The 115,343-nt window shown below is 59.7% G+C and carries 101 protein-coding genes and 1 pseudogene (1 of these 102 cut by a window edge); 42 read left to right on the top strand and 60 right to left on the bottom strand.

The genetic code is table 11. The features are described 5' to 3' along the window. The 9 genes in view from FHL16_RS14605 to FHL16_RS14565 are tightly spaced (at most 57 nt apart) and all read left to right on the top strand, a layout consistent with a single transcriptional unit that may run on beyond the window. Positions 1–2,604, top strand: the 3' portion of a protein-coding gene (locus tag FHL16_RS14605) for a putative virulence factor (protein ID WP_077748591.1). 108 nt of this gene lie to the left of the window's left edge; the window shows 2,604 of its 2,712 coding nt (coding positions 109–2,712); the start codon falls outside the window, past its left edge; it ends in the stop codon at positions 2,602–2,604. 3 nt (positions 2,605–2,607) lie between these two features. Beyond that, the gene (locus FHL16_RS14600; protein WP_077748590.1) at positions 2,608–3,624 is read left to right on the top strand and encodes a hypothetical protein; all 1,017 of its coding nucleotides are present in this window, start codon (positions 2,608–2,610) and stop codon (positions 3,622–3,624) included. After that, positions 3,624–5,615 carry a vWA domain-containing protein gene (locus FHL16_RS14595; RefSeq protein WP_010465135.1) on the top strand — a complete coding sequence of 664 codons (1,992 nt, stop codon included), beginning with the start codon at positions 3,624–3,626 and terminating at the stop codon, positions 5,613–5,615. The genes FHL16_RS14600 and FHL16_RS14595 overlap by 1 nt, the downstream gene beginning before the upstream one ends. A gap of 10 nt (positions 5,616–5,625) precedes the next feature. Then, positions 5,626–6,327 (top strand): ABC transporter ATP-binding protein, encoded by a 702-nt coding sequence (locus tag FHL16_RS14590; RefSeq protein WP_010465137.1) that lies wholly within the window; start codon positions 5,626–5,628, stop codon positions 6,325–6,327. Further along, positions 6,311–7,534: an ABC transporter permease gene (locus FHL16_RS14585; RefSeq protein WP_010465139.1), complete on the top strand. Its 1,224-nt coding sequence runs from the start codon at positions 6,311–6,313 to the stop codon at positions 7,532–7,534. Before FHL16_RS14590 ends, FHL16_RS14585 begins: the two co-directional genes overlap by 17 nt. Further along, positions 7,524–9,068, top strand: a complete 1,545-nt coding sequence (locus FHL16_RS14580; RefSeq protein ID WP_077748589.1) for an SUMF1/EgtB/PvdO family nonheme iron enzyme — start codon at positions 7,524–7,526, stop codon at positions 9,066–9,068. The genes FHL16_RS14585 and FHL16_RS14580 overlap by 11 nt, the downstream gene beginning before the upstream one ends. Positions 9,069–9,113: 45 nt before the next feature. Continuing rightward, positions 9,114–9,845 (top strand): hypothetical protein, encoded by a 732-nt coding sequence (locus FHL16_RS14575; RefSeq protein ID WP_010465143.1) that lies wholly within the window; start codon positions 9,114–9,116, stop codon positions 9,843–9,845. Between the two features lie 4 nt (positions 9,846–9,849). Beyond that, a complete protein-coding gene (locus FHL16_RS14570) occupies positions 9,850–10,356 on the top strand; it encodes a hypothetical protein (RefSeq protein ID WP_010465145.1) in 507 nt (168 codons plus the stop codon). Positions 10,357–10,413: 57 nt separating this feature from the next. Beyond that, positions 10,414–11,823, top strand: coding sequence for a vWA domain-containing protein (locus FHL16_RS14565; RefSeq protein ID WP_077748588.1), 1,410 nt, complete (start codon positions 10,414–10,416; stop codon positions 11,821–11,823). Positions 11,824–11,962: 139 nt separating this feature from the next. On the opposite strand, the gene FHL16_RS14560 is transcribed toward FHL16_RS14565, so the two are convergent. Next, the gene (locus FHL16_RS14560; RefSeq protein WP_010465150.1) at positions 11,963–13,939 is read right to left on the bottom strand and encodes a methyl-accepting chemotaxis protein; all 1,977 of its coding nucleotides are present in this window, start codon (positions 13,937–13,939) and stop codon (positions 11,963–11,965) included. 184 nt (positions 13,940–14,123) lie between these two features. Beyond that, on the bottom strand, positions 14,124–15,044 hold the full coding sequence (locus FHL16_RS14550) for a LysR substrate-binding domain-containing protein (protein ID WP_010465151.1): 921 nt from the start codon (positions 15,042–15,044) through the stop codon (positions 14,124–14,126). Positions 15,045–15,203: 159 nt separating this feature from the next. Between FHL16_RS14550 and FHL16_RS14545 the strand changes: the two genes are divergently transcribed. Then, positions 15,204–16,598 (top strand): NorM family multidrug efflux MATE transporter, encoded by a 1,395-nt coding sequence (locus tag FHL16_RS14545; protein WP_042932982.1) that lies wholly within the window; start codon positions 15,204–15,206, stop codon positions 16,596–16,598. Positions 16,599–16,706: 108 nt separating this feature from the next. Here the strand turns inward: FHL16_RS14545 and FHL16_RS14540 are convergent, their stop codons facing one another. Beyond that, positions 16,707–18,380 carry a putative bifunctional diguanylate cyclase/phosphodiesterase gene (locus FHL16_RS14540; RefSeq protein ID WP_010465155.1) on the bottom strand — a complete coding sequence of 558 codons (1,674 nt, stop codon included), beginning with the start codon at positions 18,378–18,380 and terminating at the stop codon, positions 16,707–16,709. 262 nt (positions 18,381–18,642) lie between these two features. Here FHL16_RS14540 and rep point away from each other — a divergent pair, with 262 nt between their 5' ends. Together rep and FHL16_RS14530 are read left to right on the top strand one after the other, a co-directional pair. Next, positions 18,643–20,652, top strand: a complete 2,010-nt coding sequence (rep, locus tag FHL16_RS14535; RefSeq protein WP_010465157.1) for a DNA helicase Rep — start codon at positions 18,643–18,645, stop codon at positions 20,650–20,652. A gap of 84 nt (positions 20,653–20,736) precedes the next feature. Next, complete coding sequence (locus FHL16_RS14530; protein WP_010465159.1) at positions 20,737–21,309, top strand: xanthine phosphoribosyltransferase; 573 nt, start codon at positions 20,737–20,739, stop codon at positions 21,307–21,309. A 127-nt stretch (positions 21,310–21,436) separates the two neighbouring features. Here the strand turns inward: FHL16_RS14530 and FHL16_RS14525 are convergent, their stop codons facing one another. From FHL16_RS14525 to dadA, 6 genes are all read right to left on the bottom strand, one after another. After that, positions 21,437–23,359: an acetyl-CoA hydrolase/transferase C-terminal domain-containing protein gene (locus tag FHL16_RS14525; protein ID WP_077748587.1), complete on the bottom strand. Its 1,923-nt coding sequence runs from the start codon at positions 23,357–23,359 to the stop codon at positions 21,437–21,439. A 138-nt stretch (positions 23,360–23,497) separates the two neighbouring features. Beyond that, on the bottom strand, positions 23,498–23,908 hold the full coding sequence (locus FHL16_RS14520) for a c-type cytochrome (RefSeq protein WP_077748586.1): 411 nt from the start codon (positions 23,906–23,908) through the stop codon (positions 23,498–23,500). A gap of 182 nt (positions 23,909–24,090) precedes the next feature. Beyond that, entirely contained in the window at positions 24,091–24,639 is a 549-nt protein-coding gene (locus FHL16_RS14515; RefSeq protein WP_007947433.1) for a cupin domain-containing protein, read from the bottom strand. A 126-nt stretch (positions 24,640–24,765) separates the two neighbouring features. Further along, on the bottom strand, positions 24,766–25,839 hold the full coding sequence (gene alr / locus FHL16_RS14510; RefSeq protein WP_077748585.1) for an alanine racemase: 1,074 nt from the start codon (positions 25,837–25,839) through the stop codon (positions 24,766–24,768). A gap of 104 nt (positions 25,840–25,943) precedes the next feature. Then, on the bottom strand, positions 25,944–26,297 hold the full coding sequence (locus tag FHL16_RS14505) for a RidA family protein (RefSeq protein WP_010465169.1): 354 nt from the start codon (positions 26,295–26,297) through the stop codon (positions 25,944–25,946). Beyond that, positions 26,269–27,573, bottom strand: a complete 1,305-nt coding sequence (gene dadA / locus FHL16_RS14500) for a D-amino acid dehydrogenase (protein WP_077748598.1) — start codon at positions 27,571–27,573, stop codon at positions 26,269–26,271. The genes FHL16_RS14505 and dadA overlap by 29 nt, the downstream gene beginning before the upstream one ends. Positions 27,574–27,730: 157 nt before the next feature. Between dadA and FHL16_RS14495 the strand changes: the two genes are divergently transcribed. Then, positions 27,731–28,219, top strand: a complete 489-nt coding sequence (locus tag FHL16_RS14495; RefSeq protein ID WP_010465173.1) for an Lrp/AsnC ligand binding domain-containing protein — start codon at positions 27,731–27,733, stop codon at positions 28,217–28,219. 140 nt (positions 28,220–28,359) lie between these two features. Here FHL16_RS14495 and FHL16_RS14490 read toward each other — a convergent pair whose 3' ends face one another. Further along, on the bottom strand, positions 28,360–28,713 hold the full coding sequence (locus FHL16_RS14490) for a YkgJ family cysteine cluster protein (protein ID WP_007947437.1): 354 nt from the start codon (positions 28,711–28,713) through the stop codon (positions 28,360–28,362). A gap of 147 nt (positions 28,714–28,860) precedes the next feature. Between FHL16_RS14490 and FHL16_RS14485 the strand changes: the two genes are divergently transcribed. Further along, entirely contained in the window at positions 28,861–30,153 is a 1,293-nt protein-coding gene (locus tag FHL16_RS14485) for an NAD(P)/FAD-dependent oxidoreductase (RefSeq protein WP_077748584.1), read from the top strand. Positions 30,154–30,289: 136 nt separating this feature from the next. On the opposite strand, the gene FHL16_RS14480 is transcribed toward FHL16_RS14485, so the two are convergent. Beyond that, positions 30,290–30,535, bottom strand: coding sequence for a DUF1127 domain-containing protein (locus FHL16_RS14480; protein ID WP_010465178.1), 246 nt, complete (start codon positions 30,533–30,535; stop codon positions 30,290–30,292). A 179-nt stretch (positions 30,536–30,714) separates the two neighbouring features. Here FHL16_RS14480 and FHL16_RS14475 point away from each other — a divergent pair, with 179 nt between their 5' ends. Both FHL16_RS14475 and FHL16_RS14470 read left to right on the top strand, forming a co-directional pair. Beyond that, positions 30,715–32,148: an aminotransferase-like domain-containing protein gene (locus FHL16_RS14475; protein ID WP_010465180.1), complete on the top strand. Its 1,434-nt coding sequence runs from the start codon at positions 30,715–30,717 to the stop codon at positions 32,146–32,148. 60 nt (positions 32,149–32,208) lie between these two features. Further along, positions 32,209–33,777: a phospholipase D family protein gene (locus FHL16_RS14470; RefSeq protein WP_042932478.1), complete on the top strand. Its 1,569-nt coding sequence runs from the start codon at positions 32,209–32,211 to the stop codon at positions 33,775–33,777. Positions 33,778–33,944: 167 nt separating this feature from the next. Here the strand turns inward: FHL16_RS14470 and FHL16_RS14465 are convergent, their stop codons facing one another. Both FHL16_RS14465 and FHL16_RS14460 read right to left on the bottom strand, forming a co-directional pair. Then, complete coding sequence (locus FHL16_RS14465) at positions 33,945–35,090, bottom strand: MFS transporter (RefSeq protein ID WP_010465183.1); 1,146 nt, start codon at positions 35,088–35,090, stop codon at positions 33,945–33,947. A gap of 155 nt (positions 35,091–35,245) precedes the next feature. Beyond that, positions 35,246–36,739 carry an aldehyde dehydrogenase gene (locus tag FHL16_RS14460; protein WP_077748583.1) on the bottom strand — a complete coding sequence of 498 codons (1,494 nt, stop codon included), beginning with the start codon at positions 36,737–36,739 and terminating at the stop codon, positions 35,246–35,248. A 238-nt stretch (positions 36,740–36,977) separates the two neighbouring features. Here FHL16_RS14460 and FHL16_RS14455 point away from each other — a divergent pair, with 238 nt between their 5' ends. Then, positions 36,978–37,340 (top strand): cupin domain-containing protein, encoded by a 363-nt coding sequence (locus tag FHL16_RS14455; RefSeq protein ID WP_010465187.1) that lies wholly within the window; start codon positions 36,978–36,980, stop codon positions 37,338–37,340. Between the two features lie 110 nt (positions 37,341–37,450). On the opposite strand, the gene rpmG is transcribed toward FHL16_RS14455, so the two are convergent. Together rpmG and rpmB are read right to left on the bottom strand one after the other, a co-directional pair. Continuing rightward, positions 37,451–37,606 carry a 50S ribosomal protein L33 gene (gene rpmG, locus FHL16_RS14450; RefSeq protein WP_008150173.1) on the bottom strand — a complete coding sequence of 52 codons (156 nt, stop codon included), beginning with the start codon at positions 37,604–37,606 and terminating at the stop codon, positions 37,451–37,453. 11 nt (positions 37,607–37,617) lie between these two features. After that, complete coding sequence (rpmB, locus tag FHL16_RS14445; protein ID WP_007894701.1) at positions 37,618–37,851, bottom strand: 50S ribosomal protein L28; 234 nt, start codon at positions 37,849–37,851, stop codon at positions 37,618–37,620. A gap of 445 nt (positions 37,852–38,296) precedes the next feature. On the opposite strand from rpmB, the gene FHL16_RS14440 reads away from it, so the two are divergent. After that, the gene (locus FHL16_RS14440; RefSeq protein WP_077748582.1) at positions 38,297–39,883 is read left to right on the top strand and encodes an ABC transporter substrate-binding protein; all 1,587 of its coding nucleotides are present in this window, start codon (positions 38,297–38,299) and stop codon (positions 39,881–39,883) included. 142 nt (positions 39,884–40,025) lie between these two features. Here the strand turns inward: FHL16_RS14440 and radC are convergent, their stop codons facing one another. Further along, positions 40,026–40,700 carry a RadC family protein gene (radC, locus tag FHL16_RS14435; protein WP_010465196.1) on the bottom strand — a complete coding sequence of 225 codons (675 nt, stop codon included), beginning with the start codon at positions 40,698–40,700 and terminating at the stop codon, positions 40,026–40,028. Between the two features lie 136 nt (positions 40,701–40,836). On the opposite strand from radC, the gene coaBC reads away from it, so the two are divergent. The 5 genes and pseudogenes from coaBC to FHL16_RS14405 all read left to right on the top strand — a co-directional run bounded on the left by coaBC (position 40,837) and on the right by FHL16_RS14405 (position 45,537). Next, a complete protein-coding gene (gene coaBC, locus FHL16_RS14430) occupies positions 40,837–42,045 on the top strand; it encodes a bifunctional phosphopantothenoylcysteine decarboxylase/phosphopantothenate--cysteine ligase CoaBC (protein WP_077748581.1) in 1,209 nt (402 codons plus the stop codon). Positions 42,046–42,050: 5 nt separating this feature from the next. Continuing rightward, a complete protein-coding gene (dut, locus tag FHL16_RS14425) occupies positions 42,051–42,506 on the top strand; it encodes a dUTP diphosphatase (RefSeq protein WP_010465200.1) in 456 nt (151 codons plus the stop codon). 302 nt (positions 42,507–42,808) lie between these two features. Then, positions 42,809–44,212 (top strand): annotated as a pseudogene (locus FHL16_RS14415) (phosphomannomutase/phosphoglucomutase); the annotation flags it as partial. A gap of 25 nt (positions 44,213–44,237) precedes the next feature. After that, complete coding sequence (gene argB, locus FHL16_RS14410; protein ID WP_010465204.1) at positions 44,238–45,143, top strand: acetylglutamate kinase; 906 nt, start codon at positions 44,238–44,240, stop codon at positions 45,141–45,143. Between the two features lie 190 nt (positions 45,144–45,333). Continuing rightward, positions 45,334–45,537 (top strand): hypothetical protein, encoded by a 204-nt coding sequence (locus tag FHL16_RS14405; RefSeq protein WP_077748579.1) that lies wholly within the window; start codon positions 45,334–45,336, stop codon positions 45,535–45,537. 55 nt (positions 45,538–45,592) lie between these two features. Here the strand turns inward: FHL16_RS14405 and pyrE are convergent, their stop codons facing one another. Then, entirely contained in the window at positions 45,593–46,237 is a 645-nt protein-coding gene (gene pyrE / locus FHL16_RS14400) for an orotate phosphoribosyltransferase (protein WP_077748578.1), read from the bottom strand. A gap of 82 nt (positions 46,238–46,319) precedes the next feature. Here pyrE and FHL16_RS14395 point away from each other — a divergent pair, with 82 nt between their 5' ends. Next, a complete protein-coding gene (locus FHL16_RS14395) occupies positions 46,320–47,099 on the top strand; it encodes an exodeoxyribonuclease III (protein WP_007934608.1) in 780 nt (259 codons plus the stop codon). A 167-nt stretch (positions 47,100–47,266) separates the two neighbouring features. On the opposite strand, the gene FHL16_RS14390 is transcribed toward FHL16_RS14395, so the two are convergent. Together FHL16_RS14390 and rph are read right to left on the bottom strand one after the other, a co-directional pair. After that, on the bottom strand, positions 47,267–47,635 hold the full coding sequence (locus FHL16_RS14390; protein ID WP_010465209.1) for a DUF4870 domain-containing protein: 369 nt from the start codon (positions 47,633–47,635) through the stop codon (positions 47,267–47,269). A gap of 27 nt (positions 47,636–47,662) precedes the next feature. Continuing rightward, a complete protein-coding gene (rph, locus tag FHL16_RS14385) occupies positions 47,663–48,385 on the bottom strand; it encodes a ribonuclease PH (protein ID WP_010465211.1) in 723 nt (240 codons plus the stop codon). 280 nt (positions 48,386–48,665) lie between these two features. Between rph and FHL16_RS14380 the strand changes: the two genes are divergently transcribed. From FHL16_RS14380 to FHL16_RS14355, 6 genes are all read left to right on the top strand, one after another. Further along, on the top strand, positions 48,666–49,529 hold the full coding sequence (locus FHL16_RS14380) for a YicC/YloC family endoribonuclease (protein ID WP_077748577.1): 864 nt from the start codon (positions 48,666–48,668) through the stop codon (positions 49,527–49,529). A 12-nt stretch (positions 49,530–49,541) separates the two neighbouring features. After that, entirely contained in the window at positions 49,542–50,162 is a 621-nt protein-coding gene (gene gmk / locus FHL16_RS14375; RefSeq protein ID WP_010465215.1) for a guanylate kinase, read from the top strand. Between the two features lie 167 nt (positions 50,163–50,329). Next, positions 50,330–50,593: a DNA-directed RNA polymerase subunit omega gene (gene rpoZ, locus FHL16_RS14370; RefSeq protein ID WP_007894670.1), complete on the top strand. Its 264-nt coding sequence runs from the start codon at positions 50,330–50,332 to the stop codon at positions 50,591–50,593. Positions 50,594–50,650: 57 nt separating this feature from the next. Further along, positions 50,651–52,756 (top strand): bifunctional GTP diphosphokinase/guanosine-3',5'-bis pyrophosphate 3'-pyrophosphohydrolase, encoded by a 2,106-nt coding sequence (gene spoT / locus FHL16_RS14365; RefSeq protein WP_010465218.1) that lies wholly within the window; start codon positions 50,651–50,653, stop codon positions 52,754–52,756. 24 nt (positions 52,757–52,780) lie between these two features. Further along, positions 52,781–53,161 (top strand): RidA family protein, encoded by a 381-nt coding sequence (locus tag FHL16_RS14360; protein ID WP_003229509.1) that lies wholly within the window; start codon positions 52,781–52,783, stop codon positions 53,159–53,161. A 58-nt stretch (positions 53,162–53,219) separates the two neighbouring features. Then, positions 53,220–53,960, top strand: coding sequence for a hypothetical protein (locus FHL16_RS14355; RefSeq protein ID WP_010465226.1), 741 nt, complete (start codon positions 53,220–53,222; stop codon positions 53,958–53,960). A gap of 140 nt (positions 53,961–54,100) precedes the next feature. Here the strand turns inward: FHL16_RS14355 and FHL16_RS14345 are convergent, their stop codons facing one another. Beyond that, positions 54,101–54,958: an SDR family oxidoreductase gene (locus FHL16_RS14345; protein WP_077748576.1), complete on the bottom strand. Its 858-nt coding sequence runs from the start codon at positions 54,956–54,958 to the stop codon at positions 54,101–54,103. A 189-nt stretch (positions 54,959–55,147) separates the two neighbouring features. On the opposite strand from FHL16_RS14345, the gene exbB reads away from it, so the two are divergent. From exbB to FHL16_RS14315, 6 genes are all read left to right on the top strand, one after another. Then, positions 55,148–56,116 (top strand): tonB-system energizer ExbB, encoded by a 969-nt coding sequence (gene exbB / locus FHL16_RS14340; RefSeq protein ID WP_077748575.1) that lies wholly within the window; start codon positions 55,148–55,150, stop codon positions 56,114–56,116. A 6-nt stretch (positions 56,117–56,122) separates the two neighbouring features. Further along, positions 56,123–56,551: a TonB system transport protein ExbD gene (gene exbD / locus FHL16_RS14335; RefSeq protein ID WP_010465232.1), complete on the top strand. Its 429-nt coding sequence runs from the start codon at positions 56,123–56,125 to the stop codon at positions 56,549–56,551. Continuing rightward, positions 56,548–57,297, top strand: a complete 750-nt coding sequence (locus FHL16_RS14330; RefSeq protein ID WP_077748574.1) for an energy transducer TonB family protein — start codon at positions 56,548–56,550, stop codon at positions 57,295–57,297. The genes exbD and FHL16_RS14330 overlap by 4 nt, the downstream gene beginning before the upstream one ends. 286 nt (positions 57,298–57,583) lie before the next feature. Next, on the top strand, positions 57,584–58,513 hold the full coding sequence (locus FHL16_RS14325; RefSeq protein WP_010465236.1) for a hydrogen peroxide-inducible genes activator: 930 nt from the start codon (positions 57,584–57,586) through the stop codon (positions 58,511–58,513). A 9-nt stretch (positions 58,514–58,522) separates the two neighbouring features. Further along, entirely contained in the window at positions 58,523–60,598 is a 2,076-nt protein-coding gene (gene recG, locus FHL16_RS14320; RefSeq protein ID WP_010465238.1) for an ATP-dependent DNA helicase RecG, read from the top strand. Positions 60,599–60,676: 78 nt separating this feature from the next. Next, positions 60,677–62,077, top strand: coding sequence for an aminoacyl-tRNA deacylase and HDOD domain-containing protein (locus FHL16_RS14315; protein WP_077748573.1), 1,401 nt, complete (start codon positions 60,677–60,679; stop codon positions 62,075–62,077). A gap of 96 nt (positions 62,078–62,173) precedes the next feature. Here the strand turns inward: FHL16_RS14315 and FHL16_RS14310 are convergent, their stop codons facing one another. Together FHL16_RS14310 and FHL16_RS14305 are read right to left on the bottom strand one after the other, a co-directional pair. Then, complete coding sequence (locus tag FHL16_RS14310) at positions 62,174–63,526, bottom strand: delta-60 repeat domain-containing protein (protein WP_077748572.1); 1,353 nt, start codon at positions 63,524–63,526, stop codon at positions 62,174–62,176. Positions 63,527–63,676: 150 nt separating this feature from the next. Further along, positions 63,677–64,063, bottom strand: a complete 387-nt coding sequence (locus FHL16_RS14305; RefSeq protein WP_077748571.1) for a helicase — start codon at positions 64,061–64,063, stop codon at positions 63,677–63,679. A gap of 483 nt (positions 64,064–64,546) precedes the next feature. Between FHL16_RS14305 and FHL16_RS14300 the strand changes: the two genes are divergently transcribed. Further along, positions 64,547–64,930, top strand: coding sequence for a DUF6124 family protein (locus FHL16_RS14300; RefSeq protein WP_077748570.1), 384 nt, complete (start codon positions 64,547–64,549; stop codon positions 64,928–64,930). 45 nt (positions 64,931–64,975) lie between these two features. On the opposite strand, the gene FHL16_RS14295 is transcribed toward FHL16_RS14300, so the two are convergent. From FHL16_RS14295 to FHL16_RS14150, 30 genes are all read right to left on the bottom strand, one after another. Beyond that, positions 64,976–65,764 carry a lysozyme inhibitor LprI family protein gene (locus FHL16_RS14295; protein WP_059181946.1) on the bottom strand — a complete coding sequence of 263 codons (789 nt, stop codon included), beginning with the start codon at positions 65,762–65,764 and terminating at the stop codon, positions 64,976–64,978. Between the two features lie 17 nt (positions 65,765–65,781). Beyond that, a complete protein-coding gene (locus FHL16_RS14290; RefSeq protein WP_059181945.1) occupies positions 65,782–66,261 on the bottom strand; it encodes an XAC2610-related protein in 480 nt (159 codons plus the stop codon). Positions 66,262–66,354: 93 nt separating this feature from the next. Continuing rightward, positions 66,355–67,602 (bottom strand): lysozyme inhibitor LprI family protein, encoded by a 1,248-nt coding sequence (locus FHL16_RS34425; protein ID WP_238706175.1) that lies wholly within the window; start codon positions 67,600–67,602, stop codon positions 66,355–66,357. Positions 67,603–67,833: 231 nt separating this feature from the next. Further along, positions 67,834–68,244 (bottom strand): hypothetical protein, encoded by a 411-nt coding sequence (locus tag FHL16_RS14280; RefSeq protein WP_138739042.1) that lies wholly within the window; start codon positions 68,242–68,244, stop codon positions 67,834–67,836. Between the two features lie 3 nt (positions 68,245–68,247). Further along, positions 68,248–71,286, bottom strand: coding sequence for a hypothetical protein (locus tag FHL16_RS14275; RefSeq protein WP_238706174.1), 3,039 nt, complete (start codon positions 71,284–71,286; stop codon positions 68,248–68,250). 16 nt (positions 71,287–71,302) lie between these two features. Next, a complete protein-coding gene (locus FHL16_RS14270; RefSeq protein ID WP_077748568.1) occupies positions 71,303–72,322 on the bottom strand; it encodes a tetratricopeptide repeat protein in 1,020 nt (339 codons plus the stop codon). Between the two features lie 5 nt (positions 72,323–72,327). After that, the gene (locus FHL16_RS14265) at positions 72,328–74,364 is read right to left on the bottom strand and encodes a type VI secretion system Vgr family protein (protein WP_077748567.1); all 2,037 of its coding nucleotides are present in this window, start codon (positions 74,362–74,364) and stop codon (positions 72,328–72,330) included. Positions 74,365–74,392: 28 nt separating this feature from the next. After that, a complete protein-coding gene (locus tag FHL16_RS14260) occupies positions 74,393–75,394 on the bottom strand; it encodes a serine/threonine-protein kinase (protein ID WP_077748566.1) in 1,002 nt (333 codons plus the stop codon). Next, positions 75,391–76,119: a PP2C family protein-serine/threonine phosphatase gene (locus FHL16_RS14255; RefSeq protein ID WP_077748565.1), complete on the bottom strand. Its 729-nt coding sequence runs from the start codon at positions 76,117–76,119 to the stop codon at positions 75,391–75,393. Before FHL16_RS14255 ends, FHL16_RS14260 begins: the two co-directional genes overlap by 4 nt. Next, on the bottom strand, positions 76,119–79,658 hold the full coding sequence (gene tssM / locus FHL16_RS14250; RefSeq protein WP_077748564.1) for a type VI secretion system membrane subunit TssM: 3,540 nt from the start codon (positions 79,656–79,658) through the stop codon (positions 76,119–76,121). Before tssM ends, FHL16_RS14255 begins: the two co-directional genes overlap by 1 nt. 13 nt (positions 79,659–79,671) lie before the next feature. Further along, entirely contained in the window at positions 79,672–80,547 is an 876-nt protein-coding gene (gene icmH, locus FHL16_RS14245; RefSeq protein WP_010465262.1) for a type IVB secretion system protein IcmH/DotU, read from the bottom strand. Positions 80,548–80,552: 5 nt separating this feature from the next. Further along, positions 80,553–81,884 carry a type VI secretion system baseplate subunit TssK gene (gene tssK, locus FHL16_RS14240; RefSeq protein WP_077748563.1) on the bottom strand — a complete coding sequence of 444 codons (1,332 nt, stop codon included), beginning with the start codon at positions 81,882–81,884 and terminating at the stop codon, positions 80,553–80,555. Positions 81,885–81,886: 2 nt separating this feature from the next. After that, the gene (gene tssJ / locus FHL16_RS14235) at positions 81,887–82,387 is read right to left on the bottom strand and encodes a type VI secretion system lipoprotein TssJ (protein ID WP_010465266.1); all 501 of its coding nucleotides are present in this window, start codon (positions 82,385–82,387) and stop codon (positions 81,887–81,889) included. Positions 82,388–82,392: 5 nt separating this feature from the next. After that, complete coding sequence (tagH, locus tag FHL16_RS14230; protein ID WP_077748562.1) at positions 82,393–83,589, bottom strand: type VI secretion system-associated FHA domain protein TagH; 1,197 nt, start codon at positions 83,587–83,589, stop codon at positions 82,393–82,395. Between the two features lie 17 nt (positions 83,590–83,606). Next, entirely contained in the window at positions 83,607–83,747 is a 141-nt protein-coding gene (locus tag FHL16_RS14225) for a hypothetical protein (RefSeq protein WP_007894589.1), read from the bottom strand. Between the two features lie 306 nt (positions 83,748–84,053). After that, positions 84,054–85,571 carry a sigma-54 interaction domain-containing protein gene (locus FHL16_RS14220; protein WP_077748561.1) on the bottom strand — a complete coding sequence of 506 codons (1,518 nt, stop codon included), beginning with the start codon at positions 85,569–85,571 and terminating at the stop codon, positions 84,054–84,056. A 10-nt stretch (positions 85,572–85,581) separates the two neighbouring features. Beyond that, positions 85,582–88,230 carry a type VI secretion system ATPase TssH gene (gene tssH, locus FHL16_RS14215; RefSeq protein ID WP_010465273.1) on the bottom strand — a complete coding sequence of 883 codons (2,649 nt, stop codon included), beginning with the start codon at positions 88,228–88,230 and terminating at the stop codon, positions 85,582–85,584. A 13-nt stretch (positions 88,231–88,243) separates the two neighbouring features. Next, positions 88,244–89,251: a type VI secretion system baseplate subunit TssG gene (tssG, locus tag FHL16_RS14210; RefSeq protein WP_010465275.1), complete on the bottom strand. Its 1,008-nt coding sequence runs from the start codon at positions 89,249–89,251 to the stop codon at positions 88,244–88,246. Next, on the bottom strand, positions 89,215–91,002 hold the full coding sequence (tssF, locus tag FHL16_RS14205; RefSeq protein ID WP_010465276.1) for a type VI secretion system baseplate subunit TssF: 1,788 nt from the start codon (positions 91,000–91,002) through the stop codon (positions 89,215–89,217). The genes tssG and tssF overlap by 37 nt, the downstream gene beginning before the upstream one ends. Before the next feature lie 24 nt (positions 91,003–91,026). Beyond that, a complete protein-coding gene (locus FHL16_RS14200; RefSeq protein WP_231990950.1) occupies positions 91,027–91,494 on the bottom strand; it encodes a hypothetical protein in 468 nt (155 codons plus the stop codon). Between the two features lie 363 nt (positions 91,495–91,857). Further along, positions 91,858–92,136: a hypothetical protein gene (locus tag FHL16_RS14195; protein WP_224795533.1), complete on the bottom strand. Its 279-nt coding sequence runs from the start codon at positions 92,134–92,136 to the stop codon at positions 91,858–91,860. 26 nt (positions 92,137–92,162) lie between these two features. Then, entirely contained in the window at positions 92,163–92,915 is a 753-nt protein-coding gene (locus tag FHL16_RS14190) for a hypothetical protein (protein ID WP_010465285.1), read from the bottom strand. Between the two features lie 5 nt (positions 92,916–92,920). Next, a complete protein-coding gene (locus tag FHL16_RS14185) occupies positions 92,921–93,427 on the bottom strand; it encodes a PAAR domain-containing protein (RefSeq protein ID WP_077748559.1) in 507 nt (168 codons plus the stop codon). Between the two features lie 10 nt (positions 93,428–93,437). Further along, positions 93,438–93,845 carry a type VI secretion system baseplate subunit TssE gene (tssE, locus tag FHL16_RS14180; protein WP_008150080.1) on the bottom strand — a complete coding sequence of 136 codons (408 nt, stop codon included), beginning with the start codon at positions 93,843–93,845 and terminating at the stop codon, positions 93,438–93,440. A gap of 14 nt (positions 93,846–93,859) precedes the next feature. Continuing rightward, positions 93,860–95,335, bottom strand: a complete 1,476-nt coding sequence (gene tssC, locus FHL16_RS14175; protein WP_077748558.1) for a type VI secretion system contractile sheath large subunit — start codon at positions 95,333–95,335, stop codon at positions 93,860–93,862. A gap of 28 nt (positions 95,336–95,363) precedes the next feature. Next, a complete protein-coding gene (tssB, locus tag FHL16_RS14170) occupies positions 95,364–95,867 on the bottom strand; it encodes a type VI secretion system contractile sheath small subunit (protein WP_010465292.1) in 504 nt (167 codons plus the stop codon). Positions 95,868–95,899: 32 nt separating this feature from the next. Then, the gene (tssA, locus tag FHL16_RS14165; RefSeq protein ID WP_077748557.1) at positions 95,900–97,456 is read right to left on the bottom strand and encodes a type VI secretion system protein TssA; all 1,557 of its coding nucleotides are present in this window, start codon (positions 97,454–97,456) and stop codon (positions 95,900–95,902) included. A 649-nt stretch (positions 97,457–98,105) separates the two neighbouring features. Continuing rightward, positions 98,106–98,381, bottom strand: coding sequence for an HU family DNA-binding protein (locus FHL16_RS14160; protein ID WP_003213368.1), 276 nt, complete (start codon positions 98,379–98,381; stop codon positions 98,106–98,108). A 192-nt stretch (positions 98,382–98,573) separates the two neighbouring features. Then, complete coding sequence (locus FHL16_RS14155; protein ID WP_077748556.1) at positions 98,574–99,722, bottom strand: NAD(P)/FAD-dependent oxidoreductase; 1,149 nt, start codon at positions 99,720–99,722, stop codon at positions 98,574–98,576. A 22-nt stretch (positions 99,723–99,744) separates the two neighbouring features. Continuing rightward, a complete protein-coding gene (locus tag FHL16_RS14150) occupies positions 99,745–99,912 on the bottom strand; it encodes a rubredoxin (RefSeq protein ID WP_010465298.1) in 168 nt (55 codons plus the stop codon). A gap of 202 nt (positions 99,913–100,114) precedes the next feature. Between FHL16_RS14150 and FHL16_RS14145 the strand changes: the two genes are divergently transcribed. Next, entirely contained in the window at positions 100,115–100,678 is a 564-nt protein-coding gene (locus FHL16_RS14145; protein ID WP_077748555.1) for a chorismate--pyruvate lyase family protein, read from the top strand. Beyond that, on the top strand, positions 100,678–101,568 hold the full coding sequence (ubiA, locus tag FHL16_RS14140) for a 4-hydroxybenzoate octaprenyltransferase (RefSeq protein WP_010465303.1): 891 nt from the start codon (positions 100,678–100,680) through the stop codon (positions 101,566–101,568). Before FHL16_RS14145 ends, ubiA begins: the two co-directional genes overlap by 1 nt. Before the next feature lie 56 nt (positions 101,569–101,624). Here the strand turns inward: ubiA and FHL16_RS14135 are convergent, their stop codons facing one another. Continuing rightward, positions 101,625–102,011, bottom strand: coding sequence for a COG4315 family predicted lipoprotein (locus FHL16_RS14135; RefSeq protein ID WP_010465305.1), 387 nt, complete (start codon positions 102,009–102,011; stop codon positions 101,625–101,627). Positions 102,012–102,163: 152 nt separating this feature from the next. Here FHL16_RS14135 and phoB point away from each other — a divergent pair, with 152 nt between their 5' ends. From phoB to FHL16_RS14120, 3 genes are all read left to right on the top strand, one after another. Next, positions 102,164–102,853 (top strand): phosphate regulon transcriptional regulator PhoB, encoded by a 690-nt coding sequence (gene phoB, locus FHL16_RS14130; protein WP_008150066.1) that lies wholly within the window; start codon positions 102,164–102,166, stop codon positions 102,851–102,853. Positions 102,854–102,934: 81 nt separating this feature from the next. After that, positions 102,935–104,221, top strand: a complete 1,287-nt coding sequence (gene phoR / locus FHL16_RS14125; protein ID WP_231990966.1) for a phosphate regulon sensor histidine kinase PhoR — start codon at positions 102,935–102,937, stop codon at positions 104,219–104,221. A 123-nt stretch (positions 104,222–104,344) separates the two neighbouring features. Next, entirely contained in the window at positions 104,345–105,685 is a 1,341-nt protein-coding gene (locus tag FHL16_RS14120; protein ID WP_010465310.1) for a hemolysin family protein, read from the top strand. A 189-nt stretch (positions 105,686–105,874) separates the two neighbouring features. On the opposite strand, the gene FHL16_RS14110 is transcribed toward FHL16_RS14120, so the two are convergent. The 7 genes from FHL16_RS14110 to FHL16_RS14080 all read right to left on the bottom strand — a co-directional run bounded on the left by FHL16_RS14110 (position 105,875) and on the right by FHL16_RS14080 (position 114,909). Next, entirely contained in the window at positions 105,875–106,771 is an 897-nt protein-coding gene (locus FHL16_RS14110) for a peptidoglycan DD-metalloendopeptidase family protein (RefSeq protein ID WP_077748554.1), read from the bottom strand. Between the two features lie 168 nt (positions 106,772–106,939). Then, on the bottom strand, positions 106,940–108,007 hold the full coding sequence (locus FHL16_RS14105; RefSeq protein ID WP_138739041.1) for a hypothetical protein: 1,068 nt from the start codon (positions 108,005–108,007) through the stop codon (positions 106,940–106,942). A gap of 253 nt (positions 108,008–108,260) precedes the next feature. Further along, a complete protein-coding gene (locus FHL16_RS14100; RefSeq protein WP_010465313.1) occupies positions 108,261–109,211 on the bottom strand; it encodes a response regulator in 951 nt (316 codons plus the stop codon). A 167-nt stretch (positions 109,212–109,378) separates the two neighbouring features. Then, positions 109,379–110,140, bottom strand: a complete 762-nt coding sequence (gene phoU / locus FHL16_RS14095; RefSeq protein WP_008150055.1) for a phosphate signaling complex protein PhoU — start codon at positions 110,138–110,140, stop codon at positions 109,379–109,381. A 120-nt stretch (positions 110,141–110,260) separates the two neighbouring features. Next, positions 110,261–111,094, bottom strand: a complete 834-nt coding sequence (gene pstB, locus FHL16_RS14090) for a phosphate ABC transporter ATP-binding protein PstB (protein WP_010465315.1) — start codon at positions 111,092–111,094, stop codon at positions 110,261–110,263. A 95-nt stretch (positions 111,095–111,189) separates the two neighbouring features. Beyond that, positions 111,190–112,860, bottom strand: coding sequence for a phosphate ABC transporter permease PstA (pstA, locus tag FHL16_RS14085; protein ID WP_077748552.1), 1,671 nt, complete (start codon positions 112,858–112,860; stop codon positions 111,190–111,192). A gap of 15 nt (positions 112,861–112,875) precedes the next feature. After that, on the bottom strand, positions 112,876–114,909 hold the full coding sequence (locus FHL16_RS14080; RefSeq protein ID WP_169857242.1) for an ABC transporter permease subunit: 2,034 nt from the start codon (positions 114,907–114,909) through the stop codon (positions 112,876–112,878). Positions 114,910–115,343: the final 434 nt, after the last annotated feature.

The following is a 115,343-nucleotide window of genomic DNA, read 5'->3' as shown; positions in this document are numbered from 1 at the left end:
CCACGGCTGGACAGCGAAGCCGACAACCTGAACATCCGCCTGCACCGCGCCCGCAACCTGGCCCACAGCCTCGGCCGCGTGGCCTGCACGCCGATGACCATTGGCTTTTTCGGCTTGTCCCAGGCCGGCAAGTCCTACCTGATTTCGGCCCTCGCGGCCGGTCAGAACGGCAAACTGGAAACCGATTTCGGTGGCCAGCGCCTGGACTTCATCAAGCACATCAACCCGGTGGGTGGCGGCAAGGAAGCCACCGGCCTGGTGACGCGCTTCAGCCGCCGCGCCACGCCGAGCCAGGATCCGCAGTTCCCGGTCGAACTGACGCTGTTCAAGGAAATCGAGCTGGCGAAGATTCTCGCCAACTCGTGGTTCAAGGACTTCGACCTTGAGCGGATCTCCTACGAGATCGACGAAGCGCGCATCCAGCGCGTGCTGAAGCCGTTTGAAGGGCGCGAGACCGGGCCGCTGCAACCGGGCGTCAGCGCTGACGATCTGGTGTCGCTGTGGGATTACCTGCGCGACAACTTCCGCAATTCGGTGAAGAAGCTTGAGCACCTGTATTGGCCGACGGCGCTGCAACTGGCGCCACGCCTGAATTTCCAGGAGCGTGCCGAGCTGTTTTCCATCCTTTGGGGTGAGCAAAGCGAGCTGACGCGCGTGTACCAGCAATTGGCCGGCGCGCTGCACAAGCTGGGCCTGCCCGAGACCGTCTTCGCGCCATTGAAGGCTTTGGTAAGTTTCGAAAACGACACCTACAGCCAGCGCGACAGCATCATGAACGTCGACATCCTCGAGCGCTTCGGCAGCCCGCGGGACTTGCCGATCGACGTGCGGCCCCGGGTCGACGGACGCCTGCAAAACAGCCAGGGCATCCCGGTCGCGCAACTGGCGGCACTGACCGCCGAGATGACTTTCGGGTTGATCGAAGCCCCGGCGGACGACATCGTCAACCAGGTCGACTTGCTGGATTTCCCCGGTTATCGCGGGCGCAAGAAGCTGCACGAGATAGCCGACTCCAACGACCCGGAATCCGCCACCAAGGACAACTCCGTCTCGCAGCTGATTCTGCGTGGCAAGGTCGCTTACCTGTTCGAACGCTACACCGACAACCAGGAAATGAACGCGCTGGTGGTCTGCACCGGCTCGACCAAACAGAGCGACGTCAACGACGTCGGCCCGGTGCTGACGCGCTGGATCGAAAAGACTCAAGGCGCCGACGCGGCCGCCCGCAGTAAACGCGACACCGGTCTGATCTGGGCGCTGACCATGCTCGACCTGCGCATCACCAACTCCCTGAGCCTGACGCCTGATCAGTACGACGAGAGTTGGAACGGCATGGTCAAGCTGACCATGCTCGAACGCTTCGGCAGCCTGAGTTGGATGAACGACTGGGCCGGCACGCCGTTCCAGAACACCTTCCTGGTGCGTAAACCGCGCATGGATGCCGCATTCATCGTGCAAGACGCCAGCGGCGCCGAAACCGGCCTCAACCCCAGCTACCTGGAGCGCGTCGACGCCCTGGGCACAAGCTTTGCCGGCAACGAACTGGTGTGCAAACACATCAACAATCCCGCCAACGCCTGGAAAGAAATGCTGCGCAACGATGACGGTGGCATCAGCCATTTCAGCGGCAGTTTCAAAGGCGTGGCCAACATTGAATTCAAACTGCAGCGCATCCGCGAGCAGCTCAGCGAATGCCTCGAAGGCCTGACCACTCACGGCCTGAGCACCTGGTATCACGCCGACGGTGACGGCGCCGCAGCCGCCAAAAAAGCCCAGGCGCAGATGATACTGACGGGCCTGGGCCGTCGTCCGGCCGTGCTCGGCGAGTTCATCGATGAACTCGACATGCCCAGCGAGTCGGTGCGCGACCTGTACCTCAGTGGTGTGTACGAAACCGATGACGCGCCCGCCGCCAGCGATGAGCCGGCCGCGCCGACACCGAGCCAGAGCCTGTACGGCAACGACGCCGGGTTCGATTTTGATTTCGGCGACGACCTGAGTCACGACACACCGGCCGCCAGTAAATCCAACACCCCGACGCCGGAACTGCAAAGCAACGAACACCGCTTCGCCAAAGCCGCGTTCAAGGCCTGGATTGCACACCTGCGCGAACTGACCACCCGGCAAAGCCTGCTCACCCTGCTAGGACTGGAAAAGGCGTTGATCGAAGCGGTGGTCGACGAATTGATCACGGCCGGTTACCGCCAGGACTTGCCCGGCCAACTGAGCCGTGCGGTGCTCAAGCGTGCACAAAGCGGCGCACGGCGCGATCAACTGGTCGAACGCCAGGTGCTGGAAGTGCAACGCGTGCTGCGCGACTTCGTGTCCTGGTTCGGCTACCTGCAAAAACCGGTCAACGAGCGCCCGAACAGCCGTGCCGGTGCCAAGGCGCCCTTGTTCTCGTTCTATACCGACATCGGTCCGGGACAAGTGCCGGTGTTGCCGCCGCAACCGGCGAACCAGGCGCAGCGGTATCTGGGCGACTGGCTCTCGGGCCTGGCCTACATCACGCAGGACAACGCCGGCCATGGTGCCGGTCGCGAAATCACCCCTGAACAGAATGAACGGCTGGGCCAAGTGCTCACAGCCTTCACAGCGAGATAAGCAATGCCAATTCGTGTCGACCTGCTCGCCTTAGAACCCAACGTGCCTGGCCAGGCGTGCCTCACTGTGAAGAAATGGCAGGGTGGCGAAGAACAGCTGGAGTTCTCCATTCAGCGTAACCAGGACGGGTTCTACCTCCAGGATCAGAAAGCCTGGAGCAGCAATCCGTTCTGGTTCAAGGTCTCGCGCTTCAGCGTTGCGACCAGTGGTGAAGCCCTTGAAGCCCAGGTCGGCCCGGAAGTAGTCGACCCGTTGCTCGAAGGCGGCGCCAATTCGCAATTCATGATCGAGCTACGCGAACAGAGCCAAGGGCACACCGACAAAGGCGTGGTCCGGCCAGGCGTCGGGTTGCTGCCGTCCACGGCCGGTGGCCAGACGCGTTCGACTTACGGTGGTGCAGACTTGAGCGCACCTGCTGCACCGGAACCCGAAATTCCAGAGCTGCCGGAATTGGTCCTGAACACCGCCGAGCCAGAAATCGAACTGGAATCGGTGCCAAACGAACCTGCTTACACACCGCCTCCACCCCCGGTAAAGAAAAGCAAAAAAGGCCTCATCGGCCTCGCGCTCGTCGTGCTGTTGCTGGTGGCCGCAGCGGCCGGGTTCTGGTTCTACAAACGTACTCCGGTCCCCGCCCCGGCCATCGCTGCCGCCGTACCGGCCGGTGCCGATGCGCAAGCCTGCACCCTCGACAGCATGAACAGCCTGCCCGAGCTGACCTTCGTCCAGACCTGCATCAAGGCCGCGCCTGACAGTGCCAAGTTGCTGGAGATCATCAACGAAGCCAAGGCCGGCAAACACTGCGGTGTTGCCCAGCGTCTGTACGCCAACCGTGCCCAGGCCGGTGACGCGCTGATCGCCAACGCCTATGCACGCGAGTACGACCCTAAATACCTGAAAGCCAGCGAGTGCTTCCCGGCCGCGGACAACGCCACCGCCGCCTACTGGTATGAAACGATCCTGACCCAGGACCCGAACAATGCCGAAGCCAAGCAGCGTTTCGAGGAGTTGCAGAAGTGATGCGTTCTCCCCTGAGTCGTTTCCTGCTGAGCGGCGCCGCGCTGTTGGCACTGTGCATCAGCCCGTTGTCCCAGGCCGAAGACAAACCGCTGATCCAGGCCGGTAAAAAGACCTTGTTCCAGCGCGTACTGACCACCCCGGGCTGCAAACTCAGCCCGACGGCAGGCGGCGCGGCAGGCGATGCGCAACCAGTCTTCAGCCGCTTCTATGTTTATGAGCGTGCTCAAGCGGCCAACGCCGAATGGCTCAAAGTCGGTCCCGACAGTTACGGCAAAACCATTGGCTGGTTGCCCGCCAGCTGCACCACCGACTGGAAAATGCAGCTGACACTGGCGTTCACCAACCCGGCCAACCGCGACCGGCTGCTGTTCTTCAAGGACCGCGCCACTGTCGAGGGCATCCTTGATGCACCGGACCCGGTGAGCAAAGTCGCCCCGCTGCGGGCCACGCTGAAAAAGGGTAAGCAAGCACCGGGCGTGCTCGCCGAAGAACCTGAATATTTCGTCGACCTGCAAAAGCAGTTCTACCTGCTGCCGGTCCTCAGCGGCGAAGAAGTGATGACCGAAGGCGGTTTCCGCACGCGGCTGCTGAACGTCGCATCGGTCAGCAAGCCCGATGACCAGAACGCCAAGGGTGGTGCGGCCAACAGCGCGGCCGGTGGCAAGGAAGCCGAGGACAAGGCGGCCAACCAACTGAAGGAATTCACTGCAGCGGTGGTGTTTGTCATCGACTCGACGATCTCGATGGACCCGTACATCGACCGCACCCGCGAGGCGATCCGCAAGGTCTATCAGCAGATCGAATCGCAGAACCTCGGCAAGCAGGTCAAGTTCGGCCTGGTGGCGTTCCGCTCCAACACCCAGGCGGTGCCAGGCCTGGAATACACCACCAAAATGTATGCCGACCCGACTCAGGTGAAGGACAGTTCCGACTTCCTCGCCAAGGTCGCCGACCTCAAACAAGCCAAAGTATCGAGCAGCAGTTTCGACGAAGACGCCTTTGCCGGTGTCATGGAGAGCATCGACAAGGTCGACTGGAGCCAGTTCGGTGCGCGCTACGTGGTGTTGATCACCGACGCGGGCGCCATCGAAGGCGACGACAAACTGTCGAAAACCGGTTTGAGCGCCTCGCAGGTTCGCCTCGAAGCCGCCAACCCGGGCGTGGCGATTTATACCCTGCACCTGAAAACCCCGGCCGGAATCAAGGACCACGCCAAGGCCGAGGCGCAGTATCAGAATCTGTCGACCTACCCGGGCACCAACACCTCGCTGTATTACCCGGTGAACGCGGGCGATATTCAGGAGTTCGGGCGCAAGGTGGATTCGCTGGCCACCGCGATCACCTCGCAAGTGAAAGCCGCCTACATGGGCGAAGACGCCATCGGCAGCGCGGTGAACGCCAAGCAGGACCCGGCCGAGAAGAAAATGCTCGAAGACGCGGCGCTGATCGGCCACGCCATGCAACTTGCCTATCTGGGCGAGAAGACCAACAGCAAGGCACCGCCAGTGTTCAAGGCGTGGATCACCGACCGTGACCTGATCAAGCAGAACGTCCCGACCACCGACGTGCGGGTGCTGCTGACCAAATCCCAGCTCAGCGACTTGAGCGACGTGATGAAGCAGATCCTCGATGCGGCCAACGAAGGCTTGATCTCGCCGACGGAAATGTTCGAGCGCCTGCGCTCGGTGGCCGCCACCATGGGCGCCGATCCCAATCAGCTCAAGCAGAACGGCAACACCAAACTGGCGGACATGGGCGTGCTCGGCGAGTACCTCGAAGACCTGCCGTATCAGAGCGAAGTGCTGAACCTGGACGAAGAAACCTGGAAGAGCTGGGATGGCCTGGCGCAGGAGAAATTCATCCGCACGCTCAATACCAAACTGCGGCACTACCAGCGTTACAACGCTGACGTCGACCGTTGGGTGGCTTTAGCCAAGGACAGCGATGCACGGGACAACGTGTACCCCGTGCCACTGGAAATGATGCCTTAACGAGACGCCGATGCTCGATATCAAGAACCTGCTGGTGCGCCGAGGAGAAGGTGCGCTGGCTCATCATGTGCGCCTGCCGCACCTGCACGTCGGTGCCGGGGAAATCCTCGCCATCACCGGCGAGAGCGGCAGCGGCAAAAGCACGTTGCTCGAAGCCATCGGCCTGTTGCTGGCGCCGATAGAGCTCGAGCGTTTTCGGCTGGGCGCAACGCAGGATCAAGACATCGCACAATTGCTGGCCAGCGATGACCAGCCGGCCCTGGCGGCGGTGCGTTCGCGGCACTTGGGATTCATTTTGCAGAGCGGCGGTTTGCTGCCGTTTTTGAGCGTGCGCGACAACATCAGCCTGCCCCGTCGTTTGCTCGGCATGCCGGTCAAGAGCGCGCACATCGATCACGCGGTTGAGGTGCTGCGCCTGCAAGGCTTGCTGGATAAACACCCTCAAGCATTGTCGATCGGTGAACGCCAACGCGTGGCCTGCGTGCGGGCGATTGCCCATGAGCCGCTGCTGCTGTTGGCCGACGAGCCGACAGCGGCACTCGATCCGCACAGCGCCCGGCGCTTGTTTGAATTGTTGATGAGCCTGGTGTCGAGCATGGGCCTGAGTGCGCTCGTTGTGTCCCATGACTGGGCCCTGCTGAAGGATTTCGGCTTGCCGCGACTCGGCGCTATCAGCCGTCAGGGAGAGACTCTGTTTGAACCGATGGACTGACCGCTTGCGCCTGCTCGCAACGCTGGCCCTGCAAGACCTCTGGCACGACCGCAAGGTGTCGTTGTGCATCGCCGCCTCGCTGGTGGCGGTGATCGCGCCGCTGTTGCTGCTGTTCGGCCTCAAGCACGGCGTGGTCAGCCAGTTGCAGGACGAACTGCTGCGCGACCCGCGCAACCTTGAAGTAAAGATGCTCAGCAACGGCAACTACGACAGCGCCTGGATCGAACGTGTGCGCCAGCGTCCCGAGACCGGATTTGCCCTCGGCCAGACCCGCTCGCTCAACACCCAGGCAGACTTGCTGATGGGCATGCAACGGTTTGTCGAAGGCGCGGAAATCATCGCCACCGAACCCGGCGACCCGCAGTTGAACCTGCCACAACTCAACCCGACCGGCGACCAAGTGATCCTCAGCGCCCGCGCCGCGCAACGCTTGCAGGCCAAGGTCGGCGACCGCGTGCAACTGCGCGTGTTGCGCCGACTTGAAGGCGTCAACGAGCGCGGCGAGATGACGCTGACTGTGCTGGCAGTACTCGACGGCGCTCGTTTCGGCCGCGCAGCCGGGTTTGTTGCCCCTCCGTTGTTGCTGGACCTGGAGCGCTTTCGCGACGGTTATCAGGTCAGCGCATTCGGCATCGAAACCGGCAAGCCGTTGGGCGATCTGCAACCGCTGTATGCCCGCGCCCGCCTTTATGCCCGCGACATCGATCAAGTGGCGCCGCTGGAACGCTGGCTCAACGAACAACACATCGAAACTTCAAGCCGACTGGCCGACATCGACAACGTCAAAGCCATCAACCATGTGCTGGGGCTGATCTTCGGGGTTATCGCCCTCGCCGCGCTGATCGGCTGTGTGGCGTCGATGGTCGGGGCGTTCCTGGCCAACATCGACCGCAAGCGCAAAAGCCTCGCGGTGCTGCGCCTGCTGGGTTTCAAACGCACGGCGGTCGCCGGTTTCGTGGTCTTGCAAGCGCTGGTGCTGAGCCTGGCCGGCTACCTCGGTGGATTGGGCTTTTACGCTGTCGGCAGCCATTTGTTCGACTACCTGCTCGGCAGCAGCCAGGCCACCGGCACTTTTGTTTGCCACATCACACTCTGGCACGGCCTCGCCGCCCTGCTCCTGACCTTTCTGGTCGCTGCACTGGTGGCCGTGATCGGCGCCGTGCGAGCGATCAACATCCAACCTGCGGAGAGTCTGCGTGAGCTATAAACGTTTTGGCTTGCTGTTGCCCCTGAGCCTCGGCTACCTGCTCGACGCTTCGGCGGCGGGCTGGGAAGAGAAGTATTACAACCCGATGCCCGAGGCCAGCGACGTCGTGCTGCCGATGCCGTGCGAAGGCTCGATGGTGTTTCGCAAGGTGTTCATTCCGGTCGCCGGACCGCTTGACGACTACCCGATCAACATCGGTCAGGACGGCGCGGAATACGGCTACGTCGAACAGACCCGGCCGACCTTCATCGCCGGCAGTTTCACCGGCGCCAAGAATGACAAATCCCGCTACTACCTGATGGCCAAGTACGAGATGAGTCAGCTCCAATACGCCGCGCTGACCGAAGAAACCTGCCCCACCGCCGCCACCAAAATGCGCCTGCCGCAAGTGTCCGTGAGCTGGGTGCAGGCCGTCGAAGCGGCCGACAAATACAACCTGTGGCTGCGCAAAAACGCGGCCGGCAAATTGCCGAAAGAAGACGGCGCACTGGGCTTCCTGCGCCTGCCGACGGAAGTCGAGTGGGAGTTCGCGGCGCGCGGTGGCCTGGAAGTCGGCGCGGCGGAATTCCGCGATACGCGCTACCCGATGCCCGACGGTATCAACGCCTACGAGTGGTTCGCCGGGGCGCAATCGTCTAACGGCAAACTGCAATTGTCCGGCCTGCAAAAGCCTAATCCATTGGGCTTGCACGACATGCTCGGCAACGTCGACGAGATGATGTTCGAGCCGTTCCGCCTGAACAAACTCGACCGCCAGCACGGCCAGGCCGGTGGCTATGTGGTCCGTGGCGGCAACTACCTGACCGCCCAGGCCGACCTGCGCACCGGCTTGCGCAAGGAAGAGCCGTACTACAACGCCGAAGGCCAGGTGAAAAACAAAACCACCGGTATGCGACTGGTGCTGGTCTCGCCGACCCTGACGTCCCGCGAGCGTGTCGCCAGCATTGAAAGCAGCTGGAAGAAACTCGGCACCGGCAGCAAGGAAACCGAGTCGGCTGATAAAGGCACCGTTCAGTCACTGAACACCCTGGCCTCAGGCGTCGAAGACAAGGCGCTCAAGGAAAAGCTTCAGGCGCTGGAAAACCAATTGCGTGCCAGCAACCAGCAGCAGGAAGAAACCCGCGACCAGGCGATCCGCGCCAGCCTCAACCTCGGTGCGTTCCTGTGCACCAAGATGCTCGACGACGGCCAGTACGTGGACTTCTTGCAGAAGAACTACAAGCTGAACTGCGAATCCGCCGATAAAGACGCCAGTTGCGACATGCGCAAAGGCAAGCTCGACGAGCAGAAGGATCGCCTGCACAAACTCAGCCGTTACTACGCCAGCAGCCTGGTGGAATCGGCAACCTTGTATGGCCAGCCGCTGCTGGAAGCGCAGGTGCCGGTGATGGAAGAAATCATCACCCGCAACAAGCAGCTGCAAGAACTCAAACCCTATTTGCGCACCCACTGGGCCAATCAGAAGACCTTCCTGCAAAAGCAGAAGATCGACACCGATGCCTGGCTGACCAGTTGCAAAACCGTCACTCAATAACTTACTCAACAACAACAGCCAACACCGTCACCAAGGAGTTTCACCATGTCGCGCAGCCTCTGGACTCGCTTCAAGCTACAGATCGCTTTTGTCATCACTGGCAGCCTGTTGCTGACAGGTTGTGCCAACACCGGCAGCTCGATGCTCGGTGGCAGCGAGGGGGCCGACCCGCGTCTGACCCAAGGCAATGACGCAGAGTTTTTCAGCAAATCCGGTTACCAGGCCTGTGCGGTCGGCGCCGGTGTCGGCATCCTCGGTTGCGCACTGTCCAATAGCAGCAACAAGGCGGTCTGCGCCATCGCCGCCGGTATTACCGCGTGTGGCGTGGCCATGGGCGCGAACTATTACCTGGATCAACGTCGCAGCGAATACTCCGACACCACCACCCGCCTGGCGAAGATGAACAGCGACGTCGAGCAAGACACCCAGAACGTGATCGCCCGTACCGCGACCGCTCAGCAAGTCATCAATGATGACCAGGCGCAAATCGCCCAGATCAAAAAAGACATCGCCAACAAGAAAGTCGACAAGGCCAAGGCCCAAGTGCAAATCGCCGAGATCGATTCGAACATCGCGCGCCTGCGTAAAGACCTCGGCAACATGCGCACCAAGGTCACCGAGTACACCAAAGTGGCGGATGCCGAGCGTGCACAAGGCGCCGGTGCCGAGATCAAGCAGGTGGACATGAACATTTTGAAAATGAACCAGAAAGTCGCCGCCCTGCAAAAGGAAGTCGACGGTCTGTACAACCAGCGTTCCGCGATCACCCTGGGCTAAGCACATGACTCTACGACAGCTGGCGGTCCTCACCGCCGTCCTGGCCCTGAGCGGTTGCGCGACGAAGCCGGGCGAATGCGATGCGACCAATCGCGACAGCAGCATGCTGACCAAGATGAACTGCGACTACTCTGGTGGTTATAGCGACCAGGTCAAACAGAAGGAACTGGCCCTGACCGCGTCCCGCCAGGAAAATGCGATGTTCCGCCAGGTGTACGAGAACATTCAGGCCCAGCAGCTCAGCACCAAGACCGACCTGGCCAGCCAGCAGAAGTCCCAGGCGGCGCTGAACCAGTCGCTGGGCCAGTTGCTGACCTCGCTCAAGGCCCGGCATGGCAACCAAAGCCAGGTGCAGAAGCAGATTGCCGGGCTCGAGCAGCAGCTCAAGGCCTCCCAGGCAGCGCCCGTGACCAAGACCTCACCCGCGACGCTGGCTGCCAAGCAGGAACAACTGAAGGCCTTGCAGAAGAAAGTGAATCAGCTGCAATTCAGCCTCGGTTACGAAGAGTAACTTTTCACCCCGCAGGCCTGCCGATGGCGGCCTGCACCCTTTTCAGGAATCGTCGTCATGCAGCGGGTCATCAGGGATGCGCAAGCCACACCAGAGGGGATGAGTGCGCTGCAAGCCAAAGTCGCCCTCATCCAGAAACACTTTCCGCCGACCGTCGCCAGCCTCTTCGCCATCCCGCGAATGGGCAGCGGTGACGTGCTGGAATGGTGGACTGAACTGGGTGGCCAACCCACGCCCTATGCCGACCTCAACGAGGACGCGCAACGACGTTTGCTGGAAACCTATGAAGTGCGTCAGACGTCCCTTGGACAGTTGGCGGACGAACTGCAAAAACGCGGTCAGCCCACCGTAGCGGATGACCTGCGCAGCCTGCTCGGCACGCCCGAGCTGGATAAACTCTACAGCCTCAACGGCGAGCCGCTGGTGGTGCGCTGGAACCAGCGCCCGCCCAAACCGATCGTGCCGCCGGTTGTTCCAGTGGTGCCGGTAGTGCCGCCGTCGCGTCGCGGCTGGTGGATCGCGGCGGCCTTGCTGGCGCTGCTGTTGCTGCTTCTGGCGCTGTGGCTTTGGTGGTTCTTGCACCGTGAACCCGTTGTCGTGGTTCCACCTGTAGCGCCAGTGGTGACGCCGGTCGAGAAACCGGTTGAGCCTGTTCCCGAGCCTGTCGTGGAACCCGAGCCGGTTCCAGAACCGGAACCCGTGCCAGAACCGGTGCCAGTGCCGGTGCCGGAACCCAAGCCCGTCCCGCCACCAAAACCGGTCGTGGCCGCCCCGCCACCGGCCCCGACGCTGGACAACTTCGCCTGCCGCAAAAAAGCGCCCAACGCAGAGATCCCGCAATTTGTGGTGGTGCTCGACACTTCGGGTTCGATGGATTTGAACATCAAGTCTGTGAAAGCCGACGAGGACTGGTTCTTCGGCAACGAGCTCAACAAGTACCTGGATGTGAACCGCACCACGCAGATCTTCGCCAAACCGAGCCGCATGGACGTCGCCAAGGACTCGCTGGCCGGCATGATCAACGGGCTGGACCCGAAGATCGACACGCGCCTGATCACCTTCGCCGGCTGCGAAAGAACGCCGGACCAGGGCGTGTTCAAGTTCGGCGACCGTCAGCGGCTGATCAACGGGATTCGAGGCCTGGTGCCCAACGACGGCACACCACTGGCCGACAGCCTGGCCCACGCGGCAAGCACCGTCGACGGGCGCAATAACGACGCCGTGATCGTGATGTTCGTCGACGGTGAGGACGGTTGCCAGAAAGACGTGTGCGCCGTGTCCCGCCAAATCGCCAGGGATCAACCGCGGCTGCGGGTCAACGTAGTGAAAATCGGTGCCGGCGGCCCGTCACGTTGCATCGCTGAAAACACCGGCGGCCGGGTTTACAGCAGCACCAATGCGGCGGAGCTGGGCAAGCAATTGAAACTGGCGAGCAAGGAAGTGTCGAGCAATGCCAAGTGTGATTGATCGTCTGATCTGAACATTGAGGTGAGCCCTTCGCGGGCAAGCCTCGCTCCCACAGGTGATATGCCGTTCACACAAGAGTGGAACGCCACATGCCCCTGTAGGAGCGAGGCTTGCCCGCGAAGACTATTTCAGCGACGACTCAACGAAACCGGTCAACCTCTTGGCGCAAGTCCGCCGCCAGCTTCTCCAGCTCTTTGGCGGTCACGGCCAGGTTCGACACCACTTCCCTCTGCTCGCTGTTTGCCAACGCAATGCTTTGCAGGTTGCTGCTGAGCAAGGTCGCGGTGCTGCTCTGCTCCTGAGTCGCTGTGGTAATCGCCGCAAATTGCTGGCCCGCCGAACGGCTCTGTTCATCGATCCGCGCCAGGGCCGAGGCCACGTTGGCATTGCGTGACAAGCCTTCCTGCATCAGCACATTGCCCTGTTCCATGGTGCTGATCGCATTGCCGGTTTCCTGCTGGATGCTTTGAATCATCCCGGAAATTTCGTCAGTGGCCTGACGTGTACGCGAAGCCAGGTTGCGCACCTCATCGGCCACCACCGCAAAACCACGACCTTGCTCACCGGCGCGGGCCGCTTCGATGGCCGCGTTCAGCGCCAGCAGGTTGGTTTGATCGGCGATCGAGGTAATCACCCCGACGATGCCGCCGATTTCCTGGGAGCGCTGCCCCAAGGTATTGATCACGATGGCGGTGCTGTTCAAGGCGCCAGCGATTTGCTCCAGCGACGAGGACGCCTCGTCCATCGAGGTACGACCGATCTGGGTTTGCTGTGCGTTTTCCTGCGCCAGACGCTGGGTGCTGCCCATGTTGTCGGCAATGTTCAGCGAGGTTGCGCTGAATTCTTCCACGGCACCGGCCATGCTGGTGATTTCGCCCGACTGCTGCTCCATCCCTTCATAGGCACCGCCGGACAGACCGGACAACGCCTGGGCACGGCTGTTGACCTCGACCGAGGCCTTGCGAATGTGCTCGACCATGGTCGACAAGGCCTGGCTCATCTGGTTGAAGGCACGGGCCAGCTGACCGATTTCGTCGTTGCTCGACACGCTCAGGCGCACGCTCAAATCACCGGCGCCCAGGGCTTCTGCCTGACGCACCAGATCACCCAGCGGCGCAAGTTTGCTGCGCAGCAGCCAGACCGCCGAGCCGACGGCGATTAACGTCGCCAGCAGACTGCCGATCGCCAGTTGAATGCCGACGCTCCAGGTCACGGCGCTGATTTCGGCTTTCGGCATGCTTGCCACCACCGACCATGGGCCGCCTTCAAACGGCACGGCCACGCTGTAGAAGTCTTCGGACTTGTCGCTCCAGAAATCACCCTTGCCCGGGGTTTTCGCCAGATCGACGATGGCCGGGACTGCTTGATCCAGCGCTTGCACACCCGCAATCGGCACCAACCACTTCTTCTGCTCATCGAGCAGCGCCAGCGAGCCGGTCTGGCCGATGCGGAAGCGTTTGAGGTTCTCAAACTGTGCGTTCTGCGCGTCGGTGTAATCGAATCCTACGAACAGCACGGCAATCACCTTACCGCTGCTGTCGCGTACAGGCGTGTACTGCGTCATGTAGGAACGGTCGAACAGCAAGGCGCGGCCGACATAACTCTGCCCCGCCATCAAGCGTGCATAGGCCGGGTGAGCGTGGTCCAGCAGGGTGCCGATGGCCCGGTTGCCGTCCTGCTTGGTCAAGGACGTGCTGACGCGGATGAAATCTTCACCGCTGCGCACAAACACCGTCGCAACGCCCGCGGTCATCTGCTTGAACTCGTCGACTTCCTTGAAGTTGTTGTTCAACACTTCGCTGCCCAGGTGCAGGCCCGGGGTCTGCGTACCCGCCACGGCCACCGGTTCGTCCGGGTGCACGCTCAGGCCGGCGCTGAAGCGCTTCTCGAACAGACCGGCCAGACGCTGAGTGCTTTCACGCAACGTGCCGTGAAAGGTACTCAACTGGTCGGCCAGCAACCGGGCTTCACTGGCCAGGTGCTCTTCGCGGGTGGCGAGGTTGGCGGAGTCCAGCGAACGCAGGGCGAACACGGTACTGCCAGTGATGACAATCGCCAGTATCACGGCAAGCGCAAGACCAAGCTGTGAGGCGATCCGAGCACGAGGTTGAGACATGACAGCTCCTGGCCAAGTGACCGGATCATCCTGATCACGATGCACACTCAGCAAAATTCTAATTAGAGGAATTACAGGGGACCTGCACGAAGGTCCCACCTGCAGATTTTCGGCGGCAAACCTGAATACTTGAGTAAATAGCCGGGATATGGCTCAAGGCCTCTATTGCTGGGGCTTCATCGATTCAGCTCAAGCGCTCGACATCCGGTAAATCCATGGCCCGGACCTCGCCTTGCAGAAAGTCGCTGAGGCGGCGCAAACGTTCACCTCCCGGGCGGGTTTTCGGCCAGACTAGGTAATAATGCTCACCGCTGGCGACAGCCGTCGGCCACGGCAAACTCAGACGACCCTGCGCGACATCTTCCGCCACCATCAGCAAATCCCCCATGGACACGCCATAGCCTCGGGCCGCCGCGATCATGCCCAACTCCAGCGTGTCGAAAACTTGCCCGCCCTTGAGCGAGACCTGATCCGACAGCCCCATGCGCTCCAGCCAACTGCGCCAGTCACGACGATCTGGCGTTGGATGCAGCAGCTCTGCGCTGGCCAGGCGTGCGACGTCCCACGGCTGGTCCTTCAGCAGGTTCGGCGCGCCGACCGGGATCAGTTCTTCCGGGAACAGCAACGTCGCCTCCCAGTCCGGAGGGAAACGCCCGTTACTGAGGATGACGGCGCAGTCGAAGGGTTCGTGGTTGAAGTCCACGGTGTCGATGTCCATCCAGGCACTGGTCAATTGCACTTCGTTGCCCGGTTGCAGGTGCCGGAAGCGACTCAGGCGCGCCAGCAGCCAACGCATGGTCAACGTCGACGGGGCTTTCATGCGCAAGATGTCGTCTTCGGCGCGCAAGGTATTGCAGGCGCGTTCGAGCGCGGTGAAACCTTCACGGATGCCAGGCAGGATCAACCGCGCCGACTCGGTCAGTTGCAGGTTGCGCCCGCTGCGGTGAAACAGCCGGCAGGCGAAATGATCTTCGAGGGTACGAATGTGTCGACTGACCGCACTTTGGGTGATCGACAATTCTTCAGCGGCGCGGGTAAACGAGCTATGCCGCGCCGCCGCTTCGAATGCGCGCAGGGCATACAAGGGAGGAAGACGACGGGACATTGGGAAAGCTCCTATAGCGCGGTTGCGCCACGTTAGCAGAAACTTGCCTGCATGAGTCTGACTCATGCCACCCATCCTTTTTATCCCTTTGTGAAAACCCCGCAGAGCGCCGAGAATCGGCTCTCTCCTGTTTACTCCGATAACCGAGGCGTGATGACCATGCAGCATCCAGCACGTACCGAACTCCGGGCCATCCTGCGGCTGGCGGGGCCGTTGATTGCCTCGCAGTTGGCGCACATGCTGATGGTCCTCACCGACACCTTAATGATGGCGCGCCTGAGTCCCGAAGCGCTGGCCGGTGGCGGCCTGGGCGCGGCGACGTATTCGTTCGTGTCGATCTTCTGCATCGGCGTGATCGCAGCGGTCGGCACCCTGGTGGCGATCCGTCAGGGCGCAGGCGATATCGTCGGTGCCGCGCGCCTGACCCAGGCCGGCTTGTGGCTGGCGTGGTTGATGGCGCTGGTGGCCGGCCTGCTGCTGTGGAATCTGAAACCGGTGCTGCTGCTGTTTGGCCAGACCGAAACCAACGTCCAGGCTGCCGGGCAGTTCCTGCTGATCCTGCCGTTCGCCCTGCCCGGCTACCTGAGCTTCATGGCCCTGCGCGGTTTCACCAGCGCCATCGGCCGGGCGACCCCGGTGATGGTCATCAGCCTCGGCGGCACCGTGGCCAACTTCCTGCTCAACTACGCGTTGATCACCGGGATGTTCGGCTTGCCGAAAATGGGCCTGGTGGGCATCGGGCTGGTCACGGCGATCGTCGCCAACCTGATGGCCGTGGCGCTGGCGCTGCACATCCGTCGGCATCCGGCTTACGATGCGTATCCGCTGCGCCAGGGTCTGTCGCGGCCTAACCGCCAGTACCTGAAAGAGCTGTGGCGTCTCGGCCTGCCCATCGGCGGCACCTACGCGGTGGAAGTCGGGTTGTTTGCATTCGCTGCGCTGTGCATGGGCACCATGGGCAGTACGCAACTGGCGGCGCACCAGATCGCCCTGCAGATTGTTTCGGTGGCGTTCATGATTCCGGCGGGGCTTTCTTACGCGATTACCATGCGCATCGGTCAGCACTACGGTGCCGGGCAGTTGCTGGACGCGCGGCTGGCCGGCCGGGTGGGAATCGCCTTTGGCGCGGCGGCGATGCTGGGTTTTGCCATGGTCTTCTGGTTCCTGCCGAATCAGTTGATCGGCTTGTTCCTGGACCACAACGACCCGGCCTTTCGAGACGTCTTCAACCTGGCTGTGAGCCTGCTGGCGGTGGCGGCATGGTTCGAGCTGTTCGACGGCACCCAAACCATCGCCATGGGCTGCATCCGCGGGCTCAAGGATGCCAAGACCACGTTCCTGGTCGGACTGGGTTGCTATTGGCTGATCGGTGCGCCGGCGGCGTGGTGGATGGCGTTCAACTTGAACTGGGGGCCGACAGGCGTCTGGTGGGGATTGGCGCTGGGCCTGGCGTGCGCGGCGGTGAGCCTGACGCTGGCGTTTGAGTGGAAGATGAAAGGGATGATTCGGCGCGAGCCGTCAGTACAGCGTTTCGAAGTCCCTCAGACAGACTGAGATCCCCTGTAGGAGCGAGGCTTGCCCGCGAAGGCGTCGTGTCAGTTAACAAAGATGTCGACTGATGTGACGCCTTCGCGGGCAAGCCTCGCTCCTACAGGTTCGGGGTTAGCTCACGATTTCGAGGGCAGGCTGCTGGCTGCTGCCAAACGTCAGATACTCAACCAACTCCGCCAACGGCAGCGGCTTGCTGATCAGATACCCCTGCACCTGATCGCAACCAAACCCGCGCAACAACTCCAGCTGCTCCGCCGTCTCCACGCCTTCGGCCACCACTTCAAGGTTGAGGTTGTGCGCCAGGTTGATCATCGCGTGGACCAGTTTGCGATTCTCTTCCCGCTCTTCCATGCCGCCGACAAAGCTCTTGTCGACCTTGAGCAAGGCAATCGGCAGGCTGTTGAGGTGCACGAAGGACGAGAACCCGGTGCCAAAATCATCCAACGAGAAGCGCACGCCCAGGCGCCCGAGGGCGTCCATGGTCTGTTTGACCAGGTCGCTGCGGCGCATGACCGCAGTTTCGGTCAGTTCGAATTCCAGCCATTGCGCCTCGACGCCCCGCTCGGCGATCAACCGGCTCAGGGTCGACAACAACTGGCTGTCCTGAAACTGCCGGAACGACAGGTTGATCGCCATGTGCAGCGCCGGCAAACCACGCTCGCGCAATGCCTGCATGTCCCGCAGGGCCCGGGAAATCACCCAGTAACCGAGCGGTACGATCAAACCGCTTTGCTCGGCCAGCGGCACGAACTCGCTGGGCGCCAGCAAACCGCGCTCGGCATGCCGCCAGCGCACCAGCGCTTCGAGGCCGACGATCTGGCCGTCCTCAAGGTTCAGGCGCGGCTGGTAATGCAACTCCAGTTCGTCACGGCGCAACGCCCTACGCAGCTCGCTTTCGAGGTCGGCCATGCTGCGGGCATTGCGGTTGATGCGTTCGTTGAAGATATGAAAGGTGCAGCCCTGAGTGCTCTTGGCTTGCTGCATGGCGATGTGCGCGTGCCACATCAGCGGGTCGGCGCCGGCCTGGGCCCGGGCGTGGGCGATGCCCAGACTGGAACCGATCAACAGGCTTTCGCCGTCGACCCAGTAAGGTTCGGCCAGGGCTTCGGTGATGCGTTCGGCCATCCATTCGGCGCGCTGAGGCGCGCGGCGGGTGTCGATCAGCAAGGCGAATTCATCGCTGCCAAGCCGCGCCAGTTGATCGCCGGCCTCAAGCTGGCTTTTCAGCCGCGCAACCACCTGCAGGATCAACCGGTCGCCGGCCTGGTGGCCGAGGGCATCGTTGGCGTGACGGAAGTTGTCGAGATCAAGGTGACCGAGGGCCAGGCCACGGCCGTCGTTTTCCGCCAGACGCGCGGCCAGTAAGGTCTGGAAGCCCTGACGGTTGGCGATGCCAGTCAGCGGGTCTTGCTCGGCCAGGCGTTGCAGGGTGTTTTCCAGCAAGCCACGTTCGCGCACATGCCGCAGGCACCGGCGCAGCATGCCGGCATCGAGATGGTCGCGCACCAGCCAGTCGCTCACACCATCGGGCGACGTCAGGGGCTCGTGCTCGAGCAGCAACACTGTCGGCAAGCTGCATCGGCCTGGCAGAGGCTGAAGTGCTGGAATGGTCAACAACACCGCGTTGCGGTTGTCATCGAACAGACTGCTGACCGACTCCCAGCTCGGCGCGCTGATAAGCACGGCCGAGCTCCCCATCGGAGCCAGACACTCGCGCAACAACGCTGCCCACACCGGCTCTTCGGCCAGTAGCAGCAAACGCAAGGGTTCGACAGGCGTAGACAAGCTAGCTCCCTAGACTCTGCAAAGATGTAGGCGACGGGCATTATGCCGCGCCTGTAACCAATGACCAAATGACATCAGTTATCAAACGTGAGTTTGTGTCTGGAATACGAACATTAGCCGCTAATTCACCGCGCATCCTGCTTGAAAGTATCAAAACCGGCAAATAGAGATAGCGTGGTGCGTCACAAGTCGGAGAGAGCAGCACAATTCGCTGAGCCTGTTAAAATGCCGGCCCATTTCACTAACGACTCCCTGATTTCGTATGTCCCGACTCAATCCCCGGCAGCAAGAAGCCGTGAGCTACGTCGGCGGCCCTCTTTTGGTGCTCGCCGGCGCCGGCTCCGGCAAGACCAGCGTGATCACCCGCAAAATTGCGCATCTGATCCAGAACTGCGGCATCCGCGCCCAGTACATCGTCGCCATGACCTTCACCAACAAGGCCGCGCGCGAGATGAAGGAACGGGTCGGCACCCTGCTCAAGGGCGGTGAAGGCCGTGGCCTGACGGTGTGCACCTTCCACAACCTGGGCTTGAACATCATCCGCAAGGAACATGTTCGCCTGGGCTACAAGCCGGGCTTCTCGATCTTTGACGAAACCGACGTCAAAGCCTTGATGACCGACATCATGCAGAAGGAATACTCGGGCGACGACGGCGTCGACGAGATCAAGAACATGATCGGCTCGTGGAAAAACGACCTGATCCTGCCGCCCGAAGCCCTGGAAAACGCGCGCAATCCCAAGGAACAGACCGCCGCCATCGTCTACACCCACTATCAGCGTACGCTCAAGGCGTTCAACGCGGTGGACTTCGACGACTTGATCCTGCTGCCGGTGAAGCTGTTCCAGGAACACGCCGACATCCTCGAAAAATGGCAGAACAAAGTCCGCTACCTGCTGGTGGACGAATACCAGGACACCAACGCCAGCCAGTATTTGCTGGTGAAACTGCTGATCGGTACGCGTAACCAGTTCACCGTGGTCGGCGACGATGACCAGTCGATCTACGCCTGGCGCGGCGCCCGTCCGGAAAACCTGATGCTGCTCAAGGACGATTACCCGTCCCTGAAAGTCGTCATGCTCGAGCAAAACTACCGCTCCACCAGCCGCATCCTGCGCTGCGCCAACGTGCTGATCTCGAACAACCCGCACGAATTCGAAAAGCAGCTGTGGAGCGAGATGGGCCACGGCGACGAGATCCGCGTGATCCGCTGCCGCAACGAAGACGCCGAAGCCGAGCGCGTGGCCGTGGAACTGCTGACCCTGCACCTGCGCACGGACCGGCCTTACAGCGATTTCGCGATCCTGTATCGCGGTAACTACCAGGCCAAGCTGATCGAACTGAAGCTGCAGCACCACCAGATTCCGTATCGTTTGTCCGGCGGCAACAGCTTCTTCGGTCGCCAGGAAGTGAAAGACCTGATGGCCTACTTCCGCCTGATCGTGAACCCGGACGACGACAACGCCTTCCTGCGGGTGATCAACGTCCCGCGCCGGGAGATCGGTTCGACCACGCTGGAGAAGCTGGGCAACTACGCCACCGAGCGCAAAATCTCGATGTATGCCGCCACCGACGAAATCGGCCTGGGCGAGCACCTGGATGCGCGTTTCACCGATCGTCTGTCACGCTTTAAGCGCTTCATGGACAAGGTCCGCGAGCAATGCGCCGGCGAAGACCCGATCTCGGCGCTGCGCAGCATGGTCATGGACATCGACTACGAGAACTGGCTGCGCACCAACAGCTCCAGCGACAAGGCCGCCGATTACCGCATGGGTAACGTCTGGTTCCTGATCGAGGCGTTGAAAAACACCTTGGAGAAAGACGAAGAAGGCGAGATGACCGTCGAAGACGCCATCGGCAAACTCGTCCTGCGCGACATGCTGGAACGTCAGCAGGAAGAGGAAGACGGCGCTGAAGGTGTGCAGATGATGACCTTGCACGCTTCCAAGGGCCTGGAATTCCCTTACGTGTTCATCATGGGCATGGAAGAGGAAATCCTCCCGCACCGCTCCAGCATTGAAGCCGACACCATCGAAGAAGAACGCCGCCTGGCCTACGTTGGCATTACCCGCGCGCGTCAGACCCTGGCCTTCACCTTCGCCGCCAAGCGCAAGCAATATGGCGAGATCATCGACTGCGCGCCGAGCCGCTTCCTGGATGAGCTGCCGCCGGACGACCTGGCGTGGGAAGGCAACGACGACACACCTGTTGAAGTCAAAGCCGTTCGCGGCAATACCGCATTGGCGGATATACGGGCGATGTTAAAGCGCTAGAATTGAGCACTTTTTAACCGAACACTTTTTAACCAGGCATTTTTGACAAGCTAGGCGCACATGGCGCCAGTAGAGGAACGCTTCATGGAAGCACTGCACCAGAAAATCCGCGAACAAGGCATCGTGCTTTCCGATCAGGTCTTGAAGGTCGATGCCTTTTTGAACCACCAGATCGACCCGGCCCTGATGAAGCTGATCGGCGATGAATTCGCTGCGCTGTTCAAGGACTCGGGCATCACCAAGATCGTCACGATCGAAGCTTCGGGCATCGCCCCGGCGATCATGACCGGCCTGAACCTCGGCGTGCCGGTGATTTTTGCCCGCAAGCATCAGTCACTGACCCTGACTGAAAACCTTCTGTCGGCGACCGTTTACTCGTTCACCAAGCAGACCGAAAGCACCGTGGCCATCTCCCCGCGCCACCTGACCAGCAGCGACCGCGTGCTGATCATCGATGACTTCCTGGCCAACGGTAAGGCGTCCCAGGCGCTGATCTCGATCATCAAACAGGCCGGCGCCACCGTCGCCGGCCTGGGGATCGTGATCGAGAAGTCGTTCCAGGGTGGGCGTGCGGAACTGGATGCCCAAGGTTATCGCGTTGAGTCGCTGGCTCGTGTGCAGTCGCTGGCCGGCGGCGTCGTGACCTTCATCGAATAAAGCCACACCGCATATCCCTTATGGGAGCGAGCCTGCTCGCGAAAGCGCTGGATCAGTCAACGATGATGTCGACTGATACTCAGCATTCGCGAGCAGGCTCGCTCCCACAGTGGTTTTGGAGTGGCTGTTATGGCGCGGTGGCCTTGAGGCCGGCGAGTAGCAGCCGCTGAAACAGGTCCTCTTTCAGCCCTTCCGGGTTGGTCAGCTGCATCCGCTCCAGATGCTCGGGAAACGCCGCAGGCTCCGGCGCATCCAGTGCAGCCTTGCCCAACTCCAGAATCTCCGAGAGCTTGAACTTGCTCTTCAACCAGTTCAGCGACCGCAACAAATCCCTCTCCACCGCAGTGAAATCACACCCCAGCGGATACTCCGGAAACAAATTCGGATGCAACGCCTGAATCGCCTGCAAACGCTCCGGGCTGTTGTCGGCAAAACGCGGATCGATGCGGAAATTCTTCGGCAATTTGCCAACGTTCTGCGCCTGCTCGATCAGCCCCGGCTGGAAGCGAGAGTCGCTGATATTCAGCAATGCCTCGATCACCGCCGCATCGGTCTTGCCGCGCAAATCGGCGATGCCGTACTCGGTGACCACGATGTCCCGCAAATGCCGTGGGATCGTGCAGTGGCCGTATTCCCAGACGATGTTCGAACTGACCTCACCGCCCGCCTCGCGCCAGCTGCGCAACAGCAACACCGACCGCGCGCCCTCCAGCGCATGGCCCTGAGCAACAAAGTTGTATTGCCCGCCAACGCCGCTCAGCACTCGCCCGCTTTCGAGCTGATCGGCCACGCCCGCGCCCAGCAGGGTCATGGTGAACACGGTGTTGATGAAGCGCGCGTCCAGGCGCTGCAAGCGTTTGAGTTCTTCCTGACCGTAGAGCTCGTTGATGTAGCTGATGCGGGTCATGTTGAATTCGAGTCGCTTGCTTTGCGGAAGCTCGCGCAGGCGCTCGTAGAAACTGCGCGGCCCGAGGAAGAACCCGCCATGCACCGAGATGCCATCGGTTTGCGCGGCTTCGTCGAGAGTGCCGGCATTGGCTTGTTGCTGGGTCGGCACGTCCGGGTAGACCTTGCGCCGTACGATTCCGGCATCGGCCAGTACCAGCAAGCCGTTGACGAACATTTCGCTGCAACCGTAAAGGCCCTTCGCGAACGGATCGATGCCGCCTTCGCGGTCGATCAACTGCGCCCACTGGCTGAGATTGATATCCGCCAGCAACGCCTTGTAACCGGCATTGTCGGCCTGACGCGCCAGCAACGCTGCGGTCAGGGCATCGCCCATGGCACCGATGCCGATCTGCAAGGTGCCGCCATCGCGCACCAGCGTACTGGCGTGCAAGCCGATGAAGTGATCCTGGAAACCCACGGGCATGTTCGGCGTGGAGAACAGTGTGGTGTTGTCCTTCTCGTCGATCAGCAGGTCGAAGGTGTCGATACCTATTTCGGCGTCACCGGGCATGTAGGGCAAATCGTTGTGCACCTGGCCCACCAGCAGGATCGTCTCTCCCGCCGCCCGGCGTTTGGCGATCATCGGAAACAGATCGAGGGTGATGTCTGGGTTGCAGCTCAGGCTCAGACGATCCGGGTGTTCGGCGTGGCTGGCCACCAGTTGCGCCACGAGGTTCAAACCGGCGGCGTTGATGTCCCGCGCGGCGTGGCTGTAGTTGCTGCTGACGTAATCCTGCTGGGCCGATTCGCTATGCAGCAGGCTGCCGGGCTGCATAAAGAATTGATGGACGTGAATGTTGGCCGGCAGGCTGTCTTTGTGAAGTCCGGCGAGAAAATCCAGCTCTGGATAATCGCCAAACACCCGCTCGATGAAGGGTTCGAGGAAGCGCTTTTGCAAACCGTCGCCCAAGGCCGGGCGGCCCAGGCACAGGGCAGTGTAGATCGTCAGCTGCCGGTCGGGCAGTTGCGCGACGCGCTGGAACAACGCGTTGACGAAGTGGTTGGGTTTGCCCAGGCCCAGAGGCAGGCCCATGTGGATATGCGCTGGCAACCGCGCCAATACGTCATCGACCGCCTGCTCGATAGAACACAGCTGCACCATCTGATCCTCCCTTACATTCCGTGAATTGGGGTTGGACCGAGCTTGCCGGGCCTTTACTGCAAAGAATAGTCCCCAAGGAAAATCGCAGGCACAAAAAAGCCGCTCGTAAGCGGCTTTTTCGCTGAAGATGCTGGCGTGTTACAGGCCGGACATTTCTTTGATGGCGCCCTTCAGCTCGTCGTCGGAGCAGTCGGCGCAGGTGCCTTTAGGCGGCATCGCATTGATACCGGTAATGGCTTTGGCCAGGATGCCGTCTAGGCCGCCCTGGTGATCGGCGCGCTCTTTCCAGGCAGCCTTGTCGCCGATTTTCGGCGCACCCAGCAGGCCGGTTCCGTGGCAAGCATTGCAATGTTTTGCAATCACATCTTTAGGCGTCTTGGCACCGCCACCGCCAGTAGCAGCAGCAACTTCCATCCCCTTGCACTCTTGACCCTGGACGCAAACCTGGCCGACTGGCTCAAGGCGTTTAGCAATATCGTCGTTGGTCGCTGCTTGTGCGCTGACTGCCCATAGGGCCAATACGGTTGCTGGTACGGCCAGCATTTTCATAATTAGATTCACGCGTTCACCCTCAATGGTGGCTAGTCACGCCTACGGCCACGGTTCGCAGGCGGGCGCAAGTATAACGGTAACCCCGTCACACTGAAACAACCCCAAAGTCGAAGGGGTCTTGTTGCGCAATGGAAAAACGGTTCGGGTGCCTCCGCCATGCTGGCAGGACGCCTCTTCTCTTAGAAATTCGCGGGCGTGGCTGCGCTGATTAGCCGCGCCGGCGCATCGAACGGATTACGGAAACGGTGTGGCTTGGTACTTTCAAAGTAGTAGCTATCCCCCGCTTCGAGCACAAAAGTTTCGAGGCCTACCACCAGTTCCAGTCGGCCTTCCACCAAAATGCCGGTTTCCTCGCCCTCATGGGTGAGCATCTCGTCACCGGTGTCGGCGCCAGGCGGGTAGATTTCATTGAGGAAGGCGATAGCCCGGCTCGGATGCGCCCGACCGACCAGTTTCATGGTCACTGCACCATCGGAAATATCGATCAGCTCGTTGGCCTTGTAGACGATCTGCGTCGGTTTTTCCTGCAGGATTTCTTCGGAAAAGAACTCGACCATGGACATGGGAATCCCGCCCAGTACCTTCCTCAGCGAACTGATCGAGGGGCTGACGCTGTTCTTCTCGATCATGGAAATCGTGCTGTTGGTGACGCCCGCGCGCTTGGCGAGCTCACGCTGGGAAAGACCTTTGAGCTTACGGATGGATTGCAGTCGTTCACCGACGTCCAAGCTTGCGCCTCCAAGATTCAGGTTGTAGAAATATTGAGCGTTATCATGGCGACAGCGTTCAGTATTTACAACACTTTGGCCTGAATCCTGTTCAGCGAAGCGACTTCCGGTACGGACTGCTGACCGCTAACCCTCGGAATAGAGCTTTGGCACCCGGCGCAGGTTGCAGAAGATCTGATAGGGAATCGTGTCAGCGGCGGCGGCCACGTCGCTGGCGAGGATGTTTTTACCCCACAACTCAACGGTCGAACCCAGGCCGGCCTGCGGCACATCGGTCAGATCGATGCAGAGCATGTCCATCGACACCCGGCCAATCAACTGGCTGCGCTGCCCGGCGACCAATACTGGCGTGCCGGTCGGTGCCTGACGCGGGTAACCATCGGCATAACCCATGGCCACCACCCCGACGCGCATGGGCTTGGGGGTGATGAATTTGGCGCCATAACCGATCGGCTCGCCGGCCGGCAGTTCACGCACGCAGATCACTTTCGATTCCAGGGTCATCACCGGCTGCAAACGGGAGGCCACGGCGTTGGCTTCTTCAAACGGCGTGGCGCCGTAGAGCATGATGCCCGGGCGAACCCAATCGCTCGGAATCTGCGGCCAACCGAGTACCGCCGGCGAGTTGCGCAAGCTGATCTCGGCCGACAAACCTTTACGTGCCGCTTCAAACACAGCGACCTGCTCGGCGCTGGCCTGCTCGTGCAGCTCATCGGCGCGGGCGAAGTGGCTCATCAAGACAATCTTCGCCACCTTGCCGCTGGCCAGCAGCCGTTGATACGCCGCGTGATAATCCTTTGGATGCAAGCCAACCCGGTGCATACCCGAATCGAGCTTGAGCCAGACCGTGATGGGTTTGCTCAACGCGGCGTTCTCGATGGCTTCGAGCTGCCACAACGAATGCACCACGCACCAGAAATCATGCTCGACGATCAGCGACAGCTCATCGGCTTCGAAAAAACCTTCCAGCAACAACACCGGCGCCCGAATGCCAGCCGCGCGCAACTCCAACGCTTCTTCGATACAAGCCACGGCAAATCCGTCCGCCTCGGCTTCCAGCGCCTGGGCGCAACGCACCGCGCCATGGCCGTAGGCATCCGCCTTGATCACGGCGAGGGCCTTGGCCCCCGTGATTTCACGGGCGATCCGGTAGTTGTGACGCAGGGCTTGAAGGTCGATCAGGGCACGGGCTGGACGCATGGCGGCAGACTTCTAGGCGGTCATGGGAATAAAAACCGGCGCTGGCTGACGGCGTGAACCGCCAACAGCACCGGAAGAGGGATCTTTCTAACGTCCTGACAGGCTTACGGCAGAGCGGCGACGACCGACAGCTCGATCAGGATTTGCGGTTCGCACAGCTTCGACTCAACGGTCGCACGGGCCGGGGCGACGCCTTTTGGCAGCCACTTGTCCCACACCGCGTTCATGCCTTCGAAATGCGCGTCGATATCTTTCAGGTAAATCGTGACCGAGAGCAAACGGCTCTTGTCGGTGCCTGCCAGATCGAGCAAACGCTCGATATTGGCGAGGGTTTCACGGGTCTGCTGTTCAATCCCGGCATTCATGTCGTCGCCGACCTGCCCTGCCAGATAGACGGTGCCGCTGTGGACAACGATCTGGCTCATGCGCTCATTGGTGAGCTGGCGCTGGATTGACATGTTTTGCGGACTCCTGAAGTTTTGTGCCGTAACGGGAAATATCGAGGCCTTCGGCGCTGATCTGCGGCGTTTTCTTCGCCATCAGGTCAGCCAGCAAACGGCCGGAGCCGCACGCCATGGTCCAGCCGAGCGTGCCGTGACCGGTGTTCAGGAACAGGTTGCTGAACGGAGTGGCACCAACGATTGGCGTGCCGTCCGGGGTGGTCGGACGCAGACCGGTCCAGAAACTCGCCTGGGCCAGATCGCCGCCCTGAGGATAAAGGTCGTTGACGATCATCTCCAGGGTTTCGCGCCGACGCGGGTTCAGCGACAGGTCAAAACCGGCTATTTCAGCCATACCACCGACACGGATGCGGTTGTCGAAACGGGTGATCGCGACCTTGTAGGTCTCGTCGAGAATGGTCGAGGTCGGAGCCATCGCCGGGTTGGTGATCGGCACGGTCAGGGAGTAACCCTTGAGCGGATACACCGGGGCCTTGATGCCCAGTGGCTTGAGGAGTTGCGGCGAGTAGCTGCCGAGTGCCAGCACGTAGCGATCCGCGGTTTCCAGCTTGCCGTCGATCCATACGCCGTTGATGCGATCACCGGCGAAGTCGAGCTTCTGAATGTCCTGGCCGAAACGGAATTCCACGCCCAATTTGACGGCCATTTCGGCCAGGCGAGTGGTGAACATCTGGCAGTCGCCAGTCTGGTCGTTCGGCAGGCGCAAGGCACCGGCGAGGATATCAGTGACGCTGGCCAGGGCCGGCTCAACGCGGGCAATGCCAGCGCGGTCGAGCAGTTCGAACGGCACGCCGGACTCTTTCAGAACAGAGATGTCTTTCGCCGCGCCGTCCAGTTGAGCCTGGGTGCGGAACAGTTGGGTCGTCCCGAGGCTGCGGCCTTCATAGGCTATGCCGGTTTCAGCGCGCAGTTCGTCGAGGCAGTCACGGCTGTACTCGGACAGGCGCACCATCCGCTCCTTGTTCACCGCGTAACGGCTGGCGGTGCAGTTGCGCAGCATCTGCGCCATCCACAGGTATTGGTCGATGTCGGCGGTGGCCTTGATCGCCAGCGGTGCGTGGCGCTGCAACAGCCACTTGATGGCCTTGAGCGGCACGCCCGGCGCGGCCCACGGCGAGGCATAACCCGGCGATACCTGCCCGGCGTTGGCGAAACTGGTCTCCATGGCAGCGGCCGGCTGACGGTCCACCACCACCACTTCGAACCCGGCACGCGCCAGATAATAAGCACTGGTGGTACCGATGACGCCGCTACCCAAGACCATAACGCGCATTTTCATATCCCTCATCGCGGCTTGCCGCTGACGTTCGTAGTTGTAGAGCATTGATGTGCGCAGTGTAAAAAAGATTAGGCAGTGCTTTTCACTACATAACTGCCTATATTTGGCGAGAATTCTCGGCAAAAACCCTTTTCACGGAGGCGCATCCCCTATGCGTACCAACACTCAGACCAAACGTGAGCTGGACAAGATCGACCGCAACATCCTGCGGATCCTGCAAGCGGACGGACGCATCTCCTTCACCGAGCTTGGGGAAAAGGTCGGGCTCTCGACCACTCCGTGTACCGAGCGGGTCCGGCGCCTGGAGCGCGAAGGGATCATCATGGGCTACAACGCCCGGCTCAATCCGCAGCACCTCAAGGGTAGTCTTCTGGTGTTCGTCGAGATCAGCCTCGACTACAAATCCGGCGACACTTTCGAAGAGTTCCGACGTGCGGTGCTGAAACTGCCCCATGTGCTGGAGTGCCATTTGGTGTCGGGGGATTTCGACTACCTGGTGAAGGCGCGGATTTCCGAGATGGCTTCCTACCGCAAGCTGCTGGGCGACATCCTGCTCAAGCTGCCGCATGTGCGCGAATCCAAGAGCTATATCGTGATGGAAGAGGTGAAAGAGAGTTTGTGCCTGCCGATTCCGGATTGAGACTTTGTGGTGTCTGTTCAGACCCCATCGCTAGCAGGCTCGCTCCCACCGCTGATCTTCAGCGGGTACACAGTCTGTGCATGACGCAGATCCAGTGTGGGAGCTAGCCTGCTAGCGATTACGGGCGACTCGGTCTTCCCTCAGACAAGGACCTGCCGGGTCGACGCCATGTACTCATGAATCTGCTTCTCCACCCGCGGATGAATCAGCTCCACGGGCCCCCGCCCATTCGGGCACGGCAAGGTCTTGGTGGTCCCAAACAACCGGCAGATCAGCGGCCGCTCGTCATACACCGTGCAGCCATTGGGGCCCAGGTGCACGCAGTTGAGTTCATCCATCGCCGCATCCTGCTCGGCCCGGGTCTTGCGCGGCAGGCGGGACATTTCTTCCGGCGAGGTGGTCACCGGTCCACAGCAGTCATGGCAGCCGGGCACGCACTCGAACGAGGGAATCTGCTGGCGAAGCGTGCGGATTTTCTGGCTGTTGCAGCTCATCGAAGCGGTGACCCAAAGCGGAATAGACCGGGATTCTGACGCAAAAGCCGCGATCCAGACAGCACGAACCGACCAATGTTGCCCGCGCCGGAACGTCCGGCTTATGCTCCGTCAAATTTTATAGACACACGAATCAGGGACGCTCACATGAATGCCCGTGCCCAGCACACTGCCTCTTACTACGCCGCCAGCAGCCTGCCGCAGCCCGATCATCCGGTGCTGCAAGGCGATCTGGTGGCGGACGTGTGCGTGGTCGGCGGCGGGTTTTCCGGGCTGAACACGGCGCTTGAGCTGGCCGAACGCGGCCTCAGCGTGATCTTGCTGGAAGCGCACAAGATCGGCTGGGGTGCCAGCGGACGCAATGGCGGGCAATTGATTCGCGGCGTCGGTCATGGCCTCGATCAGTTCACCGACGTGCTCGGTGCGCAAGGCGTGCGCCAGATGAAACTCATGGGCCTGGAAGCGGTGGAAATCGTCCGCCAGCGTGTCGAGCGTTTCCAGATTCCGTGCGACCTGACCTGGGGTTACTGCGACCTGGCGAACAAACCCCGCGACCTCGAGGGTTTCGCCGAAGATGCCGAAGAGCTGCGCAGCCTCGGCTACCGCTATGAAACCCGGCTGCTGCAAGCCAATGAAATGCACTCGGTGGTGGGTTCGGACCGCTACGTCGGCGGCTTGATCGACATGGGTTCGGGCCATCTTCACCCGCTTAACCTGGCACTGGGCGAAGCGGCCGCCGCACAGCAGCTGGGCGCAAAGCTGTTCGAACACTCGGCGGTGACCCGCATCGATTACGGCCCCGAAGTAAAGGTCCATACCGCCCAAGGCTCGGTCCGCGCCAAGACGCTGGTGCTGGGCTGCAACGCTTACCTCAACCAACTCAACCCGCAGCTCAGCGGTAAGGTGCTGCCCGCGGGCAGCTACATCATTGCCACCGAGCCGTTGAGTGAAGAGCTGGCGCACTCGCTCCTGCCGCAGAACATGGCGGTCTGCGATCAACGGGTGGCGCTGGATTACTACCGGCTTTCGGCGGATCGACGCTTGCTGTTTGGCGGTGCCTGCCATTATTCGGGCCGCGACCCGAAGGACATTGGCGCGTACATGCGGCCGAAGATGCTGGAAGTCTTCCCGCAACTGGGCGGGGTGAAGATCGACTATCAATGGGGCGGGATGATCGGCATCGGCGCCAACCGACTGCCGCAGATTGGCCAGCTCAAGGATCAGCCGAATGTGTATTACGCCCAGGCGTATTCCGGACATGGGGTGAATGCCACGCACCTGGCGGGCAAGTTGTTGGCCGAGGCGATCAGCGGGCAGCAAGGGGGCGGGTTTGATCTGTTCGCTCGCGTCCCGCATATCACCTTCCCCGGCGGGAAGCATTTACGCTCGCCGCTGTTGGCGCTGGGGATGTTGTGGCATCGGCTCAAAGAGTTGGTCTGAGGAAGTTGTAGCGTTTTTGCGGACGCCTTCGCGGGCAAGCCTCGCTCCTACAGGGTTAGTGTCGATCTTCCGACCGACGCATAACCTGTAGGAGCGAGGCTTGCCCGCGAAGAGGCCCTCCAGAACACCGCAAAACTCAGATCCGCCAGAAAGGCTTAAGCCCCTCCTCCCGCGCCTGCTCCCGACTCAACCCCACATCCCTGAGTTGCTCGGGCGTGAGCGTCAGCAACGCCTTGCGCGTGTGCAGACGATGCCAGAACAGACCCCAGCGACTCAGGCCGGACGGCGCATTGCGCATGACTGCCTCGCGCGCACCGTTTTTCTGCCCTGCCGCCAGTTCCTGACTGTGTAACGTCAGCCGCACATCGCTCAAGCCGTTCATTTTGATTGCTCCTGTTTACTTGGGTAGCCAGAGCTTTCATGATGCGCGGACGGCAAAAAGCATTACAGATTCAACGAGACTGTATTAACCCCATACAGATTCTTCGATTCAGCGTCTGAATCCGATAATTTAGCCCCATCTGTACTGGTTAACCGAATCACCCGCATCGAGACTGCGCCATGACCCTTTACGTCAACCTCGCCGAATTGCTCGGCACCCGTATCGAACAGGGCTTCTATCGCCCCGGTGACCGGCTGCCATCGGTGCGGGCGTTGAGTGTCGAGCACGGGGTCAGCCTGAGCACGGTGCAGCAGGCCTATCGCGTGCTGGAAGACAGCGGGCTGGCGACACCCAAACCCAAGTCCGGCTACTTCGTACCGGTGGGCCGCGAATTGCCGGAGCTGCCGGCCATCGGCCGTCCGGCCCAGCGTCCGGTGGATATTTCGCAGTGGGATCAGGTGCTGGAATTGATCCGCGCCGTCCCGCGCAAGGACGTCGTGCAACTGGGCCGCGGCATGCCGGACATCACCACGCCGACCATGAAACCGTTGCTGCGCAACCTGGCGCGCATCAGCCGTCGCCAGGACATGCCCGGTCTGTATTACGACAACATCTACGGCACCCTCGAACTGCGCGAACAGATTGCTCGCCTGATGCTCGATTCCGGGTGCCAATTGACCGCCCACGACCTGGTGGTGACCACCGGCTGCCATGAAGCGCTGTCCACCAGCATTCGTGCGATTTGCGAGCCGGGGGACATTGTGGCGGTGGACTCGCCCAGCTTTCACGGCGCCATGCAGACCCTCAAGGGCCTGGGCATGAAAGCCCTGGAAATCCCCACCGACCCGATCACCGGGATCAGCCTCGATGCGCTCGAACTGGCGTTGGAGCAATGGCCGATCAAGGCCATACAGTTGACGCCCAACTGCAACAACCCGCTGGGCTACATCATGCCGGAATCGCGCAAACGCGCCTTGTTGACGCTCGCACAGCGTTTCGACGTAGCGATTATCGAAGACGATGTGTATGGCGAACTTTCCTACAGCTACCCGCGTCCACGCACGATCAAATCCTTCGACGAAGACGGCCGCGTGTTGCTGTGCAGTTCCTTTTCCAAAACCCTGGCACCCGGGCTGCGCATTGGCTGGGTCGCGCCCGGACGCTATCTGGAACGGGTGCTGCACATGAAATACATCAGCACCGGCTCTACCGCGCCGCAACCGCAGATTGCGATTGCCGAATTTCTCAAGGCCGGGCATTTCGAACCGCATTTGCGGCGGATGCGCACGCAATACCAACGCAGTCGCGACCTGATGATCGACTGGGTCACGCGCTATTTCCCCGCCGGCACCCGCGCCAGTCGCCCGCAAGGCAGCTTCATGTTGTGGGTTGAGCTGCCGGACGGCTTTGACACCCTGAAACTGAATCGCGCCCTGCATGATCAAGGCGTACAGATTGCCGTCGGCAGCATCTTTTCCGCCTCGGGCAAGTACCGCAACTGCCTGCGGATGAACTACGCTGCCAAGCCAACACCGCTGATCGAAGAAGCCGTGCGCAAGGTCGGCGCCGCAGCGATCAAACTGCTGGCAGAAACGGACCACATCACCGACTGACCTTTCTCAGGAATCCAGCGTCCATATACCGACCTTTGCCGCCAATCGGAACGTTCCTACGTGAGAGTCAGACAGCCCCTACTTGCTCTTCTGCTACTCGCCTCGTTTCTGGGCGGTTGCGCCAGCTTCGACGTTCAACGCGAACCGAGCCAGGCTTTACCCGCCAGCGATTCGGCGTTCGGTCGCTCGATCCAGGCCCAGGCCGCGCCCCACGAGGGCAGGTCCGGCTTTCGCTTGCTGTCCAACAGCAGCGAAGCCTTCATGGCCCGTGCCGAGCTGATCCGCAATGCCCAAAGCAGCCTCGACTTGCAGTACTACATCGTGCATGACGGCATCAGCACGCGGATGCTGGCGGACGAATTACTCAAGGCTGCGGATCGCGGCGTGCGGGTGAGAATCCTGCTCGATGACACCACCAGCGACGGCCTGGACTGGATCATCGCGACCCTCGCTGCGCACCCGCAGATCCAGATCCGCCTGTTCAACCCGCTGCACCTGGGCCGCGCCACGGGCGTGACGCGCACCATGGGTCGCTTGTTCAACCTGTCGCTGCAACATCGGCGCATGCACAACAAGTTGTGGCTGGCGGACAACAGTGCGGCCATCGTCGGCGGCCGTAACCTGGGAGACGAATACTTCGATGCCGAGCCCAACCTGAATTTCACCGACATCGACATGCTCGGCGTCGGACCGGTGGCGGAACAGCTTGGCCACAGCTTCGACCAGTACTGGAACAGCGCGCTGAGCAAACCGATCGACGAGTTCCTGTCGAGCAGACCGACGCAAAAGGACCTGCAAAATACCCGCACGCGCCTGGAAGAATCCCTGGAAGAGACCCGCAAGCAGAATCATGCGCTCTATCAGCAGTTGATGACTTACACCACAAAGCCACGCATGGACATCTGGCGCCGGGAGCTGATCTGGGCCTGGAACCAGGCGCTGTGGGATGCACCGAGCAAGGTCTTGTCGGACGGCGAGCCTGACCCCCATTTGTTGCTGACCACGCAACTGGCGCCGGAGCTTACGGGCGTCAGCAAAGAACTGATCATGATCTCGGCTTACTTCGTACCGGGGCAGCCGGGGTTGGTCTACCTCACCGGCCGGGCCGACGCCGGGGTGTCGGTGAGTTTGTTGACCAACTCGCTGGAAGCCACGGACGTGCCGGCCGTGCACGGCGGTTACGCACCTTATCGCAGGGCGCTGCTGGAACATGGCGTGAAGCTGTACGAACTGCGCCGCCAGCCCGGCGAAGGCGGCGGCAGCGGGCCGCATATTTTCTACAGCAAGTCCTTCCGGGGTTCCGATTCCAGCCTGCACAGCAAGGCGATGATCTTCGACCAGCAGAAATCCTTCATCGGCTCATTCAACTTCGATCCACGCTCGGTGCTGTGGAACACCGAAGTCGGCGTGCTGGTGGACAGCCCCGAACTCGCCGCGCATGTGCGTAGAGCGGCCATGGAGGGTATGGCGCCGCCCTTGAGCTATCAGGTGAAACTGGAGAATGACCGGATCGTCTGGGTGACGGAGGATGACGGCAAAATGCACACGCTGACCAAGGAGCCAGGGAGTCTATGGCGCCGCTTCAATTCCTGGTTCAGCACGGCGGTCGGCCTTGAGCGGATGTTGTAGCGTTGCTTCCATCAATCAAATGTGGCGAGGGAGCTTGCTCCCGCTGGGTCGCGAAGCGGCCCTAAACCAGAAGCCCCCGTTCATTCAGACTGAACGAGGGCTCCGATAGGCGACTGCTGCGCAGTCGAGCGGGAGCAAGCTCCCTCGCCACACGCTTGTGCAGGGTTTCAGGCCGGTTCGGCAACTCCACCGAAAGCGCCTTGGCGTGACAGTAAGATCACCAACCCGAACGCCCCCGCGGCCATGAACAGCGGCAACGCATGCCCGCTGATCCATTGGCTGCCGGCACCGGCCGCCAAAGGCCCGATCAGGCAACCGATGCCCCACAGCTGCGCAATGTGCGCGTTGGCTCGCACCAGTGCATCGTCGCGATAGCGTTCGCCGATCAGGATCAGCGACAAGGTGAACAATCCTCCGGCACTGGCGCCAAACAGCACCCACAACGGCCAGATCAGCAAGGTGTCGATGAGCAAGGGGATCGCCAGACTCGAAAGCAGCAACACCACCGCGCAACCGGTGAACAAAGTGCGGCGTGACAAGCGATCCGCCAGCGCGCCGATCGGCAATTGCAGCAGGGCATCACCCACCACCACGGTGCTGACCATCGCCAAGGCGATTTCCGTGGTGAAACCCTGACGCAGGCAATACACCGGCAACAAGGTCAGGATCATCGCTTCAAACGCCGCGAACAGCGACACCGCCCAGGCGATCGCCGGCAAGCCACGGCAGAAGCCCCACAAGTCGCCAAACGTCACGCTGGCAGCCTCACTGGACGGTGCGCCGCTGCGGCCCAGCAACAGGAGCGGCGCCGCTATGAGCAAGCCGACGCCGACCCAGAAGCCGTAATCGTGTTCGGTGCCCAGAACGCCCAGCAGCAACGGCCCGGCCAGCTGACTCAGCGCGTAGCTGCTGCCGTACAGCGCCACCAATCGTCCGCGCCATTGTTCGATCACCAGTTGGTTGATCCAGCTTTCGCCGAGGATGAAGACCAGGGTCAGGATCACCCCGATCATCAGGCGCATCACCAGCCAGACCGGATAGCTCGGCAACAGCGCCAGCAAGCCGATGGACACCGCCCCGGCCCACAGGCACAGACGCATGAGGTTGGCCGTGCCCAGACGCGAGGCCAGATGACTGGAAATCTTCGCCCCCAGCAGCACGCCAATGGCCGGCATCGCCGCCATCACACCGATGGCGAACGAGCCGTAGCCCCAGCTTTCCAGGCGAAACGACACCAGCGGCATGCTGACCCCCAGGGCCAGGCCAACACTCAAGACAGACGCCAACACGGCGAAATAAGTCGCCCAACGCATGTTCCACGCTCCTGTGGATATTTTTGGCACCGCACAAAACAATGTGGGAGCGAGCCTGCTCGCGATAACGGAACAACATTCAACATTGGATGTTGACTGTCACACCGCCATCGCGAGCAGGCTCGCCCCCACAGGGGATCTTCGTTGCGTGGTGCTTACAACTTGATCCAGGTCGCCTTCAGCTCGGTGTATTTGTCGAACGCGTGCAGCGACTTGTCGCGGCCATTGCCCGATTGCTTGAAGCCGCCAAACGGTGCGGTCATGTCGCCGCCGTCGTATTGGTTGACCCACACGCTACCGGCACGCAGCGCACGAGCGGTCAGGTGCGCCTTGGAAATGTCCTTGGTCCACACCGCAGCAGCCAGGCCGTAAGGCGTGTCGTTGGCAATCGCGATGGCTTCCTCGGCGGTGTCGAACGCGATCACCGACAACACCGGGCCAAAGATTTCTTCCTGAGCGATTTTCATCGCATTGTTTACGCCGTCGAAAATCGTCGGCTCAACGTAAGTGCCACCGCTTTCCTGAAGCGTGCGCTTGCCGCCAGCCACCAGTTTGGCGCCGTCGGCGTGGCCGGATTCGATGTAGGACAGCACGGTATTCATCTGCTGGGTGTCCACCAGCGCGCCGACGTTGGTCGCCGGGTCCAGTGGGTTGCCCGGCTTCCAGGTTTTCAGTGCTTCGATCACCAGCGGCAGGAAGGTGTCCTTGATCGAGCGTTCGACCAGCAGACGCGAACCAGCAGTGCAGACTTCGCCCTGGTTGAAGGCAATGGCACCGGCCGCCGCTTCAGCTGCGGCTTGCAGGTCCGGGGCATCGGCAAACACGATGTTCGGGCTCTTGCCGCCCGCTTCGAGCCAGACGCGCTTCATGTTCGATTCGCCGGAGTAGATCAGCAATTGCTTGGCGATCTTGGTCGAACCAGTGAACACCAGCGTATCCACGTCATTGTGCAGGGCCAAGGCCTTGCCGACGGTGTGACCGTAACCCGGCAAAACGTTAAGCACGCCTTTCGGAATGCCGGCTTCGACGGCCAGCGCAGCAATGCGAATGGCGGTCAGCGGGGATTTTTCCGATGGCTTGAGGATCACCGAGTTACCGGTGGACAGCGCCGGCCCGAGTTTCCAGCAGGCCATCATCAACGGGAAGTTCCACGGCACGATGGCGCCAACCACGCCGACCGGTTCGCGAGTCACCAGACCCAGCTGATCGTGCGGGGTGGCGGCGACTTCGTCGTAGATCTTGTCGATGGCTTCACCGCTCCAGCTCAGGGCTTGCGCCGCGCCGGGAACGTCGATGTACAGGGAATCGCTGATCGGCTTGCCCATGTCCAGGGTTTCAAGCAGCGCCAGCTCTTCGGCGTGCTGTTTGAGCAGGCCGGCGAAACGGATCATGGTGGCTTTGCGCTTGGTCGGTGCCAGGCGCGACCAGACGCCGGAATTGAAGGTGGCGCGGGCATTTTCAACGGCGCGCTGGGCGTCGGCGGCGTCACAGCTGGCAATCTTGCCCAGCAGACGGCCATCGACCGGGCTGATGCACTCGAAGGTCTCGCTGGAGACGGCATCGGTGTATTCGCCATTGATGTAGGCACGGCCTTCGATCTTCAGATCGCGAGCCCGTTGTTCCCAATCGGCACGAGTCAGGGTGGTCATACGAGTGTCCTCCTCTTGTTGAATACGAGCGCCCAACGATCGTCGCGGACGCTGTCAGGAATTCTGCCCAGCCAGCCTGATTTTTCGGCCCAAGGCAACCGCCACCCTAAACCAGCGACAGGTGAAGTTTCAATATATTTGACATAAGGCCGGCAAACGGCCTTGCGATGTTCATTTTAATAAACATAGACTTTGGGCTTTCCAACCAACCGCGCCGCAATCACGGGGGATAACAACAATGAGCATCCAGGACATCGTCGACTTCAGCCAGGCCACCACCCAACCCGATCGCTATCGGCCGGACCCGGCAAAAGTCCTCAAGGGCGACCCCGAGCAAGCGGTCTACAACCACTACAACAGCCCTTGCGGCCAGTTGAATGCGGGCGTGTGGGAAGGCGCTGTTGGCCAGTGGCATGTGAACTTCACCGAGCATGAGTACTGCGAAATCATTCAGGGCGTTTCAGTGCTGCGTGACAACGACGGCAACAGCAAGACCGTGCGTGCGGGTGATCGCTTCGTGATCCCGGCCGGGTTCAGGGGCACCTGGGAAGTGCTGGAGCCGTGCCGCAAGATTTATGTGGCGTTTGAACAGAAGGCCTGAGGATTTGTATTAGCCGGGCCGGCCTCTTCGCAGGCAACCCATAACCTGCAGGCAACAAAAAAGGCCCGTATCTCGCGATACGGGCCTTTTTTGTAAGAGGGAAAAATCAATTACTTGATTTTGCCTTCTTTGTACATCACGTGCTTGCGAACGCGCGGATCGAACATGCGCTTTTCGAGCTTGTCCGGAGTAGTACGCTTGTTCTTGTCGGTAGTGTAGAAGTGACCAGTACCGGCGCTAGAAATCATTCGAATCAATTCACGCATGATTAGCTCCCTTAGATCTTGCCAGCTTTGCGGATTTCGGCCAGCACGACAGTGATGCCACGCTTGTCGATAATACGCATGCCTTTGGCAGATACGCGCAGACGCACGAAACGTTTCTCTTCTTCAACCCAGAAGCGGTGATGCTGCAGGTTCGGCAGGAAACGACGACGGGTTTTGTTGTTTGCGTGGGAAATGTTATTCCCAGTCACCGGACCCTTACCGGTAACTTGACATACTCTCGACATGCCTCAGCCCTCTAAAACCACATGCCCAACCCGGCATGGGTTGGCCGCTTAATCTCTCAGTCATTTGGCGCCAGGCGCCGCGTTTCTTTAGAGGTCTTACCGGCTACACCTACAGTGAAGGAACCGGGCCCCTAGAAAAGAGCGCTGCTTTATACCAGAAAGACTGGAGAGCAACAACATTCCGTGTGCGCGGACTTTATAAATTCCCCATTTTTCGGGCGCCGAGCGCCTTGGATAAAGGCTGTGGCCGATTAAGACCGCTCGTCGCAGAGAATCGGTCAACCGACCGATTTCGGGTTTTCCTCGGCCCGCATCACCGAAAACAAGCGCACATACTCTCCTTAAAATGAAAAAGGAGATAGTCATTTGCAAAAGAGCCCACTAGGGTAAGCCTTTTCCAGACTGCACTTGCAGATGGGCCTTCGATCTGTAAAGGAATCCGACCATGCGCCTCGCTGCCCTACCGCTGTTGTTCGCCCCGCTCCTGCTGAGCCCGCTGGCCCATGCCGCCGCCCTGAGCGTCTGCACCGAGGCGAGTCCGGAAGGGTTCGACGTGGTGCAATACAACTCGCTGACCACCACCAACGCGTCCGCCGATGTGCTGATGAACCGTCTGGTGGACTTCGACACCGCCAGCGGTAAAGTGGTCGCCAGCCTCGCGGACAGCTGGGAAGTCAGCCCCGACGGCCTGACCTACGTGTTCAAGTTGCACCCACAGGTGAAATTCCACCGCACCGAGTACTTCAGCCCGACACGCGAGCTGACCGCCGAAGACGTCAAATTCAGCTTCGACCGCATGCTCGACCCGGCGCACCCTTGGCACAAGGTCGCCCAGAGCGGCTTCCCGCACGCCCAATCGATGCAGTTGCCGGCGCTGATCAAGAAGATCGATGCACTGGACCCGCTGACCGTACGCTTCACCCTCGATCACCCGGACTCAACCTTCCTCGCGACCCTGAGTATGGGCTTCGCCTCGATCTATTCCGCGGAATACGCCGACAAACTGCTGAAGGCCGGCACGCCCGAGAAGCTCAACAGCCAGCCGATCGGCAGCGGCCCGTTCGTGTTCACGCGCTTCCAGAAAGATGCCTCGATTCGCTACAAGGCCAACCCGGACTACTTCCGTGGCAAGCCTTCGGTGGACCCGCTGATCTTCGCCATCACCCCGGACGCCAATGTGCGTTTGCAGAAATTGCGTCGCAACGAGTGCCAGATCGCCCTGTCGCCCAAGCCTCTGGACGTACAGGCCGCGCTGAAAGAACCGACACTGAAAGTGGAAAAGACTGACGCCTTCATGACTGCGTTCGTCGGCATCAACAGCCAACATCCGCCGCTGGACAAACCTGAAGTGCGCCAGGCGATCAACCTCGCCTTCGACAAGGCCAACTATGTCAAAGCCGTGTTCGAAGACACTGCCGAGCCTGCCAACGGCCCGTACCCGCCGAACACCTGGAGCTACGCCAAAGGCCTGCCCGGTTATCCGCATGACGTCGAGAAGGCCAAGACATTGATGGCCAAGGCCGGACTCAAGGACGGCTTCCAGACCACCATCTGGACCCGACCTTCCGGCAGTCTGCTGAACCCGAACCCGAGCCTGAGCGCTCAAATGCTGCAATCGGACCTTGCGGAAATCGGCATCCAGGCCGAAATACGGGTGATCGAATGGGGCGAGCTGATTCGCCGCGCCAAAGCCGGCGAGCACGACCTGCTGTTCATGGGTTGGGCTGGCGACAACGGTGACCCGGACAACTTCCTCACGCCGCAGTTTTCCTGCGCCGCGGTCAAATCCGGCACTAACTTCGCCCGCTACTGCAACCAGGACCTGGACAAACTGATCAGCGCCGGCAAGACCACCGGCGAGCAAGGTGTGCGTACCAAGCTTTACGAACAGGCCCAGGCGCAGATCCAGCAGCAGGCGCTTTGGCTGCCGTTGGCCCACCCGACGGCGTTCGCGTTGACGCGCAAGAACGTCGAGGGTTACTCGGTCAGCCCGTTTGGTCGCCAGGATTACTCCAAGGTCAACCTCAAGTAACGCTCGGAAACGCTGCGCGAATGCTTCTCTGTGGCGAGGGAGCTTGCTCCCGCCGGGCTGCGCAGCGGCCCTGAAGATCCTGTGAGCGCTGCGCACTCAAGCGGGAGCAAGCTCCCTCGCCACAGAAGCCCGTCCCCAAGCCCTACATCCACCCATACTCGGCCATTGAAAGCGGCTCGCCGTCACCAATGATGAAATGGTCAAGCACTCGCACATCAATCAATTCCAGCGCCTCTTGCAAGCGTTTGGTCAGCGTGCGGTCGGCCTGGCTGGGATCGGAATTGCCCGACGGATGGTTGTGGCAAAGGATCAATGCGGCGGCGTTATGAGCCAATGCGCGCTTGACCACCTGTCGCGGGTACACGCTGGTGTTGTCGATGGAGCCGCGAAACAGCACCTCAAACGCCAGCACCCGGTGTTTTGAATCCAGGAACAGGCTACCGAAGACCTCATGCGGCTCGTGGCGCAGCATCGACTTGAGGTAGTCGCGCACCGCCAGGGGGCTTTCCATCACTGAATCACGTCGTAACCGCTCTGCCAGATGCCGGCGGGCCATTTCCAGCACCGCCTGCAACTGCGCAAACTTTGCCGGCCCAAGGCCGAGCTCACCACTGAAGGTCCGAAGGTCGGCTTCGAGCAAAGTGCGCAGGCTGCCAAATTGCTGCAACAGGTGTCGCGCCAAATCCACCGCGCTTTTGCCGGACACACCGGTCCGTAAAAAAATCGCCAGCAGCTCTGCGTCCGAGAGACTCGCCGATCCCTGCTCCAGTAACTTCTCCCGCGGCCGCTCCGCCGCCGGCCAATCACGAATACTCATAGCACCTTCCCTGTCTGTGGGCGCCGCTGTTCCATAGCGGTCGCTGTGATATCGTAGCCCATCTTTTTTGCTGGCGATTTCATCCCTGGGGAGGGGGTCTCGCCATGCTGTCATCAACGAAATAAAAGGCAGACCTATGCAGCGGCTGTATCGGAAACGCATCGTTCTGGGCGTCGGCGGCGGTATTGCTGCCTACAAGAGCGCCGACCTGGTTCGCCGCCTGATCGACCAGGGTGCCGAAGTGCGCGTGGTCATGACCCGTGGCGGCAGCGAGTTCATCACTCCGCTGACCATGCAGGCCTTGTCCGGGCACCCGGTTCATCTCGACTTGCTGGACCCCGCGGCAGAAGCTGCCATGGGCCACATCGAGCTGGCTAAGTGGGCCGATATGGTGCTGATCGCCCCTGCTACGGCGGACCTGATCGCCCGTCTGGCCCAAGGCATTGCTGACGATCTGCTGACCACGCTGGTGCTGGCCACCGATGCGGTGGTCGCCGTCGCCCCGGCGATGAACCAGGCCATGTGGCGCGACCCGGCAACCCAGGCCAACCTGCAAACCCTCGAAAGCCGCGACATCAAAGCCTTCGGGCCAGCCTCCGGTAGCCAGGCGTGCGGCGACGTCGGCCTGGGCCGCATGCTCGAAGCCGTCGAACTCGCCCAATGCGCGGCGGACTGCTTCAAGCGCCAGGCATTGACCGGCAAACACGTGCTGATCACCGCCGGCCCGACTCAGGAAAACATCGACCCGGTGCGCTACATCACCAACCACAGCTCCGGAAAAATGGGCTTTGCCCTGGCCGAAGCCGCGGTGGAAGCCGGCGCCCGCGTCACGCTGATCACCGGCCCGGTGCACCTGCCGACTCCGGATCGTGTCACCCGCATCGACGTGGTCAGCGCTCGCGACATGCTCGCCGCCTGCGAAGCCGCGATCCCTTGCGACCTGTTTATCGCCTCGGCAGCGGTCGCGGACTACCGTCCTGAAGTCGTCGCCCCACAGAAACTCAAGAAAGACCCTACGAACGGCGACGGCTTGTTGCTACAGATGGTGCGCAACCCGGACATCCTGGCCACCATCGCCACCCGCCCCGACCGTCCGTTCAGTGTCGGCTTCGCTGCCGAAACCGAACACCTGCTCGATTACGCTGCCCGCAAGCTGAAAGACAAGAACCTCGATTTGATCGTCGCCAACGACGTCGCCAACCCGAGCATTGGCTTCAACAGCGAAGAAAACGCTTGCAGCGTGATCGATCGTGAACTGCACGCCACACTTTTCGCCCAGACCAGCAAGAGCAAAATTGCTCGCCAGCTGATCACTTTTATCGCCGAACGTCTGAACCAGGTTTAATTTACATGCACGCTTTGCAAGCCAAGATCCTCGACCCCCGCATCGGTACCGAATTCCCGCTGCCGCAGTACGCCACGCCTGGCTCCGCCGGCCTCGACCTGCGCGCCATGCTGGAAAAAGACACCGTCATCAAGCCGGGCGAAACCCTGCTGATCCCGACCGGCCTGTCCGTCTACATTGGCGATCCGGGTTTGGCTGCGCTGATTCTGCCGCGCTCCGGCCTGGGCCATAAACATGGCATCGTGCTGGGCAATCTGGTCGGTTTGATCGACTCCGATTACCAGGGCCCGCTGATGGTTTCGTGCTGGAACCGTGGCCAGACCGACTTCAACATGGTGGTCGGTGAGCGCCTGGCTCAATTGGTTCTGGTGCCGGTGGTTCAAGCGCACTTCGAGATGGTCGAAGAGTTTGTTGAAACCGAGCGTGGTGCCGGTGGTTTCGGGCATTCCGGCAGCCATTGATCCGATAAAGCATCCTGTGGCGAGGGAGCTTGCTCCCGCTGGGCTGCGAAGCGGCCCCAAGATTTTGTGAGTGCCGCGCACCCAAGCGCAAGCAAGCCTCCTCGCCACAATTCGCACAACGTTCATCTGGAAGGTTTACCGCCCAAAATCAAGGCATTGACCGATCATTACCCCGCAAACGCAGGTGGCATGGCCTTTTCGCACCACGAACTCTCAGTGGAAAACGCCGTCATACCCTTCAGTTTGAGCCCGCCGACGAGATTTTCGCGGACAGGTCCAGTCACTTTCGAGATGGAGCATTCCCACAGATGAGCACCCCAGCCACAGTCGCACCCAAGTTCCCGGACAGCATCTTCCGCGCCTACGACATTCGCGGCACGGTCCCGGAATTCCTGAACGCTGAGACCGCTTACTGGCTCGGCCGCGCCATCGGTGCCCAGAGCCTGGCCCAGGGCGAACCGAACGTTTCCGTTGGCCGCGACGGCCGCCTGTCCGGCCCTGAACTGGTCGAACAACTGATCAAGGGCCTGGCCGACAGCGGTTGCCACGTCAGCGACGTGGGCCTGGTGCCAACCCCGGCGCTGTACTACGCCGCCAACGTACTGGCCGGCAAATCCGGCGTCATGCTGACCGGCAGCCACAACCCGTCGAACTACAACGGGTTCAAGATCGTGATCGCGGGCGACACCCTGGCCAACGAACAGATCCAGGCCCTGCACGACCGCCTCAAGACCAACAACTTGAGCAGCGGCAAGGGCAGCGTCACCCAGGTCGAGATCCTCGACCGCTACAACACCGAAATCGTCCAGGACATCAAACTGGCTCGTCGCCTGAAAGTCGTGGTCGACTGCGGCAACGGCGCGGCCGGCGTGATCGCTCCGCAATTGATCGAAGCGTTGAACTGCGAAGTCATCCCGCTGTTCTGCGAGGTCGACGGTAACTTCCCGAACCACCATCCGGACCCGGGCAAGCCTGAAAACCTCGTTGACCTGATCGCCAAGGTCAAGGAAACCAACGCCGATATCGGCCTGGCCTTCGACGGCGATGGCGACCGCGTCGGTGTGGTGACCAACACCGGCAGTATCGTTTACCCGGACCGTCTGCTGATGCTGTTCGCCCGCGACGTACTGGCGCGCAACGCGGACGCGGAGATCATCTTCGACGTCAAATGCACCCGCCGCCTGACACCGCTGATCAAGGAATACGGTGGCCGTCCGCTCATGTGGAAGACCGGTCACTCGTTGATCAAAAAGAAAATGAAACAAACCGGCGCCCTGTTGGCCGGCGAGATGAGCGGGCATATCTTCTTCAAGGAGCGCTGGTTCGGTTTTGACGACGGCATTTACAGCGCCGCGCGTCTGCTGGAGATCCTCAGCAAGGAAAAATCCACCGCGGAAGAGCTGTTTGCGACCTTCCCGAACGATATTTCTACGCCGGAAATCAATATCCATGTGACCGAAGAGAGCAAATTCAGCATCATTGATGCATTGCACGACGCGAAGTGGGGCGAAGGCGCCGACCTGACCACCATTGACGGCGTGCGAGTCGACTACGCCAAAGGCTGGGGCCTGGTGCGCGCGTCCAACACCACACCGGTGCTGGTGCTGCGCTTCGAGGCCGATGACGAGGCTGAATTGCAGCGCATCAAGGACGTGTTCAAAGTCCAGCTGAAGCGTGTTGCACCTGATCTCCAATTACCGTTTTGATCTTCTGAAGCACCCGGAGCCCTGAATGACCCTCGAACGCGAAGCCGCCGCCAACACCGCCAAGGTCCTTTCCGAAGCGTTGCCTTACATTCGCCGCTATGTCGGCAAGACGCTGGTGATCAAATACGGCGGCAACGCGATGGAAAGCGAGGAGCTGAAAACCGGCTTCGCCCGCGACATCGTGTTGATGAAAGCCGTCGGTATCAACCCGGTGGTGGTTCACGGCGGCGGCCCGCAAATCGGCGACCTGCTCAAGCGCCTGTCGATCGAGAGCCACTTCATCGATGGCATGCGCGTGACTGACGCGCAGACCATGGACGTGGTGGAAATGGTCCTCGGCGGCCAGGTCAACAAGGACATCGTCAACCTGATCAACCGTCATGGCGGCAGCGCCATCGGCCTGACCGGTAAAGACGCCGAGCTGATCCGTGCGAAGAAGCTCACCGTGACCCGCCAGACGCCGGAGATGACCCAGCCGGAAATCATCGACATCGGCCAGGTAGGCGAAGTGGTCGGGATCAACACCGACTTGCTGAACCTGCTGGTCAAAGGTGATTTCATCCCGGTCATCGCGCCAATCGGCGTCGGTGCCAACGGCGAGTCGTACAACATCAACGCTGACCTGGTGGCCGGCAAAGTCGCCGAAGCACTGAAGGCTGAAAAGCTGATGCTGCTGACCAACATCGCCGGCTTGATGGACAAGTCGGGCACGGTCCTCACCGGCCTGACCACCCAGCAAGTCGACGAGCTGATCGCCGACGGCACGATCTACGGCGGCATGCTGCCGAAGATCCGTTGCGCGCTGGAAGCGGTTCAGGGCGGCGTGGGCAGCTCGTTGATCATCGATGGTCGGGTGCCGAATGCGATTCTGCTTGAGATCTTCACCGATACCGGTGTGGGTACGTTGATCAGCAATCGCAAGCGTCACTGATTCAAGCACGGCAACAGATCGCAGCCTTCGCCGGCACCTACGGATGTACGAATATTCTGTAGGAGCTGACGAAGCCTGCGATCTTTTTTATGCGCGCCGGAAACGTCCGACCTGACTTAGCGAAACGTCCGACATCCTGCCCGCATCAGTCCGCCTAGGATCTTCCCTGTATCCACAGGAGAATGACCTCATGCAAAAAGATTACGTTCCATATGGCAGCGACGTTGCAGCAGGCACCTTTGAGTGCGTGGACTGCGGGCATCGGTATTCGAATCAGGCAAAAACCTCGATTCCGCCGTGCCCTCAGCGCCAGAAATCAGTGCACCTGCTTAATGGCTGGAAAGTTCTGACCGGCCAGGGCGACGCGGTGAAAGATCCGTATCCAAACAGATAAGCACAGCAGTTCTTTTCCCGATAAAAAAAGGCCCTGTTCTCACAGGGCCTTTTCTTTAGACGCCGAACTGAGCCCTATAGGCTTCAACGGCTGGCAAATGCTGCTTGAGCTGCGGATCATCCGCCAGGAATTCCAGCACCTGGTTCAGCGACACAATGCTGATCACCGGAATGCCGAAATCACGCTCCACTTCCTGGATCGCCGACAACTCGCCGTTGCCACGCTCCTGACGGTTCAGGGCGATGAGCACGCCCTTGGCCTTGGCGCCGTCCTGGGAAGCGATGATCTGCATCACTTCGCGGATCGCGGTGCCGGCGGTGATCACGTCGTCGATGATCAGCACATCGCCGGTCAACGGCGCGCCAACGAGACTGCCGCCTTCACCGTGGGCCTTGGCCTCTTTGCGGTTGAAGCACCATGGCAAATCACGGCCATGATGTTCGGCAAGCGCCACCGCAGTGGTCGCCGCCAGCGGGATGCCTTTGTACGCCGGGCCAAACAATACATCGAACGAAATACCGCTCTCGACGATGGCTGCCGCGTAGAAACGACCCAGCTGCGCAAGAGCCGAACCGGTATTGAACAGGCCGGCATTGAAGAAGTAAGGACTGGTGCGCCCGGACTTCAGGGTGAACTCGCCGAAGCGCAAAACGCCGCGATCGATGGCAAAACGAATGAAATCGCGCTGATACGCTTGCATGAAAAAAACCCCAAATACCACGGATTTAGCTAATTAGGTTGACGCCGTGTATCATACACGCACGCGATTTTTGGGGCCATTTATGCGGATCATCAGTGTGAACGTCAATGGTATTCAGGCTGCAGTGGAGCGAGGGTTGCTCAGTTGGCTGCAAGCACAGAATGCCGACGTCATCTGCCTGCAGGACACCCGCGCCTCCGCCTTTGAACTGGACGATCCAGCCTTCCAACTGGATGGCTACTTCCTTTATGCCTGCGAAGCCGAAGTTCCCGCCCAGGGTGGCGTGGCTTTGTATTCGCGGTTGCAACCGAAGGCAGTCATCAGCGGTCTCGGTTTCGAGACAGCCGACCGCTACGGGCGCTACCTGCAAGCCGATTTCGACAAGGTCAGCATCGCGACCTTGCTGCTCCCTTCGGGGCAGAACGGCGATGAAGACTTGAACCAGAAGTTCAAGCTAATGGACGATTTCGCCCGTTATCTGGATAAACAGCGACGCAAACGTCGCGAGTACATTTATTGTGGCTCGCTGTACGTGGCGCAACAGAAGCTGGATATCAAGAACTGGCGCGACAGCCAGCAATCCCCAGGCTTCCTGGCACCTGAACGTGCCTGGATGGACGAGATTGTCGGCAACATGGGCTATGTTGATGCCCTGCGTGAAGTCAGCCGTGAAGGCGACCAGTACAGCTGGTGGCCGGACAACGAACAGGCGGAAATGCTCAACCTCGGTTGGCGTTTCGACTACCAGTTGCTGACCCCTGGCCTGCGCCGTTTTGTTCGCAGCGCACGCCTGCCACGCCAGCCACGGTTCTCGCAACACGCACCACTGATAGTGGACTACGACTGGACGCTGACCATTTAAGCGTCTTTTCGCAGACGCAAAAAAGCCGACATCGCCGTCGGCTTTTTTGTGCGCGCCTCATTCCTGTAGGAGCGAGGCTTGCCCGCGAAGAACGATAACGCGTTGTTCCTGACAGACCGAGGCGCCTCAATTCGCGGGCAATCCTCGCTCCTACGGGACAGCGGTGGCTACTTGATCAACCGCCAGGTGAACGGATACCGATACGGCACCCCTTCATTGGCTTTCACTCCACCGATGATCGTCAGTACCAACGCACCAATCGCCACCAGACCGAACAGGAAGAACCCGATGATCACCACCATCAGCAGGAAGCAGATGGCAGAAGCAATGGCGACGGTGATCTGAAAGTTCAGCGCCTCCTTGCCCTGGGCATCGACAAACGGGTCCATCTCGCGCTTCATCTGCCAGAGGATCAGCGGGCCGATCAGCGTACCGAACGGAATCCAGATTCCCAGCAACGCGGACAAGTGACAAAACATTGCCCACTGCCGAGCCTCTTTGCTCGGGATGGGAAGTAGCTGCTGCTCGTCACTCATGGTGTCCTCCTTGCGTGGAACATCCGATCAGTCGGCCAGTGCGGCCTTTTGCAGTTCGAAGATCTCGGTCATGCCTTTCTTCGCCAGTTCAAGCATAGCGTTCAGCTCTTCCGGCTGGAACGGCGCGCCTTCGGCAGTGCCCTGGACTTCGATGAAGCCGCCAGTGCTGGTCATCACCACGTTCAGGTCAGTCTCGGCAGCCGAGTCTTCCAGGTAGTCGAGGTCGAGCACAGGCTCGCCCTGGTACATGCCCACCGAAACGGCCGCGATCATTTGCTTGAGCGGGTCGCCGCCTTTCAGGCCGCCGCGCTTCTTGATCACTTTCAAGGCATCGACCAGCGCAACCATGGCGCCGGTGATGGATGCGGTGCGGGTGCCACCGTCGGCCTGGATCACGTCGCAGTCGACGTACAGGGTGACGTCGCCCAGCTTGGACATGTCCAGCGAAGCACGCAGCGAGCGACCGATCAGACGCTGGATTTCCAGGGTGCGGCCGCCTTGCTTGCCACGGCTCGCTTCACGCTGGTTACGCTCGCCAGTGGCGCGCGGCAGCATGCCGTATTCCGCGGTCAACCAGCCTTGGCCCTGGCCCTTGAGGAAACGCGGTACGCCGTTCTCGACGCTGACCGTGCAGATGACTTTGGTATCACCGAATTCGACCAGTACAGATCCCTCGGCGTGTTTGGTGTAGTTGCGGGTAATGCGGATCGAGCGGAGCTGATCGGCAGCGCGACCACTTGGACGTTTCATAGGGAATACCTGTACGGAGGACGGAAAACTGCCGAGCATTATAGAGCCGCGCGCCAAGACTGGGCACTTCTAAAAAATCCGTCCGACGATTGAAGGCGCTGACTAGAGCTTAGAACAGCGCTTTACCGACGGCCTGCAGCCCTTTGTCACACCGTGTGTTTGGGCGCATCCGCCCCACTGCGCTACAATCCTGCGCCTTTGCTGCCTGTCGGCTTTAATTCACAGATATCGGGTCTCGCGAAACCTTTGGTAACGCAAACCTGAATTGCGAGGTACCTCCATGGTGCACAGCATGACCGCCTTCGCCCGCGTTGAAAAAGCCGGCGCCCAAGGCACCCTGAGCTGGGAATTGCGCTCGGTCAACAGCCGCTACCTGGAACCCCATTTGCGCCTGCCGGAGTCGTTTCGCGACCTCGAAGGTGCGGTCCGCGAAGCGCTGCGCCAGGGGATATCCCGGGGCAAGCTCGAATGCACTCTGCGCTTCACCGAAGAAAACACCGACAAACCCCTGCAAGTGGACCGCGAGCGCGCCGCGCAATTGGTCGCTGCCGCCGAGACCATCGCCGGCCTGATCAAGAATCCCGCCGCATTGAATCCGCTGGAAGTCCTGGCCTGGCCTGGCGTTCTGGTGGGCGACGCCGCTGACCCGCAAGCGTTGAATGCCGAAGCACTGGCGCTGTTCAATGAAGGTCTGAAAGAACTCAAGGCCGGCCGCGAGCGCGAAGGCGCGGAGCTGGCCCGGTTGATCAACGATCGCCTGACCTCCATCGAAGAAGATGTGGTGACCCTGCGCGAACTGGTCCCGCAGATGCTCGCCACCCAACGCCAGAAAGTCCTCGACCGCTTTGCCGACATGAAAGCCGAGATGGACCCGCAGCGACTCGAGCAGGAAATGGTCATGCTCGCGCAAAAGAGCGACGTCGCCGAAGAACTGGATCGCTTGAGCACTCACATCATTGAAGTTCGCCGGGTACTCAAATCCGGCGGCGCTGCCGGTCGGCGCCTGGACTTCCTGATGCAGGAGCTCAACCGCGAAGCCAATACACTGGGCTCCAAAGCCTTCGACCCGCGCAGCACCCAAGCGGCGGTCAACCTCAAAGTGTTGATCGAGCAGATGCGCGAACAAGTGCAGAATATTGAGTAAGGCAACCCCGACATGACCCACAGCACCGGCACCCTGTACATCATTTCCGCCCCTTCGGGCGCGGGCAAGAGCAGCCTGGTCAAGGCCCTGACCGACGCTGACCAGGAGATCCGCGTCTCGGTCTCCCACACCACCCGCGCCATGCGCCCCGGTGAAGTGAATGGCGTGAACTATCACTTCGTCGAACGCGGCGAGTTCGTGAAGATGATCGAGCACGGGGATTTCCTCGAGCGCGCCGAAGTGTTCGGCAACCTCTACGGCACTTCGCAAAGCCACCTGCAACAGACCCTGGACGAAGGCCACGACCTGATTCTGGAAATCGACTGGCAAGGTGCCGAGCAAGTGCGCAAATTGATGCCTCAGGCCCGCTCTATCTTCATTCTGCCGCCGTCCCTGCAAGCCCTGCATCAGCGTCTGAACAATCGCGGCCAGGACAGTGACGAGGTCATTGAAGGCCGGATGCGCGAAGCCGTCAGCGAAATGAGCCACTACGTCGACTACGACTACCTGATCATCAATGACGATTTCGCCCATGCGCTGAAGGATTTGCAGGCGATTTTCCGTGCCAATCAGCTGCATCAGAAGCGTCAGCAGCAGCGCAACGGAAAACTTTTGGCTGAATTGCTCGGCTAAACAGCCCTTCCCAAAACCGCTGCAAGGGCTTTACATTGGCACTTGCAGCGCGTTGAAGGGCTTGGTCAAAAAATCAGCGCTTCCCTAATCGCTGGTGATTTTTTAAACTGTTCAGTCCGCTCGCCCACCCGGGCAGCGCGCATATTGCATTCGCTCCGAGGAATACCATGGCCCGCGTAACCGTTGAAGACTGCCTGAACCACGTGGAAAACCGTTTTGAACTGGTCATGCTGTCCACCAAGCGTGCCCGTCAACTGGCCACCGGCGGCAAAGAGCCACTGGTACAGTGGGAAAACGACAAGCCTACCGTTGTAGCCTTGCGTGAAATCGCCGAAGGCCTGATGAGCTACGAGTTCATCGCCAATGCTGAAATCGTCGAAGACGAACCGCTGTTCGCAGCGTTCGAGGACGAGTCCAACGAGGCAGTCTAAGCCTATGCCTGGTCGACGTAGCACGGCGCGGGGTCACAGCGAACGGCAGGAGTCATCATGCCGAGCATAGACGCCCTCGCCGATCGCTTATCGACCTACCTCGGCAAGGACCAGGTCAACCTGGTCCGCCGAGCGTACTTCTACGCCGAACAAGCCCACGACGGCCAACGCCGCCGCAGCGGTGAGGCGTACGTCACGCATCCTCTTGCGGTGGCGAACATTCTTGCCGACATGCACATGGACCATCAGAGCCTGATGGCGGCGATGCTGCATGACGTGATCGAAGACACCGGTATTGCCAAGGAAGCGCTGCAAGCGCAGTTCGGCGAAACCGTGGCCGAACTGGTAGACGGGGTCAGCAAACTGACCCAGATGAACTTCGAGACCAAGGCCGAAGCACAAGCCGAAAACTTCCAGAAAATGGCCATGGCCATGGCGCGCGACATTCGCGTGATCCTGGTCAAGCTCGCCGACCGCCTGCACAACATGCGCACGCTTGAAGTCCTGTCCGGTGAAAAGCGTCGGCGGATCGCCAAGGAAACCCTGGAAATCTATGCGCCCATCGCCAACCGGCTGGGCATGCACGCCATCCGCATAGAGTTCGAAGACCTCGGTTTCAAGGCCATGCACCCGATGCGTTCCGCACGGATCAACCAGGCCGTCAAACGCGCCCGGGGCAACCGCAAGGAAATCGTCAACAAGATCGAAGAGTCCCTCAGCCACTGCCTGGCCATCGATGGCATCCAGGGCGAGGTCAGCGGTCGTCAGAAACACCTCTACGGCATCTACAAGAAAATGCGCGGCAAGCGTCGGGCCTTCAACGAGATCATGGACGTCTATGCGTTCCGGATCATCGTCGACAAGGTCGACACCTGCTACCGCGTATTGGGCGCTGTGCATAATTTGTACAAACCGTTGCCGGGACGCTTCAAGGATTACATCGCGATCCCCAAGGCCAACGGCTACCAGTCGCTGCACACAACGCTGTTCGGCATGCACGGTGTTCCGATCGAGATCCAGATCCGCACCCGTGAAATGGAAGAGATGGCCAACAACGGCATCGCCGCCCATTGGCTGTACAAATCCAGCGGCGACGAGCAGCCAAAAGGCACTCACGCCCGCGCTCGCCAGTGGGTCAAAGGCGTGCTGGAAATGCAGCAACGGGCCGGCAACTCGCTGGAATTCATCGAGAGCGTGAAGATCGACCTGTTCCCGGACGAGGTCTACGTGTTCACGCCCAAAGGCCGGATCATGGAGCTGCCCAAAGGCTCCACTGCGGTCGACTTCGCTTACGCGGTGCACACCGACGTGGGCAACAGCTGCATCGCCTGCCGGATCAATCGTCGTCTCGCACCGCTGTCCGAACCGCTGCAAAGCGGCTCCACGGTCGAGATCGTCAGTGCTCCCGGTGCCCGGCCGAACCCGGCGTGGCTCAACTTCGTGGTCACGGGCAAGGCACGGACCCACATCCGCCATGCGCTGAAACTGCAACGCCGTTCCGAGTCCATCAGCCTGGGCGAGCGCCTGCTGAACAAAGTGCTCAATGGTTTCGACAGCTCGCTGGAAAAAGTACCGGCCGACCGCGTCAAGGCGATGCTCGCCGAATACCGTCTCGAACTGATCGAAGACTTGCTGGAAGACATCGGCCTGGGCAATCGAATGGCCTATGTAGTCGCCCGCCGCCTGCTTGGCGAAGGCGAACAGCTGCCAAGTCCGGAAGGCCCGCTGGCGATTCGCGGCACCGAAGGCCTGGTGCTGAGCTACGCCAAGTGCTGCACGCCGATCCCGGGCGACCCGATTGTTGGTCACTTGTCCGCCGGCAAAGGCATGGTCGTGCACCTGGACAACTGCCGCAACATCAGCGAAATCCGTCACAACCCGGAAAAATGCATCCAGCTCTCTTGGGCCAAGGATGTCACCGGCGAATTCAACGTCGAGCTGCGCGTCGAACTGGAACATCAGCGCGGCCTGATCGCACTGCTGGCCAGCAGCGTCAACGCGGCCGACGGCAATATCGAGAAAATCAGCATGGATGAACGCGATGGTCGCATCAGCGTGGTCCAACTGGTGGTCAGCGTGCACGACCGCGTGCACCTGGCCCGTGTGATCAAGAAACTGCGTGCGTTGACCGGGGTGATCCGCATCACCCGCATGCGCGCCTAAGCCCACTATTACAAGGAGTCATTCATGACCAAGACTGTTATCACCAGCGACAAGGCCCCGGCTGCCATCGGTACTTACTCCCAGGCGATCAAGGCTGGCAACACCGTCTACATGTCGGGCCAGATTCCTCTGGACCCAAAAACCATGGAACTGGTTGAAGGCTTCGAAGCCCAGACCGTCCAGGTGTTCGAGAACCTCAAAGCCGTGGCCGAAGCCGCTGGCGGTTCGTTCAAGGACATCGTCAAACTGAACATCTTCCTCACCGACCTGAGCCACTTCGCCAAGGTCAACGAGATCATGGGCAAGTACTTTGACCAGCCATACCCTGCCCGCGCCGCCATCGGCGTAGCCGCCCTGCCAAAGGGTTCGCAGGTTGAAATGGATGCCATTCTGGTCATCGAGTAATACATCCGGCGCAGCCTTTTCAAGGTTGCGTCGACTTCGTTTCTGAAAGGATTCCACCATGCGCCATGCGCTAGCTCTCTCGCTGGTCGCCCTACTCTTGGGCGGTTGTGCCAGCAACCCTGCCGATCGTGACATCAGCGGCACCTGGATCAATCAGGTGGCGATCGACGCTGCGTCCAAAGGTGGCCCCCTGCGTGAAGCGCTCCAGGCTTATGGCCCGAACCTGGAATGGGACGTCAACACCAAGGCCGCTCAAGCCCGCTACACCAATGGTTTTGAAAACGTCGACGGCAAGCTGCTGGGCGAAGAGTCCGGCGCCTGGAAAGTCGACTTTTATGGCAGCTCCGCCAGCGAACTGAAGCGTGACGGCAAGCAACTGAGCCAGGCCGCCAGCGAAAACGAGCCGGAGCAGGTCTTTGACCGCGCGTTGATTCCGGTCCCGGATGGCGCACCGATTGGCGCGAGCTTCGAACGCGCGCTGTACACCGCCTACATGGGCGGCAGCTGGAAAATCGTCAACGGTCCGGGCGAAGGCAATACCGTGCAATTCCAGGCCGATGGCCAGGTTGCCGGACTGCCGGGTGCCGATCGATATGCCCTTTGCCTGGCGGGCGATTGCGCGTCGATGAGCGGCGGCAATGACAACATGTGGCTGCAAGTGAACGGCCAGGGCAATACCTGGATCTTTGCGCGCAAGGGCAAGGAACTGGAGATTCTGCAGGCAGTGAACACGGCTCAGGCGGATGAAATGCCTCAGTTCACGCCGGGTGATCGCAAGTGGTTGCTGGAAAAGCAGTAACCCGGCCCTGAAGCCAACGCAAAACCAATGTGGGAGCGAGCCTGCTCGCGATGAGGCCATAACAGCCAACGATGATGTTGAATGTTATGCCACCATCGCGAGCAGGCTCGCTCCCACATTTGGTTTGTGGTGATGGGAAGTCAGCAACGGCCTTCGAGAATGGCGGCGTAGCCTTCGCGATAGGTTGGGTACTTTGGCGCCCAGCCCAAGGCCTTCGCCCGGGCATTGCTGCATTGCTTGCTGCCCGTGCGCCGTACGCTCGCGTCGTCAGCCCATTCGGTCACGCCCAGATACTCACGCAACCAGCCCACCACTTCGGCCAGCGGCGCTGGCGCGTCGTCGACACCGATGTAGACGTCATCCAGCGCCACCCCGCGTCGATCCGCTTCAAGCAGAAACGCCATCAAGCCCGCCGCGTCATCGGCGTGGATGCGGTTGCCATACAGCGGCGGGTCAACCGCCACGCGATAGCCACGACGCACTTGAGTCAGCAGCCATTCGCGGCCCGGGCCGTAGATGCCAGTCAAGCGCACGATGCTTGCCGGGATGCCGCTCTGGAGCGCCACTTTCTCGGCCTCCAGCATCAATCGACCCGAGTAGCCTGATGCAAGGGTCGGCGAAGTCTCGTCGACCCACTCGCCCTCCTGCTGCCCATACACACTGCTGCTGGAAACAAACAGCAGGCGATTCGGTACCTGCCCGTAGTCGTCGAGCCACTCCAGCACATGCTCCAACCCCTCGACATACGCGGCGCGATAACCGGCTTCATCGTGATTGGTCGCGGCCGCGCAATAAACGAGGTAATCCACGGCACCGATGGGCCACGTCTCAGGACAGTCCTTATCGAACAAGTCGCCGGCAACGCCAATGACCCCCTCGGGCAGGCGCGAGACGTCCCGCCTCAGGCCATGAACCTCCCACCCGGAAGCCATCAATTGCGTGGCCAAACGACTGCCGACATCACCACAGCCGGCGATCAACACAGAAGGCGCAGACATCAGAAAACTCCCATCAGAAAGGCAAAGACTAGCGCCGACAATGGACGAGCGGCTAGCAATGAAGGAAAAAAAGATACTCTATTACTTTTGTTAACAAGAATTACTTGCAATAATGCACGCCACTTTTGTTCTCGGCCTTACGAGGCCTGGAAGAGCATTTACCGTTTTTCTATTTCAGGTCCGGCCAGCATGACACGCAATCAATTCCCCGCTTCGCCAACCAAACGACCTCGCGCCTGGAGCGCAGTGGCCGCCCTGCTGCTCAGCCTGATGCTGGCACCGACCGCCGCTTTCGCTGACGCACAAGCTCCGGCCACTCCGGCCGCCGCCGCTGCTCCAGCCCCGGCTGATCTTGCCGCCCCCGCCGTTGCACCCGCCGCAACCGACCCGGCTCAGGCAGTAGATGCCGAAGACGTGACTGAAGTTCTCGAAGCCGACAACACCCTGGGCATGGCCCACGACCTGTCGCCTTGGGGCATGTACCAGAACGCCGACATTATCGTGAAAATCGTGATGATCGGTCTGGCCATCGCCTCGATCATCACCTGGACCATCTGGATCGCCAAGGGCTTCGAGCTGATGGGCGCCAAGCGGCGTCTGCGCACTGAAATCGTCCACCTGAAAAAAGCCACCACCCTTAAAGAAGCCAGCGCCACCGCCACGAAGCAAGGCACCCTCGCCAACCTGCTGGTGCATGACGCCTTGGAAGAGATGCGATTGTCTGTCAACAGCCGCGAGAAAGAAGGCATCAAGGAACGTGTTGCCTTCCGTCTCGAGCGTCTGGTTGCAGCCTGCGGTCGCAACATGAGCAGCGGCACCGGCGTGCTCGCCACCATCGGTTCCACCGCGCCATTCGTGGGCCTGTTCGGCACCGTGTGGGGCATCATGAACAGCTTCATCGGCATCGCCAAAACCCAGACCACCAACCTCGCCGTCGTCGCCCCCGGCATCGCCGAAGCCCTGCTGGCCACCGCGCTGGGTCTGGTTGCGGCGATTCCTGCTGTTGTGATCTACAACGTCTTCGCCCGCTCCATCGCTGGCTACAAGGCGCAAGTGTCCGATGCCTCGGCTGAAGTCCTGCTGCTGGTCAGCCGCGACCTCGATCACCTGCCGACCGCCGAGCGCTCCGCGCAACCCCACATGGTCAAAGTAGGGTAATCAGCCATGGGCTTGCATTTGAAAGAAGGCGCAGACGACGATCTGGCCGAGAACCATGAAATCAACGTCACGCCGTTCATCGACGTGATGCTGGTGCTGTTGATCATCTTCATGGTGGCCGCTCCGTTGGCCACCGTGGACATCAAGGTCGACCTGCCCGCCTCCAGCGCCAAACCGGCGCCGCGGCCAGAGAAGCCGGTGTTCCTCAGCGTCAAGGCTGACCAGCGCCTGTTCCTCGGTGAAGACGAAGTGAAGGCCGAAGCACTTGGCGCCACCCTCGACGCCAGGACCCAAGGCAAGAAAGACACGACGATCTTCTTCCAGGCCGATAAAGGCGTGGATTACGGCGACCTGATGAGCGTGATGGACAACCTGCGCTCCGCCGGTTACCTGAAGGTAGGTCTGGTCGGGCTCGAGACGGCAGTCAAGAAATGATCACGACGCGCCATAAGCTGACGCGTTACAGCGCGAGCCTGGCCGTGGTGCTGGGCGTCCATGCACTGGCTATTGCGCTGGCGCTGAACTGGACGTCGCGCCCACCCATCGAGCTGCCTCCGCAGGCGATGATGGTCGAGTTGGCGCCGGTTCCGGCCCCACCACCGCCGGCACCGCCGAAGGTGATAACGCCGCCACAGCCACCGGCCCCGGTGGAAGAACTGCCGATCCCGAAACTGGCTGAAGTGCCGAAGGCCGAGATCGTTGTGCCGAAGCCGGTCAAACCCAAGCCGAAGCCGCAACCACCCAAGCCTGTGGAGAAAAAGCCGGAGCCGCCGAAGGAGAAACCGTCCGAGGAGAAGCCTAGCGACGCGCAACCGACCCAGGCACCGACGGAGAAATCCGCGCAACCTGCACCGGGCCCATCGCCTGCACAACAGGCTGCCAAGGCCAGCTGGGAAGGCACTTTGCTCGCGCACTTGGGCAAGTACAAAAAGTACCCGGTGAGTGCACAGAATCGGGGCAAGCAAGGCACCAACCGTCTGCGCTTCATCGTTGATGGCGAAGGTAATGTGTTGTCGTACGAACTGGTGAGCCGTTCAGGCACCGCCGATCTGGACCGCGCCACCCTGGAAATGATCCGCCTCGCCCAACCGCTGCCCAAGCCACCGGCGGACATGCTGACCAATGGCACCATCGAAATCACGGCGCCGTTCCTCTACTCACTGGAAAAACGCCGCCGCTAAACGCAACAAAAAACCATTGCAGGAGTGAGCCGGCTCGCGATCAGGCCACCACATTCAACCTTTTCGGTGAATGTAATACCGCTATCGCGAGCAGGCTCAGTCCTACAGGGGTCTCCTCCAGCAGGAAAGTCCATGATCATGCAGAGAAGGCACCCAAAGGTGCCTTTTGTGTATCTGCCAGCGGCAAACCGGCATTACCCAGTGTCACTCTGCACACTCTCTCTGATAACGTGCGTCTATCGATTGCAGCCGTTATGCTTGGCGCGCAACTTCATGGACGCTTGCTATGACTCTCACAGAATTACGCTACATCGTTACCCTCGCCCAAGAGCAGCATTTCGGCCACGCGGCCGAGCGTTGCCACGTCAGTCAGCCGACCTTGTCGGTGGGCGTGAAAAAGCTTGAAGACGAACTCGGTGTGCTGATTTTCGAGCGCAGCAAGAGTGCCGTGCGCCTGACTCCGGTCGGTGAAGGCATCGTTGCCCAGGCGCAGAAAGTCCTGGAACAGGCCCAAGGCATTCGCGAACTGGCCCAGGCAGGCAAAAACCAGCTGACCGCTCCGCTGAAAGTCGGCGCGATCTACACCGTCGGCCCGTACCTGTTTCCGCACCTGATTCCACAACTGCACCGGGTAGCCCCGCAGATGCCGTTGTACATCGAAGAAAACTTCACTCACGTACTGCGCGACAAACTGCGCAACGGCGAGCTCGACGCAATCATCATCGCCCTGCCGTTCAACGAAGCCGACGTGCTGACCCTGCAGCTCTACGACGAGCCGTTCTACGTGCTGATGCCGGCCCAGCACCCGTGGACGCAAAAAGAATCCATCGACGCCAGCCTGCTCAACGACAAGAGCCTGCTGCTGCTCGGCGAAGGCCACTGCTTCCGCGATCAAGTGCTGGAAGCCTGCCCGACCCTGGCCAAAGGCAACGACGGTGCCAAGCACACCACGGTGGAATCCAGCTCGCTGGAAACCATCCGCCACATGGTCGCGTCCGGCCTGGGCATTTCGATCCTGCCGCTGTCGGCCGTCGACAGCCATCACTACGCCCCCGGCGTGATCGAAGTGCGCCCACTGACGCCTCCGGTGCCGTTCCGCACCGTGGCCATTGCGTGGCGCGCGAGCTTTCCGCGTCCGAAAGCCATCGAGATCCTCGCTGACTCCATTCGCCTGTGCTCGGTGGCCAAGCCGCAAGCACCGGTGGTTGCGGCCTAAGTCGCTGCCATGACCGAGTTGTCGCAAGTGTCGGTCACGGCACTCAAGGGTGTCGGCGAGGCCATGGCCGAGAAACTGGCCAAGGTCGGCCTGGAGAATCTCCAGGACGTGCTGTTCCACCTGCCGCTGCGTTATCAGGACCGCACCCGTGTGGTCCCGATCGGCCATTTGCGACCGGGCCAGGACGCCGTGATCGAAGGCACCGTCAGCGGCGCCGACGTGGTCATGGGCCGTCGCCGCAGCCTCGTCGTGCGTCTGCAGGACGGCACCGGCGGGCTCAGTCTGCGCTTCTACCATTTCAGCAACGCCCAGAAAGAAGGCCTCAAACGCGGCACGCGGATTCGCTGCTACGGCGAAGCCCGGCCCGGTGCGTCGGGGTTGGAAATCTACCACCCGGAATACCGCGCCATCACCGGCGACGAGCCACCGCCGGTGGATGAAACCCTGACCCCGGTCTACCCGCTCACCGAAGGCCTGACCCAGCAGCGCTTGCGCCAACTGTGCATGCAAACCCTGACCATGCTCGGCCCGACCAGCCTGCCCGACTGGCTGCCGACCGAACTGGCCCGGGACTATCAACTCGCGCCGCTGGCCGATGCGATCCGCTACCTGCATCACCCGCCCGCCGATGCCGATGTCGACGAACTTGCCCTCGGCCATCACTGGGCTCAGCACCGTCTGGCCTTTGAAGAACTGCTGACCCATCAGCTATCCCAGCAACGTCTGCGCGAAAGCATGCGCTCCCTGCGCGCGCCGGCGATGCCGAAAGCCACCAAACTGCCGGCGCAATACCTGGCCAATCTGGGTTTTACGCCAACCGGCGCACAGCAACGAGTCGGCAACGAAATCGCCTACGACCTGAGCCAGCACGAACCGATGCTTCGGCTGATTCAGGGCGACGTCGGCGCGGGCAAAACCGTGGTCGCGGCCCTCGCCGCGCTTCAGGCATTGGAGGCTGGTTATCAGGTCGCATTGATGGCGCCCACGGAAATTCTCGCCGAGCAGCACTTCATCACCTTCAAGCGCTGGCTCGAACCGCTGGGCATTGAAGTCGCGTGGCTGGCCGGCAAGCTCAAGGGCAAAAACCGCGTGGCCGCGCTGGAGCAGATCGCCAATGGCGCACCCATGGTGGTCGGCACTCACGCGTTGTTCCAGGAGGAAGTGCAGTTCAAGAACCTTGCACTGGCAATCATCGACGAACAGCACCGCTTCGGCGTGCAGCAGCGCTTGGCATTGCGGCAGAAAGGCGTCGGCGGGCGGATGTGTCCGCATCAGCTGATCATGACCGCCACGCCGATTCCACGAACGCTGGCCATGAGCGCCTACGCCGACCTCGACACCTCGATCCTCGACGAACTGCCGCCCGGACGAACCCCGGTCAACACCGTGCTGGTCACCGATACCCGGCGTGTCGAAGTCATTGAGCGCGTGCGCGGCGCCTGCGCCGAAGGGCGTCAGGCCTATTGGGTGTGCACGCTGATTGAAGAATCCGAAGAGCTGACCTGCCAGGCCGCCGAAACCACTTACGAAGACCTCACCGCCGCGCTCGGCGAGCTGAAGGTCGGCCTGATCCACGGCCGCATGAAGCCCGCGGAAAAAGCCGCCGTCATGGCCGAATTCAAGGCCGGCAATTTGCAGCTGCTGGTTGCGACCACCGTGATCGAAGTCGGCGTCGATGTGCCGAACGCCAGCCTGATGATCATTGAAAACCCCGAGCGCCTCGGCCTCGCGCAGTTGCACCAATTGCGCGGCCGCGTCGGTCGAGGCAGCGCCGCCAGCCATTGCGTGCTGCTCTACCATCCGCCGCTGTCACAGATCGGCCGTCAGCGCCTGGGCATCATGCGTGAAACCAACGACGGTTTTGTCATCGCCGAAAAGGACCTCGAGCTGCGCGGCCCCGGTGAAATGCTCGGCACGCGCCAGACCGGCCTGCTGCAATTCAAGGTCGCCGACCTGATGCGCGACGCCGATCTATTGCCCGCCGTGCGCGACGCCGCCCAGGCATTGCTGGAGCGCTGGCCGGATCACGTCAGCCCGCTGCTCGACCGCTGGCTGCGCCATGGGCAGCAATACGGCCAAGTGTGAGCACCGTCGCAGTTTGTGGACGATGCTTTTAAACAAGCTGGTTATACTCCTGCAATTGTTTGAATACGGATACAGACCATGACTGAAGCTGCCCTCGCCCCGGAACCCCTGCACGCTCCGTCTGTTATTCGGTTGCTGCTGGGCAAATTGGGCATTGCCTACGAAGAAGTCCTCGATCATCACGGCCTCAACGCCTCGCGCAAAGTGCAGGCGGTATTGGTGGACGACGCCGTCGGTGCCTTGATGGTGCTGTTCCCGCAAAGCCAGTTGCTTGACCTCAATCGCCTCGCCGAATTGACCGGTCGCCGCCTCACCGCTGTGCCCACCGAACGCCTGGTGAAAATGCTCGGCAAGCACAACCTGAGCCTGCTGCCTGGCCTGCCGGCGCTGACCAGTTCGCCGTGCCTGTACGAAGAAAGCCTGCTGCGCGAACCGAAGTTGCTGATCAACTCGGGCGAGCCGGGCCTGCTGCTGGAAATCACCAGCGAAGATTTCAAAAGCATGCTGACCAAGGCCAGCGCCGCCAACTTCGGCGAGAACCTGACCAGCATCCGCCCCAACCTCGACCGCCCCGACGATGACCGCGAGGAAATCACCCAGGCCGTCCAGGCGTTCACCGCACGACGCATCCAGCAACGCCTGGAAGCCACCATCGAGATTCCGCCGCTGGCCGAGACCGCGCAGAAAATCATCAAGCTGCGTGTTGACCCCAACGCCACCATCGACGACATCACCGGCGTGGTCGAAACCGACCCGGCGCTGGCCGCCCAAGTCGTCAGCTGGGCCGCGTCGCCGTACTACGCCTCGCCGGGCAAAATTCGTTCAGTGGAAGACGCGATCGTGCGCGTCCTGGGTTTCGACCTGGTGATCAACCTGGCGCTGGGCCTGGCCCTGGGCAAAACCCTGAGCCTGCCCAAAGACCACCCGCAACACACCACGCCGTACTGGCAGCAATCGATCTACACCGCCGCCGTCATCGAAGGCCTGACCCGCGCCATGCCCCGCGCCCAGCGCCCGGAAGCCGGCCTGACCTACCTCGCCGGCCTGCTGCACAACTTCGGCTACCTGCTGCTGGCCCACGTCTTCCCGCCGCACTTCTCGCTGATCTGCCGTCACCTGGAAGTTAACCCGCACCTGTGCCACAGCTACGTCGAGCAACACCTGCTCGGCATCAGCCGCGAACAAATTGGTTCGTGGCTGATGCGCTACTGGGACATGCCCGACGAACTGGCCACTGCGTTGCGCTTCCAGCACGACCCAAGCTACGACGGTGCCTACGCTGAATACCCGAACCTCGTCTGCCTGGCCGTACGCCTGCTGCGCAGCCGCGGCATCGGCTCCGGTCCGGACGAAGACATCCCCGACGCATTGCTGGAACGCGTAGGCCTGACTCGCGACAAAGCCAACGACGTCGTCAGCAAAGTGCTTGAGGCCGAAGTGCTGCTGCGCGAACTCGCTTCGCAATTCAGCCAAGCCTAAAAGCACCACGGGCAAGCCCACTCCCACAGGATTCACGCAATCCCTGTAGGAGCGAGGCTTGCCCGCGAGGAATCCAACTCGGTCTATCTGAGTGAATCAAGCCAGATAGCGCAACATCCATCCGCCCTTAAAGCTCGGCAAAGGTTCACCGTCTCCCCACAAGCTTCCGCAAATAACAATGCGTCCATCAGCCATTAATGCCATGTCCAATGCGTGCTCAAACCCTTTCTCACCGTCAAAAACAGCAAAGCCTTTACCGGCATTGAATGTCATGTCCAATGAGCCGTCAGAAAGATAACGCGCCGTCACCACTGCCATCTCCTCAGAGACGAAGCCTTGCCCGGTGCTTCCGGTGACACTGATTGATCCATTAGCGTGCAACGCACAGCGCGCCCAATCCTGCCCCTGCGGCACCAACTCAGAAAAAAGGGCCCGTCCGTTGTTAAAAGGAAGATTGTAGGACCCACTCTTGTTTAAAACGACGATCACCCCGTTCTGAACGTCCTTCTCTCGCGAATCCCCCACCGCAACAATCCTGCCGTCACTTTCTCTAACCGTGATGGCGCTCAACATCATCCAGCGAGGACTCGGAATGGTCACCGCAAGGCCGCCATTAAACGTGCGGTCTACTTGTCCCTGTGAGTTGAAGCAAGTTACGAAGGCTCCCATGGATTCGTCCTGTTTCACGTACATGCCAGTCACCAATATCTGGCCGTCCGCCTGAACCGCAACACCTTCGGCACCGCTCCATTCATGCTCGACACCTGGGAGTTCGACAATCGCGAAGCCAGTCCCGGCAAACGTCAGATCGGGCGAGCCGTCTGAATTACGCCGCAGCACAATTCCCTTCGGTTTTCCGGAAGTGTTGATAACGGAACTGACCAGGACGATCTTGCCATCCGACTGCTCAACCACAGAGACTCCGCTGTTGCCAGAGACCCGGGAGCGTCCTGCCGACGTCTTTTCGCCATGGCGGCCAGCAACCTCCAGCGTCACCCCACTGTGCTGGGGACTACCCAAATCATCATAAGGAATGAAGAGTTTTCCATCGCCATTCAAGGACGTATCCAGTCGGCCATCCTGAAACTGCCGCACGATGAGCAAACCGCCACCGCTGAACGATATGTATTGGCCAACGATCAGCCACCCACCGTTAGCCAGAGGCCTGAGCCCGAATACATAGATGTCACTATCTTCGAAAGGCACTTCAACAAAGCCACGCTGCGCAGTGCCAAATGAGCGATCCAGCGTCCCGTCTTCATTCAGCCGCGCAACTATGACCGGAACGTTGAATGCTGTAGGCCTCATGGCAACAAGCGTTTTGTTGTCATCCAATGGGAGAACCGCATCGGGGAATCCGTACACTTCAGAGAGCGGAAAGTCCAAAACACCAGAACCGTTAAATGTCGGATCGAGGCTTCCTGAGTTGGCTGGTTTCAGCTGGTTCATGATTTTGCTCCATCAAGGTGAGTGGAATCCGCTATGGACCTCCCTCCCCGAGTAGAGCATTCACAGTCACCCTATCGCGCCTGTAAAAACTGACAGTTCTATTGTCCTCTTGAGCCTAAATGATGACAGCGTGAGCCAGCACTGGATTTATCAACGAACAGCAGCAGGCTTCTTCTTCGGCTTCAAATACTTGGTCAACCCCTGAAACCAGATCACCAACGCCGGATTGCCCTTGATCTGAATCGACTTGTCCTGAATCCCCGTCATAAACGCCAACTGCTTGTTCTTCGCCTGCATCGTGGCAAAGCCATACGCCGCGTCTTTAAAGGCAATCGCAAACGCCGGCTCGGCATACACGCCCGACTTGCTGGTAATGCGCTGATCCTTCACAAAGAAATGCCGCGCCACTTTCCCGTCCTGGGTCTGTAGCTGGAACACCAATTCCTTGTCACCCAACTGCTGCTGAAACGCAGGATTAGTCCGACTGGCCTTACCCATCAACAAACCCAGCATCCACAGTAGAAAACGAAATTTCATGCGCACAGCCTCAAGAGAAAAGTGAACGGCCGGCGCAGTGTAGCGGCTTCAAGCGAGAACGCCACTGTTGTGCAGCGATAGAAGAAGATGCCGTGGTTTTTGACGCTGATGACTACCAAGTCATTGACGAAACGAGGGTGTTTAAAAGCGTGGAAATTTTGAGCTTTCTACGCTCGACTCCATCGGACATTTCCTTCAACACGTGGTGCTGTTCGTGAACTAGGCAGTCTTGGGCTTCGTCGATAGGCTTTGTTCGTCGCCGCAAAATCGGTGACACGGACGTGCAAGTCCGGCGGGATACACAATGGTTATGGCAATTCATCGAGCATTTTCCTATGCTCGCGAACCGTTATGGCAGTTGTGTATGGGAGACCTTCGGGTCTGCCGGGTAATCCCACCGGTCTTGCACACCTATGCACAGCTGCCACCTCTTTCGAAGTGCAAGCGAAACGGTGTCGGCTCCATAATTACGGGATAACACTTATGATCAAGCCAACACCTAATCCACCACAAAACGAAGCCACCTCCCCCTACGAATCCCTCGATTCGAAGAAACTCCACGAAGCCGCCGAACGCGCCCTCAACCACCATTTCGCCCCACCACCCGGCGACAAACCCAAGCCTCGCAAAGGCAACCTCTTCGCCGTCTCCCCCGACATCGACACCGAAGCCCTCCTGGCCAACGCCTCGGAAGACCTGCTATCCATCAGCGCCATCGCCGCCAACCTGGCCGACGACGTGGACGGAGCACGTCGCTCCTTAGCCTTGGCGCTAAGCAGATTGGCGGATGGGGTTCGGTTGTTGGTGGAGCGAGCACTGGATCATATTGATTCGCCGAATCCGGCGGAGCATCGGGGGAAGGTGTAAGCAGGAACAAGGAGCGCGCCAACATTGGCGCGCTCCTAAAGATTTCTACAGTGCGAAATCCGAGACTTCAGTAAGCATCCAACATTGCCCACGCACGAAGCGATACTCAACCACGTAGTCCGTATCAGGCTTTTGCAAAATGGCCGTCGCCTTATCCCCTCTCTGCTCTTTGACGGTTAGCATCAAACCTTCAGCCTCTCGCTTCGCACGCTCAGGCACGAGTGGAAACTTGATCTGATCGTCCTTCAGCGAACGCTTTTCTTGTCGCGGCTCCGGCTCAGCATTCACCGTCACCACAAAAGTTAGGGGCCGTTGGACGAAGACCTTTTGAATGGCCGCACTCTCAGAGAAGGAAGCGAGAAAAGTGTTGAAGTCAGAGGATGGGCAGACAACGTCAGCAGTTTGAGCGGCTGAACCAGCCGAAATGTCAGGTGCAATCTTGTCCAGATAAACCGAACGCTCTCGGCTCATTCCCGTGATGCAACTGTTCACTGTCGTGACATAAGCAGGCTTGCCGGGCTCAAGCTCAAACGCCTCAAGATGGCAATTCGCATCGCGAAGCTTAATCCACGCACGCTGCGACTCCTTCACCTTCACCGCATACGTCGCCCCCAATTCGGGATTGGCTTGATACTGGGTTTCGAGCCGCGCCAGCAGTTCGTGATAACTCGTATTCAACTGTGAATCAGCACCAGCCTTCGACGCTTCAGAGCACTTATCAATTTGTAGGCTTGTCATGATCTCGTTGCACTCATCCTGAGCAAACGCCGTTGAAACCGGCAGAGCGGCCTGGAAAGTCAGCGCACAAAGAATGCTGAAAAAAAAGCGTTTCACTGTCTTCTATCCTTGATCTATTCAGATGAAATCCGAGCAACCGAATCAGGGGAGAGATCGGTGACACAAAGCTTTGGCTCATTCATTTCCCAGTAGGTGCTAAGCAGAGCTCTCTTGTCGCGCTCTACCCGCAGATTGGAGAAATCGTCGCCACAAGCTGGAGTCAGCTCCTTGAAAAAACCTGCTTCGGGCTGGTAAACAAAAATCCTGTGAATGGTGTAGGTGCCCATTCCGTCATCGATCTGCCAGACCGCAAAATCCTTTGCACCGTCGAAATTGAAATCGTCTATTTGCACATGCAGTTCGTTTTCAGCTTGAAAATCGATTGTCCGAGATTCGCTTTGGGTATCGCTTTTAACAGCGACCGTTAACATTGAGCCTTCCAGCACGAGCGTCGCTTCGACGTTTTTGGTTGGGCTGAAAGTGGTTGCCTCGGCAAATACCGGTGCCGTCCACAGCAGGCCGAGCAATGAAATGGCTAAATACTTGAATCGCATGTGCTCGCCCTACTCTCACTTCCATTCGGTTTCCAAAAAAGAGTCGGAGGCCATCTGAGCGCCCTGAGACACCAACTCATAGATTCCATTCCTTTAACGGTTCATGGGTAACTGAAAACGCATCCGCACAGCGCAATAAGCGAGGTCTTCACGAAACAAACGAAAACTCATCTCGCACTGTCCGTCCGCATACTGCTTCCAAACCGGATCGTCGAAGTCACCCCCTCCGAGCAGATTGATCGAAGCCTTCAGACCGCTTTCGCGATCCTGCCCTGCCATCAACGAAGCAGCTTTGTAAAAGCCATCATTCGGCATACCTGTCTGTAGATAAATGAGCTCACCCAACCGGGCAGTGGTTGTCTGCGCCAAGCACGTAAGCTTATCGATGGGCGCCTCCGCTCCCGGCAAAACCGCTTGATACAGATCCTCGCAATACGCTTCCTTGAAGCGCACCCATCTTCTTTGCACATCGGTGAGTTGCTTCCTGTCTGCGGGAGACAAGCTGGCCAGGGTTTTCTTGTATTGCTCATTCAACACAGCGTCGACTTTTTCGAAGCTTTGCTGGCCGCAAATGATCAAATCGGGATTGGTAAAGCTGTCAGGGTTGCAGGTTTCCTTTGCGATAGCGGATACACTTGAAGCAGATGAAGCAGATGAAGCATTCCCCGCAGGAAGCTTAGCCTTTTCCGAGGTGCTGGAAACGCAATTGGACAGGCAGGCCAGCGCCAGCAGATTCGGCTCATCACTTCCAGCAAATAGGTAAGTTGCAGCCCCGACACGGGTTCCGGCTCTATACACGGGAACACTTACAGCCAAGGATTTGGAGGGGACGGAGATGGCTGGGGCTTTCGGCACCACTACCACGTTACCTTCAACATCTCCACACAGTGCCTGCATAGCTGATTCGCTGAAAGGCACGCCACTTCGCGGAGTAAATAATTTGAAGTCAGGTCGGCAATCGTAGCCGTGCCAGTAAGGCCCTGACTGTTTGGCGGTATCTAATGAGAAGATGTAAATCCTCTGTAGATCAATCTTTCCACCCTCGTATCCAAACACCACCCAGCGACGGGACCGAGCCCTGGAAATATTTTCATTAGCCAGAATGTACTGACTGCCATCCCGATAGAGTTCAAACGAATTGAAAGCTCCAGTCGGCTCCGCCGTGTCAGATAGCATCTTGCCGGACCCGGCATCCAATATAAAACCATTACTATCTAGCACCACCGAGCAATTAATCGTGACGTTGCCATCCTGCGTACACGATTGCAGGTTGTGAAAAATCGGTTCAGCGGCCACAATCGAAGGACATAAGAACACCCCCAACCAAAACAACTTACTCAATACTACTTCCTTTTATTGATGCAGACACTTGTAGAATATCGAACAAATTAATTTATAGTTCGAAAACACAACTAATAAAACAGTCAAAACTACCCGACCGCGACCACATAACCCTCAATCTAAAAGAGTAATTTTTATTCACCAGACTCACATTCAATCAAGGAGACGGATTAATTTGATGCTCGTCCTCATAAGAGATGAAGACAGCTAAACTAATCCGACTCCACTCGGTTATTTCCCTGCTTCGGAACAGCTCAGATCTTTAATCACCGTCGCCACGACAGGAATGACGCAGCTTCTGCGCTGCTCACCGGTTGGCTGCAGAGGGGTAAGACTCAGTGTCAAATGGATACCGTCAGCTTTCACCGAAATATCTTCGAAACCAGCATCGGCAAAATCCGAACCAAATTTTTTACCTTCAAAGGTACAAAAATTCGAAGAAGACAAAACTTTCCAATTTTTCTCAGGGCTAATCACCTGAACTTCAAGACAGCTTTTACCAAATATTTTTACATATCTGACGACATTATCGCCAACACGACCGGCTCCGACCTCTGAGACCGGGCCGATATCTGGTATTTCCGCCGCTGCGTGCCCCATGTAAAAAGCACAAAATAACGGTATCCACTTCGAAAACTTCATAAATCACCTAAGATAATCAACACGTCTATTGAACCGATCTTCAGGCACATTGCCCCATTTTGAACGATCGCCTATTACACCTGAAAATGCAGACAAATTATTGTCAGTCATATGCCTTTGAATAAGAGCCCTCGAATCGCCAGTGTAGTCACCTCGATAAATCAAATCGATTGCCATATCCTGAATTTTTGGATTTGTCGAATCCCAGTTCAAACGACCGTAAAGGTTAATAGCATCGGACTTATCCGATATCCTAATAACTTCGCTCTTCATGAACTCGTAAATTGGTACGAACAATTGATACTGCTGCTTCCGTGTTATGAATATTTTTCTGATTTCTGGACTCGCGCTCTGCAGATAATTTCTTGCAGCATTACCACTTAAGCCTTTTGCTCCCAATAGCCAACCCAGCAATGGTTCACTAATACCTACAGCGGCAAGATCACTTTCAGGATTAGGTCTCTGACCGAGGTCGTAGCCTCTCCCAATCGTTATCCCGGAAACGCCCCCAGGCCAATGGACCTTTCGACTGAAATACATATGCAGTGGATTCGCCGGATCCTCCAGATCATTTCCCTCCACGTCAAATGTCAGCTGGCCTCTTTCGACTTTGAGCCACTTCAAATCATTATCATCATCCATAGCAAGGGAGTTTTCGATAAAACATATGGGATGAAAATGATAAATTAAACCTGATTCAATGGCCGCTTTCCCGGTAAGCTCTTCCCAAAAAACGTAGCTGCTAATACGCTCTTTTTCATGCGCCAACGCCTTCGGGGACGATTCCAATAACTGATTCAACTTACTCCACTTTGCAGAGTCCGCTTTGTCCTTCCACTCGGTCGGATGATAAGCGACCAGCTTCGACCAACATGAACGTGTTTCAGCATTTTTCAACGCATTCGCGAGCTCAGCTGACTCGACTTGACCATCGTGGTTTGTATCAACTTTAGCGAACAAGTCTTTGAAAAACTGGGGCAAGTCTTCGGGATCAAGAAAACCATCCGCCGTAGTATTTTTTTCTTCAACAATCTGAAACCCGAGCGTTTCCCAGTCGTGTGGGGTGATGATGGTCGCGCCCGTTTTTTTTACCAACCCGCTGACCGACTGACCGTCGTCACTGACGCTGACGTTATACCAGTCTTCCGTACCGATCTTGATCACGGGGGCCTTGCCGAGGTCGACGGCGTGGTCGAGCTTTAGCGTTGTCGTGCCGGTCGCCGGAGCTACTTTCTTAAGCTCCGTTCCGGCCGGCAATTGAAGATACTGCTTACCTGTTTTAAGGCCAGCGATGTTTTTGAGGAAATCTTTCACTTCCGCTTCGGTGGTGAATATTTCGACATGAACCTGAAACGTGCTGTCCGACGCGCCTTGCTCGCTAGTGAGATTTTCCGTCTGTCCCAAGTATCCAATCGGATCGCCAGCCTTGATGCCGGTACTGGTTGATACAACGCTATCAAAGTCCGTAGGAGTCACCGTCTCCCACTGCACATACTGACTTGCTGGATCGTTTTCGACGGTTGTCCAGAATGTTGGCGGTGCATTTCCCGTTGGCTGCCATACTCCGCCAGACACCAGTGTGCATAAGGCCATGCGCCGCAATTTGTTGCCAGCCACAAGGTTAACGACTTCTTTGCTATTGAACTCGATAACACTATTGACAGCCAACTCCAGGCCACCATCGATGGGTGCACCGGCAGGTTGTCCGTTTGTTGGATTCGCCGGATTCTGATGTAGTGGCAGACGTTTAGACGCCCTGGCTTTAACCTTTCCTTGCCAGTAATTTGGCCTTGCGCGTTCTGGTATGGCGTCTGCCGTCCAAATACGACGATGTTGTGTGTTTTTGTATGGCTCGCCATCCTTCAAATAGGCAAACCAAATTTCAGTACCTACGTCGCGAACTTTGTGCGAACCAGCCTTCACGCTGCCGGAAAGAATTTTGCCTTTGGCGTAGGTGATGTTGTTGACGTCCTTCTGCTCAAGAACTTCAAGCTTGGTGCCGTTAGTCACTTTTCCGGGAGAGGTTATGTCACTCGACAAGGGCGCCTGGTCATAGGCCTTGAAGTCCCCGACCTTCATGGTCACCTTCGGTTTTGGCGTTTCACCCGGGGATAACGGATAGCGTTTATAAGGCAGCAAATGCATATACAGACTGTAGAAATTCAGCTTGTTTTGCTTACCTTTATTCGGCCCTTCTTCCGAGTTTGGCGCCGACTTGTATTCATGGCGCACTAGGCAGAAGGAGTTGGAGTACTTCAATTTTTTCTCGTTGTCTCCGAAGGTCGATTCCAGATAATCCTCGTTAAGGCGATAAGCAACAACTTCGCCATCGGCCATGCAGCGTATCGGCTCATTCAGGACACACTGTGGGGCACTTGCATCGCTGATGTGGATGCCTCCATGCCAAAACTTATTGCTACCCAACAGGTAATGGCCTGACTTTTCATTTTCGAGAGCTTTGTAGACATCTTCTGCATCGGTGAACTGTTTACCGTCAGCCTTACGGAACGGATATTGGAAGTTCATAAGGGGCGCTGGAACTGCCGACGCAGGAGCAGGAGTCGGTGCGGGAGCGGCCGCTGGTGCCGCACCCGACCTATATTGCTCTTTTGCTCTCAAGAACTTTGTCGGTACAGGCCAGTAATGCGCCGGAGGGTTATCACCGAAAAAAGCCTCCGAAGGCCCGTTCGTGGTTTGAGCACCAAAGATTTTGCCGCCGCTAGTAGCCGGGTTGAAATCCATTACGATGCCGGTATGAAACAAACGACGGGTGCCCCTAAGGGGAAGAATATCGATCCAAAGGGCGATATCGCCCTTCTTGACCTCTGCTGGAGCCACCTCCGTGTAATAGGAGGAGACATTCATCGTTCTCGTCTCCTCATACGGAATTTGGTACCCCGCGCCAGTGAGCAACAGGTTCACCATATGTGAACAATCAATCAGCTTTTTTCCCGCAGCGTTTGTTTGCTGGCCATCACCACCCATCAGGTATACGTAATCACCGCCGGTGTACTGGTTTCTTAAATCAAGTGGTTCGGTCATTTCTGCTTCCTGCAAATTAATAGCAATAGCTGGCTTTGGTAGCATCAGCGTTTTGCGTACTCAAACGTTTCACGTTTCTGATGGCGGTGTCGTTACCCTGATCGGCAGCTAGCCGATAGCACGCCAGAGCTCTCGACATATCTTTAGTAACAAGCCTTCCTTCTTCAAAGGAGTAACCCAAGTAATTCATTGCGCTCGCAGAGCCCATTGAGGCTGCGCGAATGAGCTCCTTTTCAGATTGTTCAGGATGCTGGCAAGGGCCTTCAGCCGCAGGGTTGTTTCCGTAACAATAAAACGTGGATAGTGAGGCGGCCCCATCAGCAAGAGTGGTCGCTGCCGCTTTAAAAAGCGCCTCAACCTTCTCCGTCTCCAACTGCGGGGCCATCCCCGAAAGACTCAAACTGGCAGCATTCAAGCTGGCTTGAGGATCCCCTGAAGCCGCCGCACACAGATAGTTTTCCAGCGAGGCCTCAAAAAATTCGCCCGTCAACCGGTATTGCTCCAGCCCCCCTAGTCCCCCGTAGACCTCCGCACGCTGAAAGCAGAAATTCTCCGCCTTGCTCATACTCGGCTTACTCGCCACAACCAGGTCTTTCTCACTGATCGACCAATCTTCAACCCCCACAAGCACCCAGCACGCCTGGCGAGAAAAGTTGAAGATTTTGATGTTGCTGTTGCCCGCACGTTTATCCACAACATTGAAGTGAGTGGCGTCGACCTCTTCGATTTCGACACCTTTTGTCTTATCTGTGGCTATGGGTGCCATCAGTGGAAATGCCAATGTGGAGCTGTTGACTCCCCTCGTTTGCGGCTCAAAATTACCGCTCTCTCCCGCGGGCTTTAAAACGAGCGACTTCACTGTCATGGCAGTGAGGCGCTGCTGGGTTTTTGCGTCCGCAGAAAACGCCGGAAGGAACTGTGCAAAGTCCTCGGATGGGCATTCATTAGCATAAACGCTGCCATGAAACAGGCTAAGCAGCGACGCGGTGAAAACTGCTACAGCGAAGCCATTTATCTTCTTCGAAACATCATCCATGTCGATCACTCAGAAAACACAAAAAAAGCCTTCGGTTTAACCTTCTCAGGCACAGCATTCCCCAACGCCTGATCCATCAAACTCCCCGCCTTATCCTTATCCGCCGCCCCCGGCAACACCGGCGGCTTAATCCCAATCCCCGTCCCGCTCCCTGCCGAACCACCCGCATTAATCTTCACCACCGGCCCAACAACCGTCACCCCGCCAGCATCCAGCTTGATAAAGCTCCCTCCCCCCAAAATGGTGAGTTCGCTGCCAGCTTCAATAACAATCTTCGCCCCAGCCTTCAGATGAATCTCTTTCCCGACACTCGTCAGCTGCGCAGTCCCGAGCTTCACGTGCTGGTTCTGCCCAATCGTCAGGTGATCATCCAGCCGCGCTTCAACCTTGCGGTCGGCGATGGTGGTGCGGTGTTCTTCGGCTTTCAGCTCGGTGTAGGTGTTCTTCACCACCGTGTCGTGGCGTTCGTTGCCGACGCGAATCTTCTGGTCGTGCTCAATGTTTTCATCCCAATCCCGCTGCGCATGGATGAAGATCTGCTCCGCCCCTTTCTTGTCTTCAATCCGCAGTTCATTGAACCCACCGCCCCCGGGGGAGCTGAGGGTTTTGAAGACGGTGCGGGTCTTGTTCGCCGGCAATTCGTAGGGAACCTGGTTTTCCTTGTGATACAGGCACCCGGTCACCAACGGCTGATCGGGGTCGCCTTCGAGGAAGGTGACGAGCACTTCCATGCCGATGCGCGGGATGACGATGGCACCGTAGCGATCCCCGGCCCAGCTCGAAGACACGCGCATCCAGCAGCTGGTTTTGTCGTCGGCCTGGCCTTCGCGGTCCCAGTGGAATTGCACTTTGATGCGGCCGTACTGATCGCAGTGGATTTCTTCGCCCTTGGGCCCTGTGACCATGGCGGTCTGGCTGCCGAGGACGCGGGGTTTCGGGTGTTCCAGCGCGGGGCGGTAGAAGACGTTCCATGGGGTGGCGAGGAAGCGGTTGCGGTAGCCCTGGTGGAAGTCATCTTTGTTGTCGGTGGTGTCGCTGGTCACGGACTCTTCGAGGACTTGCGGTTGTTTGCCTTCGTGGACGATTTCGGTGAGCAGCCAGAGGTCGTTCCACTCGGTACGCGGGTGGTCGGACATTTCCAGGAAGTGGCCGCTGATCAGCCTGGTCTGGTCGCCGTGGCCTTCGGCTTGCTGGTAGTCGGCGCGGTGGCGTTCGAGGGCGCGTTGGCTGAGGAATTTGCCGCGCGCGCGGTCGAGGAAGCGGCCGGGGTAGTCGTAATCTTCCAGATCCGGTTCGGTGCTTTCGCCGTCGGGTTTGTAGGCGGCTTCGAGTTGCAGGCGCGGTTTTTCGAAATCGTAGTCGCGGCGCGTGACGCGGCCGGTGCGGGTTTCGAGGCGCAGTTTGAAGCCTTTGATGACGGGCTCGTCGGCGACCATGCCGCTGCCTTGCACATACGCGGTTGGCTGCCCGAGCTTCGGGAACACGGTCTGGTCGTCGCCGAAGACCAGCAGATGGGCTTTGTCGCTGTGCTGGAAGTGGTAGTGAATACCTTCCTCTTCGCACAGGCGCTGGACGAAGTGCAGGTCGGTTTCGTCGTACTGCACGCAGTAGTCGCGATCCGGGCACGGCTGGCTGAGCTGGAAGCGGTAGGCGTTGCCCTTGATGCCGTGCTCGTCGAGGATCAGCGCGATGATTTTCGGCGCGGACATCTGCTGGTAGATGCGCTGGTTGGTGCGGTGATGCAGGTATTGCAGTTGCGGCACCAGAGAGATTTTGTAGCGGGTCAGGCGCTTGCCGGCATCGCCTTGGGCGACGCGGTAGATCTGGCCATGGATGCCGGAGCCCTGCGGATCGAACGCCAGGAACGCCTGTTTGTGCAGGAGTTTTTCCAGGTCCAGATCGGGGTTTTCGCTGACCAGTTCCAGGTCGAAGCGATACGGCTGGCTGATGCCTTCAGTGCCGGTGAACGACAGCACTTGCAGGTCGCCCACGTAGTCTTCAACAGTGAGGCTGAAGTGGGTTTCGTTAGCTGAGTTGAACATTGCTTGCTCCCTGTTCGGTAGTCATCCGTTACGCCCGCAGTCGCAGGCGTTGCAGCAAAGACGAAGTGGCGCCCAGGGCGTCACGCAGTTGGGCGGCGGTGATGGTGCGCTTGGCCGCATCGAAAGCCAGCGCCGTTCGCAGGGCTGGCCAGCAGTGTTTCGGTAGATTTCGTGGAGCGTGCAGCTCGCGTTCGAGGTGGCCGTCGCGGGCTTCGGTCGACGGCAAGCGGCGGAACGGGTGTTTGCCGCCCGCCAGTTCGTAGAGCACGCAGGCCACGCCGTAAACATCTGCACTGGCCGACAGCGGTTGACCTTCAAGCAGTTCGGGGGCGGCGTAGCCCGGGGTCCAGGCGTTGAAGCGGTCGCGGCTCAGGTGTGGCAAGCCAGGCAGGATGCCCTCTTCAGCCTGGCCGAGGCCGAAGTCGAACAGGCGCACGCCTTCTTCGCTGAGCATCACGTTGCTCGGTTTCATGTCACCGTGCAGCACGCCGCGAGCGTGGGCGTAGGCCAGCGCGTCGAGCAGCGGCAGCGCGATGTCGCGCAGTTCTTTCCACGGCAGGCCCAAGGGGCGCTCGCAGAGCAGTTTGTCCAGGGTCAGCCCACGCATGAGTTCCATGGTGATGAAGGCGCGCTGGCAATCGGTGTCCACTTCAAAGCTGTGCAAGCGCAGCACGTTGTCGTGGCGCAGGCGCCGGATCAGAGCGAACTCGCTGTAGAGCAAGGCGCTGGCGTCCGGCGATTCGGCAAATTCTTCGCTGAGGATTTTCAGCGCGATGTAAGGGTCGGGATCGCCGAACTGTTCGCTCAGCAAGTCCCGTGCGCGGTAAACCGCGCCCATGCCGCCGGCACCGAGCAGACGCTCGATGCGGTAACGGCCTGCGAGCACGTCGGGCATTTCGCCGATGCTGGCCTTGGTTGGCGCCAGCGCGGGCTCAGCTTTATGCGACTTGGCGAACGCGAAGTAAGTCAGGTTATTGGCTTCCTCGTCGGTCACCAGCAGGTCGTCGAGCGGCGGCATGAGTTGGGTCATTGTCGGATCACCACGGCAGTCAGGTTGTCCCGGGCCGAGCCACGCAAGGCGCCGTCGAACAGACGCTCCAGCGCAACGTGCGGCGCGGTCAGGCTCAGGGCGTTGCCCAAGGCATCGCTGCTGAGTCCTTGGTACAAACCGTCGCTGCACAACAGAAACGTATCGCCGGGGTAAACCTCGAGTTCGAGCACGTCCAGCGTCAGCACATCAGCCGCCCCGACCGCACGGGTCAGGGCATGGGCCGATGGATGCGCACGGGCGTCCTCGACGCTCATGTTTTGCTCGTCGATCAGTTGCTGTTGCAGCGAATGGTCCTTGGACAGCTGATACAAACGCTGGCCGCGCCACAGGTAGCAACGGCTGTCGCCGGCCCAGATACAGGCCGCTCGATTGCCTTCCACCAGCAGCGCCACCACGGTGCTGCCCATGATGCTGTCATGGTGCCCGGCGGTGACGGTCAACTCCTGACCCAAGCGGCGATTCAACCAGTGCAGGCACTGGCGAATGCCTTTGAGTCGTTCGTCGAAGTCGTCCTGCACCGGCAATTCCGCCAGGCTGGCGACGATCAACTGGCTGGCGATGTCGCCACCCTGATGACCGCCCATGCCGTCCGCGACCACCCACAGCCCCTGCTGTGGACAGTCGAGGAAAGCATCTTCGTTGCGCGCCCGAACCTTGCCCGGATCGGTACGCGCAGCGCTGCGCCAGGGACTGGCAACCAGCATCAGAGCTGCACCGGCATACGGAAGGTGCGCAGCACGCCCATGTCGAACGGGTTCGGCGTGCGCTGGCTGCTGAGCAGGTAATTGGCGCGCAGGCCACCCACGTCAGCTTTCAGGACCATCACGTCGCGACCGTTCAGGTACTCGGTCTGCATCAGGTCGAACAGACGGAACAGCGACCACGGGCCGGTGTTCTTCTCGATGCCGATCGGGCGGCCAGCCATTTTGTCGAGGACCAGGCTGGTGCGACCGTCTTCAGCGTCGGTCGGCCATTTGAAGGACACCGGCACGATCGGGCCGTGACGGTATTCGATGGTCTTGTCGCCAAACTTGAACTCGGAACGGCTGACAGCCGGGTCGAGGGTGTACGGCTCCAGTTTGAACTGCACTTGCGGCTCGGCCGGGTTGACCGAGAAGAAGCTCTGGCGGATCACTTGGGCCGCGGCCATCTGGTCGAGGTAGACCTTGGAGATCGGCATGCTGTGACCGTCGATGGAACGCAGACGGTAATTGCCTGGATCGCCACTGACGAACGGACGCATGTAGGTCTCGAAGAAGCGATCGTTGATGCCCTGCGCCTTGAAGAACTCGCGGAAGTCGCTGATCGCGACGTCGCTGGTGCTGTGGGCGCTGAACGGGTAACGCTTGTTGATCGCCTTGCCGTAGAAGCTGTACAGCTCGCTCTGATAACGCTGGTTCAGGTACTGGTAGGAATCGTTCAGCACCAGACGCCAGGTGTCTTCAGCCAGGACGTTGAACCACACGCTGACGGGACGCGGCAGACGGTTCGAGGCATTGCGCAAGTTGCTCAGCGCATCACGCTGGCCGCTCATGCGAGTCTTGGCCATTTCGAACGCGGCCTGATCCGGGGAACTGGCACGCGCCAGGCTCGCCAGTTGCAGTTGCAGGTCGTTGAGCGCCGTCAGTGCCGGGGTCAAATCAGCGGCCGGGCCGTTGTTGTCATCCAGCAGACGGTGCAACGGTTCGAAGCGGCGTTGCAGGGATTTCTTCGCGGTATCCGGCAGGTTTTTGATCGCCGCCATCTCCGAAGCCTGGTCCGCTGCGGCAGACGCCAGTTTGCCCAGCTTGCCCAATTTGCCTTTCTGATCGGCCAGTGCTCCAGCGGCTTCAGCCGCTTGCTCAGCCGGTTCGGCTTCTGCCGGGAACCGGGTGTTCTCGCGCACTTCCACCAGCAGTTGCAACACCGGGGAATTGGCCGACGTCAGGCCCGCCAGTTGCTCGGCGCCCTCGCCCGCATCATTGATCGGTGGCAGGGCAACCTGGCCGACCGCCTCACTCCAGAAGTTGGCGTAGTCGCGGAAGTACAATTGCTCCAGTTCGACCATCAGGCGACGCAAGTCCATGCCGCTGATGCCCGCGCCTTCGCCCAGTACCCAGTTGTCACGCAGGATATCGGTGACCAGAGTGCTGCCCTGGACCGAGAAATACTGCTGGTAACCCTGCTGGGTGTAGAACCCCGGGATCACGTAATCGGTGCCGACAAACAGCGAAGCCTGCGGACCGATGTGTTGGCTCAAACGGTATTCCGGCAGGTTGCGGGCCTGCTCGCGCAGCATCCGGTAAACCACGTTGGCCAGCGACTCGCTGCGCAATACCTGACGCGCTTGGGCCACCAGTTGATCGTTCAGCGGGTAGATAAACGGCTGCTTGAGCAGACGCTCGAAGTGCGTGTTCAAACCGTTCTGCACCGCGGTGTTGCCGGCGTAACGCTGGGACCAGTCAGTGGCGACCCAATCCTTGAGCCATGCCGCATCGCGACGATCCTTCATGTTCAGCATCAGGTACGCGCGCAGGCTGTTGAGCAAGCGTTCGCGGTCCTTCATGTTGGCGCGGATCTGCCCTTCCAGCAGCGTCGCAACCTTCGGCAGCAATTGCGCTTCGAGCTCACGTTCGTAGGCGTCCTTGACCACCGGATTGACCTCTTCACCTTGGTACAGTCCGCCACGTTCGTGGTAGGACACGTCACCTTTTTTCGGGAAGACCTGGGTCGCCGCATAGCTGGTGTCGAGGGTCTTGAGCACGGCCATGGAATCATCACGCGCGGTCAGGGCCGAGCGCTGCTGAGTCCAGTTGGTCGCCAGGTTGCGCAGGTTTTCCAGACGCTCGTAGTTGGCGGAGAAACCGCCGGCCCAAAGCATGCCGAACAGCGCCAGTGCCGCCAGTGCGCCCACGTACAGGGCACGTTGCCCCCAATGGATGCGGCTGCGTTCGCGCTTGTCCAGACCCGCCAGATCGGCCTCGGGGAAAATCACCCGGCTGAGCAAATGGTGAATGAACCGCGAACGGCCACTGCGCAAGGTCGGCAGCATGCCGGCGCTCATGCCCAGACTGGCGCCGATGCCGGCGGTGGTCTGGTCCATCTCTTGAGTCAGGTGCGGTGCGCTGGTCAGGTAGAAACCACGTAACTGGCTGACACGCTGGTAGCGGTTGCCGGTGAACGCCATGTCGACGAACAGGCACAGGCGCTCGCCGATCTGCCCCAGTTGATGCGGGAAGTCGAGGATGCGGCCACGGCGCTGGGTGTCGCGCTCCTGGTGCATGCGCATGATCACTTGGCTGTTGAGGCGACGCAGCAGCTCTTCGAACTCGGCACGCAGAACGGCAACGTCGGTGCCGCTCTGCTCTTTGCGGAAGCTGGTGCCGAGCACCTGATCGCTTTCTTCACGGGTCAGTTGATCGAAGAACTCGTCGAAACCGAGCAGCTTGTCGGCCTTGCTCAGCACCAGATAAACCGGCACATCGACATGCAGTTTTTGATGCACGTCTTGCAGACGCGCACGCACCTGGCGAGCCAGGGTGTCGAGGTCCTGCTCGGTGTTGCCCAGCAGCAATTCAACCGGGATGGTCACCAGCACGCCGTTCAACGGACGGTTGCGGCGACGCTTGCGCAGCAGGTCGAGCAAGGTGCTCCAGGCACTGCCATCGACTTCGGTATCCGGCTGGGTCAGGTAACGCCCGGCGGTGTCGATCAGCACACCGTGGTCGGCGAAGTACCAGTCGCAATGACGGGTGCCGAGGGTGTCGCGGGTCAGCTTGCGGTCGATCTTGTTGATCGGAAACTCAAGGCCCGAGAAGTCCAGCAGGCTGGTCTTGCCACTGCCCTGCGGGCCGATCAGCAAGTACCACGGCAAGTCACTGCGCCAGCGTTCGCTGCGACCGCGATACAGGCTCGAGGTCTTCAGGGTTTTCAACGCATCCTTGAAGCGCACGCGAAGTTCTTTCTGCTCTTCGTCGATCAGCTCTTCACGGCGGATACGATCCTGGCCGTCTTCGGTGTCTTCGATAGCCTTTTTGCGTACGCCAGCGCGCCAGCTGACGAAGACCATGGTCAGGCCCCAGATCAGGAACAGCACACTGATGGTCAGCAGGCGGGAGGTCGAACCTTCCCAGAACTTGTAGTCATCAACGGCCAGCAGCGGCCCGACAAACCACACCAGCAGCGCGACAAACAGCACCACCAGCAAGGTCCAGACCCAGGTCTTGCGCAAGAATGCGCCGACTTTCTTGAAAAACTTTTTCATCACACGTCCCTGTTTACGGCTGCGACTGCGGCTGGACCGCGGCCGGATCTAGCTGCTGAAAAGGTTGCAGAACGGTTTCGCGTTGCTCGCCCAATACCCAGGCGAAACCCGAATACATCACCACCAGGCAGACCACGGTGAACAGCACCACCATCCACGCCGGCACGATGCGCACCAGGCTGCGGCGCTGATCGTTCAAGCCTTCCCAATGCGGCGACAACTCACGAGGCACGTCGCCGCGCAACTGACGGATCTGGCGATACAAGGCGTCGCGGATGCCTTCGAGCTCGAGCATGCCGCGGGCTTGCACCCGGTATTTGCCTTCGAAACCGAGGGACAGGCACAGGTACATCAGCTCCAGCATCGGCAGGTGCTTGACCGGGTTTTTCGACAGGCGATCGAGCAGCTGGAAGAACTTCTCGCCACCGAAGGTTTCGTTGTGGAAGCTGCTGAGCAGGCTCATCTGCGACCACTCGCTTTCGTTGCCCCACGGCGTGGTCACGACGGCTTCGTCGACCACGGTGCAGAGCACGTAACGCGCGGCCATCACCTGGCTGCTTTCGGCGCCGTTGTGCAGGGCGCGCACTTCAAACAGTTTCAGCCCGGCAGTCAGGCGCTCGTTGAGCGCGTACATGTCTTCGCGGGTATCGCTGTGCTTGAGGCGCACCACTTCCGACAACAGATCGGACGCCGCGGCCACCAGCGAATTGAGGCTGATGTTGAAGGATTCCGCCGGGCGCAGGCGCGCGGCATAAATCATCCGTTCTTCAAGCTGTTCGAAGCGCGGCGGTGCAGCGAAGTCTGTCAGCGGACTCGAAGCAGGGCCGTGGCCCTGGCGGTCGAGCAGGACGGTTTTATCGTCCTGGTTATGTTCCATGTCCTTGATCATGTCGGTCAGTTCCTGATGGCCCAGAATTTCAGTTCAAGCTCGGCAAATTCGCCGGACACGTGGAACGCGAAGCCGCCGGAGCGCTCGAGTTGTGCCAGGTCTTCGGAACTGAGTTCGAGAATGAAATAGGTTTTGTTGGAGTGGAACGCGATCTGCCGTGGTGCCACCGGCAACGGTTTGACCTTGATCCCCGGCAGGTGCAGGTTGACCAGCTGGCGGATGCGCTCCACCGGGCCGACCTTGAGGTGCGCCGGCAAGCGGTGGCGCAATTCTTCGGAGTCGCAGTTGGCACTGGCGGCAAGCACGAACGAGGCCGAGCCCAGCAGTTTGTGGTCGTGCAACGGCGAGACAATGATCCCGTACTGACGCGCTTGCAGCACCAGTTCGATGGCGTGCTGTTCGAGCACCATCGACAGCACCTGACGAATCGCTTCCATCAGTTTGCGGAAGCTCGCGCCCTGGTCGCTGTGCTGGTAACGGCTGTCCAGACGCGGGCGTTTACTGTCGCTGGAGAAGGTTGCCAAGTCGCCGAGCATGGTCAGCAGCGTGCGGTACAACTCTTCCGGGTGAACCTGCTCCAGGCCGAGGTAGTGACGCAGCAGCAGTTCGGTGCGGTTGATCAGTTGCAGCATCATGAAGTCGCCGACTTCCGCGCCACCGACCTTGCCGTTGGAACGGATGCGCTCGGCGATGGTGTCGCCACGGTGACCGAGCATGCTGATCACTTCTTTCAGGCACGACAGCAAGTAGCTGGAGGCATGCGCCTGAATGTAGGTCGGCACGAAATCCGGGTCGAGGCTGATCACGCCGTCGGGCGTGGTGTCGAGCACGTCGCAGATTTTCAGCTTCACGTAAGCCTGGTCGCTCTGTTGCTCACCGAGCAAGAGTTTGAAGTCCGGGCGGCCACAGCTGACCTGGCTGGCTGAGTCATCGCCGGCGTTGGAGTCGGCCACTTCCGCTTCATACGCGGTATAGCGCGCCAGCACGTCGGATTGCTCCGGGCGGCGGGACTCGATGTGATTGCCGGTGACCAGTGGCAGTGCCAGGTAGATCGGCGTGTTGCCAGTGTTCGGCGGCACGTCGAGGGCCAACGGCTCGGTGTTGCCGCCGAGTTCGAACAGACTGCCGTCCGGCAGAATCCCCGAGGCCTGGCTGATCACCAGTTTGCCCATGTTGAGGAACTGCAAATCGATTTCCAGATTGAGGAAGCCCCAGGTGTAGCTGCCCAGCAACTGGGTGCGGGTCTTCATCTGGTGCTCGTAATAACGGTCGTTATGCTGGAAGTGCTGCGGACGCAGCAGCATGCCTTCCTGCCAAATGACTTTATGGGAATTCATGTTCAGTCATCCGCCTTGGCGAGCGTTTCGTTGCTGTTGCGAATACCGGCCTGATCGAGGGTCAGGTCTGCGTCGGTGACTTCCACCGGGGTGATTTGCACCGTATAGCGCCATTTGGTTTCCGGCAGGTCGCGGTAGGCGGCGAGGATGCCGACGTAGCGGCTGCCCTCCTCCACGCTGAGCTTGAGTTCGACGGTTTCGCCCGGGCGCAGTTCGAGTTCTTCGCTGGCCACCAGGTCCGGGGCCAGGGATTCCTTGGCGCGCTCGTACAGGCTGAAGAAGTCAGCGTTCTCGAAGGTCACCGGGTGCTTGAGCTCGAACAGGCGCACGACGATCGGCGACGGACGCCCGTTGAGGTCCGGGTTCAGCTGATCGCTGGCGGTGAGCTTCAAGTTGAGCTTGGTGACGTGGGAATACGGCGACAGCGACGAGCAGCCAGCCAGCAGCACCAGGGCCGCGAACGCCGTCAGCGTCTTGAAAAAAGCGGTCGAGCAGCGAGACATGCGCATCATCCTTGGTGGTCGGTGTGAAGGGTGGAAATCAGGCGGATCTGTTCTTCGTAGGCCTGGGCGAAATCGCGAGCCAGCAGGCGCTCGCTCCAGTCATCGTCCTGGCGCAGGGCCTGGTGATAACGACCGTAGGCTCTCCAGCGGCTGCCGGATGTGGCCAGCAACGGCTTGTTGTCGCGCTCGAAACGCAGGGTCAGTTGCTGCGGCGAGAAGTGTTCCAGCGTGCCCCGAACGGCGGCGCGGCTGGCGGTCAGCAATGCCACCTGATGCGCCTGCAAATCACGGAACGCACGGGAGATCGCTTGCTCGGGCGGCATCTGGCCCGGCTTGTTCGGCTGCAACAAAATGCCCAGCGCTTCGCCGGCATCGACGGCGAATTTCAGCGGGTTCTTGTGAGTGCCTTGCACCGTGGTCTGGGCCAGGCGCAGTTCGTTTTTCAGTTCGCTGCGGGTGCGCAGGCTCTGCTGCAACCCGCCGACGCTCTGCTTGAGCAAGCGGGCAGCGTTCAGCGCCATGGCTTCGCGGGCGTCGTGGTCGAGGCCTTTGAGGTCCACGCCCAGCGCGGCGCCGAAGTGCTCCCAGAAACCTTCGCTCTGACGCTCGACCGCTTTGGGCGGTGGAGCAGGGGCTGGCTCTGCCGGGGCGTTGATCAGCTCCGGGACCATCAGGCTTTCCATGTCGATGCGGGCGTAGTCGGCGCGCTGACGGGTGTCCTCAATGGTCGTGCTCGGGGAGATCAGTTCGTCGATTTCCGAATACACGCGCTCTTGCTGATCGAGAGCGTTCAGCGGGTCGAGGTCGAGGAACGCATCGTCCGGAATGATGCTGCCGGCCGCTTGCGGACGGCCGACTTCGACGTCGAAGGTCGCCGGATCGCGGACCAGTCGCGCACGGATCTCGAAATCACCCAGCACGTACACGCTGCCGTGCTCGATGCGCATCGCTTCGCCCTTGCGCAGGCGCGCGCCGCTCTCGCTGTCCTGGATACCGTTGCTGCTGGTATCGGTCAGGAAAAACGTGCCTTCGCGGTAGCTGATCAACGCGTGGTGGTTGGACAGGTGACGCTTGCGGTCAGGGATGATCCAGTCGCAGTCCTCGCCCCGGCCAATCACGCCACCGGCCTGTTTGAAGGTCTTCTGGCACAAATCCGTGGGCACGAATTGCTTGGTGTTCAGCATTTCGAAAACCAGTTCCATGGTGATACTCCTTGCGGTCACTTGCCGCGATTGACCGCCTGCGGATCACCCAATGGGCGATAGGTGTTGTCGTTGTATTTGTAATTGCCGCTACAGCCGCCGAGGCCGCATAGAACGACGAGGGTCAGCAGGACGGCTTGCCAGTGACGAACAGGCATCAGAGGGTCTCCATGGGTAGACAAAGCACAAAGCGCCGACCCGGTTGGGCGGCGCTATCGAAAGCAGATGAAATGGGTTGTGGGGCTCTAATCCGGTGGTTAGAGCCGATCCCCTGTGGCGAGGGAGCTTGCTCCCGCTCGGCGGCGCAGCAGTCGTAAATCAACGAATGCCGTTTGACTGAGACACCGCGGCGCATGGTTTTGGGGCTGCTGCGCAGCCCAGCGGGAGCAAGCTCCCTCGCCATAGGGAATGTGCTCGCCAAAGCAAGCATTCCAGCCAGAGTTATTGGTGGGTAGAAAATGGGGTTAACCATCGAAATCACCCAAATTGATATTCAGGCGCCCAAGGCGATAAAGCAGCGTGCGGCGTGGCAGGCCGAGTTCGCGGGCGGCGAGAGTCTGGTTGCCGTCGTTTTTGCGCAGGCAATCGAGCAACAGGCTGCGTTCGACCTGCTCCAGGCGTTCGCGCAGGTTCAGGCTGTTGTCTTCGGGCATGGCCTCCATGCGCAGGGAGAAATGCTCGGCCAGCAACTCACCGCCCTCGCACAGCAACACCGCGCGTTCGACCAGGCCTTTGAGTTCGCGCACGTTGCCGGGGAACGCATAGCCGGACAGGTGATCCAGCGCCGCATCGGACCAACGCACCGCATCGCGCTGCAAGAACGAGCACGCCTTGTCGGCGAAATGCCGGGCCAGGTCGAGGATGTCGCCTTCGCGCTGGCGCAGGGCCGGGAGCTCGATCGGGAATTGCGCGAGGCGGTAGTACAAGTCCTCGCGGAATTTGCCTTCGCTGACCAGCACCGACAAATCCCGGTGCGTCGCGGCAATGATGCGCACGTCGATCTTGTGGGTGTCGTTGGAACCCAGCGGACGAATCTCGCCTTCCTGCAAAACCCGCAACAGCTTGGCTTGCAGGGACAACGGCATGTCGCCGATTTCATCGAGCAACAAGGTGCCGCCATTGGCCGCGTCGAACAGCCCGGCACGGTCGCGGTCCGCGCCGGTGAACGCGCCTTTGCGGTAGCCGAACAGTTCGCTTTCCAGCAGGTTCTCGGGGAACGCCGCGCAGTTCTGCACGATGAACGCCTGGGAACGGCGCGGGCCACAGTCGTGGATGGCGCGTGCGACCACTTCCTTGCCGGTACCGGTTTCGCCGCGCAGCAGCACGGTGTACGGGCTGTGCAGGACTTTGCTGATCAGCGAATACGTCTCGCGCATGGCCTTGCTCTTGCCGATCAGGCCATAACCGCTGGCGCTCGGGACGCTGGCCTTCAACGGTCTCGTCTCACCCGCCGGCTGGCGCAAACGCTGCAACAGATGCAGTTGGCCCAGCACGAACGAACCCAGTTGAGCGAGGGAATCGGCAAAGCCTTGCAGGTCGACGTGCCGGCGACTGGCGCACAGCAGCAAGCCTTCGACAGCTTTCTGCTGATTGACCAGCGGCACGCACAACAGCGACTGCCAAGGCGTGGCCTGTGGCGGCAAAAAGCTGGTTTCGTGCAGGCTGCCACTCAACTCGCTGAGGCTCACTACGCGGTTCTGGCACAGGGCGAATTGCAGCAGTTGTTCACCGTTGTAATCCGCCGGCAGGCTCGCCGCTTCCCGGGGTTGCAGGATGCCGTTGAGGCACTCGGCGTTCATCCCCAGGCACGTGTGAGTCGCGTCCAGCAAGTACAGCTGCGTCAATTCGCAACCACTGAGCTCGGCCAGCCCGCGCACGAAGTCACCCAGCAGCGCAGCACCGTCCGCCGCGCGCGACAGGCTGGCGAATTGCGCCAGCAAGGCTTCGGCATACACCAGCGGTTGCGGCACTTGAGTGAACATCACACCCACCTCAGGCGAACTCGCACGTCACGCTGGCTCCACCGTCGAGCGTCGCGTGGACACGCTTGAGGCTTTCACCGGTGGCCATCGCATCGAGCAAACGGTCGGCCACCAGCGGCAGAACGTGCAAGTCGAGCAAGTGGTCGATCAAACGCGCACCGCTGTCGCTTTGGGTGCAACGTTCGGCCAGGTGATCGACGAGGTCTTGCGAGTAGGTGAAATCCAGCTGGCGACGGTTCAGGCGCTCGCCCAGACGATCGAGTTTGATTTCGATCAGCTCGCGCAGCACCGGGCCACCGACCGGGTAGTAAGGCACCACGCGCATCCGCGCCAGCAGCGCCGGTTTGAAGTGTTTGCTGAGCACCGGGCGGATGGTTTCTTCAAGCACTTCGGCACTCGGCCGCGCACCGTTTTCACAGAGTTCGCTGATGCGGTCGCTGCCCAGGTTCGAGGTCATCAGGATCAACGTGTTGCGGAAGTCGATCTCGCGCCCTTCGCCGTCGTTGGCCACGCCTTTGTCGAAGATTTGGTAGAACAGGTTCAGCACGTCCGGGTCGGCCTTCTCGACTTCATCGAGCAACACGACCGAGTACGGTTTCTGGCGCACGGCTTCGGTGAGCATGCCGCCCTCGCCATAACCGACGTAGCCCGGCGGTGCGCCGATCAGGCGCGAGACCGTGTGTTTCTCCTGGAACTCGGACATGTTGATGGTGGTGATGAAACGATCACCGCCGTACAGCAAGTCGGCCAGGGCCAGCGCGGTTTCGGTCTTGCCGACGCCGCTCGGGCCGACCAGCAGGAACACGCCAACCGGGGCGTCTGGTTTGTTCAGGCCGGCAGCGGTGGCGCGCATCGAGCGGTCCAGCGCGTGAACGGCTTGTTCCTGACCACGAATGCGGGTGCGCAAATCGGTGGCGAAGCTCGCGACTTTGGCGTTGTGCTCGCGGGCCAGTTGAGCCAATGGCACGCCGGTCCAGGCGCTGATCACTTCGGCGACCAGACGCGGGCACACTTCGAAGCTCACCAGACGTTCTTTGACCTGCAGCTCGGTCAGGGCTTTGTGAGTGTCGTTGAGCGCGGCTTCCAGGGTTTCGACGCTGTGTGCCTCGTCCACCGGCAGCGTTTCGATCACGGTGCCTTCGGCGTCTTCTTCAACCGTGACGGTCGGTTCGACGGCCGCTGCTTCGCGGGCCTTGGCCAGTTGCTGACGCAGATCCAGCAAGCGTTCGGCCAATTCTTTTTGTTCGGTCCACAGGGTTTCCAGTGCGACCATTTCCTCTTCGGCGGCGGCCAGGCGATCTTCCAACGCGTCCAGCGCTTCGTGATCGATCAGCAAACCGGCCTCGGCATCACGGCGCAGGGCCTGACGCTGACGGCCACCTTCAGCCAGTTCACCACGCAGGCGTTCGAGGCTTTCCGGGGCGGCGGCGAGGCTGATGCGCACACGGGCGCAAGCGGTGTCGAGGACGTCGACGGCTTTGTCCGGCAGCTGACGGCCCGCGAGGTAACGTGCCGACAATTCCGCCGCCGCCACCACCGCGTCATCGCGCAGGTAGATGCCGTGGCTCTTCTCGTACACCTGAGCAAGACCACGAAGGATGGTCACCGCTTCGCTGACGGTCGGTTCGTGCAGTTGCACCGGCTGGAAGCGACGGGCCAGGGCCGGGTCTTTTTCGAAGTATTTTTTGTACTCCGCCCAGGTGGTGGCGGCGATGGTGCGCAACTCGCCTCGGGCCAGGGCTGGCTTGAGCAGGTTGGCTGCGTCGGAACCGCCGGCATTGCCGCCCGCGCCGATCAGCGTGTGCGCTTCGTCGATGAACAGAATGATCGGTTTCGGCGAGGCTTTGACTTCGTCGATCACGCCTTTGAGGCGACGTTCAAATTCACCTTTGACGCTGGCGCCGGCCTGCAACAGGCCCATGTCCAACGACAGCAACTCCACGCCTTTCAACACTTGCGGCACTTCACCAGCCGCGATGCGCGAGGCCAGGCCTTCGACGATGGCGGTTTTACCGACACCGGCTTCACCGACCACGATCGGGTTGTTTTTGCGGCGGCGGGCGAGGATGTCGACCATTTGGCGAATCGCGCCATCGCGGCACAGCACCGGGTCGAGTTTGCCGTCGCGGGCTTGTTGAGTGAGGTTGTGCGTGAAGCGCTCCAGCAGCGATTCGCCCGGCACGGCAGGCTTGCCGGTGGCCGGTTGTTCTTTCTGCGACAGGGCGAATTCTTTCAGGCGCTCGATGTTCAGCTTGGCCAGCAACGACTGGTAGCGGCTGCCGGCGTAGCGCATCGGGTTACGCAGCAGCGCGAGGATCAACGCGGCTTGCTCGACCTGGCTCTGGCCCAGTTCAAGGTTGGCCACCAGCAACGCATCTTGCAGCCACTGCACCAGTTCCGGGGCGAACACCGGGTTGCGCGAAGCGCTGTGCTCGACCCGCGATTGCAACGCGGCGCTCAGTTCGCCGGCATCCACTTCGGCGTCTTGCAGCGCGCGTGCGAGCAGGCCTTGCGGGCGCTCCAGCAGGCCGAGCAGCAAGTCTTCGACGAGGATTTTGCTGCCGCCACGGGCGACGCAACGTTCGGCCGAACTTTCCAGGTCACGACGGGTTTCGGCGTCCAGCGCCTGGATAAGTTGTTGCAGGTCTACGTTGATCATGGGTCATCTGTCCTTAATGAATTTTGCTGCCCAGGGTAACCACGCCGTCCGCTTTTTCGCGGCCCAGCCAACTGGTCCATCCCAGGCGACAGGCGTTTTGCTCACCGATGCGCAGTTCGCGGATTTCTTCCTGGCGCAGCACCAGGCGAATGTCGTAATCGAGCGGGTCACGCAGGGTGAACCGCACCAGCGCGCACAGCGGCTGGTAGCCGAAACCGATCGGCAGGAATTCGTGGAAGCGCTGCCAGTCGAGCTCGCGGATGTGGATGCGGAATTTTCCGCTGCGGTCGCGCACGTGCTCGCCCAGCACCAGGTCTTCGCCAAGCAGGCTGTTGGCGCGGCCCAAACGATTGCGCTGCTCGTCGAGAATCTCCACGCGACGCTCGATGCACTGCTCGATGGTCAGTTCAGCGTGCTTGAAGTAGTAACGCAGCACCGCTTCGATCAGCGCCGCCGAGTGCGCCCGCAAACTGAGCAGGCCAAGGTACGGCAGCAGACGCTTCCAGTTCAGTTCCTGGGCCTTGCGGATCTCTTCGCCGCCAAGGCCGATCAGCGCAAAAAGCTGGGAAGAAAACGGATCGAGCGCGCCGCTCTCGAAACTGGCGCGGTAGCGGTACTTGCGCCAGATCGGCAGCATCAGCCGTTGCAGGCGATGGTGGAACAGGTCGAGGAAGTTGCGGGTCGGGTTGCCGTCTTCGCTGTCGCCCAGGGCCTGTTCACCGTAGAACGCCGGCAGTGGCGAGCCGGAACCGACCAGGCCGATCAGGTTGAAACGCAGGCGCGCGCGCATCTGCCCGTGCTCGTGGAAAAACTCCACACGATCGACGTCGCTGCCCGGGAAACCCAGGCTCGGGTTGGCCTGGAATTCGAGCTGATCGTACAGATCGTCCTGGCTCAGGTGCGGGTGGGCCTCGCGCAGCCGGTCAACCACCAGCAGCACGGCCTGAAACAGCGAGTACTCGCGTATTCCTCGGGTCAGACCGCTTAAAGAAGCGGCTGAAGGCCCATACGTGGTGTCCATTGGTACACCTCTCCCTGTGTGCTTTTTACTCGCAGCTCGTGGTACGAATTGAGACTGGCGTAAAGCGCGAAAAACTCGTTAAGAACCGAGGCGAAAACGAACAGGTCGCCCTCGCCGATATACCCTTCCGGGTCGATGGTCAGTTCGGTGCGCAACCCGCGAACCGGTAACCCTCGGTGCAACCGGTCGACGTGTTTGTGCTTGATCGACTTGAGCCCGCCGAGCAGGCGTTTGCTGACTTTTTCAGCGTGTTGGTCGTAGTAGCGCGGCAGGTCGTAGGTTTCCAGAATCACCTTCAACGCGTTGACGTCGGCCAGCGACAGGTAGTTGAGCGACATGTTGCTGATCAGCTTCCAGAGAAAGTCGCGGTTCAGCGGCGGCGCGTAACTGGGTGTGGCCGGGGTGATGTTGCGGAAGCTCAGGAACTCCGGCGTGTCTTCGCAGGCCATGCTGATGTCGCCGAGCTTGAGCTTTTTGGGCAGGTTCTGGTTGGTGCACATCAGCTCGATCGACAGGGTTTCGTGGGCTTCGGTGTGGCGGATGCCGAAGCTCAAATAAGTATCGAGGCCGTCGTGCAACAGCGACGAACGCTGGCGGATGCTGTAATGCGGACGGCTGTTGGGCACGTCGAAACTCGGGTCGTGCTCGAACGATTCGAACGGCACGTATTCCTGATAACCGAGGCCGCCGGGCTTCCATCCCGTGACCGTTTCCACCGAGAACACGCCGCAGTTCTGCAAATCGAATTCGGCGGGCAGCAGCAGGTATTCGTCTTGCTTGCCGTCGAGGCGGATCGGCAGCGCGTCGTGCTTGAACAGGTTGACGATCGGCGTGCAGTAGAGCTTCACGTTGTCCAGCGTCGGGCGCATGCGCATGATGCCGCTCTTGCGAATGTCGAAGCGCAATTCGAGGCCGCGCATTTGCTTGAGCGTGTCTTCCGGCAATGCCTTGAGCATGTCGAGACCGTTGACGTCGACGAACAGGAATTTGTCCTGGAAAGCGAAGTATTCCTGCAAGTAGCGATAGCCACGGAAGGTATTCAGCGGATACGGGATCAACGCTTCTTCTTCGGCGAAACCCACCGGCTGCACGCGGTCGCCGGGCATCTTGAACGCCATCGGCATGCCGTTGACGCCGTTGATGGGCTTGCCGGCGCCGTCCAGCGGGATCAGCTCGATGCCTTCCAGATTGCGCAGCAGGCTGAGGTAGAGCATCTGGCTGATGTAACGCTCGCCGGCGAAGTGCAGGCGCAGGCGGCTCAGCTCCAATTCACCGAGATGACCGTCAGCGCTCATCTCCAGACGCAGGCTCAACAGCGAGCCGTCGCCCTTCACCGAGTAATTCAGCGCAGCCAGATCCAGCGGCAAGACTTCGGTCGGGTAGCACGTGCGGAAACGGCAACGCACGTCGTCGATTGGCACACTCTCGACTGGCGTGTCGCGCTCGACCATCAACGCAGGACCCGAACGCTTCAACGGATCGAACTGCAAAATGCTGAACGCCGGCAACGGCCGCATGTAGTTCGGCCACAGCAAGTGCATCAGGGAATGGCTGAGTTCTGGCAGTTCGTCATCGAGCTTCTGGCGCAGGCGCCCGGTCAGGAACGCGAAGCCCTCAAGCAACCGCTCCACGTCCGGATCTCGCCCGGCCTGGCCAAGGAAAGGCGCCAATGCCGGGCTACGCTCGGCGAATCGACGACCTAACTGGCGAAGTGCGGTGAGTTCGCTTTGGTAGTAGTGGTTAAAGGACACGGGGTACCTTCCTGGTGGTGGATCTCATGAAAAAACTGTCCTGTAGAGCGCGACTGTCAGACCGGAAACCACGTAGCCCGCAATGAGGAGGTACGGTAAAAAAGCCAGCCAGCCCAACATCATCGGGAACCCGGCAAGGCTCCCCAAAAGCACATGGGCCAACCCATAAATCACCCACGGGACAGCGTAAAAAGGGATGAAGGTCAGTGGTGCGCGCCACACGCTTTTCAAAATCTGCTGTTCGGTTTTTCCGTTCAGTGCTCGCATTGCCCACAGGGCAAATGCGATGTAGGCCGGGATTCCGAATGAGAGAACGTAGATCAACAGCATTTGTTGCCAGTCCAGAACCGCCGCGTATTCGTCGCCCTGCTCGACCAGTGTCAAAGCCAACATCACCAGGAGCGGAGACCAGAGCGCTACTCTGAAAAAATTTGGATTAGCGCAGCATTCGCTTTTTCGAATGTTCTGCGCCGAATCGTTAGTAAATTTCACTGAACACCCAGTGATTGAAACTGTAAAGAGCAACAACACCTACAACGGAGGAAACCAAGAACGAAAAGCCATCGTGCGAGCGTTTATATTTGAAGAAATCCATTAGCGCTCTTACAAAATAGTAAAAAGAAAACACCATCATCGGAATATAAAAAAACATACAAAAAACAAATAAGCCTCCGTAGACATCAACCCCAGCTATTGACCACTTAGTTTTCGGATCAGTGCACGACATCAACAGAAAAACCGCGGAGGTCAAAAAATAAAAATAGTTGATCATTTTAAGAATTTTCGACACGACCAAATCTTTCGAATGCAGCAGCTCAAGCGCAATCTTTGGAATGGGGTTAGTTTCATAACTAATCACGACATCGGCCCATCTGAAAAAAACTTCGGAAGCACGAACAACACCAGCAAACCGATTATCCAAAGCACGAGCAAATAATAGTTACTGGGCATTCTGCAGGCCATCCACCCTTTAACCACTCCATAACCAATAGCGAACTGTAATAGCAAGAACGAGATAATTCCCAGCGGAACGGAAAGCAAATAACTATAAGGCTCCGCAAACCCGAACCGGATAACCGCATAAATTTCGAACAATGCAAACGGTGCGATCAAAGCGTTGGCGATGATGATCATTGCTCTGACTGTTTTTGCGCTACCCATCAACGCAAGCCCTGTGCATAGAGGAACTTTGCCAGCTCTAGTCGGCGCTGCTCACCTGAAGGACCGTCAATACCGTAGTAAAAATGTCCCACACCTTCTTTACGCTCGCTGGACTCGGTCATCTGCGAGCCGAGCAAAGGAGCATGCTCAGCCAAGTCAAAAAATGACATGCCTGCATGAATAGGGTCGCCATGCTCCTTCAAGTCAAGAATGACTACATGCTCGATCAGGGATTGCTGCCTAACTTCCCCAAGCATTTCTTCAGAAATTGGAGAACCTATCAGTACAAGATAATCAACGGCCTGCCCTTTATCTGCGTAATAAAGAGCAGATTGGGCGGCTACCAGCGATCCAAAGGAATAACCAATAAGATTAAATTGCCCTCCGGTTGGAAAAGATCGGCTAACGCCTAACGACTTCAGACTCCAGTCCGCCTCAACGCTATACGGTCCAGTGTCCGACATGCCGTTAATTTTCTTAAGCCTGTAACGGTGCTTATTGACGCCAGCAACAGCATCAGCATATTGACCCTCAGTATTACGCCCTACTACTGCGCCACTAATACCCACCATACGCAGTGACTTAATCTGGTCATCAATATACCCACCGGTCATCCCAGCACCACCGAGATAAACAGTCAGACCTTCTTCCAGAACGATATGTTTCGGTGTCCTGTCCGCAGTAGCAGTACTGCTGGTCGAAGCAACCTTTTTAAATATCCCTGTTGATGTTTCCAACACGTCTGTCGTCATTTGCATCAATCCTCTGATGCAACGTAGATATCGACTTTTTCCGCACTCGCGTGCCGCGTCACTCGATGAGTCAAACCTGTATCACTAGTAACGCCTTCTTCTTGAAGACCATTTTCTCGGACCAAGAGATATCGACGGTTTGCCATAGGCGCTCCGCTTTTGTCAGTCAGGACAAATTGCTCATCAAAACCAGGCAGAATCAAAGGCAACGGCGCCACAAACGGCACCGGCGAATGCGAATTCCCGATAATCACCGTCCCGGACCCAGCTGTAACCTTGTTGCCATGGGTCCCGACGGAATCCACCGTCGCAGCCGGTTTGCCGTTGATCAAAACCGTCGTCGCCAATCCACCCGACATCGCACCACCACACGCCGAGGCATCGCCTTGGCGGGCGGCCGCGAGGCCGTCGAAGAAGACATCGCCGGAACCGGCGGCGATCGGGTTGGTGCCGTGGCCGGGGAGCGGGCAAGCGGTGGGGTCGGTGACACGTGCTGCGGGTTTGCCGGACATACGAATCTCCTTAGTTGACCTTGACTTGACCGCTGCCATCCAGGCGCGCGGCGAAACTGACCTGACGCTTGAAACCATCAACTTCCAGCAGGCCTTCGATGCTGAAGGACAGGCGAAGCTGATCGTGATCACGCGGCAGGGAGATGACACGCACATTGCTCAAGCGTGGCTCGTAGGCTTCGATGAAATTTTCGATGGCCAGACGGGCCTGACTCAGGGAGTCGTGCAGGCTCAGACGCATGTCATTGAGATCGGGTAGCCCGTAATCGGACAGCGTTTGCACGCTGCCCGCACGGGTGCTGAGCATCTTGGCCAGATGGGCAGCCACGGACGCCATGGCGGAGACCTCGCGGCTCCAGCCGACGCGTTTGTCCGCGTCGCCACCCAGGCGTTCGAAAAGGCTGCCGTATCCAGTCATGACTCAGGCTCCTCTTACTCTTTGTCCAGCTTGCCAACCAGCGACAGGGTGAAATCGGCACCCATGTACTTGAAGTGCGGGCGCACGTTCAGGCTGACGCGGTACCAGCCAGGCTCGCCTTCGACATCGCTGACGATGATCTGGGCAGCGCGCAGTGGACGACGGCCACGGACTTCGGCGCTCGGGTTTTCCTGGTCGGCCACGTACTGGCGGATCCACTTGTTCAGTTCCAGCTCGAGGTCGGTACGTTCTTTCCACGAACCGAGTTGCTCGCGCTGCAGCACTTTCAAGTAGTGAGCCAGGCGGTTGACGATCATCATGTACGGCAGTTGGGTGCCGAGCTTGTAGTTCAGCTCTGCCGCCTTGCCTTCTGCGCTGATGCCGAAGAACTTCGGCTTCTGCACCGAGCTCGCGGAGAAGAACGCCGCGTTGTCGGAGCCTTTGCGCATGGTCAGGGAGATGAAGCCTTCCTCGGCCAGTTCGTATTCACGACGGTCGCTAACCAGAACTTCCGTAGGAATCTTGGTTTCGATTTCGCCCATGCTTTCGAAATGGTGCAACGGCAGGTCTTCAACCGCGCCACCGCTCTGCGGGCCGATGATATTCGGGCACCAGCGGAATTTGGCGAAGCTGTCGGTCAGCTTGGTGCCGAACGCGTAGGCAGTGTTGCCCCACAGGTAGTGCTCGTGGCTGTTGGCGACGGTTTCTTTGTACACGAACGATTTGACCGGGTTTTCTTCCGGGTCGTACGGGTTACGCAGCAGGAAACGCGGCACGGTCAGGCCAACGTAACGGGAGTCTTCCGACTGGCGGAAACTCTGCCATTTGGCGAATTGCGGGCCTTCGAAGTGATCTTTCAGATCCTTGAGGTCCGGCAGGCCGGTGAAGCTTTCCAGACCGAAGAATTTCGGGCCGGCAGCCGCAATGAACGGCGCGTGGGACATGCAGGCAACGCTGGACACGTACTGCATCAGTTTCACGTCCGGCGAGCTTGGGGACATGAAGTAGTTGGCGATGATCGCGCCCACAGGCTGACCACCGAACTGACCGTATTCAGCGGTGTAGATGTGCTTGTACAGGCCCGATTGCATCACTTCCGGCGAATCGTCGAAATCGTCCAGCAGGTCTTCTTTGGAGACGTTGAGGATTTCAATCTTGATGTTTTCACGGAAGTTGGTGCGGTCGACCAGCAACTGCAGGCCACGCCACGACGATTCCAGGGACTGGAAGTCAGGGTGGTGCAGGATTTCGTCCATCTGACGGCTGAGCTTGGCATCGATCTCGGCGATCATGCGGTCAACCATGGCTTTCTTGACCGGCTCACCGTTGTTCTGCGGCTTGAGCAGCTCTTCGATGAAGGCCGACACACCGCGCTTGGCGATGTCGTAGGCTTCGTCGTCCGGCGTCAGGCGGGTTTCGGCGATGATGCTGTCGAGAATGCTGTATTCGCCACTCTCTTTGCTCTTTTGCTGTGCTGCGCTAGTGCTCATTGTGTTGGCTTCCTTGGCTGATAGAGACTCAGGCGTCCTGGGCGGCGGCGTTCAAGCCCAGCTCACCCAGTACGCGACCGCGGGATTCGTCGTCGGCGAGAACGCCTTCGATGGCTTTGCGGAACGCAGGCGCGTTACCCAGCGGGCCTTTGAGGGCCACCAGCGCGTCGCGCAGTTCCATCAGTTTTTTCAGCTCAGGCACTTGCTCGACCAGCGAGGCCGGGTTGAAGTCCTTCATCGAATTGACGCGCAGTTTCACGGCCAGTTCTTCAGTGTCACCTTCTTCCTGAAGACGGTTCGGTACGCTCAGTGTCAGGCTCAGCTCTTGCTTGGCCAGCACTTCGTCAAACGTCATTTTGTCGATGCTGATCGGCTTGCGATCTTCGACTTTGCGTTCGTCCTTGCGGTGGGTGTAGTCACCGATTGCCAGTAGTTTCAACGGCAGTTCGATCTCTTCCTGTGCACCACCGGTGGCAGGTTTGAAGGTGACGTTGATGCGTTCCTTGGGGGCTACCGAGCCTTCTTTGGCCATGGCTTTTCTCCTTGCGGTTGTGGCCCTGGGGCCTATTCGAGTACCACTTCGAGATCGAGGTGGCACAGCCTGCGATAAATCTCTTCCTTGCGTTCACGTACGGCATGGTTCTGCGGCAACAACTCGCAGCAGCTATGCAGTAAATGCAGCACTTCCAGCGCAAGATCGGGCTCCCAGGCGTTCAGGCCTGAGTCCTGTAATGTTTGGTCGAGTGTTTCGAGTTGGGTCTTGGCCAGTTCGTATTTCTTGGCCATGAAGCACAGCCGCGCGAGGGCGAACTGCCAGAAAAACCGGACGCGTCCGCCCTGGGCGCTTTGCAGCCCCTGCTTGAGGATCTGCACGGCGGCCTTGAGGCCGTCCTTGCGCAGGATCGGCAGGACTTCCTCGAGGGCCACTTCCCAGGCTGGCTGGGTGTCGGCGACTTCAACCTTGCGCGGCGCACTGGCGCTTTGCAGGTGCGGCATGACGCTGGCGCTGATCCAGGCGCGGGTGGCCGGATCGGCGAACGGCGCGCCGTCGTGGAAACGCAATTCGATGATGCCGGGCAGGCGCTGAATCAAAAGCGCGAAGTGGATTTCCACTTCGCGCATTGCCATCTCGGCGTTCAGGCCCTGGAGGCACTCCCAGACCATTCGCTGGCCATCGAACCAGAACGGCGCCTTCGCCAGGCTCGCCTCCAGTTCCACCAGCAGGTCGGCGTATTTGGCTTGATCGTAGCGGTCCTGATAGGCCTTGAGCTTGTCGGCGGGCAAGCCGCGCAACACGGTGATTTGCTCGGCGTTACGCTCGGGCACTGCGTCGATGGGCAGCCACAGCAGCGTGCGATTGAGGCGCAGGGCGCGCAGATCAGTGGCTTTCTGCTTGAGCCACCAGGCACACAACGGACGGGCACTTTCCTGCTGGGCGCGCAGGGCCTTGTGGGCTTCTTTTTCGTTGTCGATCGGTGCGCCGGGGGCGAACAGCTGCGTCGCGGCCTGTTTGACCTGGGCCACTGCGGCGCCAACCACGCCGGGTTCCGGCTGGTTGTCGGCGGCGCGTTGCACCATGTTTTTCAGACGGCGGGAGATCGGCAGCAGCAGCGGCGCATCGTCACCCAAATGCTCGGTGCAGGCGGCATCGAGGCCTTCCAGATGTTCGACCAGCCGCCGGAACATCGGCAACTGCTCTTTGATCGCGACGTTCTCGGTCAGCACCTGCTCAAGGCGCGGCACCAGCCAACTGATTGCAGCGGAGCGAGTGCGGGCCTTGTTCGGGTGAAGGTCAGCCCAGTGGTTCTCGCACAGGTGGTGCAGCAACCCGAGGCCAGCCAGCAAGCCCTGGAACGATTCGCGCTGGTACAAGGCCCACGTCAGCCAGGCGCCGACCCGCAAATCCTTGGACTGGGTGCGCAGCAGGTTTTCGCTGTTTTCTCGGATTTTCAGCCAGTCGATCTGACCGCTTTCGTGCATGGACGAGGCTTTCGCCAGCTCGCTTTCCAGTGCCTCATATTCGCTCGAAAAGCGAACGTCCTCGCCCGCGAAATTCTCTTTGGAAACAGAGGCTTTTGCGAGTTCGAGGTAATGAGCGGAAAGTTTGCTTGAGTAGGACATCCATGGCCTTTAATTAGGATTACGGTCGAACGCCAATTGCAGTTGCAGCGACGCGGGACAGTATCAAAGAGCTGCGATGAGTCTCATCCAATTGAGTTCGTGCTCTTTCAAGTGGGCGCATCGTAATCACAATGATGGCCACTAGCAAGCATCTGATTAAACAACAAGACGAAGTGCGCTTTATTGCGTGTAAGAGGTTTCCCTATATGAGACAGGGGATTCCCCGATGCCGATTTAATATTCACGCTCTTACAGCAACCCCTGAAAGCACCGAGCCAGAGCGCCCCGAGAGGGATGCGCCGATTTGTTGGCAACATTTTCCCCTCATAGCCGTAGAGCATGCCAACAATAAAAGACAATGAATGTAGGAATCGTCCGAAAGGTTGTGGTCATCATGGAAAAGAATGAGGCGCGACAACGGAGACGCAGGAAAGTGCCATCGCCATGATGGCACTTAATATATCGGGAGATATCAGTGAAGGACTTGAAACAGCGAGCAAGTGAGCATTAGTTTTCCAGAGTGTATTAATCAGTCCATCCCGGCATATATACACATTGGAACAGCACCTATAAAAAATGGGCATCCGAATTAATCGGTATGCCCATTTTTCAATACGGTTCTCCCCATTATTCAGGGAGTTCGCCGCAATTACGGATTAACGCTGTCTTTCAACGATTTGCCTGGCTTGAACGCGACAGTATTGCTGGCCTTGATTTTGACAGGTTCACCGGTTTGCGGGTTTTTGCCGGTGCGGGCACCGCGGTGGCGTTGCAGGAAGGTACCGAAGCCCACCAGCGTGACGCTGTCTTTGCGGTGCAGAGCGCCGGTGATTTCTTCGAGAACGGCGTTGAGAACGCGGTTGGCCTGCTCTTTGGTGAGATCTGCTTTTTCAGCGATTGCAGCGGCGAGTTCTGGTTTACGCATTAGTGAAGCCCCTTTGACGGTTTTTTGTTGTTATGTCCGTGCTGTTCTCGTTGGAACAGCGCCCAAAGCGCCGCAGGTGCTCTACTCTGCGGCAGACGGGAGTGAGAATGGCACGCACGGAAGAGCCGCGCCAGTCTCGGCGCGACCTTTGTAGGGGCAAAAGCGGGGTGATTCCGACAGAACGACCGGTATTTACGCCAGCAGTGCCGGAAGCTCTTTGTTCAGGGCCAGTTTTTCCATCACCGCCGCGCCTGTCAGGGCATAACCGAGCAGTTTTCCGCTGGCATCGCGGCATAAAGCTTTGATGTCCGCGCCCTGCCCTTCAACGGTCCAGACACCCTCGGCACCCCGTGGTGGTGGCGAAACCACCAACGGACAGACCGGGGTTTTCACGGTGATTGGCATCGGGCCATAACTCACGGCGGTGGGGTTGCCGGCGAGGGTTTGTGCCAGCGCTCTCGCACAGCTCATCAGGGGCATGACGTACAACAGATTCAGCCCATCGACCTCGGCGCAGTCGCCCAGCGCGTAGATATTGGCGTGGGAGGTTTTCAGGTGGCGATCGACCATCACGCCGCGATTGACCTGCACACCGGCCGCAGCCGCCAGATCGATACGCGGACGCAGGCCGATGGCCGAGACCACCACGTCGCAATGAATCACCTGACCATCGGACAGATGCGCTTCCACGCCGTCTGCGACGTGCTGCAAGCGGTTGAGCACCGGCCCCAGGTGGAAACGCGCCCCCAAGCTTTCCAGCCCGGCCTGCACCGCAGCCGCCGCCGCCGGGTGCAGCAGGGTCGGCATGACTTGCTCGCACGGTGCAACCAGTTGCACCTCGTAGCCGCCGAGGATCAGGTCATTGGCAAACTCGCAACCGATCAGGCCGACGCCTAGCAGCAACACCCGGTGTTTGCCTGCCGCTGCGGCGCGAAAGTGGGCGTAATCTTCCAGGTCGTTGATCGGGAACACCACATCCGCCGCATCGCCTTCGATGGGCACCCGCACGGTTTCCGCGCCCCAGGCCAGGATCAAGTCGCGATAAATGACCGCTTCCTCACCGATCCACAGGCGCTTGTGGCCCGGATCGATGCCGCTGATGCGCGTGTGGGTGCGCACTTCGGCCCTCAATTGCTCGGCCATGGCACCCGGCTCGGCCATGCTCAGGCCGTCAGCGTCTTTGTTTTTGCCAAAACCGGTGGAGAGCATCGGTTTGGAGTAGGAGCGTCCGTCATCGGCGGTAATCAGCAGCAACGGGGTTTCGCTATCGAGTTTGCGAAACTCCCGGGCCAGGTTGTAACCAGCCAGCCCGGTGCCGACGATCACGACAGGTGCGTTCATTCCTTACTCCTCTGGTGTTTTGTTAGTTGATTTCGATCATTTCGAAATCCATCTTGCCGACGCCGCAGTCCGGGCACAGCCAATCTTCCGGCACGTCCTGCCACAGCGTGCCCGCCGCAATGCCGTCGTCCGGCCAGCCCTCGGCCTCGTTATAAATCAGGCCGCAGACCACACATTGCCACTTTTTCATTCAGGTACTTCCTCAGGATTCAGGCTTATTGCCGGCGCGAACGGTCGATGGTTGGAGCGCTGCCGTCCGGCTCAGGGGCGTTTTGTACTGATCGGGCCCGGCAGATGCAAGCGCGTTCCGCGCAACGGCGGCCCCGATCAATCAAAATCGCTGGCTGACATGGTAAGCTCGCCGCCTCATTTGCTGCCAATAATGACTCACTGTGCCGCACTCAAAACTCCCCTCCGCTACCCCGCTGTGGCTCCCTCAAAGCCAACTGACGCCCCTCCCCGACACGTCTACCCTCGACTGGCTGTTCGACGAAGGCTCCCTGACCCGACGCCTGATCCGCTTGTCGAATGACGGCTTCAGCGTCACGCCGTTGTTTGAAGGCTGGCAAACGCTGCGCGCCGACGAATGTGCTGCGCTGGAGTTGGAGGAAGGCAGTGAAGGCTGGGTGCGCGAGGTGTATTTGCGGGGGCACGGCGAAGCCTGGGTGTTTGCCCGTAGCGTGGCGGCGCGCAGCGCCTTGCAGGGCGACGGCTTGCACATGGATGAACTGGGTAGCCGCTCGTTGGGTGAGTTGCTGTTTTGCGATCAGGCGTTCCAGCGTCGCGCCATCGAGGTTTGTCACTATCCTCAGGAATGGCTGCCGCTGGCGTCCCGGGCCTCCGATCTGTGGGGCCGTCGTTCGCGGTTCGACCGTGGCGCCTTGAGCGTGCTGGTGGCTGAAATTTTCCTGCCGACCTTGTGGCTCGCCGCCCGCGCCCACCCGGAGAACTGCTGATGTACCAGAGCCTGCTCAAGTCCCTGAACCGCTTGAACCCTCGGGCCTGGGACTTCATTCAGCTGACGCGCATGGACAAGCCGATCGGCATCTATCTGCTGCTGTGGCCGACCCTGTGGGCGCTGTGGATTGCCGGCAAAGGCTCGCCCTCCCTGGCCAACATTGTGATTTTCGTCCTCGGCGTGGTCCTGACCCGTGCGGGCGGTTGCGTGATCAACGACTGGGCGGATCGCAAGGTCGACGGCCACGTGAAGCGCACCGAGCAGCGCCCTTTGGTCAGCGGCAAGATCAGCTCCAAAGAAGCCCTGGTGTTCTTCGCGGTGCTGATGGGCGTGAGTTTCCTGCTGGTGCTGTGCACCAATGCGGCCACGGTCTGGTTGTCGTTCGGCGGTTTGGCGCTGGCCTTCAGCTACCCGTTCATGAAGCGCTACACCTATTACCCGCAAGTGGTACTGGGCGCGGCGTTCTCTTGGGGCATGCCGATGGCGTTCACCGCCGAAACCGGCGAGCTGCCGGCAGCGGCATGGTTGCTGTGGATCGCCAACCTGCTGTGGACCGTGGGCTACGACACTTACTACGCGATGACCGACCGCGACGACGACTTGAAGATTGGCGTGAAATCCACCGCCATTCTGTTCGGCGATGCGGATCGGGTGATCATTCTGACGTTGCAAGGCTTGGCGCTGGGGTGTCTGTTGCTGGCAGGATCGAAATTCGAGCTCGGGGGCTGGTTCCACTTGGGATTGCTGGCGGCGGCGGGCTGTTTCGCGTGGGAATTCTGGTACACCCGCGGCAAGGACCGGATGCGTTGCTTCAAGGCGTTTTTGCACAACCACTGGGCCGGGTTGGCGATTTTTGTCGGGATTGTGCTGGATTACGCCACTCGCTGACCGCCCAAGCCGTTGCCGACGCTATGTGTCGGCAACGGCTACAGGCGTTGAGTCGTCTATTTTTGCGACTCGTGAACAACGTGCCAGACGTCTTTCATTTTGTCGCCCACCATGTCGCCGGGTTTTTTGTCCTTCACGAACGTGTAAAGAGGTTTACCGTCGTAGGCATATTGGCTCGTGCCGTCATCGCGCTTGATGACGCTCCACTTGCCAGCGGCCGTGGCACCCGCCGGTGCCATCATGGGTGGCCAGTTTTTGGCGCAATCGTCATTACACATCGACTTGCCGCCGCTGTCCTTGTCAAACGTGTACAAGGTCATGCCCTTGTGGTCGACCATCATCCCGTCCTTCATCATCGCCGGGTCGGCGGCGAAGGCCATGGTTGGCAGCGTTAGAGCTGCAGTCACTAAAAATGCCTTCCAGGATTGAGCAATGTGATTCATGGAAACCTTCCTTTTGTGGTTGTCAGGATTCGGACTTAGAGCTTAGTTCAGGATCATGACCACCGCCGACCTGCTAAATTGCTGTCACACGACTGCAATAATTCCGTTATCTAATGCGGCGCAAGACAGTTAAATGACAAGAGGATTAAGGCATGGTTGGCAGGAGCATTCTGATCGTCGACGACGAAGCGCCCATTCGCGAAATGATCGCCGTTGCGTTGGAAATGGCCGGCTATGACTGCCTGGAGGCCGAGAACTCCCAACAGGCCCATGCCATCATCGTCGACCGCAAACCGGACCTGATCCTGCTCGACTGGATGCTGCCCGGCACGTCCGGTATCGAGCTGGCTCGCCGTCTCAAGCGCGATGAGCTGACCGGGGACATCCCGATCATCATGCTCACCGCCAAGGGCGAAGAGGACAACAAGATCCAGGGGCTGGAAGTCGGCGCTGATGATTACATCACCAAACCGTTTTCCCCCCGTGAACTGGTGGCGCGCCTCAAAGCCGTGCTGCGCCGTGCCGGTCCTACCGATGGCGAGACACCGATCGAAGTCGGCGGCCTGCTGCTGGACCCGATCAGCCACCGTGTGACCATCGACGGCAAACCCGCCGAGATGGGCCCGACCGAATATCGTCTGCTGCAGTTTTTCATGACTCACCAGGAACGGGCCTACACCCGTGGCCAGTTGCTGGATCAGGTCTGGGGCGGCAACGTGTATGTCGAAGAGCGCACCGTCGACGTGCACATCCGCCGTCTGCGCAAAGCCCTCGGTGATGCCTATGAGAATCTGGTACAAACCGTGCGCGGCACCGGTTACCGCTTTTCTACCAAAGCCTGACCAAGAGCTTTCCCGCCCGACAAGCTGACAAGGACGCGTGTTCAATTGAACCAAAACTGGCATGGCACCCTGATCCGCCACATGCTGTTGCTGGTGACCGGGTGTCTGGTGATCGGCCTGATTACCGGCTACTACGGCTGGAGCCTCGCCGCGGGCCTGGGCCTTTACCTGGCCTGGACCCTCAAGCAATTGCTGCGGCTGCACGAATGGCTGCGGCTGCACAAACCCGACGAGGCACCACCCGACGGCTATGGCCTGTGGGGCGAAGTGTTTGACAGCATCTACCACTTGCAACGTCGCGACCAACGCGTGCGCGGACGCCTGCAAGCGGTGATCGATCGGGTCCAGGAATCCACTGCCGCGCTGAAAGACGCCGTCATCATGCTCGACAGCGAGGGCAACCTTGAGTGGTGGAACCGCGCCGCCGAAACACTGCTTGGCCTGAAGACGCCGCAAGACAGCGGCCAGCCGGTCACCAACCTGGTGCGCCATCCGCGCTTCAAGGAATATTTCGAGCAGGACAGCTACGCCGAACCGCTGGAAATCCCTTCGCCGATCAACGATCGTCTGCGCATTCAGCTGTACATCACCCGCTACGGCAACAACGAACACCTGATGCTGGTGCGCGACGTGACGCGTATCCATCAGCTGGAACAGATGCGCAAAGACTTCATCGCCAACGTCTCCCATGAACTGCGCACACCGTTGACGGTCATCTGCGGTTACCTGGAAACCTTGCTGGATAACGCCGAGGAAGTGAACCCGCGCTGGACCCGTGCCTTGCAGCAAATGCAGCAGCAAGGCGGGCGCATGCAGACCTTGCTCAACGACTTGTTGTTGCTGGCCAAACTGGAAGCCACCGATTACCCCTCGGACAACCAGCCCGTGGCCATCGACGGCTTGCTGCAATCGATCACGAGCGACGCCCAGCAGTTGTCCGGCCAGAAAAACCAGCGCATCACCCTGGAAGCTGATCCAACGATCCTGCTCAAGGGCAGCGAAGCCGAGTTGCGCAGCGCGTTTTCCAACCTGGTGTTCAACGCAGTGAAATACACCCCGGCCGAAGGCAATATCCGCATTCGCTGGTGGGGCGATGAGCAAGGCGCGCACCTGAGCGTGCAGGATTCCGGGATCGGCATCGACAGCAAACACCTGCCGCGCCTGACCGAACGTTTCTACCGCGTCGACTCCAGCCGCAATTCCAACACCGGCGGCACCGGCCTCGGCCTGGCAATCGTCAAACACGTGCTGCTGCGCCACCGCGCACGGATGGAAATCAGCAGCGTGCCGGGCCACGGCAGCACCTTTACCTGCCATTTCGCGCCCGCTCAGGTCACAAAAACCCGGGTCATCAGCACCGCCGACTGATACCGGCCAGCACTCGCCACTAGGCAATCGCCCGGTCAGCCGCTACATTGGCTGACTTGTGCCTGCCCTTCAGGCACCGCATTGACCCCCTATTCGAATACACGGAACCCGCAAAACTCCATCATGGACCCTTCCCCAGGCTTGACCCTCGCGACACTCTTCGCCGATTTCGGCATGATTCTTTTTGCTCTGATCCTGGTTTTGCTCAACGGCTTTTTCGTTGCGGCGGAATTCGCCATGGTCAAATTGCGCTCGACCCGGGTCGAGGCCATCGCTGAGAAAAACGGCTGGCGCGGACACATCCTGCGCACCGTTCACAGTCAGCTCGATGCGTACCTCTCAGCGTGCCAATTGGGTATCACCCTCGCCTCCCTGGGCCTGGGCTGGGTCGGTGAACCGGCGTTCGCACACATTCTGGAGCCGCTGCTTGAAGCCGTCGGCGTGCAGTCGCCCGAAGTGGTCAAAGGCGTATCGTTCTTCGCGGCGTTCTTCGTCATCTCGTACCTGCACATTGTGGTCGGTGAGCTGGCCCCGAAATCCTGGGCCATTCGCAAACCCGAGTTGCTGTCGCTCTGGACCGCAGTGCCGCTGTACCTGTTCTACTGGGCCATGTACCCGGCGATCTACCTGCTCAACGCCAGCGCCAACACCATCCTGCGGATCGCCGGCCAGGGTGAACCCGGCCCGCATCACGAACACCATTACAGCCGTGAAGAACTGAAACTGATCCTGCACTCCAGCCGTGGCCAGGACCCGAGCGACCAAGGCATGCGTGTGTTGGCTTCCGCCGTGGAAATGGGCGAGCTGGAGGTGGTCGACTGGGCTAACTCCCGTGAAGACCTGGTGACGTTGGAGTTCAATGCGCCGCTCAAGGAAATCCTGGCGATGTTCCGTCGCCACAAGTTCAGCCGCTATCCGGTGTACGACAGCGATCGCCAAGAGTTCGTCGGCTTGCTGCACATCAAGGATCTGCTGCTGGAACTGGCGGCCCTGGACCACATTCCCGAGTCATTCAACCTCGCCGAACTGACCCGGCCGCTGGAACGCGTGTCGCGGCACATGCCGCTGTCGCAGTTGCTGGAGCAGTTCCGCAAGGGTGGCTCGCACTTCGCCCTGGTCGAAGAAGCCGATGGCAACATCATCGGCTACCTGACCATGGAAGACGTGCTTGAGGTGCTGGTCGGCGACATTCAGGACGAACACCGCAAGGCTGAGCGCGGCATTCTCGCGTACCAGCCGGGCAAGCTGCTGGTGCGCGGTGATACGCCGTTGTTCAAGGTCGAACGCCTGCTGGGCATCGACCTGGACCACATCGAAGCCGAAACCCTCGCCGGGCTGATCTACGAAACCCTGAAACGGGTGCCGGAAGAGGAAGAAGTGCTGGAAGTCGAAGGCTTGCGAATCATCATCAAGAAGATGAAAGGGCCGAAGATCATTCTGGCCAAGGTGTTGATGCTCGATTAAGCGCGACACCGGCGGCGAGCGAGCTCTTGTGGCGAGAGAGCTTGCTCCCGCCGGCCGATCCGCGCCCGGGCGTAGCAGTCGTAAACCGATGAATGCGGTGTGCCTTGAGGATCGCGGTTGCAGGCGTTGGGGCCGCTTCGCAGCCCAGCGGGAGCAAGCTCCCTCGCCACAGTAATCGTGCTGATCCGGCTATTGCTTGCCCAACGCAAAGTTGGGCAACGCGCCCACCGGCTGATTGAACTGATACGGAATCGACACCAACCCAAGCCCCGTATTGCGCTGCACCACGAAGTGCAAATGCGGCCCGCTGCTGTTGCCGGTGTTGCCCGACAGGGCCAGCGCACTCCCCACCGCTACCCGTTGCCCCTCGCGAACGCCCACCGAACCTTGCTTGAGGTGCAGGTACACGCCCATCGTCCCGTCATCGTGCAGCACCCGCACGAAATTGCCTGAAGGATCGGTGCCACGTCCGGTCTGGGCATTTTCGGTTTTCACCACCACCCCGCCCCGCGCCGCAATGATCGGCGTGCCTTCGGGCATGGCGATGTCCATGGCGTAACGGTTTTTGGCGCCGAAATGGCTGTATTGGCCGTTGGCACCCTGACTCAAGCGAAACGGCCCACCACGCCAGGGCAGCGGATACCGATAGGCCATGGCAGCCCCTGAAGGGTCGCCCAGGGAATATTCGAACCTTGGGGTGTACGCCAGCGGCCTTCCGGCCTTAGTCGCCGTGAGCAGCGCCAGACGGATGTTGCTGCGGGCCGGCATCACCCGGCGGATCGGTCGGCTCGGCGCGCCGCTGACATTGCTCAACCCGGCAAAACTCAGCTCGATCTCGACCGGCGCATACAGGTCGTTGCGCACGTACACGTTGTCCACGCCCTTCTGCTTCTTGATCTCCAGATACACCTGGCGCTCAAGGTGCTCGACCATGCGATCACGAAAAACGAACACCTGGGAGCCTTTCGTGGGGCGGTCGCTGTAGGAGACCACGCCATTGGCGTCTTTGGACTTGTAGATCGTCATGGCCACAGCCGAGGTGGAGGCCATGAAAAGACCACAGAAAAACAGCAGGCGCGCGAGCATGGGCAAGAGTCTGTCGAGTAAGGCCTGGGAAGGAGCCTAGCAGCTGCAATGGACCCGGGTAGTCGGCAGATGTTTCAAATCAGCAAGCGCCACATTCCAACTCAATTTCGCGAATCGTCCCCGCGACAGGCAATCGCGGGGACTCTGAGCGCAAGAACGCCAATATCATCAGTCCTCCTCTACATACAGTTTGTTTACCGGCGAGCCGACGGTGTCACCCGACTGCCGCTCAACAACAGCCATGAATGTTACAAAGTTTCCCGCCAACACTGAAAACGGGATCGGCAGATTGAACGATTGATACCCTTGCGCAATATCTGCACTTGTTACCGGAAGGCGAAAGACAAATTCGCGCCCAAGTTCCGCGCCAACAAAAATGAAAGAAGTTAAATCACCTTGACTCATCCCTAGTGTCGGAACCCGCATCGGGATCTTGCCGCTTTCATCAATTTTCAATAAGGTCGCGGGGGAGCCATAAATTACCTCCTCCGGTGCCCAATAGAGTGCCGTAGGCATTACAAGATCGCCTGCCACATCAAGCTTCATGAGCCGTGACGTCCAAGTGCCTCGATCAGAATGGACCGTGTAAATAAAATGAACATGCCCGTTTTTGTTAGGCTCCAGGAACTCCCGGTCGACGAAAATGACAATATCTTCATCGCTTTGACCGGGTTGAACAATCAGGTACTTCACGAAACATGCGTTGCTGTGGGAGCCGATCCAGTAGACGGAAACAACTGCATTTTCCTCCAATGACATTGCAGACTTTATTCGCAGGTTTACGCCTTGCGATACTACCGAAATGGGAATTACCCCATCTACCGCCTCATCGACAACTGGCTTATACAACCACCCTTCCACCCAATAACAGGTACTGGGTGACAATAGGTCGTCGGGTGGATAATCAAAATAAATGTACTGCAGGACAAGTTTTCCACTAAAAAGCCGCGCTTGCTCAGCCGAAAGAGAAACAACAATATCCTGATTGTCTTCTTGGATAGTTCCCGACAATGCAAGGGCGCGCCCGTCACTCGAACTAAAATTGAGGAGATATCTACTCCCCTTGTTCATGCCATCAACAAATGGAAACCGAACGGTCATGCCATTTTCAATGCCGGAGTAGCTGATTTTTCCATCCACTGCTTCGTCGATTGAAGCCGGGAGCAGAGGTTCCTGACGCGCTCCAATAGCCTCGACGGCCTTGTTTCGCTCTTGCAGTGTAACGATCTTGCTCATTTGCATCCCGCTCCATAGAGTCGCCACGATTTGTGGTGATTCCGGCATACGCTACAGAGACTCTGCGAATCCTTGACCTGTAATAAATGACAGTTTCGACGAACGGCACCCGAGCATTTTCATGCCCAAACCAAGTGAGGCTGGCAGAAGCGCGGTGAGATCAAGAGACGGACCGGGAGTGCGATAAAGAGAGAAAAGTCACCTCCCGCGTTGTTCAGGAACAACCTCGGGGGCGACCTTTCATACGTGAAGTTTACGCGCCAGGTACGAAATGCTTCTGCGCCGTGCCACGTGCGATCAATCGGGAGATGTAGTCGAGCTTCTGCGCATCCTGATCCACAAAGCGGAAGGTCAGTTGCAGCCAGTCGCTGTCAGGTTTCGGCTCAAACGCGACAATGGCGTGCAAGTAGCCATTGAGGCGGGCGACTTCAGCGTTGTCGCCCTGCTCCAGGTCCAGCACGGCGCTGTCGAGGACTTGCGGCAGCGTGTCGGTACGCTTTACCACCAGCAGCGCTTCCTTGATGCTCAAGGCTTTGATCACGCACTGCTGAATGCCGCTTGGCAAACGCAGCTGACCTTGACCCCGACCGCTGGCGGGAGCGGAAGCAGCGCCCGGTGCCTTGACCGGCGGGCTATTGAGCAAACCGCGAGACGCAGCCGGGGCAGGGGTCGGCGCGGCGGCAGCAGGTTTGGCGAACGGGTTGACCGGCGCCGCTGCAGGTGCGACCACGGCCGCCTTGCCGCCGGTCAATGCGCTCAGGGAATCGTTGCCGAAAGCCGAGTTCATTTTGGTCGGCGCACCGTTCATCAAGGCGTCGAGCTTGCCGACCTTGTTCAGCGCTTGCTTGACCTTGGTCAGCAGTTGTTCGTTGGTGAAGGGCTTGCTGACGTAGCCGGAAACGCCGGCCTGAATCGCCTGGACCACGTTCTCTTTATCGCCACGGCTGGTCACCATCACGAAGGGCATGGTCTTGAGATTGTCTTGCTCGCGGCACCAGGTCAGCAGTTCCAGGCCAGACATTTCCGGCATTTCCCAGTCGCACAGCACCAGGTCGAACGCTTCCTTGGCCAGCATGGCCTGAGCTTTTTTGCCGTTGATGGCATCTTCGGTCCGGATACCCGGGAAGTAGTTACGCAGGCACTTCTTTACCAGGTCACGAATGAACGCTGCATCGTCCACCACCAACACACTGATCTTGCTCATCCATCACCCCTCGAAAAAATCCCGGCAAGCATACCGTTTTGCTGATGGCACATTGCCAAAAACCTTCAGTCACGCCGGGACTTTTCGTTCGCGGGTGCTGCTTTTGAAGTCGAAAGCCACACACAAAAACGCCCGGCCAAAGGACCGGGCGTTTTTCTTGGGCAGTCTTACTTATCGTCAGCTTTGCCCGGAACATTAGCGGTTTCGCCACTTGTGCCTTCAACTTCTTCTTTCATGCGCTTGAGGCCCAGGTGACGCACGTCCGTACCGCGCACCAGGTAAATCACCAGTTCCGAGATATTGCGCGCGTGGTCACCGATCCGCTCCAGCGAACGCAGCACCCAGATAATGCTCAAGACCCGCGAGATAGAGCGCGGGTCTTCCATCATGTAGGTCGCCAGCTCACGCAGTGCGGTCTTGTATTCGCGGTCGATGATCTTGTCGTACTGGGCCACCGACAACGCCAGGTCGGCGTCGAAGCGGGCAAAGGCGTCCAGCGCATCACGCACCATGTTGCGCACCTGGTCGCCGATGTGGCGAACCTCGACGTAGCCGCGCGGGGCCTCGCCTTCTTCGCACAACTGAATGGCGCGGCGGGCGATCTTGGTCGCTTCGTCACCGATGCGCTCCAGGTCGATCACCGATTTGGAGATGCTGATGATCAGACGCAAGTCGGATGCGGCCGGCTGACGACGGGCCAGAATGCGCAGGCATTCTTCGTCGATGTTGCGTTCCATCTGGTTGATCTGGTCGTCGATCTCGCGAACCTGCTGGGCCAGGCCGGAGTCGGCCTCGATCAGCGCGGTCACCGCGTCATTGACCTGCTTTTCCACCAGACCGCCCATGGCCAGGAGGTGGCTGCGAACTTCCTCCAGCTCAGCGTTGAACTGCGCGGAGATGTGATGGGTAAGGCCTTCTTTACTAATCATTCGGTTCGCTCCGCGAAAGTTGCCAGCTTCAAGCTGCAAGCTTCAAGCAGTTATGTATAAGTCCTGATATCGCACCGCTTCCTACTTGCCGCTTGAAACTTGCGGCTTTCAGCTGTACGGCTAGCCGTACCGCCCCGTGATGTAGTCTTCGGTCTGCTTCTTCGCCGGATTGGTGAACAACGTATCGGTGTCGCCGAATTCCACCAGTTTGCCCATGTACATGAACGCCGTGTAGTCGGAAACCCGCGCGGCCTGCTGCATGTTGTGGGTCACGATGACAATGGTGAATTTCGATTTCAATTCGTAGATCAGTTCTTCGACTTTCAGCGTGGAGATCGGGTCGAGTGCCGAGCATGGTTCGTCGAGCAGCAGCACTTCCGGCTCTACAGCGATGGTGCGCGCGATGACCAGACGTTGCTGCTGACCACCGGACAGGCCGAGTGCCGATTCATGCAGACGGTCTTTGACTTCGTCCCACAGCGCCGCGCCTTTCAACGCCCACTCGACCGCTTCGTCGAGAACGCGCTTTTTGTTGATGCCCTGGATGCGCAGGCCGTACACCACGTTTTCGTAGATGGTTTTCGGGAACGGGTTCGGCTTCTGGAACACCATGCCGACGCGACGACGCAGTTCGGCCACGTCTTCGCCCTTACGGTAGATGTTGTGGCCGTACAGGTTGATTTCACCTTCTACGCGGCAACCGTCAACCAGGTCGTTCATGCGGTTGAAGGTACGCAGTAGCGTGGACTTGCCGCAGCCGGACGGGCCGATGAAGGCGGTCACACGCTGTTTCGGAATGTTCAGGCTGACGTCGTACAGCGCTTGTTTGTCGCCGTAGAACAGGTTCAGGCCCGGCACTTCGATGGCCACGGTTTCCTGTTCAAGGCTCAAGCTCTGTTTGTCGCGGCCCAGGGCAGACATGTTGATGCCGTGGGTATGTGCTTCGTGCTGCATGGGGTCTCACTCCGTTCGTAGCTGCAAGCTTCTAGCTGCAAGCTGCAAGTTTTGAGCAAAAGCGGCTTATAGCTTGCCGCTTGTGGCTAATGGCTTTAGCTGTCTAGAGCTTTGTATTTTTCGCGCAGATGGTTACGGATATAAACGGCCGACAGGTTCAACGTGGCAATCACCAGCACCAGCAGCAGCGCCGTGGCATACACCAGCGGCCGCGCGGCCTCGACGTTCGGGCTTTGGAAGCCGACGTCATAGATATGGAAGCCCAAGTGCATGATCTTCTGGTCCAGGTGGAGGTACGGGTAGTTGCCGTCCAGTGGCAGCGACGGCGCCAGTTTCACCACACCCACCAGCATCAGCGGCGCCACTTCACCGGCGGCGCGCGCCACGGCGAGGATCATGCCGGTCATCATTGCCGGGCTGGCCATTGGCAGCACGATCTTCCACAAGGTTTCAGCCTTGGTCGCGCCGAGGGCCAACGAGCCTTCACGCACGGTGCGAGGAATCCGCGCCAGGCCTTCTTCCGTGGCCACGATCACCACCGGCACCGCCAGCAGCGCCAGGGTCAGGGACGCCCAAAGCAAACCCGGTGTACCGAAGGTCGGCGCCGGCAACGCTTCCGGGAAGAACAACCGGTCAACCGAACCGCCAAGTACGTAGACGAAGAAGCCCAGGCCGAACACGCCGTAGACAATCGCCGGAACGCCCGCCAGGTTGTTCACCGCGATGCGGATAATCCGGGTCAACGCGTTCTGCTTGGCGTATTCACGCAGGTAAACCGCCGCCAACACGCCGAACGGCGTCACGATCATCGCCATGATCAAGGTCATCATGACGGTGCCGAAAATGGCCGGGAAGATCCCGCCCTCGGTGTTCGCTTCACGCGGGTCATCGCTGAGGAATTCCCAGACCTTGCTGACGTAGAAGCCGATCTTGGTGAAGGTGCCCATGGCGTTCGGCTGATAGGCGCGGACCACTTTGCCGATGCCGATCTCGATCTCTTTGCCGTTGGCATCGCGGGCGGTCAGGCTGTCGCGGTTGAACTGGGCGTGCAGGTCATTCAGGCGGGCTTCGATGTCCTGATAACGAGCATTGAGCTCAGCGCGCTCGGATTCCATGTCCGCTTGCGCGGCGGCGTCGAGCTGGCCGGCCAGTTCCAGTTTGCGACCGTGCAGACGCACACGTTCCAGACCGGCGTTGATCGCGCCAATGTCGGCTTTTTCCAGGGTCTTGAGCTGTGCTGCAAGCTTGTTCACGCGATCGACACGGGCCTGCAACTCGGGCCATGCGGCTTCGCCCTCAGCAATGACTTTGCCGTCCTGCTTGACGTTGACCAGGTAGCCGTAGAAGTTGCCCCACTCGCGACGCTCGACGGCCATCAGCTCCGGCGGCGTTTTCTGGTTGGTCAGCCACTCGCCGACGATCCAGGTGAAGTCGTTGCCGTTCAGGTCACGGTTGCCGACCTTGATCAGCTCACGGGTCATGAACTCCGGGCCCTGATCGGGCACCGGCAGACCAGCGCTTTTCAGGCGCTCGCGCGGCACTTCTTCTTTCTGCACCACTTCGCCGATGACGAGGTGGTTGGCCTGGCCCGGCACGTCATAACTGGCGTGCACCAGGTCTGCCGGCCAGAAGTGGCCCAGACCGCGCACGGCAATCACCGCCAGCAAGCCAATGGTCATGATGACCGCGATGGACACCGCGCCACCGCTGATCCAGACGCCTGGGGCGCCGCTCTTGAACCATCCTTTCAGGGAGTTCTGTTTCACAGACTTCTACCTTTCTTAAAGCGACGAGTATTTCTTGCGCAGACGCTGACGAATCAGTTCCGCGAGGGTGTTCATGACGAAGGTGAACAACAGCAGCACCAGTGCCGAGAGGAACAGCACGCGATAGTGGCTACCGCCGACTTCCGACTCGGGCATTTCCACCGCGACGTTGGCGGCCAGCGTTCGCAGACCTTCGAACAGGTTCATTTCCATGACCGGGGTGTTACCGGTGGCCATCAGCACGATCATGGTTTCACCGACCGCACGGCCCATGCCGATCATCAGTGCCGAGAAGATGCCCGGGCTGGCGGTGAGGATCACCACACGGGTCATGGTCTGCCATGGCGTGGCACCGAGGGCCAGGGAACCGAGGGTCAGGCCGCGGGGCACGCTGAACACGGCGTCTTCGGCGATAGAGTAAATGTTCGGGATCACCGCGAAGCCCATGGCCAGACCGACTACCAGAGCGTTGCGCTGGTCGTAGGTAATGCCCAGGTCGTGGGAGATCCACATGCGCATGTCGCCGCCGAAGAACCAGGTTTCCATGTACGGGCTCATGTACAGCGACAACCAGCCCACAAACAGAATCACCGGGATCAGGATCGCGCTTTCCCAGCCGTCCGGCACTTTCAGGCGGATGGACTCAGGCAGGCGGCTAAAGACGAAACCGGCGACCAGGATGCCGATCGGCAGAAGCATCAGCAGGCTGAAGATGCCCGGCAAATGCCCTTCCACATAAGGCGCGAGGAACAGGCCGGCGAAGAAGCCGAGGATCACCGTCGGCATCGCTTCCATCAGCTCGATCACCGGCTTGACCTTGCGACGCATGCCCGGGGCCATGAAATACGCGGTGTAGATCGCGGCAGCGACGGCCAGAGGAGCGGCCAGCAGCATGGCGTAGAACGCGGCTTTCAGGGTGCCGAAGGTCAGCGGCGACAGGCTGAGCTTGGGTTCGAAGTCGGTGTTGGCGGCGGTCGATTGCCAGACGTATTTAGGCTCGTCGTAGTTCTCGTACCAGACCTTGCTCCACAACGCGCTCCACGACACTTCCGGGTGCGGGTTGTCGAGCAGCAGCGGCTGAATCTTGCCGCCCGCTTCGACGATCACACGGTTGGCCCGTGGCGACAGGCCGAAGACACCTTGGCCGTCGACCACCTGGTCCACCAGCAAGGTGCGGTGGGCGGTGCTGTGGAACACGCCAAGCTTGCCGGAGGCGTCGAGGGCCACGAAGCCTTTGCGACGTTCTTCAGCGGTGATTTCAACGATCGGCGTAGTGCCCATCTGGAAAGTGCGGATCTGCTTCAGGCGCAACTCGCCATCCGGGTCACGGGCCATGAACCACTGGGCGAGGCCGCCTTTGGAGTCGCCGAGGATCAGCGAGATACCGCCCACCAGTTGAGTACTGGCAGTGATTTCGGCGTCACCGTTTTCCAGCAATTTGTAGCGACCGTTGAGGCTCTTGTCGCGCAGGCTGAACACGTCGGCCTGGGCGCGACCGTTGATCACGTACAGCCATTGCTGACGCGGGTCGACAAAGATGTTCTTCACCGGCTCGGTCATCTGCGGCAGCTCGATACGCTTCTGCTCGTTGGTGACTTCGCCGGTCATCATGTTTTCTTCGCTGGTCAGCGAGAGCACATTGAGTTGCGAACCGGTGGAGCCAACCAGCATCAGAGTGGTGTCGGTGGCGTTGAGGCTGACGTGCTCCAGCGCACCGCCCGCCTCGTTCAGCGCAATCGGAGTTTCGCCGTATGGGTATTCGACGGCTGGCGAGATGGTTTTCTTGCCGTCCGGGTAGCTGACCTTATACGTGTGGCGGAACACCAGCGCCTGGCCATTGGACAAACCTACAGCCACCAAGGGATGGCCCGGTTGGTCTTCGCCGATGGAAGTCACGGTAGTGCCGGCCGGGATCGGCAGATCGACGCGCTTGAGTTCGGCGCCACTGTCGATATCGAAGAACAGTGCCTGCCCTTTGTCGGAAACCCGCATGGCGACCTGGTTCTGCTCTTCCAGGGAGATCATCAGCGGCTTGCCGGCGTCTTGCATCCAGGCAGGCGTGATGGCGTCCTTGGCGGTCAGGTCGGCCCCCTGGAACAGCGGCGCGACGACATAGGCGAGGAAGAAAAAGATCAGCGTGATCGCGCCGAGAACGGCAAGGCCGCCCACGAGGACGTACCAGCGGGTCAGGCGATCTTTGAGCGCGCGGATGCGGCGCTTGCGTTGCAGCTCAGGCGTATTGAAATCAATTCGCTTGGGGGGATTAGTAGTCATGGTGGAATTGGCCAGATCATTCATGCGCACACCCTAGCGATCCTGTATGACAGAAAGATGACAATGCAGTGACGCAACAAATCCGCCGCCAGCGGGAACTGGCAGTGGACCGGAAATTTGGGGGCCGGCGTACCGGCATTTGCAGGATCGAAGCTTGCTCGCGAAGGCGTCATTACATTCAACGTCACGCTGACTGAACCACCGCTTTC

The sequence above is a fragment of the Pseudomonas sp. FSL W5-0299 genome (assembly GCF_005930655.1).
Taxonomy (GTDB): domain Bacteria; phylum Pseudomonadota; class Gammaproteobacteria; order Pseudomonadales; family Pseudomonadaceae; genus Aquipseudomonas; species Aquipseudomonas mandelii.
Note: the sequence above shows the minus strand (reverse complement) of the source record. Positions and strands in the feature narration are given on the sequence as shown.

Bases quoted from the DNA above. Each gene is read 5' to 3' on its own strand.
- FHL16_RS14600 (WP_077748590.1), top strand. From the start codon at position 2,608: ATGCCAATTCGTGTCGACCTGCTCGCCTTAGAACCCAACGTGCCTGGC.
- FHL16_RS14595 (WP_010465135.1), top strand. From the start codon at position 3,624: ATGCGTTCTCCCCTGAGTCGTTTCCTGCTGAGCGGCGCCGCGCTGTTG.
- FHL16_RS14590 (WP_010465137.1), top strand. From the start codon at position 5,626: ATGCTCGATATCAAGAACCTGCTGGTGCGCCGAGGAGAAGGTGCGCTG.
- FHL16_RS14575 (WP_010465143.1), top strand. From the start codon at position 9,114: ATGTCGCGCAGCCTCTGGACTCGCTTCAAGCTACAGATCGCTTTTGTC.
- FHL16_RS14570 (WP_010465145.1), top strand. From the start codon at position 9,850: ATGACTCTACGACAGCTGGCGGTCCTCACCGCCGTCCTGGCCCTGAGC.
- FHL16_RS14565 (WP_077748588.1), top strand. From the start codon at position 10,414: ATGCAGCGGGTCATCAGGGATGCGCAAGCCACACCAGAGGGGATGAGT.
- FHL16_RS14560 (WP_010465150.1), bottom strand. From the start codon at position 13,939: ATGTCTCAACCTCGTGCTCGGATCGCCTCACAGCTTGGTCTTGCGCTT.
- FHL16_RS14550 (WP_010465151.1), bottom strand. From the start codon at position 15,044: ATGTCCCGTCGTCTTCCTCCCTTGTATGCCCTGCGCGCATTCGAAGCG.
- FHL16_RS14545 (WP_042932982.1), top strand. From the start codon at position 15,204: ATGCAGCATCCAGCACGTACCGAACTCCGGGCCATCCTGCGGCTGGCG.
- rep (WP_010465157.1), top strand. From the start codon at position 18,643: ATGTCCCGACTCAATCCCCGGCAGCAAGAAGCCGTGAGCTACGTCGGC.
- FHL16_RS14530 (WP_010465159.1), top strand. From the start codon at position 20,737: ATGGAAGCACTGCACCAGAAAATCCGCGAACAAGGCATCGTGCTTTCC.
- FHL16_RS14525 (WP_077748587.1), bottom strand. From the start codon at position 23,359: ATGGTGCAGCTGTGTTCTATCGAGCAGGCGGTCGATGACGTATTGGCG.
- FHL16_RS14520 (WP_077748586.1), bottom strand. From the start codon at position 23,908: ATGAAAATGCTGGCCGTACCAGCAACCGTATTGGCCCTATGGGCAGTC.
- alr (WP_077748585.1), bottom strand. From the start codon at position 25,839: ATGCGTCCAGCCCGTGCCCTGATCGACCTTCAAGCCCTGCGTCACAAC.
- FHL16_RS14505 (WP_010465169.1), bottom strand. From the start codon at position 26,297: ATGTCAATCCAGCGCCAGCTCACCAATGAGCGCATGAGCCAGATCGTT.
- dadA (WP_077748598.1), bottom strand. From the start codon at position 27,573: ATGCGCGTTATGGTCTTGGGTAGCGGCGTCATCGGTACCACCAGTGCT.
- FHL16_RS14495 (WP_010465173.1), top strand. From the start codon at position 27,731: ATGCGTACCAACACTCAGACCAAACGTGAGCTGGACAAGATCGACCGC.
- FHL16_RS14490 (WP_007947437.1), bottom strand. From the start codon at position 28,713: ATGAGCTGCAACAGCCAGAAAATCCGCACGCTTCGCCAGCAGATTCCC.
- FHL16_RS14485 (WP_077748584.1), top strand. From the start codon at position 28,861: ATGAATGCCCGTGCCCAGCACACTGCCTCTTACTACGCCGCCAGCAGC.
- FHL16_RS14480 (WP_010465178.1), bottom strand. From the start codon at position 30,535: ATGAACGGCTTGAGCGATGTGCGGCTGACGTTACACAGTCAGGAACTG.
- FHL16_RS14475 (WP_010465180.1), top strand. From the start codon at position 30,715: ATGACCCTTTACGTCAACCTCGCCGAATTGCTCGGCACCCGTATCGAA.
- FHL16_RS14465 (WP_010465183.1), bottom strand. From the start codon at position 35,090: ATGCGTTGGGCGACTTATTTCGCCGTGTTGGCGTCTGTCTTGAGTGTT.
- FHL16_RS14460 (WP_077748583.1), bottom strand. From the start codon at position 36,739: ATGACCACCCTGACTCGTGCCGATTGGGAACAACGGGCTCGCGATCTG.
- FHL16_RS14455 (WP_010465187.1), top strand. From the start codon at position 36,978: ATGAGCATCCAGGACATCGTCGACTTCAGCCAGGCCACCACCCAACCC.
- rpmG (WP_008150173.1), bottom strand. From the start codon at position 37,606: ATGCGTGAATTGATTCGAATGATTTCTAGCGCCGGTACTGGTCACTTC.
- rpmB (WP_007894701.1), bottom strand. From the start codon at position 37,851: ATGTCGAGAGTATGTCAAGTTACCGGTAAGGGTCCGGTGACTGGGAAT.
- FHL16_RS14440 (WP_077748582.1), top strand. From the start codon at position 38,297: ATGCGCCTCGCTGCCCTACCGCTGTTGTTCGCCCCGCTCCTGCTGAGC.
- radC (WP_010465196.1), bottom strand. From the start codon at position 40,700: ATGAGTATTCGTGATTGGCCGGCGGCGGAGCGGCCGCGGGAGAAGTTA.
- coaBC (WP_077748581.1), top strand. From the start codon at position 40,837: ATGCAGCGGCTGTATCGGAAACGCATCGTTCTGGGCGTCGGCGGCGGT.
- dut (WP_010465200.1), top strand. From the start codon at position 42,051: ATGCACGCTTTGCAAGCCAAGATCCTCGACCCCCGCATCGGTACCGAA.
- argB (WP_010465204.1), top strand. From the start codon at position 44,238: ATGACCCTCGAACGCGAAGCCGCCGCCAACACCGCCAAGGTCCTTTCC.
- FHL16_RS14405 (WP_077748579.1), top strand. From the start codon at position 45,334: ATGCAAAAAGATTACGTTCCATATGGCAGCGACGTTGCAGCAGGCACC.
- pyrE (WP_077748578.1), bottom strand. From the start codon at position 46,237: ATGCAAGCGTATCAGCGCGATTTCATTCGTTTTGCCATCGATCGCGGC.
- FHL16_RS14395 (WP_007934608.1), top strand. From the start codon at position 46,320: ATGCGGATCATCAGTGTGAACGTCAATGGTATTCAGGCTGCAGTGGAG.
- FHL16_RS14390 (WP_010465209.1), bottom strand. From the start codon at position 47,635: ATGAGTGACGAGCAGCAGCTACTTCCCATCCCGAGCAAAGAGGCTCGG.
- rph (WP_010465211.1), bottom strand. From the start codon at position 48,385: ATGAAACGTCCAAGTGGTCGCGCTGCCGATCAGCTCCGCTCGATCCGC.
- FHL16_RS14380 (WP_077748577.1), top strand. From the start codon at position 48,666: ATGGTGCACAGCATGACCGCCTTCGCCCGCGTTGAAAAAGCCGGCGCC.
- gmk (WP_010465215.1), top strand. From the start codon at position 49,542: ATGACCCACAGCACCGGCACCCTGTACATCATTTCCGCCCCTTCGGGC.
- rpoZ (WP_007894670.1), top strand. From the start codon at position 50,330: ATGGCCCGCGTAACCGTTGAAGACTGCCTGAACCACGTGGAAAACCGT.
- spoT (WP_010465218.1), top strand. From the start codon at position 50,651: ATGCCGAGCATAGACGCCCTCGCCGATCGCTTATCGACCTACCTCGGC.
- FHL16_RS14360 (WP_003229509.1), top strand. From the start codon at position 52,781: ATGACCAAGACTGTTATCACCAGCGACAAGGCCCCGGCTGCCATCGGT.
- FHL16_RS14355 (WP_010465226.1), top strand. From the start codon at position 53,220: ATGCGCCATGCGCTAGCTCTCTCGCTGGTCGCCCTACTCTTGGGCGGT.
- FHL16_RS14345 (WP_077748576.1), bottom strand. From the start codon at position 54,958: ATGTCTGCGCCTTCTGTGTTGATCGCCGGCTGTGGTGATGTCGGCAGT.
- exbB (WP_077748575.1), top strand. From the start codon at position 55,148: ATGACACGCAATCAATTCCCCGCTTCGCCAACCAAACGACCTCGCGCC.
- exbD (WP_010465232.1), top strand. From the start codon at position 56,123: ATGGGCTTGCATTTGAAAGAAGGCGCAGACGACGATCTGGCCGAGAAC.
- FHL16_RS14330 (WP_077748574.1), top strand. From the start codon at position 56,548: ATGATCACGACGCGCCATAAGCTGACGCGTTACAGCGCGAGCCTGGCC.
- FHL16_RS14325 (WP_010465236.1), top strand. From the start codon at position 57,584: ATGACTCTCACAGAATTACGCTACATCGTTACCCTCGCCCAAGAGCAG.
- recG (WP_010465238.1), top strand. From the start codon at position 58,523: ATGACCGAGTTGTCGCAAGTGTCGGTCACGGCACTCAAGGGTGTCGGC.
- FHL16_RS14315 (WP_077748573.1), top strand. From the start codon at position 60,677: ATGACTGAAGCTGCCCTCGCCCCGGAACCCCTGCACGCTCCGTCTGTT.
- FHL16_RS14310 (WP_077748572.1), bottom strand. From the start codon at position 63,526: ATGAACCAGCTGAAACCAGCCAACTCAGGAAGCCTCGATCCGACATTT.
- FHL16_RS14305 (WP_077748571.1), bottom strand. From the start codon at position 64,063: ATGAAATTTCGTTTTCTACTGTGGATGCTGGGTTTGTTGATGGGTAAG.
- FHL16_RS14300 (WP_077748570.1), top strand. From the start codon at position 64,547: ATGATCAAGCCAACACCTAATCCACCACAAAACGAAGCCACCTCCCCC.
- FHL16_RS14290 (WP_059181945.1), bottom strand. From the start codon at position 66,261: ATGCGATTCAAGTATTTAGCCATTTCATTGCTCGGCCTGCTGTGGACG.
- FHL16_RS14280 (WP_138739042.1), bottom strand. From the start codon at position 68,244: ATGAAGTTTTCGAAGTGGATACCGTTATTTTGTGCTTTTTACATGGGG.
- FHL16_RS14275 (WP_238706174.1), bottom strand. From the start codon at position 71,286: ATGACCGAACCACTTGATTTAAGAAACCAGTACACCGGCGGTGATTAC.
- FHL16_RS14270 (WP_077748568.1), bottom strand. From the start codon at position 72,322: ATGGATGATGTTTCGAAGAAGATAAATGGCTTCGCTGTAGCAGTTTTC.
- FHL16_RS14265 (WP_077748567.1), bottom strand. From the start codon at position 74,364: ATGTTCAACTCAGCTAACGAAACCCACTTCAGCCTCACTGTTGAAGAC.
- FHL16_RS14260 (WP_077748566.1), bottom strand. From the start codon at position 75,394: ATGACCCAACTCATGCCGCCGCTCGACGACCTGCTGGTGACCGACGAG.
- FHL16_RS14255 (WP_077748565.1), bottom strand. From the start codon at position 76,119: ATGCTGGTTGCCAGTCCCTGGCGCAGCGCTGCGCGTACCGATCCGGGC.
- tssM (WP_077748564.1), bottom strand. From the start codon at position 79,658: ATGAAAAAGTTTTTCAAGAAAGTCGGCGCATTCTTGCGCAAGACCTGG.
- icmH (WP_010465262.1), bottom strand. From the start codon at position 80,547: ATGATCAAGGACATGGAACATAACCAGGACGATAAAACCGTCCTGCTC.
- tssK (WP_077748563.1), bottom strand. From the start codon at position 81,884: ATGAATTCCCATAAAGTCATTTGGCAGGAAGGCATGCTGCTGCGTCCG.
- tssJ (WP_010465266.1), bottom strand. From the start codon at position 82,387: ATGTCTCGCTGCTCGACCGCTTTTTTCAAGACGCTGACGGCGTTCGCG.
- tagH (WP_077748562.1), bottom strand. From the start codon at position 83,589: ATGGAACTGGTTTTCGAAATGCTGAACACCAAGCAATTCGTGCCCACG.
- FHL16_RS14225 (WP_007894589.1), bottom strand. From the start codon at position 83,747: ATGCCTGTTCGTCACTGGCAAGCCGTCCTGCTGACCCTCGTCGTTCTA.
- FHL16_RS14220 (WP_077748561.1), bottom strand. From the start codon at position 85,571: ATGTTCACTCAAGTGCCGCAACCGCTGGTGTATGCCGAAGCCTTGCTG.
- tssH (WP_010465273.1), bottom strand. From the start codon at position 88,230: ATGATCAACGTAGACCTGCAACAACTTATCCAGGCGCTGGACGCCGAA.
- tssG (WP_010465275.1), bottom strand. From the start codon at position 89,251: ATGGACACCACGTATGGGCCTTCAGCCGCTTCTTTAAGCGGTCTGACC.
- FHL16_RS14195 (WP_224795533.1), bottom strand. From the start codon at position 92,136: ATGATCATCATCGCCAACGCTTTGATCGCACCGTTTGCATTGTTCGAA.
- FHL16_RS14190 (WP_010465285.1), bottom strand. From the start codon at position 92,915: ATGACGACAGACGTGTTGGAAACATCAACAGGGATATTTAAAAAGGTT.
- FHL16_RS14185 (WP_077748559.1), bottom strand. From the start codon at position 93,427: ATGTCCGGCAAACCCGCAGCACGTGTCACCGACCCCACCGCTTGCCCG.
- tssE (WP_008150080.1), bottom strand. From the start codon at position 93,845: ATGACTGGATACGGCAGCCTTTTCGAACGCCTGGGTGGCGACGCGGAC.
- tssC (WP_077748558.1), bottom strand. From the start codon at position 95,335: ATGAGCACTAGCGCAGCACAGCAAAAGAGCAAAGAGAGTGGCGAATAC.
- tssB (WP_010465292.1), bottom strand. From the start codon at position 95,867: ATGGCCAAAGAAGGCTCGGTAGCCCCCAAGGAACGCATCAACGTCACC.
- tssA (WP_077748557.1), bottom strand. From the start codon at position 97,456: ATGTCCTACTCAAGCAAACTTTCCGCTCATTACCTCGAACTCGCAAAA.
- FHL16_RS14160 (WP_003213368.1), bottom strand. From the start codon at position 98,381: ATGCGTAAACCAGAACTCGCCGCTGCAATCGCTGAAAAAGCAGATCTC.
- FHL16_RS14155 (WP_077748556.1), bottom strand. From the start codon at position 99,722: ATGAACGCACCTGTCGTGATCGTCGGCACCGGGCTGGCTGGTTACAAC.
- FHL16_RS14150 (WP_010465298.1), bottom strand. From the start codon at position 99,912: ATGAAAAAGTGGCAATGTGTGGTCTGCGGCCTGATTTATAACGAGGCC.
- ubiA (WP_010465303.1), top strand. From the start codon at position 100,678: ATGTACCAGAGCCTGCTCAAGTCCCTGAACCGCTTGAACCCTCGGGCC.
- FHL16_RS14135 (WP_010465305.1), bottom strand. From the start codon at position 102,011: ATGAATCACATTGCTCAATCCTGGAAGGCATTTTTAGTGACTGCAGCT.
- phoB (WP_008150066.1), top strand. From the start codon at position 102,164: ATGGTTGGCAGGAGCATTCTGATCGTCGACGACGAAGCGCCCATTCGC.
- phoR (WP_231990966.1), top strand. From the start codon at position 102,935: ATGCTGTTGCTGGTGACCGGGTGTCTGGTGATCGGCCTGATTACCGGC.
- FHL16_RS14120 (WP_010465310.1), top strand. From the start codon at position 104,345: ATGGACCCTTCCCCAGGCTTGACCCTCGCGACACTCTTCGCCGATTTC.
- FHL16_RS14110 (WP_077748554.1), bottom strand. From the start codon at position 106,771: ATGCTCGCGCGCCTGCTGTTTTTCTGTGGTCTTTTCATGGCCTCCACC.
- FHL16_RS14105 (WP_138739041.1), bottom strand. From the start codon at position 108,007: ATGAGCAAGATCGTTACACTGCAAGAGCGAAACAAGGCCGTCGAGGCT.
- FHL16_RS14100 (WP_010465313.1), bottom strand. From the start codon at position 109,211: ATGAGCAAGATCAGTGTGTTGGTGGTGGACGATGCAGCGTTCATTCGT.
- phoU (WP_008150055.1), bottom strand. From the start codon at position 110,140: ATGATTAGTAAAGAAGGCCTTACCCATCACATCTCCGCGCAGTTCAAC.
- pstB (WP_010465315.1), bottom strand. From the start codon at position 111,094: ATGCAGCACGAAGCACATACCCACGGCATCAACATGTCTGCCCTGGGC.
- FHL16_RS14080 (WP_169857242.1), bottom strand. From the start codon at position 114,909: ATGCAAGACGCCGGCAAGCCGCTGATGATCTCCCTGGAAGAGCAGAAC.